This window comes from Rhodoglobus sp. (assembly GCF_053580035.1).
In genome coordinates this window covers 400,935-516,277 of the sequence record NZ_JBMDVL010000001.1, presented here as the reverse complement: position 1 = coordinate 516,277, position 115,343 = coordinate 400,935, and the positions used below count along the sequence as shown (strand labels likewise).

The window sequence follows — 115,343 nt, the reverse complement described above, 5'->3', positions numbered from 1 at the left end:
GCCCTTGCCAAGCACCTCAAGCGGCCCAAGCGTGCGCGAAATGATCTTAGGAAGCGAAGGGCGCCTCGGGGTCATTACCGAAGTCACTGTCCAGGTGCACCGCATTCCCGCTAAGCGAGATGTGTACGCCTACTTCTTCCCCAACTGGGAGTCAGGAATCGCCGCAATGCAGGCCATCGCGGAGTCGGATGCTGCGCCATCCATCACCCGCATTTCTGATGCAAAAGAGACCGGCTTCTCACTCGCGACGAGCAAGACCCGCACGGGCTTCAGTAAATTTTCGGCCGAAACAGCACTGCCGAAACTGATGACCGCCAAGGGCTGGAACCTTGACGAGATTTGCCTGTCGTTCATTGGCTTCGAGGGCAGCGTTTCTCATGCCAAGCGCCAGAAGAGTCTCGTTGACAAAATTGTCGGCAAGCACGGCGGAATGGGTGTCGGTAAGGGGCCAGGAATCCTCTACGACCAAAAAAAGTTCGACACCCCATACCTGCGCGACTTCTTGCTCGATATGGGTGCCGCCGGCGATGTCTCAGAAACAGCGACCCCGTGGTCGTCTGTCGTGAAGCTGCACTCTGCAGCCCATAAAGCAGCCCAAGATGCCTACGATTCACTCGGCACCAAAGGCTGGATCATGTCGCACATGTCGCACTCCTATCACTCGGGTGCCTGTCTCTACTTCACATTCGCATTCACCTTCGGAGACGATCCACTCGGCGAATATGACACCGTCAAGCGCGCCATCCAACAGTCATTTGTGGACAACGATGGCACCATCTCGCACCACCACGGTGTCGGCCGTGAGCACTCACCGTGGCTCGAACAAGACATCTCAACGGAAGGTGTCAAAGTCATGCAGGGACTGTTTGACTCTGCAGATCCCGGTGCGAACTTCAACCCGGGCAAGGTCACCCCAGCAGAGTTGGCTGGGGCTACTGCGACTGTGACTGCGACTTCGAGTGCGAGTGCGACCGTGACGCCAGCGAAGAAGGCGTCAGCGAAGAAGACGCCAGCGAAGAAGACGCCAGCGAAGAAGGCGTCAGCGAAGAAGGCGCCAGCGACGAAGGCGCCAGCGACGAAGAGTCCGGCAGCGAAAGCGCCAGCGACGAAGGCTGCGCCGACCAAGAAGGCTGCACCCGTTGCGAAGGCTGCACCCGTTACGAAAGCTGAACCGACCAAGAAGGCGCCGGCGCGCGCTACTCCTAAGAAGTAGCGCGCGGGCGGGGTGCCGGTGGCGGCGGCACCTCTTTGGCAGCGATCACTTTGGCGAGTTCAATAGTTTCGAGACCGCGCCTAGTCGCGACAACGCAGTGGCTGTCATCGGCGAGATGAAAGTAGCCGAGGGCATCGGTAGCGCGACCATCGTCGATGAGGTGACGCACGACGACCCGCGTTCCGCTGGCGGTCGCCTTGAGAAACTCCGCCGGGGTCACCATGAGCTCTTGTCGTAGTCCTTCAGGAAGATGCCGAACAGATCTTCTCCGTCCTCGCCTCGCACGATGGGGTCATAGACACGGGCCGCACCATCGACAAGGTCGAGCGGCGCATGAAAGCCCTCTTCCGCCAACCGCACTTTGGTGGGGTGAGGGCGCTCATCCGTAATCCAGCCGGTATCGACGCTCGTCATGAGAATTCCGTCGCTCTCAAACATTTCGCGTGAACTCGTGCGCGTGAGCATGTTGACGGCAGCTTTGGCCATATTGGTGTGCGGATGCCCTGGACCTTTGTAGCCGCGACCGAACACGCCCTCCATCGCCGACACATTCACGATGTATTTGCGGCGGGAGGTGGATGCGGCCATCGATGGACGCAGCATCGAGATCAGCACAAAGGGTGCCGTGGTGTTTGCCAATTGAACTTCGAGCATTTCGAGAGGATCAACCTGATCAACGTGTTGAGTCCACGAGTTGATCGAATCAAGGTCGGGAACAAGCCCACCGGCATCAATCGCGGTGCCGGCGGCTAGTCGTTCGAGTGAGCTTGATCCTGCCGTCATCGCTTGCTCAGTGAGTTCTCCAGCGCGCGTGGCAGCGGCAGCCAGGATGGGGTGAGCTGATACCGACTGTGCGAGCGCCTGCGGGTGCGGGTCGTTCGTGTGTCCGAAGGTCACGAGCTCGGGCAGCGGGCCGTCGGGCAGGGGAGCAAGCTCGCCGTCGACGAGAGGCTGATACGCACCGGGGGAGCGGCGCACCGTCTGCGTCGCATTGTTGATCAGGATGTCGAGCGGGCCCTGAGCCGCGACAGACTCGGCGAGCCCGATTACCTGAGCGGGGTCGCGCAGGTCGATTCCGACGACGCGCAGCCGGTGCAGCCAATCGACGGAGTCGGGGAGGCTCGAGAAGCGACGAACGGCATCCCGAGGAAAGCGGGTCGTGATGGTCGTGTGTGCACCATCCCGCAGCAGACGCAGCGCAATGTACATTCCGATTTTGGCGCGGCCGCCGGTGAGCAGAGCGCGCTTTCCGGTGAGGTCGGTTCTGGCGTCACGCTTGGCGTGATTGAACGCGGCGCAATTCGGACAGAGCTGGTGGTAGAACGAATCGACGGTCGTATACGGCTGCTTGCAGATGTAGCAGGGGCGTGCCTTGATCAGCTCGCCGGCCGACGGAGTTGTCGTGTTTGAGGAGATCGGGATGCCGCGGGTTTCGTCATCGATTCGGTCGGCCGCACCGGTCGCCGTTGCCGCGATCACTTGGCGGTCGGCGTCGGCGATGGTGGCACGCTTCTCAAGCCGACGTTCTTTCTTGACTGCTTTGAACATGGCTGCGGTGGCTCGGCGCACGGTGACAAAGTCGGGGTGCTCATCATCGATCTCGGCCATCTGTTTCAAGACTTTGAGGGTCGTTTCAAGCTCCGTCGGATCAAGACCGCTGGGGCCGGGTTCGGGGGAGTCACTTGAATTGAGCACACCAGATTCTACCCGCGAGCACGCGGTCTCGGAGATCGGGCAGCGTCGTCACGAAGTGGCAATGTCGCGAACGGCAAACTGCAGCAATAGCTCTAAGCTGGCGTGATGATCGTCAGTGTCGTACTCGCGCTTGCTGGCTCGCTGTTTTATGGTGTCTCCGACTTTTTCGGTGGGTTAAGCACTCGCCGTCTTCGCGTTGTTCCCGCGACCACGATCATCCACGTCTTCGCCACTTTCGCCCTCGTCGCGGCGATGCCCTTTGTTGTTGTGCGTTGGGAAGCCGGTGCGATCGTGTGGGGCGCGGTTGCGGGGGTTAGCGCCATTATCGGTCTTCTGACCTTCTACGCGGCACTCGCTGATGGCCCCATGAGTCTCGTCGCACCTCTCATTGCCGTTGTCGGTGCGGTAGTTCCGGTTGGTTTTGCGGTCATCACGGGGGAGCAATTGCCGCTTCAAGCGTGGCTAGCGATCGTGCTCGCCCTCGTCAGCGCGCTGTTGGTCTCGGTGACGAGAGCGGATGCCGCGGTTCGAGTGCGACCCCGCACTGTTGTTGTCGGCTTGGTTTCGGGAGTGGCCTTAGGCACCGCGTTGATTGCTCTTGACCACGCACCGGAGTCGGCGGGGCTTGCCACTGCTGTTGTTGAGATTCTGGTGGGGCTCGGCGCGATGCTCATCTTGCTTGCTCTCACTCGGCTGCTCCCGTCGCTCAAACGATTCTTCGCTCAGTTCGATCATCAGCCAGAAGGGGGCCCGGTCGTCAGTGTGAGTCGGGCGCGACTGCTTGCTGCTGCTGGTGGGGTGCTCGTTGGTGCGTCAAACGCTTTCGTGTTGTTCGCACTTCAGCTCGGAAGCTTGGCCGTGGTGTCAGTGCTCGTCAGTCTCTACCCGCTGGCAACAATCGTGCTCGCAAGATTTACGCTCCACGAACGCGTGAGCAAAGTGCAACTCGTGGGGATGGGGCTTGCGCTTGTCGCTTCCGTTATGTTGGCGCTGAGCTAGCCGTCGTTGTCGCGGCCGTCCTCCGGCTACGGTTGAACAATGCCCTCACTCTTGGATGCGCTTCCGACGCCCTATGACGCAGACGCAACCTATGACGCTTTCGTGGGGTGGGCATCCGATCGCGGTTTGAGTTTGTATCCGGCGCAAGATGAAGCGGTCATCGAGCTGGTTTCGGGCGCGAATGTCATTTTGTCGACGCCGACGGGAACCGGCAAGTCACTTGTGGCAATCGCCGCTCACGCTATTGCCCTTGCGCAGGGCCAGCGCACCTTTTACACGGCACCGATCAAGGCGCTTGTGAGCGAAAAATTCTTCGCTCTTGTCGACATTTTCGGTGCAGAGAATGTCGGAATGGTGACGGGTGACTCCTCGGTCAATGCCGACGCCCCCATAATTTGCTGCACAGCAGAGATTTTGGCGAACCTCGCTTTGCGGGAAGGGGCGGACGCGCGAGTCGATCAGGTAGTGATGGATGAGTTCCATTTCTACGCTGACCCCGATCGTGGCTGGGCGTGGCAAGTGCCGTTGCTCATTCTGCCGAACGTTCAATTTGTGTTGATGTCGGCGACGCTCGGTGACATGCAGCCACTAGCCGATGACCTGAGTCGGCGCACAGGCCGTGAGACAAGTTTGATCACGGGTGTCGAGCGCCCGGTGCCATTGCACTATTCGTGGGCGATTACGCCAATTCACGAAACCGTTGAGGATCTCCTGTCGACCGGTCAGGCACCGATCTACATCGTGCACTTTTCGCAGGCAGCCGCCCTTGAGCGAGCCCAGGCGATGACCAGCATCAAGGTGGTCACCCGTGAACAGCGCGACAAGATCGCTGAGGCAATTGGTGACTTTAGATTCACGACGGTGTTTGGAAAGACCCTGTCTCGACTTATCCGGTCGGGAATCGGCGTTCACCACGCTGGCATGCTGCCCAAGTACCGCCGACTCGTCGAGCAGCTTGCCCAGCAAGGACTACTCCGCGTCATTTGTGGAACAGACACCCTCGGCGTCGGCATCAACGTGCCAATCCGCACGGTGCTATTGACTCAGCTGACTAAGTACGACGGCACCCGCATGCGCCAACTCACTGCGCGGGAGTTCCACCAGATCGCCGGGCGTGCGGGGCGTGCCGGCTTCGATACTGCTGGCACTGTTGTGGCCCAAGCGCCAGAACACGAATCTGAGAACGCCAAGATGGTGGCGAAAGCCGGGGACGACCCTAAGAAGCTCCGCAAGCTCGTACGCAAGAAGGCTCCTGACGGTTTTGTGACGTGGAGCGAGTCAAGCTTCGAGCGGATGATCGCCGCTGAGCCCGAACTGCTCACGAGCAACATGCGCATGAACCACGCCATGATCCTCAACGTGATTGCCCGCGGGGGAGACGTTTTCTCGAACGTGCGCCACCTTGTCGAAGACAACCATGAGCCACGCACCAGCCAGCCTGCGCTTGCTCGTCAGGCGCTCGCGATTTACCGCACTCTGCGCACCGCCGAGATCGTTGAAGAACACCGAATTTCTGACACCGTCATCGTGGATGGCGAAGAAGTCGAAAGCTTTGACGAACGAATTGAGATCCGGCTGACGGTAGATCTGCAGGCCAACTTTGCGCTCAACCAGCCGCTGTCGCCTTTTGCGGTAGCGTCCTTCGATTTGCTTGACAAGGAGTCGCCCAGCTACGCGCTCGACATGATCTCGGTGCTTGAAGCGACCCTCGACAACCCGCGCCCGATTTTGTCTCAACAGCAGTTCATGGCCCGCGGTGAAGCCGTAGCAGCGATGAAGGCGGAGGGCATCGAATACGACCAGCGAATGGAACTACTCGAAGAAGTCACGTGGCCGAAACCGCTCGAGGAACTGCTCACCGCGGCCTTCGAGATGTATAGCGCCAGCCAGCCGTGGATTGGTGACTTCGAACTCAACCCCAAGACCGTAGTGCGCGATCTCTATGAACGGGCAATGACCTTCGCTGACTTTGTCGGCTTCTACGGACTGGCACGTAGCGAGGGTCTCGTGCTGCGTTACCTGTCGGACGCGTATCGGGCTACCCGCCAAACGATTCCGGATGACGCGAAAACTGACGAACTTCTCGACCTCATTGAGTGGCTGGGCGAGTTAGTGCGCCAGGTCGACTCGAGTCTCATCGATGAGTGGGAGGCAATGACGAACGGGGCAGACAGCGCAACGAGCGGCGAGCCCGTGTTGCCGCCAACGCCGGCATCCGTCGTTACTAATGCGCGAGCATTCAGGGTGCTTGTGCGCAATGAGATGTTCCGTCGGGTTCAGTTGGCCGCTCGCGATGACGCTGTGGCTCTTGGCGAGTTGGATGCGGCGGCCGGGTTTGATGAGCAGGCCTGGGGTGAAGCACTCGACCGCTATTTCGAGGAGCACGACAGCATGTCGACGGCCGGGGATGCGCGTGGCCCCGCGATGATCGCCATTACAGAAATGCCGGGCGCGTGGCAGGTTCGCCAAATTATCGCTGATCCGGCCGGAAACCATGATTGGGCCATAGCGGCATCGGTGGATCTTGTGGAATCTGCTGCCGAGGGCGTTGCCGTGGTGCGCGTCTCAGGTTTCGACCGCTTGGACTAGCAGCCCGGCGGGAATGTTCGGCCGTTGGCGGGTGTTTAATGGCGATGTGACACGAGATCAACGCCTAATTCTGATCATCGCTATCTTGGCGTCGTTTGTGGCGTTTCTCGATGGTTCGGTGATCAACGTTGCGTTGCCTGCTATTCGTGCTGAGCTCGGTGGTGGTCTCAGTACGCAGCAGTGGGTGGTCGACGCCTACCTGATTACCCTTGGTTCACTGATTTTGCTTGCGGGATCACTCTCTGACGTGTTCGGCCGCCTCGTGATACTACGGATCGGACTGATCGCATTCGGTGTCGTGTCTTTGGCGATTGCGGTCGCACCCAGCGCTGAACTTGTCATCGTGTTTCGCGGCTTTCAGGGAGTTGCGGGGGCTTTGTTGGTTCCCAGTTCGCTCGCACTCATCATGTCGACGTTTAGAGGCGCTGCTCAAGCCAAGGCGATTGGTCAGTGGACGGCATGGACCAGCGCGGCCTTCATCGTTGGACCGGTGTTGGGAGGCATCTTCGTTGACCTCATCAGTTGGCGACTCGTCTTTGCGATCAATGTCTTGCCCATTGCGGTGACGTTGTGGCTGCTCGTTGTGCTCGGGCACCGAGACGAGCGCAAGAAAGATACCCGCGTTGACTTCCTCGGGGCTGTCTTGGGAATTGTAGGTCTTGGCGGCCCAGTGTTTGCTCTCATCGAGCAAGGAAACTATGGCTGGGGCAGCCCCGCAGTATTCATACCTTTCGCTGTCGGGCTGATTTCCCTGGTCGCCTTTGTGCTCTGGCAACGTCGCGCACCTCAACCGATGTTGCCCTTGGAACTATTTCGGCAGCGCAACTTCAGCATGGGCAACATCGCGACGCTCTTTATTTATGGAGCGTTGGCTCTTGGTGGATTTATCGTCGTTGTTTACCTCCAAGAAGTGGCGGACTTTGGGGCAACGCAAGCAGCACTCGCTTTTCTCCCGTCATCAATTGCCATCATTGTGCTCTCCTCGTATTTCGGAGGTCTGAGCGGCAGATTCGGCCCCCGAATCTTCATGACCGCTGGTCCGCTCCTCGCGGGCGTTGGCTATGTGACGTTCCTCTCGATGCAGGAGAGTGTCAACTACTTCACTCAGGTGCTCCCCGGAGTCCTATTGTTCTCGGTGGGACTCTCAATGACAGTTGCCCCACTGACGTCTGCCATTCTCGGCGCAATTTCAGCGTCCCAAGCGGGCATTGGTTCCGCGGTGAACAATGCTGTGTCCCGAATCGCTGGCCTCATTACGGTTGCGATGCTCGGAGTCATCGTGGTCGGTCCCTTGACCGTCGACAATTTTCATCGCGTGATCATCGTCACGGCGGCGCTGCTCTTTACCGGCGGTGTTGTGTCGTTTCTGGGGATCCGCAACCCTGCTCGTGTCGACCCGGAATCGGTGGATACTTCCCCGCCACTGCCCTAGGGCGACAACAAGCAACGATGCTGTCGCGGCTTTCGGCTAACTCAGTTGTGGAGCCGAAAGCAGCAGCAGCGCCACAGTGACGAGCGCCGCCGCAATGGTGAGGCGGAACAGCATCCGCTTCAGAGAATTTCGGATGACCAAGACGACACTGGCCACTGCCAAAACGAGGATCACGGCGAGGCCGAGAAACGAAATGATCGTGATCTGTTGTGCCGGGCCGAAGACGATTGCGACCGGGGCAGCGACAAGACTGATGGCAATCACGAATCCCGAAACACGCGCGCCTAAACGGTGGGGGAGACCACGCACCCCCGTGTCGTCATCATCGTCGAGATCCGGGAGAACGTTACTGAAGTGCGCGGCGATCCCCAGAAGCGCGCCAGCTGCCAGCGCCCAGTAGTGAGCGAACTCGGGCGGGTCAGCGGCCAACGTGACGATCGCCGGAAGCGAACCAAATCCCAGAATGTAAGGCACGACGGATGCCGCAGTCGACTTAAGCCCCAGGTTGTATAGCCAGCCGCTTGCGAGAAAGAGCGCATGTGCGATCGCCGCGAGTGGCCCGACAGTCAGAGAAACCAGCACAGAGGCGACCGCCAAGAACAGCGCGACTCTCGCTACCAGTGATGACGACAGCTCGCCGGTCGCAATCGGTTTGTCACGGCGACCGTTTCGACGATCGCGGGCAGCATCAAGCCAATCATTGGACAGACCGATAGAGAGCTGGTTGCACAAAATCATCAGCGTAACGGCGGCAACCCGCCACGGTTCTAGCCCGACCCCTACGGAGAGCGCCAGCGCGATGAAGGTCACCGCTACGGTCGGTCCCGGGTGCGAAGACCGCAGAAGTGCGTGAAGCATGCCGTAAGAATAACGCGCCACGGCATCCAAATTGCGGACTCCCAGCCGCGGTGACTTATGTTGATCAATGTGAGTGAAGTTTTTGATGCCTCGGTGCTTGCCGCCAAGCTGCCCGGCACGTGGAGTGTTGTGGCGACCAATTTTCCGATGTGGCTCGATGGGTCTCGTCACAATCCCGAATTCAGCTATGAAATTCTCGAGGGTGCCGAGTTAGTGCTCGCCGATACCGTGAGCTATCTCACCAGTAGCGGTGAAACGAAAACGATCGTGGGAACCGACCGACTCCGAGACGACGAGTTCATCTGGCGCGGTCAGGGTTGGCTCAAGATCCTCACTAGCCGCTGGCAAGTTGTTGGTGCAGACGACGCGTTCGATATTGCCGTTGTGCGCTTTGCCCGCTCGCGGCTGACACCAGCGGGAATCGACGTTCTCGTTCGTAAGACCACTTCGGTGCCGGCAGTACGATCTACGGTCGCGCACACTACTGAGCAGTTCGGGATTAGTGCCGAAGAGTTCGCCTCGCTCACTTGGCTGTAGTCCTCCAACGCCACTGATCCGGGTACCATCTCAAGATGGCTATCGTGCGGCGTACCCTAGCGGCCGCAATACTCGTTGTCCTGAGTGCTTCTGCGTTCGGCTGCAGTTCGAATCAGTCGAGTCAGGTGGTTCCCGCACCGACTTTTGCGCCTCGAGCTGAGCGCCCGGCGATCGATCCGGTCGCCCAGTATGCCAGCGATCGCCTCGCAACTATGACGCTGAGGCAAAAAGTCTTGAGCATGCTTATGGTGCATGTGTCCGGAACTCGCCCCGGCAGCACTTCGCCCGCTTCGTATGCGGGGGTCGGCGGGTACATCTTGATGGGCGACAACATTCCAGGATCGCTGGCTGAACTGAGCGCTGAAACTGCTGCGCTCAGCAGCGAGACGGGACTCCCTGTTTTGATCGCGACTGATCAAGAGGGTGGAATCGTCAAACGCGTTCCCACTGATGACTCATTGGCTGCTTCTCAGTTACGGGGCCTTTCTCCGCGTGACAGTTTTGACGCGTTCGCGCAACGAGGTGCGCTGCTCGAGTCGGTCGGTATTTCAGTGAACTTTGGCATCGTCGCCGACGTTTCCGGGGACCGATCCAGCTTCATCTTCGAACGCTCTTTCGGCGCAACGGGCGCGGATGCGGCAGCCAGGGTATCCGAGGCGGTTGCCGGTGAGTCTCAAGTTCTTTCCACCCTCAAACACTTTCCGGGTCACGGGGCGGCGCCGGGCGATTCGCACTCGAGCATCCCGTCAACATCGATGACATTCGATGAGTGGCGCACGAGTCATGCTCTGCCTTTCGAAGCGGGAATCGATGCGGGAGCACCATTCGTCATGTTCGGTCATCTCGCGTTCACTGCAATTGATCCTGAACCGGCAACTTTTTCGACGCGCTGGCACCAGATTCTGCGTGACGATCTCGGGTTCGACGGCGTATCTATTACGGATGACATGGGGATGTTGGAGAGCTCCGGAGTGCCCGAGTATTCGAATCAGGTGACGAATGCTGTTCGTGCGATAGAGGCCGGCAACACGATGCTGCTCTACGTTGGCGCGGTCGATGCGCCCGCTATCGCCACCGCAGTCGCCACCGCCATCGAGAGCGGTGCCCTCGAGGAGTCGGTCGTCGATGACGCGGCGCTCAAGCTGTTGGCTGTTCGCCGTGCTTTGTCGGGGGAGACTGGCCGTTTTGTGAGCTGTGCTGAGGACTGTGCCGCTATCGCTGGGTAGCAGTCGAGTGCGCAACTGTGCGCACAACCCGACTCTGACTATCGCGTCAGCTATCCGTTGTCAGAGTCGCCGACGATTACTTCGTGAACTCGGCGGACATCCTCGAGAAGTGAACCGATTAGGATCCAGTGCTGCGGATGCGGCGAAAGCACGGTGAGCGGTGCGGTGAGCGTGAGCAGGTCGTTTGTCGCTGGCGCAGACTCCCGGTCCTCTGGTGCGCGACCGCGCAGTCTCAAGTCGTGTGCCGCGCGCTCGAGTTCGCGGGCGATGGAGATCACGACCGGGTCTGTCATGAGATTGGTGTCATAGCGGTCGTGAATGGCCCGAGCCATCCCGAGGGTGCGAGTGACGAGTACGGTCAGGATCGCGAAGAGTTCGGTCTCTCGGCGCAGCATCCGGTGATGTTTGCTCTTTCGAGGGTTGAGGGTGAGGCTATCTGCGCCTTTGCGGAGCGCCATTGCTGCCTCGTCGCGCAGATCGCGCAGCATGCGTGCATCATCGAGGAGCTTGCGAAGATCGTCTTCTGATTGCGGCGTACTGAGTGCTCGTGCGAGAGATTCGAGCACGGTCGCCGTTTTCTTAGTGAGAATGCCGACGGCTACTCGCACGGGGCTCACGAGCACCGGGGCCACAATCGCGAGGTTGACGATCAATCCAATAAGTGCGCCGATGATTGTTTCGACAATTCGTTCTGCGGCATAGCCGGCATTTTGTCCGCCTAGAGCGAGGACGAGCATTGCACTAATCGGTATCTGGTTTGCGGAGCCCGGGCTCAATCGCAATGCCCAAGCGACGATGACGGAGATGATGATGACGCTCAGAATGACCCAGCTCTGGTCGCCAAAGAGTTGGCCTGCGCCGAGCGCAATGACAACACCGGCAACGACACCGATGCTGCGCTCAACCCCTTTTTCGATCGACTGTGTAACGCTCGGCTGAACCACCAAGAGCGCCGCAATCGCCGCAAAGATGGGTAATGGTTGTTGTAGCGCGAAGCCAGCAACAATCCACGCGATTACGGCCGCAACCGAGGTCTTAAGAACCTGAAGCAGCGGTGAACGACGCGCAAGGGTAAGCGTCGTTACTAGCTTCACTTTCGGCTCGTGACTTTCGAGATCGCGTCGGCAGCGCGCACAAGGGCGAGGTGGCTGAGCGCTTGAGGAGTGTTGCCTGCCTGACGTTCGTTGACAGTGTCATACTCCTCGCTGATGAGTCCAACATCGTTGGCGAAGCTCACGAGGCGGTCCATCAACACGGTGGCGTCATCAACGCGACCGGAGCTTGCATACTGCTCAACGAGCCAGAACGAGCAAGCGAGGAAGGGGTTCTCGCCCTCGGGAAGTCCGTCTACTCCCGACTCAGTTCGGTAGCGGAGCACGAGGCCATCAACGAGGAGTTCTTCTTCGATGGCAGCGACGGTGCCGATCATGCGGGGGTCGTCTGCGGCAAGGTAGCCAACCTGGGGAAGCTGGAGTAGCGATGCATCGACGCCGGTGCCGCCGTAGTACTGGGTGTAGGTTCCGCGCTCAGCATCCCAGCCATCGCGTTCAATCTCTTCGTGAATCTCGGCGCGGATCTTGATCCAATTTTCGACGGGGCCTTCGAGGCCGAATTCTTCGACTGCGGTAATGGCGCAGTCCATGGCCGCCCAGAGCATCACGCGCGAGTGGGTGAAGTGGCGTTCAGGGCCGCGGATCTCCCAGATTCCATTGTCTGGTCGGTTCCAATTGTCTTCTACGAAAGTCATCAGCGCGCGCTGAAGGGGCCACGAGAAGTCGTTCTCGTGCACTCCGGATCGCCGAGCGGCTTGGAGGGCGACCATGACTTCTCCGAAGACGTCTCCTTGGAATTGGTTGAAAGCGCCATTGCCGATACGAACCGGGCTGGCTCCTTCGTAGCCGGGAAGGGAGTCAAGTTCGCGCTCCTCAAGCCAGCGTTCGCCTGACAGGCCGTACATGATTTGGACGTCGGCGGGGTCACCAGCAATGGCACGCAGAAGCCAGCGGCGCCACGCTTCAGCCTCGGCGATATAGCCATGATCGAGCAGTACGTGAAGGGTGAGGGCGGCGTCGCGAAGCCAGACATACCGGTAATCCCAGTTGCGACTTCCGCCGAACCACTCTGGCAGGCTCGTTGTCGCTGCGGCAACGATTCCGCCGGTGTCTTCGTGAGTCAGGGCGCGCAGAACCAAAAGTGAGCGTTTGACGATCTCGGGATACATCTCGGTCGGCTCGCAGTGAGATGCCCAGCCATTCCACCATTCGCTTGTTCGCGCGAGCACGTCGTCGACGTTTACCGCCGCTGGCGGGTTGCGGTGCGCGGGGTACCAGGTCATGGTCAGGTCGCGAGTTTCTCCTTCGCTGATCATGAAGTTGGCGGTGTGTTTGTGGTCTGCCGAGTGCAGCTCGATGCCGCGGGCGACGACGGCGTCTGGGCCGGCAACTCCGATGACGGCGTGACCACCGGCTTCGGGCGCTTGGTGCAGCCACGGAAGTGCGGTGGCATAACCGAAACGGATTAGTAGTTCGGTGTGCATTGCGACGGTTCCGCGGACTCCTCGGATGCGGCGCACGACGTCAGCGCGACGGTTTCCGTAGGGCATGAAGTCGATAACTTCGACTTCGCCGTCGTCTGTCACCCAGTTGGTGACAAGGATGAAGGTGTTCTCGCGATACTTGCGAGTGACGGTTACGGTTGCTGATTCGTAGAGACTGGCGATCGGCGCAACAAGCCAGCGGCCATGGTCTTCGTTGCCGAGCAACGCTCCGAACATGGATGCGGAGTCGAATCTGGGAAAACAGAGCCAGTCGATACTTCCATCGCGGCCGACAAGGGCCGCCGTCTGGCAGTCGCCAATAAGGGCATAGTCTTCGATTGGTAGCGCCATACGACAATCATTGCAGCGTCGGGAGCCCGCTCCCTGCACATCCGGTGATCGTGCACCAAATTTAACAATCGAGTCCGATTAGTTGAGCAGAAGTCCAGTCAAAGAGCCCAAATTCCGGTCAATCGTTGATGAGTCCGAGCTCTCTCAGCTCAACGGCCAAGCGAGCGCCATCGGGGGCGAAACGCCAAGGAATCGAGGATTCTTGTTCGTGTTCTGCTGATTTGCTGCGGCCACCGGCGAGCACGGCCTCACCGGTCGACAATTGCCGGATTGCGACAGCGGCAACATTGTCGGGATGACTCGCAGTGAACTCGCCATAAATCTCTTCGTCATGTTGACCGTCGTCGCCGACCAACAGCCATTTTATTCCAGGAAATTCTGAAGCAAGCCGTCGAAGGCTGTCGCGTTTGTGCTCGGCGCCGCTACGGAACCACCGGTCGTGAGTGGGGCCCCAGTCGGTCAGCAACATCGCACCGCGGGGATAGAGGTTGCGTTTGAGGAAGCGCGTGAGGGTCGGGGCGACATTCCACGCTCCGGTGGAGAGGTAGATAACGGGAGCAAGGGGATTTGCGCGAGCGAGGCGGTCATAGAGCACCGCCATGCCGGCCACCGGGCGTCTGGCGTGCTCGTCGAGTACGAACGTGTTCCATGCTGCTAGGAGTGGGCGAGGCAGTGCGGTAACCATTACCGTGTCATCGACGTCAGAAATGATTCCGAAGCGCGCGCTCGGGTCAACGACAAAAATGTGCGCGACAGTCGCATCCGAACCCGTCGAATCGAGCGTTGCGGTTTGCCAGCCGGGAGTGAGGGAGACCTTCACGTCTTCATCAATTACGCCGCCGCGGCCGGGAGTGAGTTTGATCGACTTGCCGCCGAGGGTGACTGTGACGACTTCGGAGTTCACCGGGATGCTAAAGAAGCTGCGCCAACCGCGAACCTTTTCTGCGCGCTTTTTTGATGCTTCTGTTCCGCGGGTAAGAACTACACGGCACAGCACCCGAGCCCAGTCGGTCGAGCCGTAGCTGCTGTAGGGAATGATCGTCGTTGTGAGGCCACGTTTGCGCCCGCGCCGCTCTCGCCAGCGGTGAAAGGAGTCCTCGATTCGGGCCGCGCGGTGCAGGATTTCTCCTGCAGTCTGCGAGGTCATGTGGGCTTTGCCTTGTCGAGCCATAGTTCCAGCCTAGGGTCACACCGGGTCGAGAGCAGCACCGGACCAGACAGCTCTCGCGCTAGTGCTGCGGTTCCGCGTGCAATTGTTCACTCAGAATTACGGATGCTGCGACCGTCGCCTGCACCAAATTGTCGTCACCACGCGTCTCTGGGTCGATCCACTCGTCAATGGCGTCTTTCGCGACGATGACGGGCATCCGGTCATGAATTTCCGCCAGCGATCCGATGGCGGCCTGAGTAAGCATGGTCGTGGTGAGGTGCCAACGTCCCGGATCGCCGGGGGGAAGGGAGCGGTCTTGCCACCAGGAGTAGAGGCCGGCGAAGAAGAGCAGGCCATCGGGGGGAGTGATGTAGTAGGGCACTGGATTCGGGCCGCTCTTCTGTGTCTCGAAGTAGCCGATCGCGGGGATTACGGCTCTGTGGTGAACGATGGCGGCTCGAAATGTTGGTTTCTGAGTCACCGTTTCACTTCGCGCATTGAAAGTCGCGTGCTTGCCGCGCAAGACGGGAGAGAATGGCGGGGTCAGCCACCACTGTGCCAGCGCGGCACGGGGAATCAGCGCTGAGCCGGGGTCATCGCGATCTTCCCGAGTCTTGAGAAGAATGGGAATGTGATCGGTTGGTCTTACGATCGGAGTCGCGAGCCAGTCCGCTTGCCACTCCTCTGGAGGCCTACCGGTGGCCGTGACGAACTCCGTAATCATCTGATTGACCGTGTTATCCATGGCAAAACGACCGCACATAGGGCAACTGTAGAGCGTTTTGAGAGAAAAAAGTGTGCTTCTACCTCCCGTAGAACCAGCGTTCTAAAGGTTAGGATTGATCAGACACCTAGAAGGGGGCCATTGTGTCCGCACAAACAACTATTGATATCGCGGCTGAACCAGCAGTCTCGCTTCGCAACGAACCAGTGCAAGCACGAAGCACGGCTCGACTTACCGCATTGCTCGATGCAGCAGCATCGATCGTCGACGAAGTCGGCATTGAGCGTCTAACCACCGCTATGGTCGCCGAGCGCGCGGGAGCGTCCATTGGCACCGTTTACCGTTATTTTCCTGACCGCATCGTTCTGTTGCAGGCACTTGGCTCGCGTAACTTCGAGCGAGTAATGGCACGGATTACTGAAGCGATCAACGACCAAGCTCACTCTGACTGGCGCGCAGCGCTCAGCACTGCTTTTGCTTCCGTCATTGATACTTACCGTACCGAGCCCGGATTCCGTGGCCTTCGCGTCGGGGATCAGCTTGATCTTCGCCCGTTGCCCAACGGCCGTACGCACAAGTCGCTAGTGGCTGAGCGTATTGTCGAGGCTCTCGCGGCTCGCTTTGGCGTGGAAAACTCTGCGGCGTCCCGTTTTGCACTCGAAGCTGGGCTTGAAATGAGTGATGCTCTTGTCGCTCGCGCGTTCCTTATGAACCCGCAGGGTGATGAGGAATTCATTTCGGTGAGCACGTCAGCTGTTGGTGGATTTATCGCGGAGAACATCGGCTGGTAGCAGTTTCGGCTTCCTGCAAATCTGACTAGTTATGCCCAATCGGGAATGACAGCGGCTTCGAATACTGTTTAGCTAATAGTGCTGGCAAGTGTCGATCCGCGCAGAGGCGCGAGGAATGAGCCGAAATTATGATTGAATTTCGTGCAGTAACGAAGCGTTTTGGTGACGGTACCGTCGCTGTTGACAATTTCGATCTCGTGATTCCATCACGCAAGATCACCGTGTTCGTTGGTTCTTCTGGCAGTGGCAAAACGACGCTGCTCAGAATGATCAACCGCATGGTGGATCTCACCGACGGTGATATCGAAATCGATGGTGACAGCATCATGCGCAAGGAGCCGGTCGCTCTGAGGCGCAGTATTGGCTATGTGATGCAGAATTCAGGATTACTGCCGCACTTCAAAGTCATCGACAATGTCATGACGGTTCCGACCCTCAATGGTGTGCCGAAGAAGCAGGCTCGCGCCCAAGCTCTTGAACTTCTCGACACAGTAGGTCTCAGCCGTTCACTGGCAGACCGGTATCCGAGCCAGCTCTCCGGTGGTCAACAGCAGCGCGTTGGGGTGGCGCGTGGGCTCGCGGCGAATCCCAACATTTTGCTCATGGATGAGCCGTTTGGTGCAGTCGACCCCATTGTGCGCGCCGAATTGCAGCAAGAGACGATTCGGCTCCAGCATGAACTCGACAAGACGATCGTGTTTGTCACTCACGACATCGACGAGGCGTTTCTGCTCGGCGATCAGGTAGTGATCCTCGAAAAGGGTGCGTTGATCGCTCAGGTGGGCAGCCCGAACGAGATCATGGCAAACCCTGCCAGTGACTTTGTGGCGAGCTTCATCGGAACCGACCGCGGCAAGCGTGCTCTCTCGCTGAAGAAGACTGAGTCGGGAACGATTGTGGTCGACAGCGAGGGGCGCGGTGCTGGAGTGCTAGTCGGTGGGTCGGTTGTCGAGTGAACTGGATCATCAATAACCTTGATTTGATCTGGAGCCTCACGCTCGAACATGTCCGGCTGAGTATTCCGCCGATCGTTCTCGGGTTCCTGATCTCGATTCCGCTGGGGTGGGTCGCCTATCGTTTCAAACTCACGCGCGGAATCTTATTGACCGTTGCCGGGCTGCTGTACACGATTCCTTCTCTAGCGATGTTTGTGATCCTGCCACCTATCTTGGGTATCAGCTTCCTGAGCGAACTCAACATCACCATTGCGCTCACGCTCTATGCCGTTGCGATCATGGCGCGTTCGGTGGCGGATGCTCTGGCCTCCGTCGATCCTGCGATCCGTCAATCGGCTACCGCTGTCGGGTTCGGCGGCTGGCGTCGGTTCTGGACTGTCGACTTTCCGCTCGCGGGTCCGGTCGTTCTTGCCGGCCTCCGCGTCGCGGCAGTCTCTACCGTCAGTCTCGTGACTGTCGGCATCCTGATCGGCGTCGAAAGCTTGGGCTACCTCTTTACCAATGGTTTTCAGCGTCGAATTGTCGAAGAGATTTTCGCTGGAGTAGTGATGACCGTCATCGTGGCGCTGCTCATTGACCGTGGCCTAGTACTTCTTGGGCGTTTCCTTATGCCGTGGACAACGGTCAAGAAGATGAAAGCGGGTCAGTCAGAGGCTGCAGCTCAGGAGGTCACCGCATGAATCTACTCATCGAAGCACTGCAGTGGTTGTTCTCGCCTGAGCGACTAGAGGGGAGCAATCCGATTCCTCTTCGACTTGAAGAGCATCTGTTTTACACCTTCGTTTCCGTGCTGATTGCGGCCCTCATCGCCGTTCCCCTGGGTTTCTTCATCGGGCACACCGGCAAAGGCCGCGACTTTGCCGTGGGGCTCTCGGGCGCAGCCCGCGCGCTGCCGTCCTTCGGTCTCATACTGCTGCTTGTTCTCCTGATCGGTGTTGTCGAACGGCAGTTGCAGCTGGCCGCCATCATTGCCTTCGTGCTGCTGGCGATTCCCTCGATCTTGGCTGGCGCCTATGCGGGCCTTGAGGCTGTTGATCGCCGCGTTATTGACGCCGCGCGCGCAGTCGGAATGACCGAGTGGCAAATCTTGTGGAAAGTCGAAGTCCCTCTAGGGCTGCCGCTGTTAATCGGTGGACTTCGCGCCGCAACACTTCAAGTGGTTGCTACGGCAACTCTTGCCGCCTATGTGGGCCTCGGTGGGCTCGGGATTTACATTTTCCGCGGCCTTCCGCTTCAGCTCTATTACGAAATGCTCGGCAGCGCCCTGCTGATTGCTGCATTAGCACTTGCGCTCGACGTAATATTTGCGCTCATCCAACAATTCGCGATTCCCCGCGGAGTTTCGGCTGGGCGTGCTAAAGATGTCCGCACGTCGTCACCTCGACGACGGACGGTGGCAGCAAAAGTTGCCCAAGAAAGAAGAGGATAGAAATGTTCACAGCAAGAAACAAAGGCCGACTCGCGCTTGGCGCAGTCGCGGTCGGGGTGGCAATGGCCCTGTCAGGGTGTGCATCCGGTGACCCTCTAGACACCGGTTCGGGTGATGGGAACGCCAACAGCGAGACCATCGTTGTTGGTTCGCAGGCTTATTACTCCAACGAAATCATTGCCGAGATCTACGCCCAAGCTCTCGAAAATGCCGGATTCGACGTGGAGCGCAAGTTCCAGATCGGCCAGCGCGACGCGTACCTTCCCGCCCTTGAAAGCGGCGAAGTAGACGTCTTCCCTGAGTACACCGGAAACCTTCTCCAGTTCTACAGCCAAGACACCACCGCGACGGCGTCTGAAGATGTCTACGCAGAACTGGCTGATGCGCTGCCAGAGGGCCTCACCGTTCTCGATCAGGCCGCTGCCACCGACCAAGACTCCTACAACGTGACAGCAGACTTCGCCTCCGCGAATTCGCTCGTGAGCCTTGCGGATCTCGCTGGCGTTAGCGACCTCAAGCTCGGTGGAAACGCTGAACTTGAAGAGCGCCCCTACGGTCCCGCTGGGCTCCAAGACGTCTACGGTGCAACTGTGAGCTTCGCCGCCACCGGTGACACCACCGTCGACGCCCTTGTTGCCGGCACGATCAACATCGCCAATGTCTACAGCGCCGACCCGCGCATCCAGACGGAGAACCTGGTTTCTTTGACCGACCCTGAGGGTCTGTTCTTGGCATCCAACGTGGTTCCCCTGGTAAATGCAGACATCGCTGACTCGATCGCTGACGTCATCAATGCCGTCAGCGCCAAGCTCACACCTGAGGGCCTCGTTGCGCTCAACGTGCAGAGCACGGTCGACAAGATGTCATCAGACGACATCGCCAGCGCCTGGTTGAGCGAAAACGGCCTCAGCTAAAACGCACCACTGGTTAGTCCAGGAAAGAGGGGCGGATGCACGTGCATCCGCCCCTCTTTCTGGTTAATCAGATTCACCTTCACCGTGGACGTCGATGTGTTCCATATGCCGCTTTTGCGAACGATGCAGCAGCTTCTTCGCCACAACAGTGATGACTGCGATAGCGGCCACGACCGCAACGAAGATGTAGCCCGCGTAGTGCAGCTGGTCGAGAAGTTCGCGAAAACTGCCAGCGGTGAGAGCTCCAACCGACACATAGGCGATCGACCAAATGCTCGTGGCTGGCACGGTCCACGCCATAAATGTGCGATACCGCATTGTGCTCATACCGACCGTTACCGGGATCAGAGAGTGCAACACCGGCAAGAAGCGCGAAATGAAGACGGCGATACCGCCGCGCCGGCCCAAGTAGCGTTCCGCCTGCGCCCAATGCTGCTCGCCGATGCGCCTGCCAAGCCTGGAGTGCCGAATCTTGGGCCCGAAGTACCGACCGAGGGCGAAGCCGATGCTTTCACCAATAAGGGCACCAACGACAACGACCGCAATCAGAATTGCTGCCTCGAGGGGACTACCCACCGCGGTACTCGCGACCAAGACAACGGTATCCCCGGGCACCAAGAGGCCGATCAGGATCGACGTTTCCAACATGATCGCGACCCCGGCAAGGATCGTTCTCAACACTGGGTCAACCGACTGCACAGTGTCGAGAACAAAGGTCAACGCGTTATTAACCCATTGGCCAAAGTCGACACTGGCAGCAAGCGGCACAGTGCTGAGAGCGAGGTCGACGAAGGGCACAGAATGAGCCTAGCGAGCGTAACCGAATATCGACTGGCTAAATAGTGCGAGCAAGCGCACTCAAACGAGTGCGCCACTGCTCTAGCCGGCCAGGCTTTTCTGCAAGCTCTGGCCCATCGATCCACCGCGGAACGATGCGGATTCCCTGAAGCGCATTGACGACCCACACTTCAGTGCCATCGAGTTCCGCCGCAGTCACGGCCTCCTCATGCGTATCAAGCCCGAGTGCCCTCGCCAAAGTGAGTACGCTCCTCGACGTCACGCTGTCAACGCGTTCGAAATCGTGCGGCGGTCCGCACAAAATATCGCCGCGCCACCACAACACGGCGCTATACGCACCCTCAACGACATACCCCTCACTCGTCAGAAGCACCACTTCATCGGCTCCGTGCGCTCTCGCACCAGCACGCAATGCAGCCATTGCATCAAGATCCGGTCCTTTGACGGAGGGAACCGTGCGCGGGTCATCCCCGTCGAAACTGATGACCGTCGCCGAGCGGTGGCGTTCGGGTGCGGGACGAAGGTGGAGAAAAAACTCGCCTCCGCGCAACTCAACGCGCGGAAACCACGCACCAGCGCGGGGGAGTTGTGCGACAGCAGCCGTGAAAAATTCGTCGGCGGTTTCGTGCAGAGAATCGGGTACGGCATCCAAAAATCGTTGCCGGTGAAGATTCAGAGCAAGCACTTTTCCGGAATCGATGAGCCACGAATCAGCAACCGTAATCGGTGCTTCAGCAAGCGAGCCGGATGGTTCCTCGATCAGTTGTTCGTTCCGCCACCGGTAAATCGCGTTCGCACTCATAGGCTTAGGTTATGCGCTCTCGCGTTCTCTTTTCTGACCTCGCGGTCTCTGCCGACCCCGCCGCCGTGTTTCTCGAACTTCGGGCACCGCACGATGGCGACGTCACTGCCGCTGCCGGCGGCACGGAGACTCAGGGCGCCGTGTGGCTCGATAGCGGAGTCTCAGCTGACTCTGGGCGTAGCTACTTGGCGGTCTCGCGACGGGCAGTTCTCAGCACGCACCTGAGTGAACCTGTCTTTGACTGGATGCGTCGCGATTTCCTCTCCGCCGAAATTGACTTTTCTGGGGCTCCGGAAGGATTCCGACTTGGCTGGGTCGGGTGGCTTGGCTACGAGCTGCGAGGTGAGTCGCTGGATGTCGCGATCCGTACGCCTGCGCCGACTCCCGATGCAGCCTGGCTGTGGATCGATCGGGCGATTGTCGTTGATCATCAGACCAACACCCTCAGCTTGATGGCACTGGGCGACGAGTGGACGGGGGAGCTCCAGCATTGGCGAGAACAGATGGAAGCTCTTATTTCTCGCGCCGCGCAACGAGGCGATCATTCAGCCTCCGGCGCACACCTCGCAGCTCCGGTCGCGGTGTGGCGTGACAGCGATGACGAGTATCTGCAGATGATTGCGAAGTGCCAGCACGCCATTGTCGAGGGCGATGCCTACCAGCTGTGTTTGACGACGAATGTGCGGGTGGAGCCGGCGGCGAATCCGATCCACACCTATTTGGCGTTGCGGGAGGCGAACCCTAGTCACCATGGTGGCTTCGTTAGCGTTGGCGATATCGCGTTGCTCAGTTCCTCGCCCGAGCAGTTTCTCTCAATCGCGCCGAGTGGGGCGATCGAGACGAAACCGATTAAGGGCACTCGTCGACGCGACAGTGATCCGAATGAAGATGAACGGCTGAAAGCAGAGCTCCTTGCCAGCGATAAGGAGCGGGCCGAGAATCTCATGATTGTCGATCTCATGCGCAATGATCTTGGTCGCGTCTGCGAGGTCGGATCAGTTGTCGTCTCCAAGCTCTTCGATGTTGAAAGCTATGCCACTGTTCATCAGTTGGTGAGCACGGTGAGCGGACAGCTGCGAGCCGACGTCAGCGCAGTCGATGCGATTGCGGCATCATTTCCCGCTGGGTCGATGACGGGGGCGCCCAAGCACTCGGCAACCCTCATCCTTGATTCTCTCGAGAGCTCACCGCGCGGTATTTACTCTGGGGTGTTCGGCTACGTCGGGCTCGACGGTGCCGTTGACCTGGCTATGGTCATCCGCTCAATTGTGATGGATGATCGGGGCTCGACAATCGGCGCTGGCGGTGGCATCACGGCGCTCTCGGTGCCGTCAGAGGAGCTTGCCGAGGTGAAGCTGAAGGCGGCGGCACTGCTTGCCGTGTTGGGTGTTCAGGCGAGCTGAGATCGGTCTGCTGCACTGCAGTGCGCAAGGCTGTGTACTGTGAGAGAGGTCCACTCCTAGAGAATGGGTTTACCCGACGATTTTTGGCCCCCTCGAGTGCGGCCCTGGATTCGGTAATCTTAGATCTTCCCCGTAACGAATTGAGAGTATTTACGTGACTGAGCAGCCCAACTTTGCTGATGCACACGATGATCGCGATGCTGCCCCCGGCTACGACGTCGCGGCTATCCACGCAAAGTGGCAGGCCAAATGGGACGAGCTGAAGCCGTTCGCCACGAGCGACCCCAACGACAAGCGGCCACGCAAGTACATTCTCGACATGTTCCCGTATCCCTCTGGTGACCTGCACATGGGTCATGCTGAGGCGTACGCTTTTGGCGATATCGCTGCGCGCTACTGGCGCCAGCGCGGCTTCAACGTGCTGCACCCCATTGGATGGGACTCCTTCGGCCTTCCCGCGGAGAACGCGGCAATCGAGCGCGGCATTGACCCTCGCGGCTGGACCTACGACAACATCGAGCAACAGAAGAAGAGCATGAAGCTCTACGGTGTTTCGTTCGACTGGGATCGTGTTCTTCACACGAGCGATCCTGAGTACTACAAGTGGAACCAGTGGCTGTTCCTCAAAATGTACGAAAAGGGTCTCGCGTACCGCAAAGATTCCTGGGTCAACTGGGACCCGGTAGATCAGACCGTTCTCGCGAACGAGCAGGTTCTGGCCGATGGCACATCCGAGCGTTCGGGTGCAATCGTCGTCAAGAAGAAGCTCACGCAGTGGTACTTGAAGATCACGGACTACGCCGACCGCCTCCTCGATGACCTCAATCAGCTCGAGGGCGCGTGGCCTTCCAAGGTGTTGTCGATGCAACGCAACTGGATCGGTCGCTCGATCGGTGCGGATGTCGACTTCGAGATCGAAGGCCGTGACGAAAAGGTCACAGTCTTCACAACGCGACCCGACACTCTCTACGGCGTAACGTTCATGGTCGTTGCCCCTGACGGAGACTTGGCTGCTGAACTGGTGGAGAATGCCAGCGATGACGTCAAGGCGTCGTTCACTAGCTATCTCGAACAGACTCAGAAGCAGACGGAGATTGAGCGAAAAGATGCAGGTCGCCCCAAGACCGGTATCCCTCTCGATCGTTTCGCTGTCAACCCGGTAACAGGCGAGCGCATCCCGATCTGGGCTGCCGATTACGTTCTTGCCGACTACGGCCACGGTGCCGTGATGGCTGTGCCCGCGCACGACCAGCGCGACCTCGAGTTCGCCATCAAGTTCGATCTGCCTGTGCGCGTCGTCCTCGACACCAATGCGCCTATTACGGGTGCGATTCCGGTGCTCGAGCTCGATGAGAACGGAATGGCAATCCTTCCGGATGATCTGCCACCGTTGAACCCCCGCGACACTGGCAAGTCGTTGCAGGGCGATGGCCGCATGATCAACTCGGGACCACTCGATGGCCTCAGCAAGAGCAACGCGATCAAGAAGATCGTTGAACAGCTCGAAGCAGCAGGAACGGGTCGCGCCGCGAAGACGTACCGTTTGCGTGACTGGCTGATCAGTCGTCAGCGTTTCTGGGGAACCCCCATCCCGATCATCCACGGCTCTGATGGTGAACTGATTCCTGTTCCCTTCGATCAACTGCCGGTCGAGTTGCCATCAACGGAGGGCTTGGATCTGAAGCCGAAGGGCAAGTCGCCTCTGGCCGCAGCCGAGGACTGGATCAACGTTACTGACCCGCGCGATGGCAGTCCTGCCCTGCGCGATGCAGACACAATGGACACCTTCGTTGACAGTTCGTGGTACTTCTTGCGCTTCCTCTCGCCGAACGACCCAGACAAAGCTTTCGATCCCGCAGAAGCTGAAAAGTGGGCACCCGTCGACCAGTACGTTGGGGGAGTCGAACACGCTATTTTGCACCTGCTGTACTCGCGTTTCATCACCAAGGTGCTCTTCGACCTCGGCTACGTCAGCTTCACCGAGCCTTTCAGCGCTCTGCTCAATCAAGGCATGGTGCTCTCTGAGGGCAAGAAGATGTCGAAGCGCAGCCGTAAGGCCGTCACCTTCTCCGGTGAAATTGCTGAACACGGTGCGGATGCTCTCCGCCTGACGCTCGCCTTCGCTGGCCCGCCCGAGGAAAACATCAACTGGGAAGACGTTTCCCCTCCCGCTTCCCACAAGTTCTTGGCTCGTGCTTTCCGTCTCGTTGGAGACGTCACAAGCGCACCAGAGATTGAGTGGAAGACAGGCGATGTCGCACTTCGGCGTGCAACGCACCGCTTCCTCGCTGATGGCCCTGGCCTTGCCGAGTCGTTGAAGTTCAACGTGCTCGTGGCTCGCATCATGGACCTCGTCAACACGACCCGCAAGGTGATTGACACCGGCGCCGGCGGTGGGGATGCTGCGGTGCGTGAAGCTGCAGAGGTCATCACTATCGCCTTGAGCCTGTTTGCCCCGCACACGGCAGAAGAGATGTGGGAGAAGCTTGGCTACGAGCCAACGGTTGCTCTTGCCGGCTGGCGTAAGGCCGACCCCTCGCTGCTCGTTGAGGAATCCGTAACGGCCGTCGTTCAGGTGGATGGCAAAGTGCGTGACCGCCTCGAAGTTTCGCCCAAGATCGATGGTTCCGACCTTGAAGCTCTCGCGATGGCATCCGAAGCGGTCAAGCGCACTGTTGGTGACCGCGAGATCGTGAAGGTCATTGTGCGTGCACCGAAGCTTGTCAACATCGCGACTCGTCAACAGCCGGCCGAGGGCTAAGCAACTGCACTACGAGGAGCCGCGCGGGTTAGCGGCGACCGGGCACGCCTAGCGTGTGCCCGGGAGCGTGGCCTGTTCTGTCTGCCGCCTGACTGTGGGTGGCAGCTAAGCAGAGCGGGAGATCCCGAACCAACTAGGATATTCCTCATGACAACCGGCACGCTTTTTCACGATGCAGGCGTGGACTTTCTTGTGTGGCGTTTATCCGGGGTCAGCGAGCTGGGGTCGCATGCTGGCGAGCAAAAAACTCGTTCTGGCTTCGTCTCAGCAGAGATGAATTGTTCGTGACGCCTCAAACGCAAGAAGGCGTTCGTGGTTTCTCATCAACGATGACTTCCGCTGACGGAACACGCGAGGGATGGCTATCGGTCGTCCGAATACTTTTTGCTTGGTACCTCTTAACCTTTGGCTCCGTAAAGAGCGCGATTGCCGTTTCGGCACTGCCTGAGACTTACTTCAATCCGCCACTTGGCCCTTTCATGCTCCTCAGTGCGGCCCCAAGCGGGATCGTTATTTTTGGGCTGCAAGCCGTGGTTACCTTGGGTCTGCTGCTTCTTCTCATTGGATACCGCACTTCAGTAGTGAGCTACGTCGTGCCGATCCTTCTCATCGTCTTGGCGGGTATCCGGTTTTCTACCGGCAAAATTGACCACGATATTCTGCTGTACCTCTTGCCACTATTTCTTGCCCGGTCGTGGGGAACGAGACTCTCGCTCCGCCCGGAAAGGTACCTTCGTCCGCGGCTCGATGTTCTGGCGTTGTTCGTCGGATTCTTTTTCTTGACCTCAGGGATACTGAAGGCGTCAACCGGGTGGCTTGATCCTGACTACTCGGCGACCGCAGGATGGCTAGCCTTTTATCAAACCAACTATGGTGTAGAAACCGTTCTCGCTGGGTGGCTGGGCGACGTCTCAGGTGCACCACTCGAATTGCTTGACTGGCTCACAGTGCTACTAGAGTGCTCGATCTTGCCGCTCCTTTTCTTCCGGCGGACAGTAGCCGTTGCACTGTTGTTTTGTCTGTCATTCAACATCGTGGTTGTTTTGCTCTTCGGTATCAATTTTTCCGAGCTCTTTCCGGTGTACTTGGCGTTGCTTCCTCTCGCAATCAAAACGGTTGAGAAGCTCACATATTTGGCGGCCGGCGGCATTCTCCTTCTCACCGTCATTATCGGCAATGTGGGATCGCTTATTGGCGGCGCGATGACCTTGGGGCCGTTTGGCCTGAAAGTGCCAATGTTTTGGGTTTTTGCCGCGCTTATGGGGATTGTCATCACCTACGTGGCCATCAAGTCCTTGAGGACGGCGAGCGGCTACACCGTTTCGCGCAGGACCAGCATCGTGGTTATCTCGCTGCTGAGCGTGCCATTGTTGATCACCATTTTCTGGACCGAGCCGTACCCGGCGATTATTGGCCCAGGCTTTCGTGGCGGTATTACTGGCGAACTTCGACAAGTGTGGATGAAAGATGGGCAGGAAGTTCGTCCCAGGGAGGTATTCGATGGCTCCCCATACTCGACGAATATCAGCTTGTATGGCTGGCCATCACCGCAAGGTCAGGGACATGAATATCGGCCGTGGAACACCAACGAAACTCCTGAATTGCCTGAAGGGGTGACTGTTGAGTGGGTGCGCGTCCGCTAACTTCCTCGGCAATTGACGTCAGGGTTGGCGGCCAGCGTAGCGGTGCGATATTCGTGCTCTTGTGCGACTCGTCAACAGCCGACCGAGGGCTAAGCAACTGCACACGTATTAGCTAAGCGCGCTCCGATCCCACGGGGCGCGCTTAGTTTTTGTGGGTGGAAGAGTTTGAGCAGGCTAGGCGTGCCCGATTGCGGTTGCGCGTCGGTGCGGTGGTCGTGCTTGTTTTGGTCGCGCTCGGCTGCGCTGTGCTGGCCACAGCTCTCACGGTGCGACCGGATGCTGCTGAGATTTCTCGGGGAGAGCCCGGAGAATCTGGGGGCGAGTTTTCGCTTGCCGCGGCATCGGTCTATGTGCATGTCACGGGGGCGGTTGCCCGTCCCGGCCTTTTTGAGCTCGCGGATGGCGCCCGTGTCATCGATGCGATCGCTGCGGCTGGCGGGTTCACGGAAACCGCCAATCGCGAAGAACTTAATCTGGCGCGGCTGTTGACCGACGGCGAACAATTCGCTGTACCCGAAGTTGGTGAAGCTGAAACGGATGCTGCGGCATCCGATTCGCGAGTGAACCTGAACACAGCAGATGCGGCAGCGCTCGACACGCTACCTCGGGTCGGCCCGGCGATGGCAGATCGTATTTTGGCGTGGCGCGAAGCTAATGGTCGCTTCACGAGCATCGATGACTTGCGCAACGTGTCTGGCATCGGAGACAAAACTTTCGAGGGACTGCGCGAGCTGATTACCGTATGAGTCTCGATCTGCGGCTGAGTTTGCCGGTAGCGTTCGCGTGGCTTGTAGCGGTGCTCGTGATTGGCATGCCGCAGTGGGCTACTGAGGGCGCCGTCGGGTTGTGGCTAGCGGCGGGAGTGATGGTCGCGTTGGCCCTCAATTCCGGCCGATCATGGCTGGCCAGTGTTGCTCTCGCGTGTGCTCTTGCGGCCCTCTGTGCGACTTCCGTTGCAGTGCACGCGGATGCTCGTCAGCCGCCAGCATTGAGCGATCTTGCCGACAGCCATGCGCAAGTAGAGGTGCGGGGAACAACAACCTCTGCGGTTCGCACTGACATCGATTACTTCCACGCCCAGTTGTCGTCGCTGGTTATTGATGGAGAGACAGTGCCGCTGAGCTCGCCGGCACTGGTCTTCCGGGACAGTGATCGGTTCGGCGCGAGCAACTTGTCTGTTGCAACCGATACCGGCGAAGCGAACGGTGTAGGTTCTGGGCTGCCGGGCGACAAGTGGGGGATCGGCGTCGAATTCTCGGTGACGGCGACTCTAGCGTCGACGGAGCCAGGCGATGGGCGAGCAGTCTTGGTCTTCTCAACAGGGGAGGCGCTGTGGCGCGCTGAACCGCCGGCGTCGCTCGAGTGGGCAAACCAGTTGCGGCGCACCTTTGCTTCGGCAGCACAGGTGCTTCCGGGAGGAGGTGGGCAACTGATCGGAGGACTCGCGATTGGAGATACCGCAGCCGTTAGTGACGAATTGGATGCGGCAATGAAGACGAGCTCGCTCAGTCACCTCACTGCGGTATCGGGAGCTAATTGCGCAATCGTTGTGGGCTTGATCATGGCTCTTGGTGGCAGGATCGGTGCCCATCGTGTGTTGAGAATTGCGCTCTCTGTGCTCGTGCTTCTCGCATTCGTCGTTGTCGTGACACCGGATCCGAGCGTTTTACGCGCGGCGCTCATGGCAACACTGGTGCTCATCGCTTTGGGCAGCGGTCGGCCGATTCGAGGTATGGCGGTGCTGTCATTGGCCGCGATTGGTCTCCTCATCTTTGACCCGTGGTTGTCTCGCAACTTCGCGTTTGCGTTGTCCATCTTCGCGACCGCCGGGCTGTTGCTCTTTGCTGAACCGTTGGCTCAATTTCTTGGGCGGTGGCTACCGCGCTGGTTGGCTCTTGTCATTGCTGTGCCCTTAGCAGCGCAGCTCGCGTGTCAGCCTGTGCTGCTCCTACTGCAGCCCACTCTTCCCACCTATGGGGTGATTGCCAACGTCTTGGCGGCCCCGGCGGCCCCGATTGCAACAGTGGTCGGATTGGCGGCTTGCGTTGCGCTCTCACTGTTCCCACCCATCGGGATCGCTCTGCTGTGGATCGCCTGGGTGCCCTCTGCGTGGGTTGCCGCCGTGGCTACCTTCTTTGCGGATGCCCCGGCGACTCGCATCCCGTGGTGGGAAGGATGGGTGGGTGTTGCCGCGCTCAGCACCCTCACCGTGCTTCTGTTGGCCGCGTTGGTGATGGGGCCACCGTGGCGCCGCCGAGCGCTCACTGCACTCGTCCTCGTGTCGACCCTTGCGGGTGCCACTGCAGCGGGAATGGGAGTCAGTGCAGCAATGTCGTGGCCGCGAGAGTGGCAATTAGCCCAATGCGATGTCGGTCAAGGAGACGCTGTTGTTGTACGAAGCGGCGCACAAATCGCTCTGATCGACGTAGGGTCCGATCCTGAACGCCTCAACTCCTGTCTTGCCCGTTTAGGCGTAAGCAGAATCGATTTGCTCGTTCTGACTCATTTTGACCACGACCATGTTGGTGGCGCCGACGCGGTACTGGGAAAGGCGGAGACGGTGCTCGCCGGCCCGACGGGATCAGCGCAAGATCAGCAGTTGCTTGATGCCCTCACGGCATCAGGGGCGCGGGTGCTGTCGTCCAGCACAGGAGACCGCGGGCAGCTTGGTGAACTGTGGTGGAAAGTACTGTGGCCGGGCGAACGTCTTGCCGGGATCGATCCGGGCAATGATGCCAGTGTGGTGATCGAGTTTCGTCCACGACCCGACTGCGAACGGCAGTGCCTCAGTTCGGTGTTCCTCGGTGACCTTGGCGAGAGCGCTCAGGCGCGACTATTTGGCGAACACCAGCTGTCGACAGTGGATGTTGTCAAAGTTAGCCATCACGGTTCCGCTGACCAGTTTCCGCCGCTCTATGTCGCGCTCAATGCCACTCTCGGATTGGTCGGGGTCGGAGCAGAGAACGGTTACGGGCATCCGACCGCCGATGCCCTTGACATGCTTGAGGAGGCCGGAATCACGGCAGTGCGAAGCGACACCGCCGGACTGGCACTGGTGTCTCAGGGGAGCCGCGCTGGGGCGGTGCGCTTGTGGTCGGAACGGCACGTCGGTGGGCGAGGATAAGCTGGGGTCGCAGTTCTAAGTGAGGAGTCTCGTGGCCGCCAAGCCCCCAGCACGTACGCCGGCTAAGTCCAAGGTCGCTATCCCGCAATTGACGTGGAACAACGTGCGACCGGCACCGATCGTACTGGTCAGTGGCACTGAAGGTTTTCTTGCGGACCGTGCGATCCGATTGCTGCGCGACACCCTCAAGATCGAGGATCCCAGCCTCGAAGTCAGCGACCTTGAGGCCGACCAGTACGCGCCTGGCGAACTCATCAGCCTGGCTAGTCCTTCGCTCTTCAGTGAACCTCGAATGATCCGCATCACGAACGTCGAAAAGTGTTCCGACGCGTTCATCACGGAGACGCTGAAGTACTTGGAGGCTCCCGCTGACGACACCTATGTTGTGCTTCGTCATGCGGGCGGAGTGCGCGGCAAGAAGTTGCTGGACGCGATCCGCTCAGGCACAGGTGGTGGCATCGAGGTCTTGTGTGTCGATCTCAAAAAGGATGCCGAAAAGTATGACTTCGCTGCCGCCGAGTTCTCCACCAAACGTCGCCGCGTAACCCCGGGTGCACTCCGCACTCTAGTCTCGGCATTTTCGGCAGATCTCGCCGAGCTTGCTGCAGCCTGTCAGCAATTGATCGCCGACGACGCCGATGAAATAAACGAATCTACTGTTGCCCGCTACTACTCAGGGCGGGTTGAAACGAGCGCTTTCAAAGTTGCAGACTCTGCCATTGCCGGCCGCTCTGGGGAAGCATTGGTTTTGTTGAGACATGCGCTGGCTTCTGGAGCTGACCCGGTTCCGATCGTTGCCGCTTTCGCCTCAAAAATTCGCACCATGGCAAAACTTTCTGGCGGTTCGATGTCGTCGGGCCAAGCTGCGAAGACTTTCGGCATGGCACCGTGGCAGGCAGATCGGGCCATGAAAGATTTGCGGGGCTGGAGTGATGCGGGGCTTGGCTCCGCCATTGAGGCAATTGCCGATACGGATGCTCAGGTTAAAGGTTTGGGGCGAGACCCTGTCTTTGCGCTCGAACGCATGATTTCGATTGTGGCGGCTCGCGGCATCCACTAGCTAGTCGTATCCTCTGGCCGGTCGCGCTTCCTGCGTGCACGACTTAACGACAAACGCCCCCAGCCGCGAACGGTGGGGGCGTTTTGTGTTCGGCTTTGCGCCGATCAGAGGTCTTTAGAGTGCTGCTACCTGCTTGGCGATGGCCGACTTGCGGTTCGCTGCCTGGTTCTTGTGCAGGATGCCCTTGCCGGCTGCCTTGTCAAGGGTCTTGGTTGCTGCGACGAGACGTGCTGTTGCGGTCTCTTTGTCGCCAGCCTTGATCGCTTCGCGAGTTGCGCGGATAGCCGTCTTGACCTGGCTCTTGACCTGGCGGTTGCGGTCTTGTGCCTTCTTGTTGGTACCAATGCGCTTGATCTGCGACTTAATATTTGCCACGTTGAGGTGCTTTCTTGTTTGTGGATCAGAGATGGTGGGCGGCCGTGGAAGAGAATCGGTGTTCTGATTCCCGGCCGCGATGCGCATACTGTTCGACGAAGAACGTTATGCATAAGCCAACAGGCAACATTACCAGCGCGGTGGAGCTATGGCAATTGCGGAGCAATTGCGCGACCCCAGCGCCGGACAAACTATGTTTGTTCGGTTCCGGTGGAGCTATGGCCACAATCGTGGGTCCGTTTGTTGTTCTGCTTTCACAGGCTAGTGCAGCGGGGTTTTCTTTGCTGGTGTGCCACGCCATTTGTGCTGGTTTTGCTGGGTGTTGACGTATTTCCCGCTAGTTATTTCGGGGGTTATCCCGATTCCTTGAGTGTTGATGGTTTTCTATCGTCGAGGTATGACTTCTTCAACTATTTCCGATACTTCCGATTCGACTGTGGATTCTTCTGCGGTGGTGCTTTCGCCGTCTGATGAGCAGGGCTCGAGCGCTGATTCACCTGCTGCTGGTTACGCTGCGTCTGCCGATGCCGCACCTCAAGCATCCGGCCCGTCTGTTGCTGCTTCGTCCCGCCCGGCGCTGAGCTCGACTCGCACGATGAGCATTTTGGCGTTGAGTTTGGGTATTGCGTCGTTCTTCTTTGCCCAGAGTGTTGTTGTGCCGTTGGCGGCGGTGATCTTGGGTGTTTTTGGTCTTCGGGATGAGCCTTCGGGGCGCAGTTTCTCGGTCTGGGGCATTGTTTTGGCGTGTGTGGCTACCTTTGGATGGGTTGTTCTGCTGGCGGCGGGTGCTGTTCTTTCGTTGCCGTTCCTCTTCTTGGCAGCGTTCTAGAGCTTCAGAGGGGCTGCGTTTGGCCGCTAGTTAGCGGGTTGCCGGGGTCGAGTGTCTGGCGATGACCTGCCGTTTTGGTCGCGTGCGCGCAGGATGCCCGGTCTCATGGGAGAATTGGGCGGATGTCTCCTCGCGCCTCTTACACACTTGAGCCTGCTTCGACCGATCCCGCGTTTATCCGCAACTTTTGCATCATCGCGCATATCGATCACGGCAAGTCCACCCTCGCTGACCGCATGCTGTCGGTCACGGGGGTTGTTAGCGACCGCGATATGCGGGCCCAGTACCTCGACCGTATGGATATTGAGCGTGAGCGCGGCATCACGATCAAGAGCCAGGCTGTTCGTATGCCGTGGGCCCTTACTGATGAAAACGGTAAGGAGCAGGCATACGCACTCAACATGATTGATACCCCTGGCCACGTTGACTTCACTTATGAGGTGTCCCGTTCGCTTGCGGCGTGTGAGGGCGCAATTCTTTTGGTCGATGCGGCGCAGGGCATTGAAGCTCAGACGCTGGCGAACTTGTATTTGGCTATGGAGAACGATCTGACGATCATTCCCGTACTCAACAAGATTGATCTTCCCGCGGCTGATCCCGATAAGTATGCCGATGAGATTGCTGGCCTGATTGGCTGCGATCCGTCAACAGTTCTTCGGGTGTCTGGCAAAACGGGTGTTGGCGTTTCTGAGTTGCTCGATGAGGCGACGCGCCTGATTCCGGCCCCGATCGGCGATCCGGATGCTCCGGCCCGCGCCATGATTTTCGACTCGGTGTATGACGCTTACCGTGGCGTTATTACGTACGTTCGCATGATTGACGGCAGGATGACGCCGCGCGAAAAGGTCATGATGATGTCGACGAAGTCGGCTCACGAATTGCTCGAGATTGGCGTGAGCGCACCTGAACCGACACCGACAAAGGGTCTTGGCGTTGGTGAGGTTGGGTATCTCATTACCGGTGTGAAGGATGTGCGCCTGAGCAAGGTTGGCGATACTGTCACCAACTTCGCGAAGCCGTCTACGGTTCCGCTGAAGGGCTATTCCGAGCCGAAGCCGATGGTTTTCTCGGGTTTGTACCCGATTGATGGTTCTGACTATCCGGTGCTGCGCGAAGCTCTTGACAAGTTGAAACTCTCGGATGCTGCGCTCGTCTACGAGCCTGAGACGTCTGTTGCTCTTGGCTTCGGTTTCCGTTGCGGATTTTTGGGGCTGCTGCACTTGGAGATTGTGCGTGAGCGGCTCGAACGTGAGTTCAACCTCGACATGATCGCCACGGCGCCGTCGGTGATTTACGAAGTGATGGGTGACGACAAGAAGTTCACCACTGTGACGAACCCGAGCGAGTTCCCTGGCGGCAAGATCGCTAGTGTGAGCGAGCCGATGGTGAAGGCATCCGTTCTTACGCCGAAGGATTTCGTCGGCACGGTTATGGAACTCTGCCAGTCGCGCCGCGGCACCATGCAGGGCATGGAATATGTCGGTACCGACCGCGTGGAGCTTCACTACACGATGCCGCTTGGTGAGATCGTCTTCGATTTCTTTGACCACCTGAAGAGCCGAACGCAGGGCTATGCAAGCCTCGATTATGAGCCAAGTGGACATCAGGAAGCCGACCTCGTGAAGGTGGACATTCTTCTTCAGGGTGAAGCTGTTGATGCGTTCAGCGCGATCGTGCACCGCGATAATTCATATGCCTACGGCGTGCTGATGACCGAACGCTTGAAGAAGCTGATTCCGCGTCAGCAGTTTGAGGTTCCCATTCAGGCAGCGATCGGCTCGAAGATCATCGCTCGTGAATCGATTCGGGCGATGCGCAAAGACGTGTTGGCTAAGTGTTACGGTGGCGACATTAGCCGCAAGCGCAAGCTCCTCGAGAAGCAAAAAGAGGGCAAGAAGCGTATGAAAATGGTGGGGCGCGTCGAGGTGCCGCAGGCTGCTTTCATTGCAGCGCTGTCTGGTGAAGTCGAAGCCGGCAAAGAGAAGAAGTAGACGAAGTGGATGCCCGCACCTACCCGAATGCGCCTGTTACGTACGGCGCGGTGGGTGCCACGCGTGGCAGCACTTTTACCGTTCTTCCTCCGAAGGGCTTTCGTCGCGTTGAGCGCACGGCCAGAATTGGTCACGGCGATGAGCGGTGGGCTCTCGCGCACCAACAAATTTTGACGTGGGGTGTTAAGCGCCGCAGTGGTTTCGGTGTGACCGTGTTGCCTCGCGATCCCGCCGGTGAAGCGCTCGATCTTTCGCACGACAATGATGCCCACCCCAAAGTTCGCCCTGGTGACACCATAGTGCTCACGGTAGGGCGAGGTCTGTTCGCGGCCCACGAGCCAGTACGTGTCGTTTACGTTGTTGATCAGCCAACGGTCGCTGGTTTTGCTTATGGAACGCTAGAGGGTCATCCGTTGCGTGGTGAAGAGTCATTCATGATTGAGCGCCGCGACGACAATTCGATTTGGATCACAGTTCGTTCGTTCTCACGACCGTCGTCAACCAAATGGATGTTGCTGTCGCCGGCCTTGCGAGTTTTGCAGTACGTAGTGGTTGGTCGCTATTTGCGAGCGCTTGCCGGCCCCGTTACATCGAACTAGCCCCGCGTGGCAAGCTCGGCGATGATGCCGATCACGTCGTCGATGCCCGACTCTAGGTCGGAAATGACCAGTCGCGCGTTGGTGTTCCGGAGATCGGCAACGGAGAATGCTCCGGTGGCGACGGCGATAAAGGGCAATTGCGCGCTGTCAGCGGCTAGCCCATCATTCGGGGTGTCACCGATGATGACGTGCGGTCCGGCACCGAGCAGGGGTGCGACGAGCGAGGTGAGGTGTGAGCGATTGGGCGATCGATCACCAAAGAATGAGTTCTGCCAGTTGAAGTCGTTGAGGGAGTAGCCGGCGGCCGACAGTTTGAAGCGCGAGTGCTGAGGGCCATTCCCGGTGAGCAGCGCGTTTGTCCAGCCGTGTCGTGAGACTTCGCGCAGCGCCCGTTGACCTCCGGCGACGGCTTCGCGAGTGAAGCCGAGGTCGTGCTGGGCTTGCGTCCGACTGTCGAGTTCGGTGAGCAGATCATCCAACATCGCGGGGGAGTGTCCATTGAGCTGCAGCAGTTCGGCGAGCAGCTGTCCCTCGGTCATGCCGTGCGGGCTAGCGATCCGTCGCTGTGGTGGGGCGCCGGTGACGCGAGTGAAAGCGTCGACGTAGACCGTTGCACCGTCTCGAGAGTTGTGGATGAGGGTGCCGTCGATGTCCCAAAGAATGTGCGTTGTCACGGTGACATTCTCCCATGACCGAGGTGCGACAATTGAGGTTGTGCCTGCATGCAACTGCTGGGGCACGCTCGTGTGATCAGCTGTTTAGGGGACTCGTTCGTGCCAGGTGCTTTGCCCATTGCCGACCCAGCACCCCTTGACGGCGCGCTGCCAGAGAGCGCTGCCGCCGGTTCTGAGAACCGTCAGTGGAGTGTCTACATTCACGTTCCGTTCTGTAGGGTTCGCTGCGGTTACTGCGATTTCAATACGTACACGAGCGAAGAATTACGCGGAGCGAAACGGTCTGACTACGCAACGGAAGCGATCGCTGAAATGGCATTGGCATCCACCGTGTTGTCCCAGGCTGGCGTTGCTCCCCGAAAAGCGTCGACAGTGTTCTTTGGCGGCGGCACTCCAACGCTGTTGCCCGTGACCGACCTCACTCGCATGCTCGCTGCCGCGCGCGACACCTGGGGTTTCGCTTCGGATGTCGAAGTGACCACTGAGGCGAACCCTGATTCTGTTGACCGCGATTACCTGCTGGCGCTCAAAGATGCCGGATTCACGAGGGTGTCGTTTGGAATGCAGTCGGCAGTGCCTCATGTGCTGGCAACGCTGGAGCGCACTCACGATCCCGAGCGTGTGCCTCATGTTGTGGCGTGGGCTCGCGAGGTGGGGCTCGATGTGAGCCTCGATCTGATCTACGGAACTCCGGGCGAGACTTTGCAGGATTGGGAGCGTTCGCTTGATCACGCGATCGCGCAGAATCCTGACCATATTTCGGCCTACGCGCTGATTATCGAAACGGGCACGAAGCTGGCGGCACAGATTCGCCGCGGAGTTGTTGCTGCCGTCGATGATGATCTTCAGGCTGACATGTACGAATTAGCGGAGCAGAAGCTCAAGGCTGCCGGGTACGAGTGGTACGAGGTCAGCAACTGGGGCAAGGCAAGCGATGATCCTGAGGTCAGCAACACTAGTCGTCACAATTTGGGCTACTGGTTGGGCAATGACTGGTGGGGTGTTGGCCCTGGCGCACACAGCCACGTCGGAGGAGTGCGCTGGTGGAATGTGAAGCACCCGGCGGCGTATGCGGATCGTATCGCCGCTGGGCACTCTCCGGGGGCAGGTCGAGAGACGCTCGCTGACTCCAGCAAGTATTTGGAACACGTCTTGTTGCGCACCCGGGTGCGCAATGGGCTTCAGATTGACACGCTCGATGCCGAAGGTCGTACCGCGGTCGCTGGGCTGATTGCCGAAGAGCTCGTCGAAGCACGAGCCGCACTGAGCGGAACGATTGAGCTCACACTAAAGGGGCGCCTGCTCGCGGATGCCGTAGTACGACGACTGCTCGCTGACGCCCCTATTTAGAGCGATGGGTCTGAGTTACTTAATGAACTCGAACGTGAGCGGGTAGCTGTAGGCCTGCCCCTTGTTCGCAGCGATTGCGGCGATGATGCTGAAGATGACGATCAGAACGGCGGCCGCGACAATAATGAGGAAGCCGATTCCGACGACGGTGAGAATCCCGCCAAGGAACATCGCGATATACATCGTGATTTGAAAGTTGAGTGCAGTGCGAGCGTGGGCGCGCACGAACGGTCCGCGGTCCTTGAAGACGAGGTAGCCAACGAGCGCTGAAATGAATCCCAAGAAGATTCCACCGATGTGAATCAGTGTTGACCAGAGCTTCTCATCGCTTGGACTCATCGGTTGGATCGGTGCGTACGGAGAGCTGGTGGGAGGTGTGGAATCTGACATGACTCCATTAAACCCTGCATTGGGCAAAAGAATAGCCCCGAGAGCCGAAGCTCCCGGGGCCGAGTCTTTTTCAGCGGGTAACTACCGCGTTACTTGATGAGACGAAGAGCGAAGGGGTAACGGTAGTGGTTGCCGTCCTTTGCCTTGGTGAAGCCGACAATCGAGAAGATCAATCCGACAGCCCAGATAGCGAAACCAAGAAGTCCTTGGATTAGGCCAAAGAGACCGAAGGTGACTGCGGTAAGAATCGAACCGACAATCAGGAGCGCGATCTGCGCAATGGTCAATGTGATCTGGAAGTTCAGCGCTTCCTTGGCTTCCACATTGGTGAAAGCACCGCGATCTTTGAAGACCAGCCAGATAATGAGCGATGGCAGGAAGCTGAGGATTCCGCCCAAGTGAGCGAATGACGCCCACTGGTTGTCCTCAGCCGTGGTCAGTTGAGCGGCAGGCTGCGGTGCGGCGGGCTGCGGATTTGCGTCAGTCATGAGTTCGTGCCTTTCAGGTGAACAAGGGAACTTCCCGGGTTTCATCAAAATGCTCGGTGTGCCACCTGAGCATTTCCCCGAAGAGGTAGCGCTCAAGTACAGAGACACGGTAGCGCTAATGAGTTGCGTGGTGCAACGGTTGTGTCACGGAGTGTCGAGTAAGATTGGCAGTCGAACGGATTGAGTGCCAATCAAGAGAGGTGGGTGGTGGCATGGTTTCCGCCCGCGGACTTGACGTGCTTCGAGTCATCGTGCAGGACTACGTTGCTACGCGCGAGCCTGTCGGATCCAAGTCGATAGTCGAGCGTCATTCCTTTGGGGTGTCTGCTGCAACGATTCGCAACGACATGGTTTTGCTCGAAGACGAAGAGCTGATTACCGCTCCTCACACCTCATCTGGCCGTGTGCCAACAGACAAGGGCTATCGCGTATTCGTAGACCAGCTCGCAGATCTCAGGCCGCTCACTAGCGCCCAACGTCAAGCAATTGAGTCGTTCCTGGGGCAAGCAGACGATTTGGACGACGTTCTTGCGCGCACTGTTCGCATGCTGTCTCAGCTAACGAACAGTGTCGCGCTTGTGCAGTATCCGTCTCTTGCTACGGCTCGGGTGCGCCACGTTGAGCTGGTCCCCATTAATTCTTCGCGAATTATGACGGTGTTCATCACCGACTCCGGGCTCGTCGAGCAGCGGCTCATCGATGTTTCCGAACCTCTAGACGAGGTGTTTCTGGGGGAGATGCGCGCAAAGCTGAATTCGGCGCTCCACGACCAGTCGCTTCCTCAGGCGGCGGAGCGGCTCGCGAACTTCGCGGATATTTTTCCTGTGGAACGTCAGGCACTCGTCAGCCAGGTGGCATCCAGCTTGATCGAACAGGTATTGGCCAATCGCCATGACAAACTTGTTCTCGCGGGCACAGCAAATCTTGCGCGAACCGAGCAAGACTTCTCGGGAAGTATTTTTCCTGTTCTTGAGGCAATAGAAGAGCAAGTGACGTTGTTACGGCTCTTTGGAGAAATGCAAGTAACAAGTGGGTCCGTTTCCACGCGGATCGGACGCGAGAACGCAGAATTTGGGTTGGAAGAGACTTCGGTCGTCACGGGTGGGTACTCCTCGTCTGGCGGCGGCATTGCACGCCTCGGGGTGCTTGGTCCAACCCGCATGGATTATTCGAACAACATGGCAGCGGTTCGCGCGGTAGCGCGCTACCTGTCGCGACTTTTGGAAGAAAACTGAGCTCGTAAGGAGCAATCGGAACTTTGGCAGATCACTACGAAGCACTGGGCGTTGCCCGCGAGGCCACGCCAGAAGAAATCAAGAAGGCGTACCGCAAACTCGCTCGCGAGTTGCACCCCGACGTCAACCCGAGCGCAGATGCATCAGAGCGGTTCAAGTCCGTCACGCATGCCTATGACGTGCTCAGCGATCCGCAGCAACGTCAGCAGTACGACATGGGTGGAAGCGGCGGATTCGGCGGCGGTGCGAACTTCGGATTCGGCGACATCTTCGAGACCTTCTTTGGTGGCGGTGGTGGCGGACAATCCGTTGGACCACGCTCGCGACGGGAGCGGGGACAAGATGCGCTCTTGCGGGTTGAAGTCAGCCTGAAAGACACCATCTTCGGTGTCTCACGGGACATCGAGGTCAACACAGCTGTGCTCTGTGAAACGTGTGAGGGAAACTGCTCAGCTCCCGGCTCATCTCCAGTGCGCTGCGATATTTGTCAGGGTAGCGGCCAGATCCAGCGCCAAGTGCGCAGCCTTTTGGGCAACGTCATGACGTCGAGTCCCTGCGGCACATGCCGCGGATACGGCAACATCATCGTGAACCCGTGTGCCACGTGTGCCGGCCAAGGTCGCGTGCGCGCACAGCGCACCATTTCGGTTGACATTCCGGCCGGAGTCGAAACCGGTTTGCGGTTGCAAATGCCCGGTCAGGGTGAAGTCGGCCCGGCAGGCGGCCCGAATGGAGACCTCTTCTTGGAGATGAAAGTCCGTCATCACGACGTCTTCAGTCGCTCAGATGACGATCTTCTCGCAACCGTCGAGGTGCAGATGCTCGACGCGATCTTGGGAACCACCGTCACGCTCGATGGTCTCGATGACAAAGTCGAAGTTCACATCAAGCCTGGCACTCAGAGCGGTGAAGTTCTCACGGTCAAGGAACGAGGAATCACGAGCCTTCGCGGAGGCGGTCGAGGTGACTTGCGCTTGGGCATCCAAGTGGTCACACCTACCAAGTTGAGTGGTGCCGAGCAGACCTTGATCAAACAACTTGCTGCCATTCGCAAGAGCAAAGAACCGCATTTTGCTGAATTCCAGCAGGGCCTGTTCGCGAAGCTTCGCGATCGGTTCCTGTAGGCGACGACCGTGGCGCACCTGTACATTGATGAAGAGCTCGACGACGCGCAGGTCGGCGATACGGTTTCGCTGACGAAAGCGGAAGCCCGCCATGCGGTGACAGTCTCACGCCTCAAGGTTGGCGAGACGATTGCGATTAGCAATGGTGTTGGGCTCACAGTTTCGGGGCCCATCACGACTGCCGAACACACAGAACTCAGCATCGAAGTAGCCGAGACGCACCGCACGCCACGCAGCACCCCTGCGGTGTTTCTCGCTCAAGCATTGGCCAAAGCCGACCGTGATGAGCTTGCGGTTCAAGTAGCGACCGAACTCGGCATTGACGGTGTGATTCCGTGGACGGCAGCACGAAGTATTTCGCGCTGGCAAGGCGCAAAGGTCGCGAAAGGACGCGATCGGTGGGCGGCAATTGTGCGTGAAGCGAGCAAACAGTCGTTACGCACGTGGTTACCTGACGTGCTCGATCTGGTCACAACGAAACAACTGGCTGATTTTGCGTCAAGCACGCGGATGCTCGTCCTCGAGCCAACCGCGACCGAAACTCTCGCTGACCTCGTCGTGGACGATCGCGACATCGTGCTTGTCGTTGGGCCAGAGGGCGGGGTCGCTGACCACGAGTTGGAGCTTCTCACCGCGGCCGGAGCATCCACTGTTCGACTGGGCAGTGAAGTCTTGCGCACGTCCACCGCTGGCCCTGCTGCCCTCGCTGTGCTGAACGTCAAACTTGGCCGCTGGGCCTAGAGGTTTAGGCTAGAGGTATGTCTGATTCACCTTCGATCTTTACGAAGATCATCGCTCGCGAGATTCCCGCGGATATTGTCTTCGAGTCAGATTCCGTGATTGCGTTTCGCGACATCGCCCCGCAAGCACCCGTTCATTTGCTCGTTGTTCCCAAAACCGAGCAATTCGCTAACGTCTCCCAGTTGGCGGCCGGCGACCCGGCCTTGCTCGCCGAGTTAGTCGCAGTAGCCAAGCAACTCGCAGACGAGCACACCAATAGCGAGTACCGATTGATTTTCAATACCGGCGAAAGTGCCGGTCAAACAGTGTTCCACGTTCACGCTCACGTGCTCGGTGGACACCTCGAGGAAGGCACCCTTGGTCATTAGTGACTCTGAGTCCGCACGTACCGAAACGACGCCTCCGGAGGACCGCGAGAGCGTGGCAATCGAAGTAGACGGCGTTGCTATGGTGCAGTTGCTTGGTCCCCAAGACCGACTGCTCCGGGTCGTGGAAAGTAAATTTCCCGATGTAGAAATGCATGTCCGTGGAAACGAGATCACCCTGACCGGGGATCCGGTTCCCCTTGCTGCTGCCGAAGAACTCGTTGACGAACTCATCGCAATGGTTCGCAATGGTCATGATCTTGGCACTCAAGAAGTTGATGCATCAGCGAGCATCCTGCGTCAGAGTCAGGGCAGCCCCAACGCCCTCCTTGGCCAAACAATTCTTACCGCCAGGGGCAAAGCTATTCGCCCTAAAACGCTGGGGCAGTCGCAGTATGTCGAAGCGATGGACAACAACACCATCGTATTTGGTATCGGCCCAGCCGGAACCGGCAAGACGTACCTAGCAATGGCGAAGGCCGTTCAAGCGTTGCAGCGCAAAGAAGTTGATCGCATTATTTTGAGCCGCCCAGCCATCGAGGCGGGGGAGAGGCTCGGCTTCCTGCCCGGTTCGCTGACCGACAAGATTGACCCCTATCTGCGCCCGCTTTATGACGCGCTCAACGACATGATGGATCCAGAACTGGTTCCTAAGTTGCTAGCGGCAGGCACAGTCGAGGTCGCGCCGCTCGCCTACATGCGAGGTCGCACCCTCAACAACGCGTTTGTTGTGCTCGACGAGGCCCAGAACACCACTCCAGAGCAAATGAAGATGTTCCTCACCCGATTGGGATTCGACTCGAAGATGGTCATCACCGGTGACATCACTCAGGTCGACCTGCCAGAAGGAGCGAGCGGGCTCAAGCTCGTCTCGAATGTTCTGCAAGATATTGACGACATCCACTTTGCTGAACTCACGAGTGCAGATGTTGTTCGTCACACTCTCGTTGGCAAGATTGTTGATGCCTACACGACCTACGATGCTGAGAAGCAGCTCGACGACTACAACCGCAAGAGCCGACCGCGAGCTCGCAGCCGCAATCACGAGGGACGATAGCGTGTCAATTGAAATCAACAACGAGTCGACCATTGTCGTAGATGAGCATGCCTTTCAGCGCCTCTGCACTTTTGCTCTCGACCAGCTTCATGTTCACCCGGATGCCGAACTCGGCATCGTCTTTGTCGACGAAGCAGCAATGGAGCAGCTTCATGTGCAGTGGATGGACGAGCCGGGTCCCACCGATGTGTTGAGCTTTCCGATGGACGAGCTTCGCCCGGGAACAGAAGAGCGCCAAACGGCCGCCGGATTACTCGGTGACATTGTGGTGTGCCCTCAGGTCGCCATTTCCCAGGCCGAAACTGCCGGGCATTCCCCCCTCGAGGAAATGCTTTTGTTGACAACTCACGGCCTGCTGCACTTGCTCGGATTCGATCATGCAGAACCTGACGAAGAAAAAGAGATGTTCAGCCTTCAGCGCGAAATCCTGTTGGGCTTTGCCCTAGCCGAACGAAGTAGGTAGCCGCTCATGCTGAACGGCATATTCATCACCGCAGCGATCATCCTCGTTTCGCTCGGTGGTTTGCTTGCGGCGGCGGACTCGGCACTGACAGTGCTGAGTCGGAGCGACCTCGTCGAACTGGCTGGCCGCAGCCGCGCGAAGAAAGCCATTCTGGCGATCTCGCAAGATCTGGGCGCGCACTTCAACGCGCTCAACTTCATGCGAATTGTGCTCGAAACGACCGCTGCAGTTCTTGTAACGCTGGTATTCGCCTCCGTCTTTGAACAGTGGTGGTTTGCCCTGCTGTTCAGTGCGCTCATCATGACCGGCGCCTCGTTCGTTCTCGTCGGCTCCAGCCCCAGGAGCGTCGGACGAGCACACTCGCGCAAAGTTGTTCAGATCGCAGCCCCCGTTGTTCGCGGCATCCGTGTCATCTTGGGACCGATCGCTGATGCCCTCGTCGCAATCGGCAACCGAGTGACACCCGGGCGACCTCGCACCGCTACATTCTCCAGCGAAGAACAACTGCTGAGCATGGTCGACGAAGCAACAGAACACGAAGTTCTGGATCAGGACGATCGCGATCTCATCCACTCAATATTCGAGTTCAACAACACAGTCGTGCGTGAAGTAATGATCCCGCGCACCGACATGGTGACGGTAGAGGCCGATGTTACCGCCAGCGCCGCGATGGGGCTTTTCCTGAGTCGCGGTGTTTCGAGAGTTCCCGTAATCGGCGAAGACATCGACCAAGTAATGGGCGTGCTGTACTTACGCGATGTCGCACGAGTCGTCTACGAACAACCCATCGAGGCAGACAAACTGACCACACGAGAACTAGCACGGCCTGCACTATTCGTGCCCGAGTCGCAGCGCGCTGACAGCCTGCTGCGCCAAATGCAGCTCGAATCGAATCATCTCGCCATGGTCGTTGACGAATATGGCGGCATCGCAGGGCTAGTCTCATTGGAAGACCTCATCGAAGAACTTGTCGGAGATATCTCAGACGAGTACGACCGCGAGGTCGCAGAGTTCGAAGAACTCGCCGACGGCACCTACCGTGTGAGCGCGCGATTGCCCATTGACGAACTGGGCGACCTCTTCGGACTCGAACTTGATGATGACGAAGTCGACTCTGTTGGTGGTCTCATCATGAAAACGTTGGGCCGACTGCCGGAGAGCGGTGCCGTAGCGCACTATTCCGGACTTGTTCTCACGGCCGAGCGCACCGAAGGGCGGCGCAAACGCATCAGCACAGTGCTCGTTGCTAAAGACCCTTCTCTAGACAATCAGTACGACTCAATCTCGAATGAACGAGAGAACGGTGAATCACAGTGACCGACGCCAGTGAGTTCAGAGCAGGATTTGTGACCTTTGTTGGTCGACCCAATGTCGGAAAATCGACCCTCACGAATGCTCTTGTTGGCGAAAAGGTGGCCATCACCTCGTCAAAACCGCAAACAACCCGTCGTGCTATTCGCGGAATTGTGCATCGAAAAGATGGTCAACTGATCATCGTCGACACCCCCGGAATGCACCGGCCGCGCACTCTCCTGGGAGAGCGGCTCAACTCGATCGTGCAAGACACCCTTGGCGAAGTAGACGTCATCGGTCTCTGCATCCCCGCGAACGAGAAGATCGGCCCGGGCGACCGCTACATCAACGAACAGCTCGATTCGTTCCCGCGCGCAAAAAAGGTGGCCATTGTCACCAAAATCGACGCATCGTCGCGACCGGGTGTTGCTGAGCAACTCCGTGCGGTCAGTGAGTTGCGCGACTGGGACGAAATCATTCCGATTTCCTCGTTTGACAGCATCCAGCTCGATATTTTGTCAACCGAACTCGTGAAGCTCATGCCCGTCTCCGAAGCTCTCTACCCGGATGATGCCGTTACCGATGAATCGACAGAGTCGCGCGTTGCAGAGCTCATTCGTGAAGCCGCACTCGAAGGCGTCATGGATGAACTGCCTCACTCGATCGCCGTCACGATCGACGACATGATCGAACGCGAAGACAAGAACCTTCTCGAAGTGTTCGCGAACATCTTCGTTGAACGTGACAGCCAAAAGGGAATCATCATCGGTAAGGGTGGTGAGCGGCTTCAGGATGTTGGAGCTCGTGCCCGTGCGGAGATCGAGAAGCTCGTTGGCAAGCAGATCTTCCTGTCGCTTCGCGTCAAGGTTGCCAAGGAGTGGCAACGTGACTCGAAGCAGCTGGGGCGTCTCGGCTTCTAGTCGGCGGTGGTCACCTTGTGTACATCGGAAGGATGATTCTGCGATCCGATCGCCCAGATTACGGGTTTTTCGATGCCTCAGCCGCGTAGCGTTGATGTCATGATCCGCACTCTGTCCCGTGGCGCTCTCATTACAGACGTGAGTATTGCGCTCGTCGCCACTGCCGTGCGCGCGCTTATCGGCATTGACGTTGTGTCGTTGTGGTTCGTTGTGCTCGGTTTAGGGCTTGCCCTCGCGGTGCGGCGGCTGAGTCCGGCGATTGCGTTGACAATCTCATGGTTTGCGGCGCTTACCCAGATGGCTTTTCTGCTGCCCGTGGACGGGGCCAACCTCGCGATTCTTGTCGTGCTTTTCGCCTCGGCCCGCTTTGGCTCCCGCCGGGTGCGGCTTGCCGGGTTAGTGTCGACCGTTGTTGGTTCCTTACTGGGGGCGATTTATCTCGTCGTCTCGTGGGCTCCGTCGACGGGGAGCTGGGCATCGATTCAGTTTTCGCTGACCTCAGACAGCATCTTCCAGTTCGCCGTCACTCTTGGAGGGATGCTCGCGCTTCTCTGTTTGAGCTGGACTGCGGGATTGCTCGCGCGAACTCAAGCAATCTCTCAAGAAAACAAGCGGGGCAGGCTGGTTGCTGAGCAGATTGCAGCCATCGAGCACGAACGAAATCAGATCGCGAGAGATATGCACGATGTGGTGGCACACTCACTTGCGGTCGTGATCGCGCAAGCGGATGGTGCGCGTTATGCGTCAGCAGCCGACCCGGGCTCAGCCGAACGTGCCCTGTCAACAATTTCTGGAACCGCACGCGAAGCGCTTACTGATGTTCGATTGCTGTTGGGGCAATTGCGGCACAGTCAGACAGCGGGGCCACAGCCGGGGCTCGCCGATATTGCTTCGCTGGTCGACCAGATTCGCTCGGCGGGGCTCGACGTTGTTGTCACCGAAACAGGCAATTCTCCGCTGATTCCCATGGGGCAGCAGATCACGCTCTACCGAATCGTTCAAGAAGCGTTGACCAATGCGCTCCGGCATGGGGACACATCCCAACCCGCAGCACTCGTTCTGGACTGGGGAGAAAGCACTGTGACAGTTTCGGTGACAAACGACTACGAATCTCCTCGTGCGGGCGCCCAAGAAAAAACGCAACCGCACTCGGGGCATGGTCTTATCGGAATGCGAGAAAGAGCGCAGTTGACCGGGGCAGAATTGACCGTTCAAGACCACGACAGCCAATTTGAGATCGTCGTCACAATGCCGGTGGTCCGATGAGCGCCATCCGTGTCGCCCTTGTCGACGATCAAGCACTTTTCCGCGCAGGCATCCGGATGCTCGTCTCCTCCCAGACCGACCTTGAGTGCGTCGGTGAGGCTGGCGACGGCGTTGAAGCAATCAGCATGGTCACTGAGACCCAGCCCGATGTAGTGCTGATGGACCTTCGCATGCCCGTGATGGACGGTATCGAGGCGACACGAGCGATTCTTGAGGGAACGGACGCTCCGCATCCGCGCATCATCGTGCTGACTACATTCGACCTCGACGAGGCCGCCGCACGTGCGATTCGGGCCGGTGCGAGTGGCTTTGTGTTGAAAGACGCTGACCCTGAGTTCTTACTCGCTGCTATTAGAACGGTGCATTCGGGCACAAGCGTCATTGCCGCTGCCGCGACCCGAGAGCTCTTCGAACACTTCGGCAGTGCTCCCCGAGTCCAGCCGGTTTCATTCGAAACTCTCACGGCTCGAGAGCGGGAGATCTTCTTACTGGCCGCTCGTGGACTCAGTAACGCGGAGATCGCGAAAACAGAGTTCTTGAGTGAAGCAACAGTTAAGACTCACGTCAGTCGAGTGCTGACGAAACTCGGTCTCCGTGACCGAGTTCAGCTTGTCGTCTACGCCTATGAGAATGGGCTCGCTTAACTCATCCTCGAGGATGACACGGTGGGCACTGCAGGCTGATTCGCTCGTGGGTCGACCGCGACAAGCTTGAAACATGGACAATTCAAGCGGGAGATCCGAGATCATTGCTCGGGTCGAAAACCTCTCAAAATCGTATGGCTCAGGCTCAACAAGGGTGACAGCGCTGAGTGACGTTTCGCTGGGCATCCGTGCCGGGGAATTCACCGCGATCATGGGCCCGAGCGGCTCCGGCAAATCGACACTCATGCACATTCTCGCCGGACTCGATACGGCGACTTCGGGGCGAGTGTGGCTTCGCTCGACGGACATCACTGATCTTGACGACACCGAGTTGACGATGCTTCGGCGTCGGCGCGTGGGGTTCGTATTTCAGGCGTTCAACCTCGTACCCACTCTCGACATCGAGCAAAATATCTTGCTTCCGTTTCAGCTCGATGGGAGGTCTCCGTCAACGACTGAGCGTGGCTGGATTGAACAATTGGTCGACTCCTTGGGGTTGCGCGAACGGATGAGCCATCGCCCGCACGAGCTCTCGGGAGGGCAGCAGCAGCGCGTCGCCATCGCGCGGGCGCTCGGCTCCCGCCCAGAACTCATTTTTGCTGATGAGCCAACCGGAAACCTCGACTCCCGCACCAGTCGTGAAGTGCTCTCACTCCTAGCTGCTGCAAGCGCAGAATTCGGTCAAAGTATCGCGATGGTAACCCACGACCCGATCGCGGCGAGCTATGCCGATCGCATCATTTTCTTGGCCGACGGACGCGTCGTGGACGACCGCGGCCGATCAAGCGCGGCGGACATTAGCCGGTTCATGCTGGAGATGGAGACGGCATCGTGAGGTTGCTGAATCTTCGCGATCACGCCTCGAGTATCCTCGTCGCGGCCTTGAGCAGTGCCTTCGGCGTCGCCCTATTGCAGCTCACTAACAACCTCGCTACTTCGCTCACGTTGAACGAAGACTACGGGCAGCGCGCGGGGGTTCAGATGGCCCTGAGCGTGCTGGCCTCCGTGTTTATCGTCATCTCGGTGTACGTGGGGTCAATAGTCACAGCGAACACGTTCGCCACCGTGATCGCGGGGCGCACCCGCACGATTGCGCTCGTCCGACTGATCGGGGGCAGTGCGCGCAGCCAGAGAGAGCAAGTTGCGCGCGAAGGTCTTGCTGTTGGCGCTATCGGTGCGGTAATTGGCGCCATCTTTGGCGCGCTGACCGCCTTTGCGATATTCCAGTTCGCACAGTCCACGGATGTGCTGCCGACAATCGCGTACAGCTTCTTTGATCCCATCGCCCTTCTTCCGATCGTTGGTGTAGTTCTCACTACGTGGCTCGCAGCGTGGGTCGGATCGCGACGGGTGCTCACCGTTACCCCGATGCAAGCACTAGGAGCATCCGTAGATTCGCTCGCTCACTCCGGGAAGTCAGCTGTGCGACGAGTTGTGGGGTCAACCCTCCTGTGCGGTGTCGGCCTGGGAGTCGTGGTGCTCGGCATGCTTGTCGGGCTAGTGACTCAACAGGGGATGCTGATCTCACTCGTGGGCGGAGTGATCTCATTCACGGGCTTTATCCTTGGTGCGCAGTTCGTTATGCCCCGTGTATTGCGTGCAGTTGGCTCACTCATCGGGCGCGGAGCGTCGGGGGAGCTCGCAGCAAAAAATGCGCTCCGCTATCCAGAACGGAGCACTCGCATCACGTTGGGCCTCGTAATCGGGGTCACCCTGATCACAATGTTTGCAGTCGCTACGGAGAGTTTTCGATTCCTGATCATGATCTCACCGGCCTATGGGGAGTCCGACGGCGCCGCCGATGCTCTCTCTGTCTTGTCGAGCACTTTCTCGATCCTGATTGGATTCAGTGCGATTATTGCGGCAGTGGGCCTCGTTAACACGCTTTCGTTGAGTATTGTGCAGCGTACTCGAGAGCTGGGCCTTCTGCGAGCACTCGGATTCACGGCTGCGCAGTTACGGGCAATGATCCGTGTGGAGAGCGCGCAACTAACGATCGCGGCGAGCCTAGTGGGTTTAATTCTGGGGACCTTCTACGGCTGGGCGGGTGCTCAATCTCTGTTGGGGTCAACTTCGGGCTCAGCCGTGTTCGTGCTTCCGGTTATCCCGTGGTGGATCCTTGTCGCAACAGTGATCCTTGCGGGCGGGCTCGCCTTAACCGCGGCAATCGCACCGGCTCGCCGAGTGACCCGTATTACACCGGTGGAGGCTCTCGCCGTCGAATAATCGCGCCTGATCTCACGGCCCCGCCCTTCACCTGTGGCGGGGTCGTGAGGTGGGTTAATTGGTGATTGGGCGGCGAAGTGCTGCACAGTGCTATTCTGAAATGGTGTTGTTCGGTCTGCTCCTCCTTAGCTGCCGCGACGAGTCCTAATCCAGGCCTCACTCGTCGCGGAGTTTGTCATTGGCTGACCAGATTCGTAACGAGTGGCTCACAAGGCCTTGAGAGCAGCAGGAGCACCAAATGAAGAACAATCAGTCAGCATCCTCGATGCCGATCCACAAGTACCGTCCGTTTCACGAGATCATTTCTGTTGATCTGCCGGACCGCACGTGGCCATCGAAGCGCATCACTCAGGCACCGCGCTGGTGCGCCGTCGATCTTCGTGACGGCAATCAGGCCCTGATCGATCCGATGAGTCCAGAACGCAAGCGGATCATGTTCGATCTGCTCGTCAAGATGGGCTACAAAGAGATCGAGGTCGGCTTCCCCTCGGCGAGCCAGACTGACTTCGACTTCGTGCGCTCACTCATTGAGACGAATGCGATTCCGGATGACGTCACCATTCAGGTGCTGACGCAGGCTCGCGAAGAACTCATCATTCGCACCTACGAATCGATCAAGGGAGCCAAGCAAGCGATCGTTCACCTCTACAACTCCACCAGCGTGCTGCAGCGGGATGTCGTGTTCCGTAAAGACAAGCAGGGCATTATCGACATCGCGCTCAATGGTGCTCGTATCTGCAAGGCATCCGAGGCAATGGTCCCGGAAACCGAGGTGTTCTACGAGTACTCGCCCGAAAGCTACACCGGCACCGAGCTCGAGTTTGCCGTGGATATCTGCAACCAGGTGCTCGAAGTCTTCAAGCCCACTTCGGAGCGCAAGGTCATCCTGAACCTGCCGGCCACGGTTGAAATGGCTACCCCCAACGTTTATGCAGACTCCATCGAGTGGATGTCGCGCAACGTGAATCACCGTGAGAACGTCATCATCTCTCTTCACCCACACAACGACCGTGGAACGGGAATCGCGGCGGCAGAGCTCGGCTACATGGCCGGGGCCGACCGCATCGAGGGTTGCCTGTTCGGAAATGGTGAGCGCACCGGAAACGTTGACCTCGTTGCCCTGGGGCTCAACCTGTTCACGCAAGGTATCGACCCGCAGATCGACTTCAGCGACCTAGACGAGATCCGTCGCACTGCAGAGCACTGCAACCAGCTGAAAGTTCATGAGCGCAGCCCGTGGGCTGGCGACCTCGTTTACACAGCGTTCAGCGGATCGCACCAAGATGCCATCAAAAAGGGCTTCGAATCGATGGCGGCTCAGGCCGAACGCGAAGGCAAGCACGTCAACGATCTGGTCTGGGCTGTTCCTTACCTGCCGATCGACCCCAAGGATGTCGGCCGTGGCTACGAAGCTGTTGTTCGGGTCAACTCACAATCGGGTAAGGGTGGTGTCGCTTACCTACTGAAGTCCGACCACAACCTTGATCTGCCGCGCAAACTGCAGATCGAGTTCAGCGGAGTTGTGCAGTCGAAGACCGACTCCGAAGGTGGCGAGGTTTCTAGCGAGCAAATCTGGACGTCATTCCAGGACGAATACCTGCCGGCATCCGCCGATCACGCAGACCAGAAATGGGGCCGTTACGAGCTCCTGGCGACACGGACGACAAGCGCCAACGATGGTGAAGTGAGCCTCGAAGCGCGACTGCGCGTCGACGACAGCGAGATCGACACCAGCTACGTAGGAAACGGTCCGATTGACGCGTTCTTGGGCATGCTGTCCGCACAAGGCCAAGGTATTGAAGTGAAGCTCTACGACTACGTCGAGCACACCATGAGCGAGGGCAGCAATGCGCAGGCTGCTGCCTACGTTGAGCTCGATATCCACGGTCAACGACTGTGGGGCGTCGGAATCGATGGTGACATTTCACGGGCATCGCTCAAGGCGATTGTCTCAGCGGTCAACCGTTGGGTTCGCGCAAACCGCACTGCTCCGGAACCCGAACTGGTCGCAAGTAACTAGCGTTCGGTTTTGCTCACAAGCCCCACCTATTTTTCGTGGGGCTTGTGCCCGTTAACTGGCAGGTTTTGGGTAGGTCTTGAGTACGTTTCGGAGCGCTGGCGAGTGCTGGCGGCCGACGGTGAGTGCTGGCGACCGACGGCTAGCGCTGGCGACCGACCGCTATCGACGGCGACCGACCGCTATCGACGGCGAAATTTGGGCATACCGCTGATGGTTCGCTGCTCCGGAAGGCTCCAGTTGAAGAGCACAGCCAACACGCGCACCCCCACGGTGAGACCGACACAAATCGTGGCGGCGACAAATACGGGAACGTCGAAACTTCGCATAATCACGAGGCTGGTGGCGCCAGCGGTCGCTGCTACGGCGTAGAGGGATCCGACATGCATCAGTGCGATCGGCATCGACAGGAGTACGTCGCGCATGATCGATCCGCCGATGGCAGAGATCACGCCGACAAAGATTGCTGGGACCTCTGGAAGGCCCAATGAGAGCGCTTTTGTTGTGCCGATAGCGCCGAAGAGACCAATTGTGAGTGCATCCAGCACTGTAATTAGGGGCCCCATGCGTGAAATGAGGCGCTCAAGCAACATTCCGAAGAGCGCAGCACCTGTCGCCACGATGAGATACCAGTTAGTGGTCAACACCACCGGCACCTCAGAGAGGACTATGTCGCGGACCATGCCGCCGCCGAAACCTGTCGAAATGCCGATGATTGCCACTCCCAGTAGATCCAATCGGCGATCGCGAAACTGAGCCGCAAACATTGCTCCCTGCATTGCACCAACGCCGACGGCCAACAGTCCGGCCCACAGAGGGATCTCGAAGGTCTCATTCACGCACTATTCGTACCACGCATAGTGAGTCGTGCCCGGTTGTGCGGCGGGCAAGCCTGCAATCGTCGCCCGGCAAATCGGGGTCGATGGGCCGACGCGAGCGGCCTTTCGGTGGTGCGGCCTTCGGAAACTCAGGAAAACCGAAACGATTTGCGCACTCGACCTCCACAGCTGGTGGGTCCGCGCTCGTGCGCGCCGCGGATCTCCTGAATTTCCGAAAGGGGTGGGAGCAATTTGAGCTCGCGGCCGACTAACGGGAGTCAACGTTGTGAGCTAATTCGCGTCGGAGCTGTGCACGTGCACGTGCTCCTGCTCGCGCTCGAGCACTGAATTAGTTCGCGCCTGAGTTGCGAAGCGAAGCCGCCGCGCGGGCGTGTGCTTCGGCGTAGGCAGAAAACGCAATTTTCCCGTCGCCGGGCAGCGAAGCGAGGTGAAATCCGCGCGCGAAGGACCGGCCGATGGCTCCAGGAACCGGCAATGACCACACCGGTTTACGCAGCGAATGCGCCGAGTTCCACTGGTGTGCTAATTCCCGAAAACTGAGCTGCTCCGGGCCACCGAAGTCCGCCACGCGGCCGCTGGGGCCAGCATCCACCAGTTCGACGAGTCGTTCGGCCACCTCATCCACCGCTACCGGCTGCATCCGGAAAGACGGAACGATGGTGACGGGCAGCCGGCGTTGAGGAATGAATAGGCGCGCCACGAAACTATGGAACTGAGTGGCGCGAAGAATTGTGTACGGAACTCCAGAGGCACCAATGAATTGCTCGCACAGATACTTGTCGCGATAGTAGCCGAGCGCATGCTTGTCGACACCAACAATCGACATGAACACCACATGGTCAACCGGATGCGCGGCAATGGCCCTCAGCAGTTGCCGCGTCTGGTGCGAATCGTGGGTGTTCGCGCCGCTCGCTAAGTGCACGACCGTTGTCACGCCAGAAAGTGCAGCAGCGATACCGGATCCGGTGCTCAGGTCGCCAACTACGCGGCCCGGACCCGGGCGTCGACTCAGCGATCGCACTTCATGACCGGTCGCCTCGAGCAGCGAAACGGTCGGTCTGCCAAGGGCGCCCGTCGCACCAGTGACAAGAATCATTGTGTTCTCCTAGAAGTCAAGTGCAGGTTCGGAGTAGGTTCCCAGTTCTGCCCAAAATCTACTCCGAACTCGCTCCGTTTGCTGCAGACGAACCCAAAACGATTCGGCCTTCGGGCCGTCGCACAGCAAACCGCAACATGCCGGGGGATACTTGAACCGTGCCTACCTACCGTGATGAAGCCGTCGTGCTGCGCACCCACAAGCTGGGTGAAGCCGACCGTATCGTCACGATGCTGTCGCGTGAACACGGCAAGATCCGGGCGGTAGCCAAAGGGGTGCGTCGCACGGCCTCCAAGTTTGGGGCGCGACTGGAGCCATTTATGGTTGCCGACATCCAGTGTTATATCGGTCGTAGTCTCGATATCATCCAGCAGGCAGAATCACTCGGGTCGTATGGTTCCGAGATTACCGCCGACTATGCGAGCTATACCGCCGCAAGCGTGATGGTCGAGACGGCAGACAAAGTCACGGATGACGATGGCTCCTTGCAGCAATATCTTCTGCTGGTTGGTGCGCTGCGGTCTCTCGCGCGGCGCGAGCACAACCCGAGCCTCACTCTTGACTCGTACCTCTTGCGGAGCCTCTCGATTGCGGGTTGGGCGCCGAGTTTTGTTGATTGTGCGGTGACCGGGGCGCCAGGGCCGCATTCGGTTTTCGTCGCGCAGATGGGTGGTGTCGTGGCTGATGAGGTCGCCCCGCCCGGTTCGCCACGACTGAGTCCTGACACGCTTGAACTACTGGGGGCCTTGCTGGCAGGTCAGTGGGATGTTGCGGAAGCGTCTGAGGAGCGGTCACGTTCCCAAGCCAGCGGCGTCGTTGCCGCCTACACTCAGTTTCATTTGGAGCGCAGTCTTCGTTCCATTCAGCATGTGGATCGGAGCGCATGAGCCGCGTAGCAAAAACTCACAAAGATGCTGGGGAGTTTCGTCCTCTCGACTGGACAGGCATCCAGCCGCCGACGTTGCCCAAGGGCTCGGTACCTGAGCACATCGCGATTGTCATGGACGGCAATGGGCGCTGGGCCAACGCGCGCGGCCTCACGCGTGTAGAAGGCCACAAGGCGGGCGAGGCGAGCCTGCTTGATGTCGTGGCTGGTGCCATCCAAATCGGAGTGAAGCACATCAGTGTGTATGCGTTTTCGACCGAGAACTGGAGTCGTTCGCCCGACGAGGTTCGCTTTTTGATGGGCTTCAATCGGGATGTGCTGCACCGTCGCCGGGATCAGCTCAATGAGTGGGGCGTGCGTGTGCGCTGGGCCGGCCGTCGGCCTCGACTGTGGACTTCGGTCATCAAGGAGCTTCAGTTTGCCGAAAAACTCACAGAAAACAACAGCACCCTGACTTTGACGATGTGTGTCAACTATGGCGGTCGCACCGAGATTGCGGATGCTGTGCGATCGATCGCTGATGATGTTGCGGCGGGCAGGCTGAAGCCGTCTGCCGTCTCAGAGAAGCTCATCCAGAAGCGCCTATACCAACCGCAATTGCCCGATGTTGACCTGTTTGTGCGGTCGTCGGGGGAGCAGCGGATGAGCAACTTTATGCCGTGGCAGAGTGCGTACGCCGAGATGGTGTTTTTGGACACGCTGTGGCCTGATTTCACTCGCGAACAGTTGTGGCAGGCGATTGAGATTTATGCCGGTCGTACACGGCGCTTCGGTGGGGCAATTGACGCCCCTGATACCTCTCCCAGCTAGCGGTCGTACCGTTTTGGTCAGGCTGACTTTAAGGTGTATTCTGTGTTCAGGTCAAGATGACTCTTACTGAAGGGAGTGGCGATGCAGAAGAGCGAACAGCGAATTTCGCTCGCGGTATCAACCGTGATTTTCGCGCTGCGCCCCATCCCCGAATCCGGTCAGAGCGCACTGTGGATCCCTTTGGTTCGCCGCACGCGCGAGCCCTTTGCCAGACAGTGGGCGCTGCCAGGTGGTTGGGTTGACAACGACGAGAGCTTGGCGGATGCCGCGGCTCGCAATCTGCTCGAAACCACCGCGCTCGAACCCGCCTACCTTGAGCAGCTCTACGCCTTTGGCGATGTTGAACGCTCGGTCAGCAGTCGCGTGGTGTCGATCATCTACTGGGCGCTCGTGCGTCAAGAGGAAGCCGAGCGCGCCACCGAGGGAGAGAACGTTCGCTGGTTTGCCGCCGATGACCTTCCTGAGCTTGCCTTCGACCATAACGTCATCATTGACTACGCCCTCTGGCGACTGCGCACCAAGATGGAGTACTCACGAATTGCGCGGGCCTTCCTCGGGGAAACCTTTACGTTGAGTGAGTTGCGACTCGTGCACGAGGCCGTGCTGCAACGGCAACTCGACCCCGCAAACTTTCGCCGCCAAATCGAAAACTCGGGCTCACTGGTGCCCACAAACCACGTTGTCTCGGGTGGGCGTCACCGGCCGCCGAGGCTCTACCGCTATGACGAGGGCGTTGAGCTCGTCGACAACGGCCCGCTCGGCCATCTAAAGACAGGGAGCACTCGTGTCATCCATTGATTCGACAATTCAGCGCATTACCAAGACCGGAGACGGCGAAACCTGCGCTCCTGAGCTAGCGGATGGCCCGTGGACCTTCGACCTCGGTGTGCCGAGCTATGGTCCTGGCGCATCGATGGGCGACGTGATTCCGACGGGAGCACCACGTCAGGGGCAGCTTCCGCTTGAGTACCAGAAGGCATCAAACGAGGATCTGCACGCGCGCATCATTGCCGCAAAGGCGACCCTCGGCGATCGTGCCGTCATCCTCGGTCACTTTTACCAGCGGGATGAAGTTGTGCAGCACGCCGACTTCTTAGGGGACTCTTTCCAACTCGCCAACGCCGCCCAAACCGTGCCGAATGCTGAAGCGATCGTGTTCTGTGGCGTCCACTTCATGGCCGAGACCGCCGACATCCTTGCGCGCTCCGATCAGGCGGTCATCCTGCCCAACCTCGCCGCCGGATGCTCGATGGCCGACATGGCAGACATTGATTCGGTCGAGGAGTGCTGGGAGCAACTCACTGAGGTGTACGGCACCGAGCCGGATGCCGATGGCCGGGTGCCGATCATCCCCGTGACGTACATGAACTCGTCTGCTGCGCTCAAGGGTTTCTGTGGTCGTAATGGTGGAATCGTCTGCACCAGCTCGAACGCGACAACCGTGCTGGAGTGGGCCTACGAGCGCGGTCAGCGCGTGCTGTTCTTCCCCGACCAGCACCTCGGTCGCAACACGGCAAAGAAGATGGGCATTTCGACCGATCTCATGCCGATGTGGAACCCGAACAAGCCCCTCGGTGGCAATGACGCCGCGACGCTCAACGAGGCCAAGGTGGTTCTCTGGCACGGCTTCTGCAGCGTTCACAAGCGCTTCAACGTCGGCCAAATCGAGCAAGCTCGCGCTGACCACCCCGGTGTGCGTGTGATCGTGCACCCCGAGTGCCCGATGCCGGTTGTGGATGCCGCCGATGAGGCCGGATCGACCGACTACATTCAGAAGGCCGTTGCTGCCGCAACCGAGCCGACCACCTTTGCTATCGGCACCGAGATCAACATGGTCAACCGACTCGCGGCGGAATACCCGCAGCACACAATTTTCTGCCTCGACCCAGTGGTCTGCCCGTGCTCGACGATGTACCGCATCCACCCCGGCTACCTCGCGTGGGTGCTCGAGGGACTCGTTCGTGGAGAGGTGCTCAATCAAATCACCGTTCCGGATGATGTAGCGGCGCCCGCGCGGATTGCCCTGGAGCGCATGCTCGCAGCCAAGCCGCCGGCAGCGACGAAAGAGGCATAGCCATGGCACGGGTCATTGTTGTCGGCACGGGAATTGCGGGGCTCATCACCGCCTACCGGGCGAGCGCGCACCACGATGTGGTTCTCGTGACGAAGGCGGAGATGGCGGAGAGCAACACGAAGTACGCCCAGGGTGGTGTTGCTGCAGTGTTGTTCCCCGATGATTCGGTTGCCAGTCACGTCGCGGACACGATGCGGGCAGGCGCCGGCCTCTGCGAGAGGGATGCTGTAGAAGTTCTGTGCAGTGAGGGCCCGTTGCGCGTGCAAGAACTCATCTCTCTCGGGGTTGAGTTTGACCGCATTGCCAATGGTGAGCTTGCTCGCGGCCACGAGGCTGCGCACTCCTCGCGCCGCGTCATTCACGCGGGTGGGGATGCCACAGGTCTCGCGATCGAGGTTGCGTTGTTGCGCGCCGTTCGAGCTCTTGCCGTGGAAACCTACGCGTATACGTTTATGCGCGATCTAGTGACCGAGACGGATGCTGACGGAAAGCCCCGAGTCACCGGAATCGATGTCATTGCTCCCGATGGAAACTCGCGAGTGATCGATGGCGACATTGTTGTTCTTGCTAGCGGTGGGGCGGGTCAGCTTTACAAGCACACCACCAACCCCTTCGTGACGACCGGTGATGGTGTCGCTGCTGCTTACCGTGCGGGTGCAGCTCTCGCCGATGTCGAATTTTTCCAATTTCACCCCACTTCGCTGGCGGTGCCCGGCAATCCGCTCGTCTCAGAAGCCGTTCGCGGTGAAGGTGCAACACTGCTCGACGAACACGGCAAGCGATTCATGTTCGATGTGCACCCCGATGGCGAACTCGCACCCCGCGACGTTGTCGCCCGCGGGATTGCCCGCGCCATGGAGAAGCAAGACGGCCGCCCGATCATGCTCGACGCGACGGCTCTCGGCACCGAGTTTTTGGCACAACGGTTCCCCGGAATCACTGAAGTCTGTACCGAGCATGGCTTCGACTGGGGCACTGAACCCATTCCAGTCACGCCAGCGGCGCACTACTGGATGGGCGGCATCCGCACCGACATCGACGGCCGCACGAGCGTTCGCGGTCTCTACGCGGTTGGCGAAGCATCCTGCACCGGTGTGCACGGCGCTAACCGTCTCGCCTCCAATTCGTTGCTTGAGTCACTCGTCTTTGCATGGCGCGCAGCCGATGCACTCAACGAGCCTCAGCGAGCGATCGAGGTAGACGTTCTCGAGCCACAGTTCGAAATCACGGGCAAAGAACCATTCACTCGCGACCAACTGCGAGAGCTCATGTGGACCCACGTCGGTCTTGAACGCGATGCCTCCCGCCTTGAAGAAGCAGCCACAATCCTCGCGAGCTGGCACTCCGAAGCGAACACCGTCGAGGGTGCCGAAAATGCCAACCTCCTCGACCTGGCGCGCCTCGTCGTTGTTGCTGCGCTGCGTCGCCAAGAGTCTCGCGGCGCTCATGAACGCACCGACTTCCCCGAAACGCGCGAAGAACTCGCATTCTCCACGCGGTGGGCCGCAGTGAACGTGGCAGGAGACTTCATCCCCGCCGAAGATCGCATCGCAGTAGAAGACCAAGCAGAGACGGCCAAGCGATGAATCCCGAACTTGTTGACACTGTCATCCTGATGGCACTCGCCGAAGATGCCCCCTGGGGTGACGTAACGAGCGAAGTTTTTGTACCCGAAACGGCCACCGCAACCGCCGTACTCAACGCCCGCGAACCCGGTGTCGCAAGCGGACTCGAAGTTTTTGCACGCACCTTCCTGCTCGTGGATGCCCACGCCGAGGTAACGCTGCACATCAGCGATGGCGACACGTTCACCGCCGGCCAGCAACTAGCTACCGTCTCGGGTAACGCCCGTGCGGTGTTGCGGGCGGAGCGAATAGCCCTCAACCTCAGCCAGCGGATGTCCGGCATCGCTACCCAGACGGCGGCGTACGTCGCACAGGTGGCGGGTACTCATGCGCGCATTGTCGATACGCGCAAGACGACGCCGGGCCTGCGTGCACTGGAACGTCACGCTGTGCGCTGCGGTGGCGGACATAACCACCGCTTCAGTTTGTCGGATGCCGTGATGGCGAAAGATAACCACCTTGCTGTGCTCGCGGCCGAGGGTATCGATCTGGGTGAAGCTATCCGCCGTGCTCGCGCCCGCATCGGTCACACGACGCACCTTGAGGTTGAAGTTGACCGTCTCGATCAGGTCGAAATGGTTGTTTCGGCTGGCGTCGACACGATCATGCTCGACAACTTTTCGACAGATGACCTTCGCGCCGGTGTTGCGCTGGTTGCCGGCCGCGCCATCGTCGAGGCGAGTGGGGGAGTCAACCTCGATACCGTCGCGGCAATTGCGGCGACCGGTGTTGACGTCATCTCGGTAGGGGCGCTCACTCACAGTGTGCGCTCACTTGACCTTGGTCTCGATATTGCGGTGAGCGCAGCGGCCTGATGATTTTTCTCGACTCAGCAGCAACCACACCGGTGCGCCGCGAGGTGCTCGAAGCGATGTGGCCGCTGCTGACGGGAGACTTCGGTAACCCCTCTAGCCATCACGAGCTGGGAGAGTCCGCGAAACGTGCCCTGGATGCCGCACGCAAGAGCGTTGCTGCCTCGATCGGGTGTCGGGCATCCGATGTCATCTTCACCTCGGGCGGCACGGAGTCAGACAATCTCGCGATCAAAGGGTTGGCGCTCGCTGAGCCTCGCGGGCGTCATATCGTCACGAGTGCCGTTGAGCATGAGGCTGTGCTCGAATCGGTCGACTATCTGAAGCGCATCCACGGATTCGAGGTCACTGTGTTGCCGGTTGACCGCCACGGCCGTGTCGATCTCGCCGAGGTTCGCGAAGCACTGCGCCCAGACACGACTCTGTGCACAATCATGTACGCCAATAACGAGGTCGGTGTTGTTCAGCCCATCCCGGCGATTGCCGAACTGTGCCGCGCCCACGGGGTGCCCATGCATACGGATGCCGTGCAAGCCGCTGGATGGCTCCCTCTCGACCCTGCAGCGCTTGGCGTCGTCGCGCTCAGCCTGTCTGGACACAAGCTAGGGGCGCCAAAAGGAATCGGTGTGCTGATTATCAAGGGCAGCCGCAGTCTTGAGCCTGTGCTGCACGGGGGAGGCCAAGAGCGAGGCAAACGCTCTGGCACCGAAAATATCGCCGGCGCCGTCGGTTTCGCGCATGCGCTGGCGCTCGCCGAAAGCGACCGGGTCGAGCGAGCCGCGCGTATCGCGCAACTGCGAAATGACTTTGTTGCTGACGTGTTGACGCGCGTACCCGACGCGATCTTCACCGGGCCCGCGCTCGGGGCTGCGACAGTCAGTGATGACGACGAGACGGAAAGGCGCGCGCCCGAGCGTCTCCCCAACAATGCTTCATTCTGCTTCCCCGGCACGAGCGGAGAATCGCTCCTGCTCGAACTCGGCCGCGCAGGAATCATCTGCTCTGCAGGCTCAGCGTGCGCTGTCGGCAGCGATGATGCCTCTCACGTTCTTACGGCAATGGGCATTGACGAAGAAATCGCCCAGACCGCGGTGCGCTTCAGCCTCAGCGGGGATACAACCGGCGAGCAACTCGCCGCCGTCGCCGCTGAGATAGAAACCGCCTACCGCGCGGTGCGCTCACTCTCGGGATAGTCCTTCAAGCCCCAGGCAGCTCCGCCAAGCGCAGTGAGAGTCAAGACAGTAGTTGCCACACTCGGAATCCTCGTCGCCCCTGGCTGAATCACGTACTGAATGGTGCGCTCACTCGACGGTTGCGGAGCATGGATGCTCACACCCTCCGGCAGCGTCAGCGACGACAGTGCCAACTGAGGGAGAAGCGCAACCCCAAGGCCGCGCGAGACAAAGCTCAATACGGCGAGAGCGTTATCCGTCTCCAACCCGATCTCGGGCGCGAACCCTTCGAGATTACAGAGGGCAAGTAAATGGCCACGACACAGGGTGCACCCCGCGATCCACGGGTCGTTGGTCAGGTCGGCCAGGCTCACGCTGTCCGCCTTCGCTAGGGGATGAGTGTCGGGCAGTACAAGCACCACCGGCTCCGTAAACAGCGGCACTGTCGTATGGCCGCCATCGCGCGACAAATGCGGGTCAGCCCGGTCTTCCGGATACGAGAACGTGATCGCCACATCCGCAGCCCCATCCCGCAGCAGTTGCAAGGCCTGCGGAGGCTCAGCCTCCACATAATTGACAGTCAAATTCGGATGCTGCTGCCGCAATTGACGAATCAGGGGCGGAATCAGCGTCGACGACGCCGTCGGGAAAGCCGCGATGCGCACTGTTCCACTCGACAAACCGGCCAACTCGGAGAGTTCGGCGCTCGCGGCATCCACGGCATTGAGTACGGTTACGGCGTGGCTGGCGAGAGCGCGACCGGCCTCAGTGAGGCGCACGCCGCGGCCAGAGCGGACGACGAGTGCGAGCCCAATACGAGTCTGCGCGCGCGTGAGGTGTTGGCTCAGTGCCGGTTGGCTGTAGCCGAGGGCACGGGCTGCCTCGCTGATCGTGCCGTGTTCAGAGATGGCGCGAACGATGCGCAGCGTCAGGAGGTCAGGCGTGGTGTCCATAGTAAAAGCATAACCAAATGTGATTCTTTATATCCCAATCATGCTCTTGTCGCATGAATGTCATGCGAGCCATCATGGAGGCATGACCTCCCCAGCGCTCACGAACGCGATTGAAAGTTTCGCGAATACTCGCGGTTACCTTTCCGCCGCCACCATGGGCCTGCCGACGTGTGCCGCCGTCACCGAAATGACCGAAAAGCTGGGGCAGTGGGCCAGAGCCACCTGCAACCCCATGAACTACGGCGATATCGTCGAACGCACCCGAGGCCACTACGCGCGCCTAGTCGGAATCAATGCAGCCCGCGTCGCGATCGGTTCGCAGACCTCGGTTATGGCATCGCTCATTGCGTGCTCACTGCCGACGGGTTCCGAAGTGCTCGTCGTCGAATCCGACTTCACCTCCATCGTGTACCCATTCCTGCAACACCCTGACCTCGTCGTGCGTGCAGTCCCGCTGGCCGAACTTGCGGATGCCATCACCGACAGCACCGCGCTCGTCGCGTTCTCGCTCATCCAATCCTGCAACGGTAAAGTCGCCGACGTTGCGGCAATCACCGCAGCGGCAGCCACCCACGGAGCACGCACTCTCTGCGACATCACCCAGGCCGCCGGCGTTTACCCTGTGGATGCCACCCAATTCGATGCGACTGTCTGCCACGCCTACAAGTGGCTGTGTTCGCCCCGCGGCGTCGCGTTCCTCACGATCTCCGAGGATTTTGCCGAACACGTCACGCCAGTGCAAGCGGGCTGGTATGCGGGAGCGGATGTCTGGGGCAGCGTCTATGGCACCGACATGAAACTTGCTAAGGATGCTCGCCAATACGATGTCTCACCTGCGTGGCAAGCATGGGTGGGGGCCGAGCATCCCATCGCCATGTTCGCCGACCTCGATATCAGCGAAGTCTGGGAGCACTGCACCGGCCTAGCCAACCAACTCTGTGATGCCCTCGGCATCGAACGCCAGAACCAAGCGATCGTGACCTGGCCGGATGAGACGGGCGCAGATCTTGCCAAACTCACGGCCGCCGGAATCACCGCATCCGGTCGCGCTGGCCGGCTCCGCGCTGCATTCCACCTCTGGAATAACGAAGACGACGTCGCGGCGGTTATCGCCGCGCTGCGCGTCTAGCTAAACTGGTCATCCGCCGACCGTGCATCCAGCTCGGCTGACTATTGGAGTTTCTGTGGCTACGCCTAACCCCCTCGACGCCGTTATCAACCTCGCCAAGCGCCGAGGTTTCGTCTTCCAATCGGGAGAGATCTACGGCGGTTCACGCTCAGCCTGGGACTACGGCCCACTGGGAACCGCCCTCAAAGAGAACATCAAAAAGCAGTGGTGGCAGACCTTCGTTCAAGGTCGCGAAGACGTAGTCGGGCTCGACTCCGCTGTCATCCTTCCTCGCAAAGTTTGGGAAGCATCCGGCCACGTCGAGGTCTTCTCTGACCCGCTTGTCGAATCACTGCACACCCACAAGCGTTACCGCGCCGACCACCTTCTTGAAGCCTACGAAGAGAAGCACGGCCACCCTCCCGTGAACGGGCTTGCCGACATCCGCGACCCTGACACCGGCCAGCCCGGATCATGGACCGAACCGCAAAACTTCTCCGGACTCCTCAAGACCTACCTCGGCCCCGTCGACAACGAAGAGGGCATGCACTACCTGCGCCCCGAAACCGCTCAGGGCATCTTCACGAACTTCGCCAACGTCATGGGCGCGGCCCGCATGAAGCCGCCGTTCGGTATCGGCCAAGTTGGCAAGTCATTCCGTAACGAAATCACGCCCGGAAACTTCATTTTCCGTACCCGCGAGTTCGAGCAGATGGAAATGGAATTCTTCGTCGAGCCCGGCACGGACGAAGAGTGGCACCAGACTTGGATCGACGAATCCATGAAGTGGTACACCGACCTCGGCATCAAGCCCGAGAACCTGCGTTTCTACGAGCACGCTCAAGAGAAGTTGTCGCACTACTCCAAGCGAACAGTGGATGTCGAGTACCGTTTCCGCTTTGCTGGCGGAGAGTGGGGCGAACTCATGGGCATCGCCAACCGCACCGACTTTGACCTCCGCACGCACTCGGAAGCTTCAGGCTCAGACCTGTCGTACTTCGACCAAGCCAAGGATGAGCGCTGGACGCCCTACGTCATTGAGCCCGCGTTCGGACTTACCCGTGCTCTCATGGCCTTCCTCATTGATGCCTACGCCGAAGATGAGGCGCCTAACGCCAAGGGTGGTGTCGACAAGCGCACAGTGCTGCGTCTTGACCGTCGCCTCTCGCCGGTAAAGGTTGCCGTTCTGCCGCTATCGCGCAACGAACGCCTTTCGCCGATGGCTCGCAGTATTGCGGCGGACCTCCGCAAGTACTGGAATGTCGACTTCGATGACGCCGGCGCAATTGGCCGTCGTTACCGCCGCCAAGACGAAATCGGTACACCATTCTGTGTCACGATCGACTTCGATTCGCTCGATGACAACGCTGTGACAATTCGTGAGCGCGACTCGATGGAACAGAAGCGTATGCCCATCGAAGAGTTGCGCGGCTACCTCGCGCAAGAGCTCATCGGCTGCTAGCAGTCTCGCGTGGCCCCGGGCGGTATCCGCTCGGGGCCACGCGCACCTGTTTTGCCGTCGCCGGGGCATTCGCGGTGTTCGCGGCGCAGGTTATCCCGCGGTTTCACCGCCGGTTTTGTCCCGAAACTGGTTTTGTCCCGACAGCGTTTTGTCCCGACACCGGTTTTGTCCCGACAGCCGCGTAGTCCCCTTCGGAAATTCAGGAAAACCTGAGTCGCGCGATCCGTGGCCCGGCTGCTTACTTGGCAGTGAGGTGGTGGCTTCGCCAATCTCCTGAGTTTCCGAAGGTTGCAGCTACTCCACCAACGTGAACACAGCCATCCAATGACGGCCGGCGCGCAAGATGCTGGCATACATGGTGGAAGTAGATGCGTTAGTGGACGGTCTGGGTGGAATAGCCCAGAAGCGCCAGCTGGTCGCGCTTGGTGCGAGGGACTGTGACTTGACGCGCGCCGTCAAGGACGGCGTAGTAACGAGAGCGCGGCAAGGTTGGTACACGACTTTGGATATTTCCGAGCCTAGAGTGAGAGCCGTTCGGGTCGGCGGGAGGCTGACCGGCATTTCGGCTATTCGAGATTGGGGCGGGTGGGTTCTCGGCGATCATCCGTTGCATGTTTCTGTTCCGCAAAACGCGGCGCGGCTGCGCAGCCAGTGGAATCGAAGGAAACCGATTGGAACGCGTCGTGGGGTCCAGTTGCATTGGGATCCGCCTACCAGGAGCGATTGGGGAACTGTTTGGTGCGTGAGCGTGTTCGAGGCCCTTCGCCGCGTGATCCTCGATGAGGATCATGAGACGGCGGTCGCAGCTCTCGATTGGGCTCTGCACAGCGAGCGAATCGACCTATTCGACCTCGAGCGGCTGATCATCGACCTCCCCGGCCACAAAAATCGTTTCCGTTCGTGGGCTGACGGTGGATGCGAGAGTCTCCCGGAAAGTCTCGCGCGTACGAGATTGCAGCTTGCGGGGCACAGCGTCGAAATTCAGGTTCCAGTGGGGAGCAAGCGCATTGACATGGTCATTGACGGAATTATCGGTCTCGAGATCAATGGCAGACAGTTTCACGCGCACACTTTTGAGGAAGACCACCTCAAGGGAATCGAGATTACGATCGCTGGGTTCCATGCGATGAGCGTGAGCGCTCAGATGGTGTTCCACCAGTGGGGCTTATTCGAGCAAGCGTTGGACGTCGCGCTTGCGTTGCACTCTTCAGGAGGCCGCCGCGCACGCGGCACGCGCCGCGCACCTTCGGAAACTCAGGACTTTCGACAGGACGGGCCCGAGGAGCCCCGTGTTCTCGGGGCTCCGCAGTCTGCCTCTGCCATATTTCCTGAGTTTCCGAAGGGCGTTGGCGGCGAGCCGCGGGGATTGGCGGGCACAAGCGGGAATAACCGCGCCGCGCAGACGTTGGAGTCACAGTGAATGAAACTGCTGCACACCCGATTGCCCCCGTAAAAGTCGACATCTGGTCGGATGTTCAGTGCCCCTGGTGCTACATCGGAAAGCGGCGCTTTGAAGCCGCTGTCGACAGCTCAGGCGTTGCTGTCGACATCGAGTACCACTCCTTCGAGCTGGCACCTGATACTCCCGTCGAGTACGAAGGCACGCCGATTCAGTTCTTGAGCGAACGCAAAGGGCTCCCCATGCCCCAGGTTGAGGAGATGCTGACCCGCGTCACCGACATCGCAACGAGCCTCGGACTTGATTATGACTACGAGCACATTCACCAAACTAATACAGTGAAAGCCCACGAACTTCTTCACTACGCCAAGGCTCACGGCCGTCAGCTCGAGATGAAGGAACGCCTACTCGAGGCGTACTTTGTGAAGACCGAACACGTTGGCCGGGTCGCTGACCTTGCAGACATTGCAGCATCTATTGGCTTCGATCGCGACGAAGTCGTGAGCGCGCTCGAGTCGAGCGAGTACCTCCCTGCGGTGAAAGCTGACATGGAAGTTGCCATGCAATATGGCATCCAAGGCGTGCCATTCTTTGTGATTGACGGAAAATATGGGGTTTCAGGCGCGCAAGAAAGTGAAACTTTCGCTAACGTTCTCACACAGGTACTTACTGAGAGAGATGCGTAACTAATGGATGCCGCAACGAAGCCAATCCCGACCTTCGCCCTACAGCAGGTTGGTGACCCTAATGTCGGTGTCTGCGAAGGTGATGCCTGCATCGTTGACGATCACCGTTCTCAGGCATTTGTGAACCGTCAGATCGACGAAGGACTCGTCTAAGGCTTCCTGCAAGTGAACCCACATTCACGTCGCGGTCGCGAACAGCATCTGACTAATCCGTGGCGTCAGGATGTTCTACCACGCCGCCCCGCCTAGAGTCCTAGAGCTGATGGCGGACGACATCTACAGTTGGCTCATTACCCACGCGAGCAGATAGCTTCGGCTGTTGCCATCGTCGATGCGATCCTCGTTGAGATTTGCGCTCTCTTGGAGTGCCTGCGCCGCCTCTTCTGGGCCGGCAAGCGCCGTGTACATCAGTAGGTAGTCGCCGAACAGCACGTCGTATCCGTTCGGTGCCGCTTCGGCAAGATTTGTGCGAACTCGTTCGGGATCATCGCCCAGATATCCAGCGATAGGGCTCATGGGTAGTACGAGGATTCCAAGCATGGCGCTCGGTTCGGCGCTGAACCAGGTGGCGTAGTCTCGTTTTCCGCCCCAGTTGAGTGACGCGATGGTGTGGTCGAAGCCGTCGTAAACTTCTGCGCTTGTGTCAAAGTTTGTCCAGTAGGCCAGTGCTGATGCGGTTTCTGCTGAAAGCATCCATTGTGCTTCTGTTGCAAGTTCTGGTTGGTGGCTTGCTTTGGCCCACAACGCTAGTCCGTTCCAGGCGCTGACAGCTTCTGAACTTGATTCTTGATTGTTTCCGGCGGCAAAGGGCGATGTGCCGCTTGCCCAGGAGTGTCCAGCGTAGGCATCGAAGACTCGACGTTCGGGAAAGTAGCTGCTGTCGCCTTGGACGGCGATGTCGGCCGCGAGCAAGTTGATCACGGGCGCCCATTTTTCGACGAGGGCGGGATCGCTGGCGGCCACTACTCCTGCGACGTACAGGAAGTAGCCGTAATGGAAGTGGTGATCGTTGAATTCGTCTGATCCGAAGGAAGCGGCACGTCCGACGATTCCGCGGGCGTCTTCGTCGTAGACGAAACAGCGCTCGGTGCGATTGACGCATCCGTCGGGGGCGGTCCAGATATCCATTTCGCGGACGAGCTGATCTGTGATGGTTGAGGCGAGATCGTCCTCGCCGAGTTGATGGGCGATGTCGAGCATGTTGGCAAGGCGGTACATCCATTTTCCGCCGAAATAGGTGTCAGCGGGGGCGGCGAGCGTGGAGGCGACATCCACTTCTAGTTGTGCCGCGAGCAGAGCCTTGTTCTCGTCGGAAAGGGTCGATAGGTCAAGTGATCCGGTCGGTTTCTGGGTGGGCACCGACCAGGTGAGCTCGGTCACGGTGCAGGCATTTAGTTGCCCGTAGACACTTTTCCAATTGCCGGTGTCGCAGGTTGTGTCGTCTGAGAGCGCGGCATACTGGTGCGGCATGGCGGCCACTATCGTCGCTGCACCATCGGCGGTTGTGTAGGCGATGCTTGTGGTTGTTGTTTCGTCAGCTACCGAGTAACGGATACTCGTGCTCACGATGGGGGATGCCGCGGCTGTCACGTAGTCGTCGAGCGATCCTCCGTCGGCGACGGCGAACCATGTGGCGATTTGGCCGGGGGAGAGTCTGAGTTCGGATCCCGACTCGGTCATTTTTCCGTTGCTGACGAGCCCGTATTGGGTTCCTTCGATCGTGGTGGTCCATGCTTCGGTGCCGGCTGTGAGTGGTTGTCCGAGGGTGACGTTTACTGGTTCGGATGCGGTGAAGCTCACGAACGGGGATCCTTCGGCGATCACTGTTGTGCCGATGTCTTTTCCGCTGATCCTGCTCGCAATCGTGACCGACGCCTCGTCATAGTCGGTTATGGCATAGTCGTCTGCGCCAAAATCGGCCGTTAGCGCGGCAAAGAACCCTCCGGCAATGAGATTCTTGCTGGTGACGACGTTGGGGACTCCGATCGCGAAACCGTTTTCCGTCATCTGGAATCCCAGCGGCAAGGGAAAGACGGGCATTGGCTCAGCGCCGAACACCATTCCGGCGAACCATGTGTTGGTGGGCGGGAGGAGGCCGTCAGCGAGTCGTGCGTGGGGGAGGGCGGTTACCGTTTGTGCCGGCAGTTCTGCGATGAGCGGAGCGACACTACTGTCGGGAAATATAGCGCCAGAGGGGTTAACCGGGGTGGTGGATGCGGTTGTTGCGCTCGTGCATCCGCTGACGGACATGATGACTGTCATCATTGCCAGCAGAGCGAGTTTTCGCTGAGCGCTCGCCACGCGACTACAGGCCGATCTTTCTCAGAAAGTCGGCCATGCCATCAAAGGCTCCGGCCAGGATGCCGTTGTCGCTCAATTGCAGTGTGGCGGTGACGGGCGTTCCGGCTTTCACGAGGCCGTTGAACGCGCCATCGGTGAGGGCATCGCTCTCAACACGGATCGTCGTCTCGGCTTGGCCGTCTACGGTCTGCACGTCGATGGTTGAGACGGAGCCGTCGATGCTTGCGCCATTGGGCAGTAGGAGCGTGACGGGTGCGCTTTCGCCGATGCGGGAGTAGTCCCGCCCGGTGAGTTCGTACTGCGCGACGACCGACAGTGAGCCTGCTTTTTCGATTGTCGCGAGAACCTGCCCTGCCTGAACGAACGATCCGGGCTTTGTTGTGACGTCTCGCACGGTTCCAGAAACGGCAGCTGTAAGGGTGATCATGCCGTCGTCGGTCACCGTGTAAGCGACGGTCTCGGGCTTGAGGAGTCCCTCGGCGAGGTCGGCTTGAAGCGAGGGGCTCTGGAGGGTGAAGAGCACGTCGCCCGCGGTCACTCTTTGGTCGTCTTCGGTGATGAAGCTGCGCACGAGGGTTCCCCCGTAGTCGATGCCGACGGGGTATCGCTCTGCTGCAATTGATGCGGAGACGCTGGTGGCTTGAGCCTGGCGTTGGGTGAAGACGATGGTCAACCCGAACACCAGGGCGAAGACGACGATGAGTCCGACGAATAGTTTGAGGTTGCTGCGCCACGTCATGCTGGAGTTCCGTTCAGGGTGAGGAGGTGTTTAGCCAACCGATGGGTGCGGCTGAGCGAGACATGTTCGCGCATGGCGGCGGCGACGAAGCTGCCCATGATGATCGTGTTTGTGACGTTCCACCCGGTTGCGAGGGTAAGAACGCCATTGTCTATATCTCTGAAGATGGCCACGAATGAGGTCAGGAGCAGGAAGACGAAGAACAGCACTTGGGGAATCATGAAGTTGAACGGTGATGACATTTTCGAACGGTCACCGGTTGCGCTCCACGACTGCTCTTTTCCGGTGAGGACGTTGATGAGTGCCGCGAGGTAGATGGGCGCTGACACGGTTGCGAGCATGAGTGTCTCCCAACGAAACGAGCCCATGGTGTAGAACGCGAGCACAATCTGCATGAGATAGAACCCGGCGTAGAAGAGCACCCAGGTGACGACGGTGGTCGACAAATTCATAGGTCGGAGATCGAAGTAGATTTCGAGTGCGGGGACGACCATTAGTAGAAGGGGACAGATTCCGGTGAGGTAGAAGGATGCAGTCACCAAGTATTGGAGTCGCTGGTCGAGGGTGAGCTTTCGTTTGCGGCTCAAAGGGTTGTGATTGAGCAGAATTTCAAAGCCGCCGGTAGCCCAACGCAATTGTTGTTTCGTGTACGACTCGACAGTGTCGGGAGCATGGCCGACGGCAAGCGTCATCGGGATGAAGATCGTGTGCCACCCGCGCTCGTGGAGCATGAGTGACGTCCACACATCTTCTGACTTGGAGTCGGTGTAAATACCTCCGATGTCGTCGATGGCTGCCCTGCGGAAAATGACATTAGTGCCAACGCAGAATGCGGCATTGAACCGATTTCGTCCGGGCTGAATGAAGCGGTAGAACACCGACTGCATGTAGCCGGCTCCGCGGGAGATGACGTTGTGCAAGTTTCCGTACGTTTGCGGGGTTTGCACGAACGCGACTTCGTTGCTTGAGAAGAAGGGGATGGTTTCGTTGAGGAAGTCGGGCGATGGCACAAAGTCTGCGTCGAAGATCGCGAAGAATCGTCCTTTGGCCAAGCTGAGGGCGTGGTTGACGTTTCCCGCTTTTGCGCCACCGGAGCTGAGTCTGCGCACGTACCGAGCGCCCAGCTCTGCAGCAAGGTCGCGAACTTCGTCAGATCGCCCATCGTCGAGAACCCAGGTGATGTGGGCACCGCGCATTGCTAGCGCGGCGGTCACGGTTTCGCGAATGACGTGAACGGGTTCGCCATAGGTGGTGATGAAGACGTCGGTGGTCGCTTCGGTCTCATCGAGGTACATGGTCCAGAGGGATGGCGAGTTTGTTAGCCCATCGCGCAGAATGTCGCGATCGTGAAACAGCTTGGATTTCGCGTCGTGAAATGCAAAGCCACGAGGGTCTTGCGAAGCCGAAAGAATTGTCCACATGGACAGCAGTGCCTGAAGGATGAGGATCGTTTCGGCAATGATGACGAGCGTGTACGGCAGCCAGTCTCCACGACTTGCGGGGTTAAGCAGGAATGATGCGTAGGCAAGGATGCCGAGGGTCGCGATCATCACGAGGATCACGAGCGATGGTGACTGTGCTTTTACTGGTTCGGTGATGCGCGGAGCGGGTGAACCTTCTGGGGTTGCTCGTGCGGTTGCTCGCGCAGTCGCCTCAAGGCGAGATTGCAGGGTCGCCATTCTGGCTTCTTTCGGGAGAAGTGTTCTGCGACGCAGCACGAGTAACACTCACCATGACGTGGTCGGATGCGCGGAGGGTAATGAATGCGACCGGATTGTCACAGCGGCATCATTGACGTGCATACAGGTAGGCCGTGCGACGGGGTAGGTCGCAGGCCTGAGAAATCAGTGCTTCAATAACTCGGGTGGGGCGGGTTTCGCGGGTGGGGCGGGTTTCGCGGGTCAGGCGGGTTGTTGGCCCTACCGTACGGCAGGGAGTTGCCCCTCAACAGGGGGTAGCCAAGAGAAAAGGCAATTGTTTACTTTCTCTTAGCGTGTTCGTAACATGGGCGGCTTATCCGACGAAGCCGCGGCCCGACCATTCGATGATTTCTGCTGCGGTCGCGTGCTCTGGTGCCGCCTTGGCGACTCGTGAGGGAACTTGCGTTAGCGGCACTGTTGTTGGGCGTGCCGGTAGTGACTGGTGATGTCCGTCCCGGGCATTGAAGCGTCTATTGATGAGTGCACCGAGGATGGCGCCGATTCCGAATCCGAGCGGAAGCAGAAGCAGGTAGCCGGTTGGATCGGTTTCGGCTGCAGTGCCGAGTGCCAGCGTCGCTGCTACACCGACAACGGCACCGATCGTGATGGCGACCCACCAGCGCTGGAGCCGTGCGTTCTCTTTGTCCCACGCTCTCTGAGCGCGAAGCTGTTCGAGGGCTTGTTCACCTTCAGCTTCGCTTACCCACGTTCGTCCTTCGAAGCGAAACACATTGGGGTGGTTGTCGAGTGCCATTATTCGGTTCCTGCTTCGGTTGTGATGTCGGCGAGGGTGGCGTCGAGTCCACTGATGAGATCATCGGCAACCACCCAGACGGTGTAGCCGTGGTCTCCTGATCCCATCGAGACTCGTTTGCCGGCGATGCGTTCGTCGGCGAACACAGGCCAGGCGGTGCTGCTGCCGAGTGGTGTGATGGTGCCGCGCGCAAATCCGGTGGCCTCGAGCGCGAGGGAGGCTTCGGGCATCCGCAACTTATTGACACCGACGACGGCCCGCAGTTTGGGCCAAGAGATTTGGCGGTCGCCGGGAACCAAGGCAAAGAGGTAGCTGCCGTCACTGCGCTTGACGACGAGCGACTTGACGATTTCGGCTGGGGTAATGCCGAGCAGCTCGGCGGCGTGCTCGAGTGAGGTGGCTGGTGCGCGTTCGACGATCTCGATTGGGATGCCGCGGCGCTCGGCATCGTCGCGAACGCGGTCGGTTCCTGCCGTCATTAGGGGCCTTCCGGTATGCGCACCGCCGGTTCAGGCGCGACATGGGACAATTGATGTGTGACTATTCTTGCCCCTGCCGACCCGCGTGTCGCGCCACAGCTCTCAATCGGTAACCTCGACCTCGATGTTCCGGTCGTTTTGGCGCCAATGGCCGGCATCACCAACACCGCTTTTCGCCGGCTCTGTCGCGAATACGGCGCTGGCCTGTACGTCAGCGAAATGATCACGAGCCGAGCTCTCGTCGAGCGCACGCCCGAAAGCATGCGACTCATCACGCACCACGAGTCAGAGACGACGCGCAGCATCCAGCTCTATGGGGTTGACCCTAAGACGGTGTCTGAAGCGGTCACGATGTTGGTCGCCGAAGACCGTGCAGACCACATTGACTTGAACTTCGGATGCCCCGTTCCCAAGGTCACTCGCAAGGGCGGGGGAGCGGCGCTCCCGTGGAAGATCGATTTGTTCCGGGAGATCGTTGAAGGTGCCGTGAAAGCTGCCGGCGATGTTCCGTTGACGATCAAGATGCGCAAGGGCATCGATTCTGACCATTTGACGTATCTCGAGGCTGCTCGCGTTGGCGCGGGCGCCGGCGTCGCCAGCATCGCTTTGCATGCGCGCACGGCTGCCGAGTTCTATTCCGGTACCGCCGACTGGTCAGCGATCGAAAAGCTCAAGAACACCATCACCGATACACCGATTCTTGGCAACGGTGACATTTGGAGTGCAGCCGATGCTTTGCGCATGGTCGATGAGACCGGATGCGACGGAGTCGTTGTTGGTCGCGGTTGCCTCGGTCGTCCGTGGCTCTTCGGTGACCTCGCTGCGGCGTTCCGAGGAGAGTCGCTCAAGGCGGAGCCAACACTCGGCGAAGTTGCCATCGCGTTCAAGCGTCATGCCGAACTGCTGGTGGAATTCTTCGGCGATGAGGATCGCGCGTGCCGCGACATCCGCAAGCATGTCGCTTGGTATTTTAAGGGCTATGCGGTCGGTGGCGAGTTGCGTGCGGCGATGGCGACCGTGCACGACCTGGCTCAGCTAGACGAATTGCTTGCTCAGCTTGACTGGAACCAGCAGTACCCTGGTGCTGACGCTGAGGGCCAACGTGGTCGTGCGGGAACCCCGAAAAAGCCATCGCTTCCGCAGGGCTGGCTCGATAGCCGCGAACTGCAGGAGACACACCGTAGTGAACTCAACCAAGCAGAATTGAGCACCAGTGGCGGCTAAGGGCTACACAGAGGCTGACGCCGAGCGTTGGTTTCCCGAGCAGCATTCGAGTCGTCGTAGCGATTTTGCGCGCGACCGTGCGCGAGTGCTTCATTCGAGCGCGCTGCGCCGTCTAGCCGCAAAGACTCAGGTCTTGAGCCCCACGATGGGCACCGACTTTGCCCGCAACCGTCTCACTCACTCGCTCGAGGTTGCCCAGGTGGGCCGCGAGCTTGCCGACAGCCTCGGTCTCGACCCCGATGTGGTCGACACTGCGTGCCTTTCTCACGACCTCGGGCATCCGCCTTTCGGCCACAACGGTGAGCGAGCCTTGAACGAATGGGCGCAAGACATTGGTGGCTTCGAGGGCAACGCTCAAACCCTGCGTCTGTTGACTCGCATCGAGCCCAAAGTTTTTGGTCCCGATGGCCGCAGCTATGGGCTTAATCTCACCCGCGCGAGTTTGGATGCGAGCACAAAGTATCCGTGGCCAAGCGCGCAGGGCATCCCTGACCCGAGTGGTCGCAGCAAATATGGATTCTTTGACGATGACACTGCCGCGTTTAAGTGGTTGCGAGCTGGTGCCCCTGATCGCCAGCGCTGCATCGAAGCCCAAGTGATGGATCTCTCGGACGACATCGCCTACTCAGTTCACGACTTTGAGGATGCCATTGTTGGCGACTTTGTGGATGTGACGGCGCTCGGCGCCAGAGTAAATCACGACGATCTTGTGAAGTCGATGTTTGCGTGGATAGGTGGCGAGTTCACGCACGATGAACTGATCGCGGCGTTCGATCGCCTCGACCTGCTTGATCCGTGGATCGATCAGTGGGATGGCAGTCGGGCAGCCCATGGTCGGCTCAAGAATCTGACGAGTCAGCTCATTGGCCGATTTGCAGGTGCTGCCGTCCAGGCCACACGCGAGGCATATCCCACAGACGCTCTGGCACGATTCGGGGGAAGCCTCATCATTCCCCAAGAGATTCAGGCGGAGATTGCGGTGCTCAAGGGGATCGTTGCCGCCTTTGTGATGTCGACGAACGCTCGCCGACCGATCTACCAGCAACAGCGCGATGTACTCACCGAGCTGGCCGATGTGTTGTTGTGGACAGCTCCCCGCAATCTCGATTCCGGGTTCACTGCCGATTGGAATTCCGCTGAGAACGATCACCAACGCAAGCGGGCCGTAGTAGATCAGGTGGCGAGCCTCACCGATCAGTCCGCGATTGCGTGGCATACACGCCTAGTTGGCTAGAGTCACACCGCGGTAAGCCTACAATTACGATTGTGGCTGGCCTTATCAAGAGAAGCGATATCGACGAGGTGCGTTCGCGCACCAATCTCGCCGACATTGTTGGCGACTACGTCGCTCTCAAGAGTGCTGGTTCCGGTTCGATGAAGGGATTGTGCCCTTTTCACGAAGAGCGCAGCCCCAGTTTTCATGTTCGGCCTCAGGTCGGTTTCTACCACTGCTTTGGTTGTGGAGAAGGCGGTGACGTTTTCACGTTCCTGCAGCGCATGGACCATGTCTCCTTCTCCGAAGCAGTTGAGCGCCTCGCCGGCCGGATCAGCTATGAACTTCACTATGAGGACGGCGGCGCTGCAACTGATCACGGCAATCGTGCCCGCATTCTTGCTGCTAATCAGGCGGCATCCGACTTCTTCGTTGCCAAGTTGTCAACTCCAGAAGCGGCACCGGGGCGCACGTTCTTGGGTGAACGTGGTTTCGATCAGTCGGCAGCCGAGCGCTTTGGCATTGGTTTCGCTCCTCGTGGCGGCGTTCTCGCGAAGCACCTGAACTCATTGGGGTTTACCTCGGATGAGCTCGTCATCGCTGGGCTCATTGGCAAGGGGGAGCGCGGCGACTACTACGACAGGTTCCGGGGGCGACTGGTGTGGCCCATTCGCGATGTCACCGGCCAGACTCTCGGTTTTGGTGCGCGTCGGCTTCTCGACGACGACAAGGGCCCCAAGTATCTGAATACTCCCGAAACTCCCGTTTATCACAAGAGCCAGGTGCTCTACGGTCTCGATCTTGCCAAAAAAGACATCTCGCGCAGCAAGCAGATCGTGGTTGTTGAGGGCTACACCGATGTCATGGCCTGCCATCTTGCCGGAGTGACGACCGCCGTTGCTACCTGTGGCACCGCTTTTGGCGTTGACCACATCAAGATTGTGCGTCGGATGATCGGCGACTACGACAACGCAGACACCACAGCTACCGGCGAAGTGATTTTCACCTTCGACCCGGATGAGGCTGGCCAGAAAGCGGCGAACCGCGCGTTCGCTGAGGAACACCGCTTCGCTGCACAAACTTTTGTTGCTGTTGCCTCTGACGGTCTTGATCCCTGCGATTTGAGGCTCAAGAAGGGGGATGGCGCAGTGCGTCGCCTCGTGAGCACGCGCAAGCCCATGTTTGAGTTCAAGATCCGCCGCGAGCTGGCTGTTCATGACCTTGAGACTGTCGAGGGTCGCGTGGCTGCGCTGCGGGCTGCAGCTCCTGTAGTGGCGGGGATTCGGGATCAAGCGCTTGGTGTTGGCTATGTGCGCAGCGTTGCGGGTTGGCTGGGGATGGAACCGAGCGAAGTTCAGAGTGCGGTGACATCGGCGAAGCGTCAGGCGCCGAGCGCTGCTTCGGCGACCGCTGCGACAAATTCGCGTGCTGGTGAGAGTGCACCGGAGAGTTCGAACGCACGCAATGGCGCTGGCTCCGCTGCTTCGTCGGGAGAACCACCTCAGGAGCAGGGCCCGTCGATCATGAGCCTGAAAACAGACGCAACCACGCGGTTGGAGCGCGATGCGCTGATGGCAGTACTGCAGCATCCGGATGTCGTTGGTGACGAACTCATCCGCAAACTGACTCAGATTTCGTTTGCCGACAACACCCTCGCTGTTGTGCGGGATGCGATCGCTTCGCTGGTGGATCGAGCGCTACTACCTGGTTGGGCTTCGGCGGTTGCCGATGAGGTTCCGCAGTCGTTCTCGACCTTTGTGAAGCAATTGAGTGTCGCGCCGATTCCTGAGCGTGAAGAACGCATCCCGGTGTATTGCGTTCAGATCACGACCGATCTGGTTGAGCGCGACCTTTTGCGCCAAAAGCGGGAGCTTCTCGGCGTGCTTCAGCGCATGGACCGGGAGAGTGATCCTGAGCGTTATGTGCAGACCCAGCGTGACCTGATGAGGATCGAAGCAGAGCGTCGTGCCCTGCGCGAAGACTCCTAGTTTTCCTCGCTTGGTTGCGTTCGTGTAAATATCGTTCATTTGGGTACCAACAACGTAGTGCTTGCCGGCCAATTTGTGTTTCCATTGGTGAACTACGATGCGCGGCGCCTACAAACGCGCCGTCGCATTTTCTGCACGCAACAGGAAGAGGTAGACGGATATGACATCCGCATCCAAGAACAGCAAGCGAGTCCTTGCTGTAGTTGCCGGTTCAGCAGCGTTCGCGCTCGCTTTGACTGGCTGCCAAGCTGGGGGAGATTCCTCCGGCGGTGGCGGTTCTGAGTCGCTTATCGTGGGCACGACTGACAAGGTCACGTTCCTCGACCCGGCCGGTTCGTACGACAACGGTTCGTTTGCACTAATGAACCAGGTTTTCCCGTTCCTGCTCAACTCGCCGCTCGGCACTTCCGATGTTGAACCTGACATTGCAGAATCTGCTGAGTACACGAGCGATGATGAGTACACGGTTGTGCTCAAGTCGGGCTTGAAATTCGCTAATGGCAATGACTTGACGTCTTCTGACGTGAAGTTCAGCTTCGACCGCCAGGTCGCAATCAATGACGAAAATGGACCTTCGGTTCTTCTCGGCAACATTGACAGCGTTGACGCCGTTGACGACACCACCGTGGTCTTCCACTTGAAGAACGGCAACGACCAGACGTTCGCACAGATTCTGTCGAGCCCTGCTGCGCCGATCGTTGACGAAGAGGTGTTCTCGGCTGACTCCGTTACTCCCGATGCTGACATCGTTGATGGCATGGCCTTCGCCGGCCAGTACGTCATCGACAGCTATGACTTCAACAACATTGTTGCTTTCAAGGCCAACCCTGACTACCAGGGTGTTCTTGGCGCTGCGAAGACCGACAGCATCACTCTTAAGTACTACACCGATGCTTCGAACCTGAAGCTCGATGTTCAAGAGGGAAACATTGATGTCGCGCACCGTAGCCTTTCGGCAACGGACGTCGCTGACCTCGAGGGCAATGACAACGTCAATGTCGTCGTTGGCCCCGGTGGAGAGATCCGCTACATCGTGTTCAACTTCGACACCCAGCCGTTCGGTGCTGCGACTCCTGAGGCTGACGCCGCGAAGTCGCTTGCTGTTCGTGGAGCCGTCGCTGACCTCATCAACCGTCAGGAAATCTCTGACCAGGTTTACAAGGGCACCTACCTGCCCCTGTACTCCTACGTTCCTGACGGACTCACCGGTGCAACCGAGGTTCTCAAGGACCTCTACGGCGATGGTGAAGGTGGACCGAGCGTCGACGCAGCGAAGAAGCGTCTTGCTGATGCCGGAGTGGAAACTCCTGTGACACTCAACCTGCAGTACAACCCAGACCACTACGGTGAGTCCTCGGGTGACGAGTACGCGCTTGTTGAGAGCCAGCTCGAAGCTGACGGTATCTTCGACGTCAACCTGCAGTCGACTGAGTGGGTTACGTACGCCAAGGAGCGCACGGCAGATGCTTACCCCGCTTACCAGCTGGGTTGGTTCCCTGACTACTCCGATGCTGACAACTACCTGACCCCGTTCTTCGGTGATGGTAACTTCCTCGGAAACCACTACGCGGATGCTGAAGTCAACGATCTGATCGTTGCTCAAGCAACCGAACTCGACCCTGCCACGCGTGAGGGAATGATCGAGGAAATCCAGGCGAAGGTTGCGGCTCAGCTGTCAACCGTTCCGTTCCTTCAGGGAGCGCAGATCGCTGTGACTGGCAAGGACGTTACCGGAGCTACGCTCGATGGTTCGTTCAAGTTCCGTTACGGTAGCTTGGCAAAATAGGGGCATTTCGCTCTAGTTAGACCTTTGTCTAACGTTGTGACGAACAGGGGGTGGCCCACACACAATGTGGGTCACCTCCTCGTCTTCATCCTCTGCACGATAGGTAGGTATGTCGCAGTCTGCTTCCGCCGTGATTGATCCGGCACCGTCTCCAACGCCCACTAGGCGTCCTCGGGGGATCACAAATCCTCTCGCTCGTTTTCTTATCGTTCGATTTTTGCTAATTTTCCCGACCGTGTTCATCCTCGTAACGATGGTGTTCGTGCTGATGCGGTCGATCGGTGATCCCATTACGGCGGCACTTGGTGGCCGCCTGACGGCCGCTCAGCTTGCAGAGCGCATTAGTTCTGCCGGCTACGACCGCCCGATCTTGGTTCAATACTTCGAGTACTTGGGTCAGATCTTTACCGGTAACTTCGGCACGGCGATCACCGACGGTCGCCCGGTCTCAGAGCTGCTCGTGACGTATGGAAGCGCCACGTTAGAACTCGCGGCCTACGCGATTCTCGTTGCACTGATTGTGGGTATTCCGCTGGGAATGGTTGCGGCGTACTTCCGCGACAAGTGGCCAGACGCAGTGCTGCGTGTTGCCGCGATCCTCGCCTACGCCACCCCGGTCTTCTTCGCGGGGCTGCTGCTCAAGCTGGTCTTCGCTGTGTGGCTCAAGGTGTTGCCTGTTGCCGGCCGCGCATCCACTCGCACTGAATTGCAGCTCAGCACTCTCGACAACAAGTCGGGCATTTACATTATCGATGCGTTCCGGCTTGGCAGCCCAGCCGCAATCGGAGATGTGCTGTCGCATGCGGTGCTGCCCGGCCTAGCGCTCGGTCTGCTCACTGCTGGCATCTTCATGCGTCTCGTGCGCACCAACGTCATCGGCTCGTTGTCGATGGACTATGTGGATGCCGCCCGCTCACGTGGTGTGAGTGAGTTCCGTCTCGTGCGCAAGCACGCATACAAGCCAGCGCTTATCCCGATCATCACGGTGATCGGTCTGCAGATCGCACTCTTGCTTGGAGGCGCGGTGCTGACGGAGACCACGTTCGAGTGGAAGGGTCTTGGCTTCAAGCTCGTCGAGTACTTGGGCGCCCGTGACTTCGTTGCTGTGCAGGGAATTGTGGTTCTGCTGGCGGTCATCGTGGCTCTTACCAACTTCATTGTCGACATAATTGCGGCGATCATCGACCCGAGAGTGAGGTACTGATCATGAATACAACACCCTCACGGTTCGTACGTATTTGGCGGCGTTTGCCCGTCGTCCATCAGGTTCGTCAGGCGGTGGGCCTCCAGCGCGGGATGCTCGTTGCTGGTCTGATCTTGACGGGAATCTTCCTGTTTACTGCCCTGTTCGCGCCCTTGCTTGCGCCCTATGGGTTCTCGCAATTGCGTGACGATGACGGCACCTTTGGTGCTCAGGTTCCTCCGGGTGGTGAGCACATTCTTGGCACCACTGTTGGTGGCTACGATGTGCTTTCTCGCGTGATCTGGGGATCGCGGACTGCGGTGCTGGTGATCGTGGTCGCGGTCGCATTGTCGATCTTCGCCGGGGTGCTCCTTGGCTTGGTCTCTGGCTACTTGGGCAGTTGGCTCGACCGCGTCTTGGTTGTCATCTCCGACGCCGTTTATGCGTTTCCTACGCTGTTGCTCGCGATTGTTGCGGCAATTGCCATTAGCGGTGGTCGTTCGAGTTTCTGGGGCGGTGTATTCGCTGCGGCCATCTCAATCACGGTTGTCTATATTCCGCAGTACTTCCGGGTGATTCGAGCAGAAACGGTGCGAATCAAATCAGAAGCGTATGTGGAGTCGGCAAAGGTTCTGGGTGCGAGTACACCTCGCATCATGTTCCGTCACGTGTTCCGCAATGCCACTCGCACGTTACCGCTCATCTTCACGCTCAACAGTTCGGAAGCAATTCTGACGCTGGCGGGCCTCGGCTTCCTTGGCTTCGGCATTGAGCCTTCTGCCGCGGCGGAGTGGGGTTATGACCTCAACAAGTCGATTTCGGATGTCACGAGCGGTATCTGGTGGACGTCGCTGTTCCCCGGCTTGGCTATCGTGCTCGTCGTGCTGGGAATCACTCTGGTGGGAGAGAGCCTGAACGACCTCGCGGATCCCCGACTGCGCACACGTCGTCGTGCCGAACAGTCAGCGCCTATCCTCGAGACTTCCGCTCTGAACACGGTTGATCTTGATGGCGATGAGACAACGATGGATCCTTTGGAGGCTCGCTCATGAGCGACATTGTTGAGATCAAGAATCTCGAAGTGACCTTCGCCACTGATGGCGGAGATGTAAAAGCTGTAGACGACGTCTCTCTGACGCTTGCTCCTGGCGAAGTTCTGGCGATCGTCGGCGAGAGCGGAAGTGGAAAGAGCGTTACGGCAAAGTCCGTACTCGGGCTGCTTCCCGAGACCGCTGTTGCGCGTGGTGCAATCCTGCTCAATGGCAAAGACGTCGTCGGGATGTCTGGCAAGCGACTTCGCGAATTGCGCGGTGTCGATGTCGCCATGGTCTTCCAAGAGCCGTCACTTGCTCTCAACCCGGTTTTCACGGTCGGGTGGCAGATTGCCGAAGGCCTCCGCGCTCACGGCAAGGTGAACAAAAAGCAGGCTCGCGTCAAGGCGATTGAGATTCTTCGCAAGGTCGGAATTCCTGAGCCAGAGAAGCGCGTCGACTACTACCCCCACCAGTTCTCTGGTGGGCAGAAACAGCGAGTGGTTATTGCAATGGCACTCGTGCTCGAGCCGGAGCTGATTGTTGCCGACGAGCCAACTACGGCGCTGGATGTCACAGTGCAGGCAGAAATTCTTGACCTGCTTCGCCTGTGCCGGGACGAATTTGGTGCTGCAATAATCCTGATTACCCACAACATGGGTATCGTCGCGGACCTTGCTGACCGTGTTGCAGTGATGTATCAGGGCAAGCTCGTTGAAGAGGCTCCGGCACAGGAACTCTTTGACTCTGCGAAGCACCCGTATACCCAGAAGCTTCTTGCTGCCGTTCCTCGCGTCGGAACCGGTGCTGCGCGCGCTGCCGCTCGCGTCGTTGACCGTAAGGATGCGGGGGGCGACTCTCAGGTCGAACCTGTCGTCGTCGCGAAAGATCTGCGGATCTCGTTTCCTGGTCGTTTCGGTCAGCCTGCATTCCGCGCGGTTGATGGTGTGAGCTTCAGCATCTCTCCCGGTGAAGTTCTTGGTCTTGTTGGCGAGAGTGGATCGGGCAAGACCACGATTGGGCGCGCCATTGGCGGTCTCAACAAGGTCACGGGTGGTTCGCTGCAGGTTCTTGGTCACGAGATGTTGCACTTCAAGGAGCGCAACTTTCGGCCGGTCCGCAGCGATATCGGTTTCGTCTTCCAGGACCCGGCATCGAGCTTCAACCCACTCCTGACCATCGCCGAGTGCGTAGCCGAGCCGCTGATCGTTCACGGTAAGGCTCAGGATGCCAAAGATGCCCGCGGTCGGGTGAATGAACTTCTCGAAGCGGTGCAATTGCCGCGTGCATTCGGTGATCGCTATCCACACGAACTGAGCGGTGGCCAACGTCAACGCGCCAGCCTCGCTCGTTCATTGGCTTTGCGCCCTCGACTGCTGATTGCCGACGAACCGACGAGTGCGCTCGACGTGTCGGTGCAAGCGAAGGTTCTTGAGTTGTTCGCTGACCTTCAGCGCGATCTCGGGTTCGCGGCGCTGTTTATCAGCCACGATCTCGCCGTTGTCGACATGCTTTCTGACCGAATCGCTGTGCTCTACAAGGGGCAACTTGTTGAGGAGGGCGTTGGCTCTGATGTGCTGGGAAATCCGCAACATCCGTACACCCAGCGCTTGCTTGCATCGCTTCCGGTTCCTGATCCTCGGGAACAAGCTGAGCGTCGCGAAGCACTGAGGTCGCTGACTGCCGTAGATTATTGAGGTGACTTCTACTCAGGCAACAGTGAGCGCGCGTGACTTGTCATTGCGCTACCCGTCGCGCAACCCAGAAACACGTTCGGTTGCCGTCAATGGCCTGAGTTTTGAGATCGCTGCGGGTGAAGTTTTGACTGTCGTTGGCGAGAGTGGCTCTGGCAAGAGCACTCTCGCCAAGGCTGTTGCCCTCCAGGCCGAGACTGGCGCCTACGGTTCGCCGCTGTTTAGCGGCGGTGAGCTGACCGTTATGGGCACCGAGCTTCGGTCGGTCAGCCGTCGCAAGCGAGATCATCTGAGCCTGCGCGTGGGCTATTTACCGCAGGATGCCGGCAACCACCTCAACGGTCGGCTCACAGTTGGCGAGAACATTGCGGAACCGATTTTTGTGCGTGACCGCCGTTTCAATCAGCGTGAAGCAGCCGAAGCCGTAGCCACGCTGATTGACACCGTTCGGTTACCGCTGGCCGTAATGAATCGTTACCCCTACGAGCTGAGCAAAGGGCAGCGGCAACGTGTTGCTATAGCGCGAGCAATGATCCTTGAGCCGCAGTTGCTCGTTGCCGATGACCCTACTGCCGGCATCGACGTTAATGTTCGCGCCGCCATTCTTGATCTCATCGTTGACCTCCAGCACGATCGCGAATTCTCGGCCCTTCTCGTGACCGCTGATCTTGCGGCTGTTCGCCGAATATCAACCAACATTGCGGTCATGCACCGCGGAATCCTGGTCGGTATTGGTGAACTTGACGAAGTTTTGTCCGACCCGTGGCATCCGTATGTGCAGGGACTAGCCAATTCGCTTGTGGAGCTCAAAAGTGATCAGCACTAACCTGACCCAACATTCCCCTTCGACCTGGCTGGTTGGCGGCTTTGGGCCAGATATGGAGTGCGAATCCGAAGGGATTTCGGTGATGCGAAGTCGGGCGGATGGGTCGCTAGAGTTTTCTCACGTTGCCGCTTCTGTTTTGTCTGCCTCGTTTCTGGTTGTCGCTGGCGACGCTGTGTACTCCACGCTGGAGGGCTCAGGCGAGATTGCGGCGTTCCGTCGTGACGGGGAGACCTTGAGCGACGCAACGACGACTTCTAGCGGCGGCCAGTATCCGTGTCATCTCACGGTGCGCGACTCCGTGATTGTCGCCGCCAATTATGGAACGGGAACGCTGGGTGTCCTCGAGCGGACCGCGCACTCAAGTGCTCTCGATGCGCGCTACGTGCAAGAAACGGCCGGTACAGGTCCGCGACCGCAACAGGAGGGGCCGCACGCCCACTCGTCTCTTTTCGTCGACGAGTCGACCCTCCTCAGCCTCGATCTTGGCGCTGACCGCATCAGAATTTTCGAGTACAGCGACTTCACTCTCAATCAGGTGGATGAGGTCGTGCTACCCGCAGGATTCGGCCCCCGCGACATTGTGGCTCGCCCCGGCAACCTCTTTTATGTTCTCGGAGAACTTGGGCTTGGTTTTCTCGTATTTGAATTGCGCGATCGCGAACTTCACCAGCTGTGCGCAATCGCGCTGCCGGGCGCGGTCGAGGGCGATCACGCGTCAGCAATCGCTATTTCCGCCGACGGCCGTCACGCCTATGTAGGCGTGCGACGCAGCAACCTCATCGCCGTGCTCACGATTGCGGAAGATGGTCGCAGTGTTGCACCTCTCACCGCCGTATCGTGCGAGGGGGACTGGCCACGTCACATCGTCATGGACGACAACATCTTGCATGTGAGCAACCAGTTTTCGCACTCCGTTGCTAGTTTTCGCATTGATGACAACGGAATCCCGAAGCTGATAGCCCCGCCAACCCGGGTTCTTTCGCCGACATACCTCGCTCGAATCGCCTGATGGTTTTTGATGTGCTCAATCCTTTGCTAAAGTAGTTCCGTTGCACAGCGATCCTCGATAGCTCAATTGGCAGAGCAATCGGCTGTTAACCGGTAGGTTCTTGGTTCGAGTCCAAGTCGAGGAGCTTATGAGTCCCGGCCACTAAGGTGGCCGGGACTTTGTGCATTCCGGAGCGGGTGGCTACTACTCCACCGGGAGTAGCCGCGGGTGCGCCGCTGAGCCGATGTGCGTGTGTCGGTCGGCAACTAGCATCAAGGCATGCATTCATCCGATCGACCGTCTCGCACAGCCAGCGCGATGGTAGATGCGATCGCGCGGGGGCAGCGCTTTGGTTACCCAGAGTCACGACGGTCCATCCTCTTGCGTCAGTGGGTGCCGGTCGCTATTTCCCTGATTGTTCAAGTGCCGATTACGCTGGTTGGTGTTTCGCGCCCGGGCAATTTTGATGGGTCGAGTGTCGCCCTCATCCTTCTCGCCGTCGTCGGACCGGTCCTGCTGATCTGGATTCGGCGGCATCCTGGACCGATAGTTGCGCTGATCTCGGCTGCTGCCGCTGCAGACTTTCTTATCGGTTACTCCGTCGTCTCGCCGCCCTACTTGGCGTTGGCTTTTGCCATTGTGATCGCGATCTCTCGAGGAGCCCGTTCGTGGACCTGGATCTCGATGATCGTCGTGTGGGAAGCAACGCTCTTGGCAGGATTGCTAGTGGGCATCGCTCTGGAACCGCCACGCGTCATTGCGACGACTCTCGGGCTGCTCTTGGTGCTCGGTTTTGCCGAATCCCATCGTCGACGCGGAGAACACATTCTGCAGTTTCAGCAAGCTTTCGCTGATCGACGTGAGTCAGAGTTGCGCGCAGAACGCGTTCGCATTGCCCGAGAACTGCATGACGTGTTGGCTCATTCCCTCAGCCAAATCAATGTGCAGGCTGGGGTTGGTCTTCACCTCATGCACAAACAACCCGAACAGGCAGAGGCTGCCCTTGCGAGTATCAAAAGCTCAAGCAAAGAGGCGCTCGACGAAGTGCGATCGCTGCTGGGGATGCTCCGCACGGAAAATGACGACGATGATTCCTTCACCGGTGCCGCTGTGCCGCCGGTGCCAGAGCCTGACCTATCGCGACTGAACCATTTGGCGGACTCGGTGCGATCGCAGGGCCTCGCGGTGAGCCTCAGGTGTGACGTGTCTGCAGAGACGCCCCCAGCCGTGCAATTGGCGCTCTATCGAATTGTGCAAGAGTCGCTGACAAATATTGTTCGCCATGCGAATGCGACGGATGTGAGCGTGAACGTCGGCTACGACGACGGCGACTACCTCGTTACAATTGCCGACAACGGTGATGGAATTGACAGCACTGTCGACAACGAGGGGCGAGGTTTGCTTGGCATGCGAGAACGAGCTGACCTCCTCGGGGGGAAGCTTCAGCTTGGCGAATCCGAATCTGGTGGCGCCCTCGTGACGGCGCGCATTCCGCGTCGACTGGCATCCGCATGATTCGTGTTGTTGTTGCTGACGATCAGCAACTGATTCGTGCCGGTTTCCGCAGCCTTTTGAACGCCGAAGACGACATCGAGGTGGTTGGCGAGGCCGCTACCGGCACCGATGTTATTGACGTTGTGCGTCGTGAGCGCCCCGATGTTGTCCTGATGGACATCCGGATGCCCGACGGTGATGGGCTGTGGGCTACTGAGCAAATCGCCACCTTCCCTGAGCTCGCAGCGACCCGCATCGTGGTCGTGACGACATTTGAGGTCGACGAGTATGTTGCGCGCGCCATCAGGGCCGGAGCGAGCGGATTTTTGGTCAAAGATACTGAGCCGGTGGAGTTGATCCGTGCGGTGCGCGTAGTGGCGGCGGGCGATGCTCTTCTGAGCCCCGGAGTCACGAAGCGACTGCTTGCCCGATTTGCTGGCAGTTCTTCCGTGGCGGTCGACGCGAGCATCCTGACCGCAATCACTGTTCGGGAGCGTGAAGTTCTTTCTCTCGTTGGTCAGGGCCTCACGAACGCCGAAATTGGCGCGAAACTTTTTTTGAGTCCGCTGACGGCCAAGACCCACGTTTCGCGAATCATGTCCAAGCTGATGGCGCGCGACCGCGTTCAACTGGTGGTGATCGCCTACGAAACCGGGCTGGTTTCTTCGGGGCGCGCATAGTGGCCGCACGTGCACGTCAGCGATCGCCAGACGTTGCCGCGGCAATCCGATCGAGCTTTGCAGTGGGGCTCGCGGTTGCCGCCTACGGGGTCTCGTTTGGTGCGCTGTCCGTCGCCGCCGGCTTGGATGTCTGGCAAACCTGTGTGCTGAGTCTGCTGATGTTCTCTGGCGGCTCCCAATTCGCGCTGGTTGGGGTGTTGGCGACCGGGGGAGCCTCAGCGGGAGGTGCCGCTATTGCGAGCGCTGTATTGCTCGGAACACGCAATTCTCTCTATGCGCTGAGGGTTGCGCCGATGATCGGCCCTGGCCGCCTCAAGCGGCTGGTCGCTGGTCATTGGACGATCGATGAGACCACAGCTGTGTCCACCGCTCAACCGACGCTGGAGAGCCAGCGCGCAGGATTCTGGTGGACCGGGCTTGTCATCTATCTGGGCTGGAATCTGACGACGCTGATCGGCGCCCTCATTGGTGATCAGTTGGGAGATGTGAGTCGCTACGGTCTGGATGCGGCGGCCGCTGCAGCATTCCTGGGTCTTCTGTGGCCCCGGCTGAAGCAACTGCAGCCGATCGTGGTCGCGATTGGTGCTGCTGTCGTCGCTGGCGTGCTGATGCCAGTGCTGCCTGCTGGCGTTCCTGTGCTGGCTGCCGCCCTTGTCGCCGTTGTTGTTGGCCTCATGAATCTGTTTGGCACTCGCGAGAGCGACATTGCTGAGGCTGAGCCCGATCCGATGGGGGAGCGATGACTATTTGGCACATCGTGCTGCTCGCGTCGATTGCGGTACTTGCCCTCAAACTTGCTGGCTTCGCGGTTCCGGCAGCGTGGGCAGAAAAGCCCACGGCAGCCCGGCTGACGAATCTGCTGACGGTTGCGTTGCTGGCGGCGCTCGTCGTTGTGCAGACCTTTGGTTCCGCGCGAGGCTTCGAAGTGGATGCCCGGCTGCCAGCAGTAGCACTTGCCGCTGTGCTCTTCGCCATGCGAGTGCCCTTTATCGTCGTGATTATTGCTGCCGCCCTGATCGCTGCAGCAATCCGAGCCTTCAGTTAGCGGTCGAGCCGACGAGAACGTGAACAGCTAGGCGTCGAGCTGTTCCTCGGTGGGTAGCCAGGAGTTTCCCGGCTGACCCCAACCTTGCTTGCGGATCGCTTTCGCCGCGGCCTTAGCATCAGGTTCGCGAAGTCGGTCGGCGTAGAGCACACCATCGAGGTGGTCGTATTCGTGCTGGAAGATGCGGGCGAGCCACCCGGATGCTTCAATCTCGAAAGGTTTCTGATCGAGGTCTACGGCGCGCAGGATTACGCGGTCGGCGCGTACTAAGCCGAACCGTTCGCCGGGGATCGAAAGGCAGCCTTCTTCATCCTCCTCGCCCGGCGCCGCGATGGGGGTTGGGGTGTGCCACAACTCTGGATTGATAGCGACTCCGCGCCAATGCGTGTCGTCTTCATCGATCCAGTCGTAGACGAAAACGCGGAGTCCTACACCGACTTGGGGTGCAGCGAGCCCGACGCCCGGCGCCTCCTCCATGGTTTCGAACATGTCGCCAACAAGGGTAGCGAGGCTGCTATCGAAGGCCGTTACCGGTATCGCGGGAGTGTGGAGCACCGGGTCGCCGGTGATAATGATGGGGAGAACGGCCATGCACCCAGAATATCCCGGTTGAACCGAGTACATTTGACGGGTGCCGCCGGACATTCTTGACCTCACAGAGCAGATCAGTCTCACCCCATCTCAGGCTGTCGGTATTCCTTTGGCGCTCATCGGCGCAATTCTGCTTTCCCTTGGCGCACAGTTTCAACATCGCGGCGTTGCCCGCATGGAAGAACATCACGGCAGCGAAGCAAGTTCTGGGCTCAGCTTTAGTCAAATTATGGCGCTGCTTGCTCGCCCATCTTGGGTTATTGGCACAACTTTTCTGGGCCTCGCCATTGTCTTTCAGCTGTCGAGTTTGGCTATCGCGCCCATCATGGTTGTTCAACCTCTGGGTGCCGTTGCGCTCGTTATGACGGCGATCATGAATTCCCGTCTTGCCAAGGTCAAGCTGGATGCGATTTCTATCCGCGCCATTGTGATGTGCGTTGGTGGCGTTGGAGCTTTTGTTGCCCTCGCTGCGATTTTCGCGAAATCGACGGTGATCACGCAGCGCGAGTTGTCGACTGTTCTGATCATTTTGGTTATCGTTTTGGCGTTGTGGATCGCGTTGTTCCTGTTTTTCCGCAAGAACGCGTCGCCGGTGTTTTACATCCTCGGGGCGGGGATGCTCTTCGGTTTCGTGGCGACTCTCGCCAAAGTGGTCATCGATCGCATCAAGACCATCGTGATTTTGGGTTCAGGAATCGAGAGCACTGATTTGCTTACCGTGCTCTGTATCGTTGGCCTAATTGCGGCATCCTTGCTCGGCTCCTACTTCGTTCAGACGGCTTATGCGTCTGGACCACCGGATTTGGTGGTGGCCGGTCTGACTGTTGTTGATCCTCTTGTCGCGGTGACGGTCGGCATCATCGTGTTGGGCGAGGCCTCGGATGCGCCTCTCTGGGCGGTAGTTTCCTTTGTGATTACGGGTGCTGTCGCCATTTGGGGTGTCTTCTTGCTCTCGAAGCACCACCCTCAACTCAGGATGTAGGTTTCCTTCTCATCGGCAGCGCAGCCCGCTTGGTGGAGTGCAGTGGGGTACGTTATTAGGTGCCGTTGACCTGACCGGGTTGTAAACGAGTTAGCTCGTGACGATAAATTGTTAAGGAACTCTTCGACTGTGACCTCCGCTGTGAGACGCTCGCCCCACGAAGGCAAACCGCGACTTCGCATCCTGATTGGCGCAGATACGTTCTGGCCTCAAATTAATGGTGCCGCAACCTTCATCGCCCGACTTTCCGCCGGGCTTGCCGAGCGCGGACATGATGTTCACATTGCCGCCCCGTCGTATTCCAACAAGAAGTTGGGCACGATGATCGAGGAGCATGAGGGTCAGAAACTGACCCTCCACCGTCTGTACTCGTGGAAGTGGCCTGGTCACCCGTGGCTTCGGTTCATGTTGCCGTGGCGCGTTAAACGCAACTCGGCGATCATCCTTGATCAGATAAAGCCTGACGTCATCCACTTTCAGTCGCACATTGTTATTGGGCGCGGTTTGACCATTGAGGGTGAAGCGCGCGGTATCCGGATGATCGGTACCAACCATTTCATGCCAGAAAACCTGCTCGATCACGCCTACATCATTCCTCGGTTCATGCGCGATAAAGCGATTCGGATGGGCTGGGCTGCGGCTGGTCGTTCGTTCGCTCGGGCCGCGCGGGTGACGACTCCGACGCGTCGGGCCGCCGACTATCTCGAAGAAAACACCCTAGTTCGCAACGTTATTGCGGTGTCGTGCGGAATCGATGCTGATGGTTATAACGGCAATCTCGAGCCCAAACCTGAGAACCTCATTGTTTTCTTGGGTCGTCTCGCTGACGAGAAGCAAATCGACAAGCTCATTCGCGCGATCGCCATTATGGATCCGGCGCTCGACGCCAAATTGGAGATCGTCGGCGGGGGAGAGCTTGAGGCCAAGCTGCGCTCGCTTGCGGCATCATTGGGTATCGAAAACCGGGTTAAGCTCACCGGATTTGTGGAGCAGGATCAACTGCGCGACGCCCTTCAGCGCGGTTCCGTGTTTGCGATGCCATCTACTGCGGAGTTGCAGAGCATTTCTACGATGGAGGCGATGGCCTCAGGTTTGCCGGTGGTTGCCGCGAACGCGATGGCGCTCCCGCATTTGGTTCATGACGGTGAGAATGGCTACCTCTTCGAGCCAGGGAACGTCGAAGATTTGGCCGAGAAGCTCACGCGCGTGCTTACCCTTCCAGCGGATGAACTGCTGAAGTTCAAGAAGGAGAGCCTGGCCATTGTGGCGGCTCACGACATTCAACGCACTCTTGATACGTTCGAGAGTTTGTACCGCGGCGAAGAAGTTACTGACCCTGCCGCTTTGGGCAAAAAGAACGAGAGCGCCTCCTAAGAGACGCTCTCGTTGGAGCCACAGCAATCAGCTCGCGTGCGCAGGCGTGGAGCCTACTTTTTTGCGGGGGTTCGGTTCTCTGCTGAGACCATCCATGCGAACTGCTCAAGGCTTTCGATGATGGCGTGCAGCAGGTCGGCGCTTGTGGGATCTTCTTCGTCGATGGGGTCGTGAACTTCGCGGATGGTGGCGACAGTACCCTCGAGGCGTTCTGTCAGCAGGTCAATGGTGTCTGTCGTGCTGATTTCGCCTGCGGGAAACTCGGGAAGAGTCGTCGTGGCGGCAACCGTGTCACTGCGCCCGTCTGGGGTGGCATGCAGGGCGCGCATCCGTTCGGCGATGGTGTCGCTGAAGCCTCGTGCGGCGTCAATGATTTCGTCGAGAACGAGGTGAGTGTCGCGAAAGTTCTTTCCCACAACGTTCCAGTGGGCTTGCTTGCCCTGAAGCTGCAGTTCGAGCAGGTCGACGAGTACGAGCTGCATCTTGTCGGCGAGGCCTTTAGAGGCGGTGAAACCGTGCTCGGAGTTCTGCTGGCGGGTCTTGCGAGCCCCAGATTTGGCTGGACTCGTGGTCTGCGCTTTCTGTGAATCAGTCATGTCGCTACGCTACGAGCGCTGCTTGAGAGCTTGCTCAACGTTCTTTGAGAGTCTGCCGAATATCACCGTTGGAAAGGAGGCAACTATTGATTTAGGCTCAGATTACAAAACCCAGGCAAGGAGATATTCATGGGCTCAAGATTGTTGCTCGTCGCGACGTGGCTGTTACCGGTCGCCATACTCATTCTCGGCGTTAACGCTGGCGCCACCATCTGGGTCTATATGGAGCCTCAAATGGATACGGTTCCGGCACCAGAAACGTACGGCATCGCCTTCTGGGCCGGCGTCGCCGCGCTGTTGCTGAGTGTGCTCGTTGCTGTCGGAATCTCCATTCAGGTTGCGAGTTCGCGACCCTCAGCCCAGACAGCGGGGTAGTGGGCGAACGCCTGTGTTTCTTGTGGCAGCGCGGCGCGCACAATTCGAGGCAGGACGTGTCACCGTGAGTGCCCCATTTGCCGGTAACGTAGATACGCGTTCGCACTCGTGCGGACACGGGGCGGTAGCTCAGCTGGTTAGAGCAAACGACTCATAATCGTTCGGTCACGGGTTCAAGTCCCGTCCGCCCTACTCAAGTAATCCGTTAACAGCGTGGTGGTGCGTAGTCCGCTTCTAATCGCTCTAGTGACCACGGCCCGAAACCACGTCGGCAATTGTCGCAAGTGGTGACGTCGTGGTGCGTCTGGTGAGTTCGGCACGGTCGGCCAGGGAGTATGCCTTGTATAGCGCTGTGACGGCCAACCATCGAAGTGGCTCTGGTTCCCAGTTGCGCATTCGGTGATTAACCCAGGGCAGCTCGGTCAGAGCGCTCGGTGTTCCGAGGATCAGATCGCTCAGCGTTCTTCCGGCAAGATTCGTTGTGGCTACCCCGGTGCCCACGTAACCACCGGCCCAGGCCAGTCCGCTTGCTTGGTCGAGTCCCACGGTTGCTGCCCAGTCGCGGGGCACTCCAAGCACGCCAGACCACGCGTGGTCGATGGCAGTGTCGACGGTCGCAGGAAAGAACCGGTGCAGGATGCCGCGCAGAAGTTCGGCCGTGCTCGACGGTGTGAGACCGTCAGAATCGGTTTGTGACCCGAATCGGTATGGCACACCGCGACCGCCAATCGCGATGCGGTCATCGGCGGTGCGCTGCGCGTACACGTAGGCGTGCGCCATATCGCCCAGAGCATCCCGGCCGTCCCAACCGATGGAATTCCAAATATCAGCGCTGAGGGGCTCAGTTGCGATAAGTGATGAGTTCATCGGTAACCAGGTGCGGTGCAAACTTTTCAGGCCCGCAGTGAAACCCTCGGTTGCGCGCACCACAAATTCAGCCTCAACGGTGCCGTGGTCTGTGATGGCGCGGTGCGGCAGAATCTCGCTCACTCGAGTGTCTTCGTAAATCTCGACTCCGAGAGCTTCGACGACACGGGCCAAGCCCGAAGCGAGCTTCGCTGGCTGTATTCGCGCGCAATGGGGGTGCCAGCTGGCACCGGTTGTGCCGACCACATTGATGCGGTCGGTTGCTTCCTTCGCGGAGAGAAGTTCGACATCCGTCATTGACCACGCGCGTTCCGCGAACGCGGAGGCAACGAGTCGACTTTGTTGTGGTGCATCGTAAGCAACCGTGAACTCGCCGCCCTTGATGATGTCGGCATCGATGCCTTCGAGGGCAGCAACACGAATTACCTCGTCGACAGTCTCATTCATGTGTGTTTGGAAGCGCGCGGCGGCATCCCTGCCATGAGATTTGACATATTGCTCGCGCCCGCCGGTGACGGCGTTCGTTAGCCAGCCTCCGTTGCGGCCGGAAGCTCCGTAGCCAGCAAAACGCTGCTCGAGAAGGACGACTCGAAGTTGGGGCGCCGCTTTTTTCAGGTAGTAAGCGGTCCAGAGCCCGGTGTAACCGGCACCGACAATACAGACATCGGCGCGGAGCGAGCTGGGCAGTGGGGCTCGAGGGGCATCGCGTCCAATCTGGCTCCACCAGAAAGACACATCACCGTTAATCATCCCGTTACGGTACGCGCAGCACTGAACGTTTACGGGAGATCCAGAACACCAGCGAACCGAAGGCCAACATCACGACGACGATTAAGCCAACGTAGAAGAAGACGCTCGCGTAGCCAGTATCGGGGTGCAAGAAGGGGTAGGGAACCCAGCCGTCGGTCGCGCCGCGCACGAGCACCACCACGACCCACACGATGGGGTAGATGAGCACGATCCAGAGTCGGTTGAAGCCGATCCGCGCGCGGTCGGAGAAGAGGACCCAATCGGCAAGCGCGTAGATCGGGGTGACGATGTGCAAAGCAGTGTTTGCCCACGCCACCGGCACGCCCCCGGCCGCGCCAAGAGGCGCCAGCAGCGTTGCGTAAACGACGCCAACGATGATGATGTAGGTCGTCACTGAAGCGCGCGCGATGTTGAGAGCTGGCGACGCAGCCTCTCCCCGAAGCGAAACGACCGCGATAACGGTGTAGACGACGGCAAGGAATATGTTCGATTGAATCGTGAAATACCCGAACATATTGAAGGGGTTGATCGCGGTGCGACCAGCGGCCTCAGCGACAGTCGCGACGACCGCCCCTGCTACTAGGGCAGCAATCGCTAGACGCAGGATGGCAACAACAACGGTGCCATTTCGGGTAGCGGACTTCGTTGCGTTGGCCATAGTTCCCCTCGAACCAAAAAACGTGCGGTCGAGACTGACTATAGCGAGTGCCTAGGTTGTGGGGTCGTCACCATACTGCGGCGTTGGTTGCGCACCTTGCCGCGACCGAAGATCAGCCACAGGATCGAACCGATGATCGACAAGAAGAATGCCACCAAAATCCAGACAAACTTGCCGAGAACGCCATGATTGTTGCTCTTGGCAATCGAAATGACCGTGATTATGAAGATGATCAAGCCGACAACGCCAAAACTGAAGCTAATAGGTTCCATGGTCTAAATCCTATCGGCGTGGCACTATCAAGATATGAGTTTGCTGGATACCGCGTGGCAATCCCTTGGGGAAGATGCCGCAGCCCTCGCCCTGGTTCGTGACCATGGCACCGCCGTACCTCTATCGGGCGCGCTACCCTCCGGTCGATTCGTTCACGATGCCATTGCGGCGGCCTCATTTTCTGCGTCCCTGCTGGCGGCACGCCGAGTGGGATGTGCAGTACCTTCCGTCGAGTTGACCCCGCTCAAAGTGGCCACAGCGGTCACTAGCGACAAACACTTTCGGCTGAACGGTGAGCCTGTCTCCGCGTGGGCTGAACTCTCCGGTTTCTGGCCGTGCAGCGACGGCTGGGTACGCACCCACGCCAACTACCCGCACCACCGCTCCGCACTCCTGCGAGCTCTCGGCCTCGCCGACGATACTGGCGCCGACGAGTTCATGCTCGCCCTACATCCGATGGTCGCTGCTGAGGTCGAAAGCGCAGTGGTCGCTGCTGGGGGAGTCGCTACCGTTGTTCGCACCGCTAAAGAATGGGCCGCGCATCCCCAAGCTCAAGCGATTGCAGATCTTCCTGTTGTTGAACTCACGAGCCTGGGCGATACCGAGCCTGCTCAGCTGATGGACAGTGCCGTCGACGCCCCGCTTGCCGGAGTGCGCGTGCTTGACCTCACTCGAGTGATTGCCGGGCCCGTCGCGGGCCGAACGCTCGCACTCTGGGGAGCTGACGTCTTGCGCATCGACAGCCCGCGGCATCCCGAAATTGACTGGCAACATCTCGACACAGGCGCGGGCAAACGTTCAGCACTGCTCGACCTCGACGACAGCGCTGCCCGGGCGACCTTCGAGAAACTGCTCGAAACCGCGGATGTCGTACTCACCGCTTACCGCCCCGGTTCTTTAGATAGGTTCGCTCTTTCGCCCGCGGCTCTCGCCGAGCGGCGTCCGGGAGTTATCGTGGGCCGCCTGAGCGCGTGGGGAACAGTTGGACCGCTGGCTGAGCGTCGTGGTTTCGACAGCATTGTGCAGGCGGCGACGGGTATTGCGATGGAGGAGGGCACGGGCACTCCGGGTGCTCTTCCTGCTCAAGCACTCGATCATGCTGCCGGCTATTTGCTCGCTGCGGGTGTTACTTCGGCTGTTCGTCGCCGCATCGATGCTGGTCATTCTTGGCTTGTTGAGGTCTCTCTTGCGCGGTTGGCTACTGAACTTCTGCAGCAACGTCGCCCGCGTCACGCGCCTGAAGCATCGGGCGACTTCGTTCCGACTGTGACGACTCGTGACGGTGTGACGAGCGCCGTGGCCGCTGCTCACTACGATGGTGGGCCAAGCAACTTTTTGGCGCCGGCCGTTGCGTGGGGTTCGAGCGAAGCGAAATGGCTTTCCTGAAATAATCCCGTGTCGGCGGTGGTTGGCATGATGGACTTCAACAAGGATGGATTTATGACTGACACTGCTGCTCCCGCGATCACTCCCGAAGCTAAGCTCGCGAAATTTCGTGAACGACGCGACCAGGCTGTCGTGCAGCAGAATGGCAACCTTGCTCTGACCAATACGCAGTGGGTTGATGCCGAGCAGACAATTTGGGGAGTTCCCGGAACGTGGGCACCTCATGACAACGGGCTAACGGTCACGGCCACCGCAGAAGACAACATCGTTGTTGACGGCACACTGGTTGACGGCAGCGCTGTTGTGCGCAGCAAGAGCGACGAGAACCCCAGCGCTATCGTGTTCGGCGAAACCGTCACCGGGTTTGTTATTAAGGCGCCCGAGGGAAACCACGCACTGCGCGTCTGGGACACCAACTCGCCGGCCATCCAAGAATTCGGCACGATTGATGCGTACGCTTACAATCCCGATTGGGTGATTACGGCGGCGTTTACGCCCAACCCCGAGGGCACCACCCTCGGCTTCGAACACTTGAAAGACAATGGTCAAGAGCGTGAGCAGCCCATTCCGGGCGACATCTCGTTCACGAAGGATGGCATTGACTACAGCCTCGCCGCGTTCAAATCGGGCCGAGCACTTCAACTCGTTTTTGCTGACGCGACGAGCGGCGTCGATACCTACAGTGTTGGTCGCTTCCTGTTCGTCGCCCCCAATCCCGATGGCACGATTGTTCTCGACTTCAATCTTGCGATCCTTCCGCCCTGCGCTTTCAGCTACAACTTCAACTGCCCCATGCCTCCCAAGCAGAACCGCTTCACCGTTCCCATCGAAGCCGGCGAGAAAAACGTGCTGAAGAAAGATGGTTCGCTGCTGCACGACTAGGCAGGCTGTTTTCCTAGGTCGCACGTTCCCTAAGCGGTCGGCGAGTGCGTCTCTAAGAACTCGAAGACTTCCGTGGAATCAACACCGGGATACATTCCTGTGGGCATCGCCGCGAGAAGAGAACTGTTGAGCCGTGCGCTCGGGAGTGAATGTTGTGCCCACCGCTCCGAGAGATTCTCGGGGGCGCTGCGGCAGCATCCATCATCGGGGCACGTCGAGACTGCCCGATTGGTGGTGTCGCGGCCACGGAACCATTTTGCGGAAGCGAACGGGGTTCCCAAGCTCACGGAAAAGTCCCCGCGACGGCCCGACTGGATGCGCGACGTGCACCAGTAGGTGCCGCCCGGCTTATCGGTGTACTGGTGGTAGGGACTGAAACGGTCCTCGACGTCGAAGACTTTGCGGGCGCTCCAATTTCGGCACACAATTTGACCCTCGATCGCACCAAGAGCATCCGTGGGAAAAGCAGCATTGTCGTTCTCGTAGGCTTTGGAGATTGTGCCGCCCTCGTGCACTTTAAGAAAGTGCACGGGAACGCCGAGGTGCTCGGTCGCGAGATTCGTGAAGCGGTGTGCTGCAGTCTCATAAGGCACAGCGAAGGCATCCCGCAGGTCCTCAACAGACAGCTCGCGTTGGGCCTTCGCCGCCGTCAAAAACTCCACCGCAGTCTTCTCCGGAACCATTAGGGCCGCCGCCAAATAGTTGGTCTCGACTCGCTGGTGCAAAAATTCGGCATAGTCAGCGGGCTCGCGGATGCCCAACACATGTCCCGCGAGTGCCTGCAACAATGTCGACCTCGGGTCTGTGCCTTCGCCCTGCGCCACCGGCAAATAAATGCGGCCATTGCGCAGGTCCGTCACGCTGCGAGTGGATGCGGGGAGGTCAGGCACATAGTGAAGCGAAAACCCGAGATGCGAGGCGAGGTCGGAAGCTACCCGCTGCGAGAGTGGTCCACCAGTGTGACCAACGGCATCCAATAGCTCTCGGGCGGTGCTCTCTAGCTCGCCAAAGTAATTGTTGCGTTTGCGCATCATGCGGCGCAGTTCGGTGTTTGCCCGCCGCGCCTCTTCCGGTGTTGCGGCGCGTTCACGGTGAAGGCGCTGCAATTCGTCATGCAAGCCCAAAACGGTTTGGATGGCTTCATCGCTTAACGTCTTGCGCACGGGCAGCTCGGGAAGGGCAAGCGAAGAATAGAGCGGACCGCGCTGGGCGCGTTCGAGCGCGATCTCGAGAGCGGCGCGACGTGATGGAGGCTCGGCGTTGAGAAGGTCGTCGACCGTTACGTCGAAAATGCGAGCGAGTTTTTGTAGCTCACTGAGTTTGAGTTCGCGCTTGCCATTCTCGATTACCGACACCTGGGATGCGGCACGGCCGAGTGCGGCTCCAAGATCGTCGAGGGTGAGTCCGCGATCAGTGCGGAGTTGACGGATGCGACGGCCAACGGTGAGGGAATCGAGCATGTCCTCATCGTCTGCCTGCCTGAGCGTGCGTGGGGTCATCTCTGAGTCCTCCATGACTGTCTTCTGCGGAAAAACAGAAGAATTGGATTTATTCTGCCGCAAAACCCGATGAAGAACTAGTGTGCAGGCCTCACAGTCGAAGAAAGGAAGCACCGCAAGCACCACCGACCGAGGAGCACACCATGACGAACAACCGTCCAGGCGACCAGATTCAGACCGCAGCCGAACTCGAAACCGAGTGGAAGACGGATGCACGGTGGAACGGTATCGAACGCGACTTCAGCGCTGAAGACGTCGTCGCCCTCCGCGGGAGCGTTCGAGAAGACCACACTCTTGCTCGTCGAGGCGCCGAGAACCTCTGGAACCTCATCCAGCGAGACGACACCGAGTGGGTTGCCGCTCTTGGTGCGCTCACCGGCAATCAGGCCGTTCAGCAGGTGCGTGCAGGGCTCGAAGCCATCTACCTCAGTGGTTGGCAGGTCGCCGCCGATGCCAACCTTTCTGGCCAGACCTACCCCGACCAGAGTCTGTACCCGGCAAATAGCGTTCCTGCTGTGGTTCGCCGCATCAATAACGCACTCCTGCGGGCCGACCAGATCGAAACCGCAGAGTTCGGTGCACCGGCTACCGACTGGATGGCGCCGATTGTTGCTGACGCAGAAGCTGGCTTTGGTGGGCCTCTGAACTCCTACGAGCTCATGTCCTCCATGATCGAGGCTGGAGCTGCCGGCGTGCACTGGGAAGACCAGCTCGCCTCCGAAAAGAAGTGCGGCCACATGGGCGGGAAGGTTCTCATCCCCACCGCTCAGCACGTTCGCACTCTCAACGCAGCTCGACTCGCTGCCGACGTTGCCGGGGTATCGAGCATCATCATTGCTCGCACCGATTCGCTCGCTGCCGACCTCATCACCAGTGATGTGGATGACCGCGACAAGCCGTTCTTGACGGGTGAGCGCACGAGCGATGGTTTCTATCGCACCACTCCGGGCATCGAAACGGTCCTGAGCCGCGGCCACGCCTACGCGCCCTATGCGGATCTGCTCTGGGTGGAGAGTGCGAAGCCCGATCTTGAGCTGGCGCGCACCTTTGCGGAGAGCATCCACAAAGAGTTCCCTGGCAAAAAGCTCGCGTACAACTGCTCGCCATCGTTCAACTGGAAGCGTCACCTCGATGACGACCAGATCGCGAGCTTCCAGCGTGAGTTGGCCGCCATGGGCTACGCGTTCCAGTTCATCACCCTTGCCGGATTCCACGCCCTCAACCACTCCATGTACACGCTCGCGCGTGGCTACAGCGAGCGACACATGAGTGCGTATGTGGAATTGCAGGAGGCAGAGTTCGCGTCTGAAGCAGACGGCTACACGGCAACGCGCCACCAGCGCGAGGTCGGAACAGGGTACTTCGATCGCATTGCGACGGCCCTCAACCCCACGAGCGAAACCCTCGCCCTGGTCGGCAGCACCGAAACCGCGCAATTTCATTAGAGGGCACCGCCATTAAAGGGCACCGCCATTGAAGGCACCGCCACTAAAGGGCACCGCCGCTCATCCAACTTCGAAACTCTTTCTAAGGACATCTCATGACCACGCACAGAATGGAACCGATCGCCGAATCGCAGGAACGATTCGACGAGACCCTCACCCCGGAAGCTCTGCACTTCTTGACTCGGCTGCATGACCAGTTCGCTGGTCGCCGCCACGACCGACTCGCTGCTCGTATGGAGTCGCGCAAGCACATCACGAACGGACGCAATTTGCGTTTTTTGCCGGAGACAGCAGCTATTCGTGAGGACAGCAGCTGGCGGGTTGCCGGCGCCGGCCCGGGACTCGACGATCGTCGGGTTGAGATCACGGGGCCGACCGATCGCAAGATGACGATCAATGCCATGAACTCTGGCGCAAAGGTGTGGCTTGCCGATCAAGAGGATGCAACGAGCCCAACGTGGCACAACGTTATCGACGGCCAGATCAACCTGTACGACGCGATCCGTCGCCAGATTGACTTCACGTCTCCCGAGGGCAAGACCTATGCTCTCGGCGAGGAGACCCCAACGATCGTTATGCGACCGCGCGGGTGGCATCTGGTAGAGAAGCACCTCCGGTACACCGATCGGGCAGGGTTGCGCACGCCGGCATCCGGCTCCCTCGTCGACTTCGGGCTCTATATATTCCATAACGCGCACGAACTGATCGAGCGCGGCAACGGCCCGTACTTTTACATCGCCAAAATCGAGAACCACCTCGAAGCGCGCCTGTGGGATGACGTGTTCACGTTTGCCGAAAACGCGCTGAACATTCCACATGGCACAATCCGCGCGACGGTGCTGATCGAGACGATTCCTGCCGCGTTCGAGATGGAGGAGATCCTGTACGAGCTGCGCGAACACTGTGCAGGTCTCAACGCCGGCCGTTGGGATTACATTTTCTCGATCATCAAAAACTTCCGTGGTCGTGGCGCAAGTTTCGTGCTTCCCGACCGGGCCGCCATCACGATGACGGTTCCGTTCATGCGGGCTTACACCGAGTTGCTCGTGTCGACCTGCCACAAGCGGGGAGCTCATGCCATTGGCGGCATGAGCGCGTTCATCCCGAACCGCCGCGACCCTGAAGTGACTGCTCGTGCACTGGATGCGGTGACTCGCGACAAGCGCCGCGAAGCGACCGACGGTTTCGATGGAACGTGGGTGGCGCATCCGGACCTCATTGCGACCGCGCGCGCAGAATTCGACACCGTGTTGGGGGATCGCCCCAACCAGGTTGACCGCCTGCGCGACGATGTGCACGTTACTGCCGACGACCTGCTCGATCTGCGTATCGACGGTGCGGTAACGGATGCCGGAGTGCGCTCGAATGTTTCCATCGCGGTGCGCTACATCGAGAGCTGGCTGCGCGGCGTCGGAGCTGCCGCGATTGACAACCTCATGGAGGATGCGGCGACTGCTGAGATCAGCCGCAGTCAACTGTGGCAGTGGATGCACCAGGGCGTTGTCACCGCAGAAGGAACGCCGATCACGCACCGTCGTATCGAGACGGAGCTCGAAGAAACGCTTGCCGCGATTGAGCGCACGCCTGGCGATCGTTTTGACGAGGCTGCTGCAATCTTCCGTGAAGTAACGCTCGAAGAGGACTTTCCCACCTTCCTTACTTTGAGCGCTTACAGCAGTTATCTCGTCGAGCAGCCGCGGGAGCGCGCTGCCTGACACTCCACGGGCTAGCCGCAGGATCTGAGACCACTCGCCCCACCCGTCGGTCGATGGATCTGGCGGCTAGCCCATTTTCGCCCTCTGCTGAGTGATGCGCCCGCTTCGCTGTGCACGTTCGCTAAGCCACGGCGCGACCCGAGGCTTGCTCTGCTGTCGGCGGATCACGGCAGACTAGGGGCGTGTACATCGTTCTCACAACTGTCGGCCGCGACGTGACGGCTATTCGTGTTGACCCCCTCGGCCTGGTGCTTCGCGAGGAGAACGTCACTGACGTGTCGCAGTTTGTCTCGGATACCCAGTCGAATGAGCCCGATGTGCGGTGGGTCTGGCATGACACGGCCTCGTGGTACCCCCAATTGCTCGCCGCTCGAGTGCGCGTAGCTCGGTGTTTCGATGTGCGGCTGTGCCACACAATTCTTCGCAACTCGGTCTTCACGAGTGAGTCTGCACTGGCACAAGCGCGCAGCGGCAGTTGGGACTCGTTACCGCAATCCGGGCCACCAGCACTTACCGAACTCGGTCCCGTGCAGCACTCAACGCTTTTTGATTGTGACGAGGATGCTGCCACCGCAGCTTCGGAAACTCTTGATGTGCTGTCAGAGTTTCAGCGTCAGCTCGACGCGATTTCATCATCAGCCGAGGCCGGACGACTGCATCGCCTGCTGTCTGCCGAGTCAGCGGGGGCGCTCATCGCGGCTGAAATGAGATTCGCAGGGCTACCGTGGAGCGCCGAAGCGCACGACAGAATTTTGAGCGACCTACTCGGTCCGCGACCGGCAACCGACGGCTCGCGACCCGCGAAACTGCAAGTGCTTGTCGACGACATCCGCACACTGCTCGACGCGCCCCACCTCGCGCCAGAGTCGCCCGCCGAACTCTTGCGCGCGCTCAGCGTCGCGGGAATTCAAGCCACGACCACGCGTTCGTGGGAGCTCAAGCAACTCAAGCACCCCGTGATAGCGCCTCTGCTCGAGTTCAAAAAACTGCAACGCCTGATGACAGCGAATGGGTGGAGTTGGCTTGACTCCTGGGTTGTTGACGGGCGATTTCGGCCAGATTATGTTCCCGGGGGAGTCGTTACCGGGCGTTGGGCGACGAGCGGTGGGGGCGCGCTTCAGCTTCCCCACCTGATCCGCGGTGCCGTTCGAGCTGACCCGGGCTGGAAACTCGTTGTCGCCGATGCTGCTCAACTGGAACCCCGTATCTTGGCTGCAATGGCAGGCGATCGCGGAATGGTAGCGGCTGGTGCATCCGGAGATCTTTATGAGGGAATTGTTGCTAGCGGCGCTGTCGAAACTCGGAGTCAGGCAAAACTGGCGATGCTGGGGGCAATGTATGGCGCGACTACGGGCGAAAGCGGGCGCCTCATGCCTCAGCTTGCTCGCGCTTACCCTCAAGCAATCGCTCTCGTCGAGCGCGCAGCTCGTGCGGGTGAGCGTGGCGAAGTCGTCAGCACGCAACTGGGCCGCAGTTCGCCTCCTGGCGCGCACGCCGCTCACTACGACGAATCGCAGACTCCGGCGCAACGGGCTGCATCTCAAGAGCGGGGGAGATCGTGGGGCCGCTTCACTCGTAACTTTATTGTGCAGGGAACCGCCGCCGAGTGGGCTCTGTGCTGGATGGCCAGCATCCGTAACAGGCTAAGTCAGCTCTCTGAGGTGGCGTGGTTTACTGACGCGCCGCACCTCGTTTTTTTCCTTCATGATGAAGTTGTTGTGCATGCTCCCGCTCATTTTGCGGATGACGTCGCTGAGCAAATTACCCAGGCAGCGGCGGATGCCGGACGGCTCGTCTTCGGCAGTATCCCCGTCACGTTTCCCCTGAGCACCGCAGTTGTCGACCGCTACGATCAAGCGAAGTAGTGTTCTGGTTGCCGTTAATGGATGCGCGTTGCCTGGAGGGTAAAGGTCAACGGCACTTGTTCAGCTCCGTGAGTGAGTCGATACTCGCCATCATCTCCGCGCGCCATATGCCCGGGAAGGGCATCCCAGGGAACGCTGTGGTGCTCGGCGAGTCCATCAATTCGCATGCCGTGTTTGAGAAGCGCGGTGATCATTTCGCCGAGACCGTGGTTCCACTCGTGGCCTGTAGTGGCAGTGAAGACGTGATCGGTTTGCACGTAAGTTCCGGCGTCTTCCCAGACGAGAGCATCCGGCTGTTCAAAGTATGGGTAACGCACCACGAACGCCTCGGAATTCTCATCGTCTAGTGCCCGCAACATGGGATGGCCATCGCGAATGAAAAGGCGCCCGCCAACGCGGAGGAGGGCGGCAACGGTAGCGGCCCACTGATCGATGCTGGGCAACCAGCAGATAGCACCAATGCCTGTGTAGACAAGGTCGAAGGTCGTGCCAGCGAGCACTAACGGTGCGTCATAGACCTCAGATCGAACAAATTTTGTTTTCGCCTGTGTTCGCTCGGCAAGTGAGCGCGCTTCGCTGAGGGCGGCGGGAGAGAAGTCGAGTCCAGTCATTGACGCACCGAGGCGTTCGAGAGACAGAGTGTCTGTGCCGATATGACATTGGAGGTGGATTCCGCGCATTCCGTAGATATCTCCCAGAAGGGGCACATCAAAACGCACGACGTCGCTCAGGAAACTGGGATCGCTAACAAACCGCTCGACACCGTAGTCAGGGGATTGCGCGTGAACCGACGCCCGCTCATCCCAACTTGCGAGGTTTGCTGCTACATACTCGGGAATGTCGGTCATGCTGTCTCCACTTTGTCGTGAGAGGTCGCCACCCGCGGCGCGACCTGTGCTGGTCTACCGCGTTTGGGCTTCGTTGTTGTGAGTGGGAATGAGTGAACACGACCGTGCGATTGAGCTGTCGTGAGCGAAGTCTCGACATGATCGAGCCAGCGCAGTTCAGCTTCGGCGTGGGCGTGCATGGAATCGGTGACGAGCTGTTCGGCGAAGTCGCTGGCATCTCGAGCATCCGCCCGCTGCTCAACCCCAAGGGCAAGGGCGTCGATCGCTCCCCGGGTTGCCACGCGCTGATGCTCGATGACAGCGTGAGCATCGACGCCCGGCAAGGTCACGGCGATGGCCAACTTGATCGCCAACTCATCACGGCTGGCGGAATAACGCTCGACGGTCGAGTTTAACCAAGTGTCGGACTCGAGCCGGCCGGAGTCTGTAATGGAGTAGTAGGTGTGTTGTGACGCATCACTTTGCTCAGTGGCGCTCTGTGCGCTCTTAGTCGCGAAGCCGTCGCGTACGAGTCGATCGAGCGTGTTGTAGATCTGCCCAACGTTGATCGGCCAGGTTGAGCCAGTTCGCCGGTCAAATTCTGAGCGCAACTGGTAGCCGTAACAGGGCCCCTGCGCGAGAATTGTAAGCAAACTGTGGCGGATTGACATAGAAGACCTTCCGGGTAAGTCGATGCTGCGTATGCACTAACTGACCCTAGTGAGGTCCCGGATGCCCGCGCCAGAGGCCCGGGCGTGTCGAGCTCATTGGTTGGTGTCACAGTCCTTGGCAACCGTGCGTGACGAAAATACCAGTCGAGACATAATTGACCTTCTGCTCGCGTCACGTTACCGAATGTCTGACCCAAGGCTCAGCCTTCTGGATGAACTGGACGCTTATGCATCGATTTCGTGCAGGCCGACTCTCGGCCGCATACTCGTGGGCGTGAGTGACGTTTCCGCGCCCCAGTCGGCAGCAGCCCCCCTTCCCGAGTCGATTAATGACCGCGAATTTATCTTGACCTCCTCTTCTAGTAGTGCTGTGGCATCCGAGTCACCGACGCGATTTCGCTATCGCCAAGAGGGTCAGATGATCTGGGGTGAGTATGTCGGCGATACCGTGAGCGTGGGGCGTTTCGTCGGTCGCCGTGACGGGGACGCATTGACAATCCGCTTCGCCCATCGTCTTTCGGCGAGCGACGAGGTGGTTCTCGGGTCTGCGGACAGCACTATTCAGTGGAACTCGGAGGGAAAACTCGAGCTGTACGAAACCTTTGAGAAGGATGGCGAGCCGCAGGTCAGTGTTTGTGTCGAAGCTGATCACTCGATTGCGTGGCCGGTATTGGATCCGGAGTTTCGCACTGAGCCGCATCTCGACGGCACCACCTTTGTCCTTGAAGCATCTTCGGCCAGTGCCGTAAGTGCAGACCCCACTCGTTTCGAGTTTGATGAGAACTCCGGTGTGGTCTGGGGTTTCTACTTTGGCGACACCGTCACATCAGGTCACTGCGTCGGGCGCTACCGCAACGGTGTTCTCGACGAGTACTTCGTTCACCATGTGATCGCAAGCGACTCGACTCTGCTTGGCGACAGCAGTACAACGCTCAGGCGTCGAGCTGATGGTCGCCTTGAACTTGTCGAAGACTTTGTCCTCGACGGCGTGCCAGGCACGAGCGTTTGCGTGCAGGTTGTCGACGCTCGCTAGTTGTTGAGACCAGCACGGCTGGGGTCAGCGCGAGTGAATCGCGTGAGGCCCAATTGTGCTGGTTCCTGGGGGCGCTCAGGGAGATCGATGGGCAAGAGGTAGGGCCGCTGAAAGACTTCATCGAGCACGAGTACCGTCTCAAGCGACTTCACTTCTGGCAAGACTGACAGCACGCCGACGATGAAGTCGTGAATTGCCCCAACTTCATGACCTCTGATGAGGAGCATTGCATCGTGCTCACCGGTGGTGATGCGGCACGACTCGATCTCGGTCATGTTCGTGATGCGGTCGCGAAAGCTCGCCCAGGTCTGCGGATGCACGGAGAGAAACACGAGAGCGCAGATGCCGAGACCAGTCTTGGCTGGATCAACCTGGGCGCTAAATCCCGTGATGACGCCATCGGACATGAGCTGCTCAACCCGCGTGTACACATTGGCGCGGGAGACGTTTACCTTCTCCGCAAGAGCCGACATCGATATTCGTCCGTTATAGCGCAGCTCGCTCAATATCTTCAGGTTGATCTCATCCAATACGGGCGGTGATTGTCCAGCGGTGGATGATGTGCTGCTTGCTTTACTAGACATATTGTACGAAGTCTCCCTCAACTTTGAACCAAGGTCTGAACTATGGTGCCTTTGATTGGACAGACTAGCGGCATTTATGCCAATCTCAAGAAAAGCCGTCCAGCGGCTGTCCTCAAAAACCACAAGGAGTTCCTTTTGCGTACACAGTTCCGCTATGTAGCGGCAGCGTTCGGATTGACGGCATCACTGGCACTTGCCGGTTGCGCCGCGGCGGCGCCCGAAGTAAGCGCTAGCGTCGTTATCGACACCGCCTTTACTCTCGAGACCAGCGACCCGGGACGCAACTACGTACCCACCGGCTACATGGTGTCGAAGGCTCTTTACGAGACCCTCCTCGACTTCGCAGGGTCGGACGAATCAACTCCCGTTCCCGGACTCGCGACGTTCGAGTCGAACGATGACGCGACAGTATTCACCTTCACTCTCGAAGACGGCCGCGTCTTCTCGGACGGATCAGCGATCACCGCCGATGACGTTGTCTTCTCGCTCAACCGCGTAGCGGGAATGACGGAGAGCAAGGCAAACTTCTTGATGAACGGAATCACCGTTACCAAGATCGACGACATGACCGTCGAGCTCAGCACGGAGACCCCGTCGCTCAAGCTCCCCGCTCTCATGACCAACCCGTCACTCGCCATCCTCAACTCGAAGCTTGTTGTCGAAAACGGTGGAACGACGGATGACTCGGATGCTGCTGAAGAGTTCTTGAACACCACCTCGGCGGGTTCGGGCCCGTACATCCTTGATTCGATCAACTTTGAGTCGCAGGTAGTGCTCACCGAAAACGAGAACTACAACGGCGACGAAGATATCGACTTCACTCGTGTCGTAATCCGCAACGTATCGGAAGCGGCAACGCAGAAGATCAACCTTGAGGGCAATGACTCGCAGATCGCTGTTGACCTCAGCGGTGACCAGGTCGCTGGCCTGAGTGACGGCATCAACGTCTTCTCAACTCCGTCAGCGCAGACGATCTTCCTTCTGATCAACCAGAACGATGAAGTAGCCAGCGTTACGTCGAGCCCTGACTTTGCGAACGCCGTTCGTTACGCTCTCGACTACCCGGGTCTGCTTGAGCTTGCTGGTGCCGGCTCCGCGCAGGCAACCGGCGTTATCCCACCATCCTTCCTCGGCGCACTTGATTCAGGCGTTGAGCAAGACTTGGACGTTGCGGCAGCATCGCTAGAGGCATCCGGCTACAACGGTGAGAGCATCACCCTCGAATACCCGAATGACTACCCGGTTGGTGGAGTGAGCTTCACCCCGCTGGCTGAGCGCATCCAGTCTCAGCTTGCGGATGCTGGCATCACTATCGAGCTCGCTCCGGCGCCGTTCACCACTCAGATCGATCGCTACGTAACCGGCGCTGAAGGATTCAGCATCTGGTTCTGGGGCCCTGACTACGCTGACTCGGCCAACTTCCTTCCGTTCGCGGCAGGGCAAAAGGTTGGACTGCGCGCCGGCTGGACCGCTGAGCAGGACTCGGACGTTGTCAACCTCGCTGCTGCGGCAGAGAATGCAACGAACTTCGACGAGCGTGAGACCGCGTTCAGCAACTTTGCTGAGGCACTGCAGCAGCGCGGACCCTTCGTTCCGCTGATCGTTCCCGGCTCGAACATCGCCACGGTTGACTACATCTCCGGAGTTGCTTACAACTCCACCTGGACGATGGACATCGCCGAACTGCAAGCTAAGTAGAAAGTATCTCTAGCGTGGGAAACACACCCCGCGCGACTCGCAAGTACCCGTCCAGATCACCGTTGGTCGGGTACTTGCTTCGTCGCCTCGGAACCTCAGTCCTGCTCCTCTTCGGGGTCACTATTGTCACGTTCGCTTTGGCGAACCTAGTGCCAGGAGATCCGATTGCGGCAGCGCTTGGTGAAGGGGCGGCGAGCAACCCGGCGACAGTCGCGGCCTACGTTCAGGAACGTGGTCTCGATCAGCCGCTTCCGGTGCAATACGCCAACTACATCGGCGGACTCTTCCAGGGCGATATGGGGGTCTCGTTGCGCACAGCTCAGCCCGTGGCATCCGACCTCGCTCAGGCTGTTCCCGCAACTGTCGAGATCGCCCTCTTGGCCATCGTCGTCAGTTTGGGTGTCGGAGTGGCCCTGGGCTCACTCGCCGCCTACCGTCGTGGCAAGATCAGTGACCAGCTGGTGCGTGTCTTTTCACTTATCGGCCTCAGCATCCCAACGTTCTGGATGGCGCTGGTTAGTTTCAACTTCTTCTTCCTTCAACTGCGTATCGCTCCCGGTTCCGGCAGGCTTTCACCGGCACTTCCTCCGCCGCCGACGGTGACGGGGTTCTACACAGTGGATTCGTTGCTGGCCGGCCAGTGGGTCACCTTTACTGATGCGCTTGCCCACCTCATTCTTCCCGTGTTCGTTCTGTCGCTATTTACCATCGGCCTCCTGACACGGTTTGTTCGCACCTCCGTTCTTGAGGTGTTGGATGCCGACTACGTTCGTGCTGGTCGCGCCAAGGGCCTCAGCGGCTCACGGCTGCTCTTCGGTTATGTGCTGCGCGGTGCTTCGCTGCCTATCCTCACGATCGTGGGTCTCGCCTTCGGAACGTTGCTGTCAGGAACAGTTCTGGTTGAGGCAGTCTTTGCGTGGCCTGGCCTCGGTAGCTACGCGTATAACTCGGCGACGAGCCTTGACTTGCCCGGCGTCATGGGCGTCGGTCTCGTTGTCGGCGTCGTCTACTTGACTATCAACTTCGCCGTCGACCTTCTTTACGGTGTACTCGACCCGAGGGTGAGGCTCGCATGAGAAAACGTTGGCTAAAGATTCCCGCAGCCTGGGTGACTCCGCTTGGAGTCATCGGTGCGGTCATTGCTGTGGCGTGGGTGGGCATTGCCTTCACGTCTCGACTCTGGGTTCCTTTCGACCCTCTCGCGCAGGACTTGCCCCGGCTCCAGGCTCCCGGCATTGACACGCTCATGGGCACGGATGCTCTCGGCCGCGACATTTTCTCGCGACTCATGACCGGTGCCGGCGTGACGATTCCGTTGGCGCTGATGCTCGTACTGATGTCCTTGGTTGTGGGAACGCTGATCGGGGCAATTGCCGGGTACTTCGGCAAATGGGTTGATGAGTTGCTCATGCGGCTGACTGACTTGGTCATGGCGTTCCCCACGGTCATCCTGGCCATGGTGGTCGCGGCTGCTCTTGGCCCGTCGCTCTTCAACGCGGTGATCGCAGCCTTTGTGGTTTCGTGGCCGCAATACGCTCGAATGACTCGCAGTATTGTGCTCGGACTTCGCACTCAGAACTATGTGATGGCTGGTCGTCTTATGGGCTTCTCGCCGTTCAAAACACTCCGCGTCGACATCGCCCCCAACGTTGTCGGACCGATTTTGGTGCTCGCGAGTCTCGACGTCGGCACGGCGATTCTTTTGCTCTCTGGACTGTCGTTCTTGGGCCTTGGTGCGCAACCGCCAACACCAGAGTGGGGTTCCATGATTTCGGCGGCCATCCAAAACTTTGATAGCTGGTGGATCGGGCTGTTCCCCGGTCTCGCGATTCTCACCGTGGTAATGGCGTTCAACTTTGTTGGCGACTCGCTGCGTGACATTTTCGATCCCACCTCACAGGTCTCGAGAGCGGCGGCACGATCATGAGCGACGTAGCAACACCAGAATCAGCGGATGCCGCGAGCACTTCCCGCAGCGCAGTTCTCACGATCGACGCGCTCACGATCGGCATCGGCTCGCGAAATAACGTCAAAGCCATCGTTAAGGGCATCAGCCTCGCACTCACCCCCGGACGTGTTCAGGGGCTCGCGGGGGAGTCGGGGTCAGGGAAGACGATCACGTCGTTGGCGATTCTGGGGTTGCTTCCCAGTAACTCAGTTGTTGGCGGGTCGATCCGTCTCGAAGACACCGAACTTGTGGGGATGTCGCGGCGCGAGTTGAACCAGATCCGTGGTCGACGTGTCGCAATGATTTTCCAGGATCCGTCGTCGAGCTTGCACCCTCAGTTGACGGTCGGTACGCAGCTCACCGATCACGTTAAACGTCATCTGGGGTTCTCGACCAAGCAGGCTCGCGTCCATGCAATTGCGCTTCTGGATCGGGTGAGGGTTCCGAATCCCGAGGAAGCTCTTGCTCGGTATCCCCATCAGTTTTCGGGCGGTCAGCGTCAGCGCATTGCGATTGCGATTGCTTTGGCGTGCGACCCTGTTGTTTTGCTTGCTGATGAACCAACCACGGCTCTTGATGTGACGGTGCAAGCCGGTATCTTGCATTTGCTGCGCGATCTTGCGAATGAGCGTCAGCTCGCCGTGTTGCTTGTTACTCATGACCTCGGTGTCATGAGCGCCATTGCTGATGACATCGCCATTATGCGTCATGGTGAAGTCGTTGAATCCAATGTTCGGCAGGAGATTTTCGATCATCCGAAGCATGCTTATACGCGTGAGTTGCTCGCGTCTTTGCCGGGTGCTTCAGGCTTTCAGGAGGCGAACGAATGAGCGAACTGCTTGAGGTCTCTGACCTCATTATCGAATATCACGGAGCTACTGTCGTGCGTGCTGTCGACGAGGTGTCGCTTACTATCGCGCCGGGCGAGGTTCTCGCGCTCGTCGGTGAGAGTGGTTGCGGCAAGTCGAGCTTGGCGCGCGCTGTTGTTGGTATGGAGAGGCCACGCGCTGGAACCGTGAGCTACCGTGGCTCGAATGTTCCCTTGCTTGGTGTTCGTCGTCGAACACCGAATTTCACGTCGATTCAGATGGTTTTTCAAGACCCGAACTCGTCGCTCAATCCCCGTATTCGCGTTGGACAGCAGGTTTCTGAGGGCATTCGCACGGCAGTGGAGCGTGGCGATGAGGGTTCGGTCCCTGAGGAGTGGCTTGAGCGGGTTGGCCTCCCCACGGAGATGGTCTCTCGTTACGCCCACGAATTGTCGGGTGGACAGCGGCAGCGGGTTGCTATCGCCCGTGCGCTTGCGGCTAGGCCCGATCTTCTGGTCGCCGATGAACCGATTTCAGCTCTGGATGCGTCAAGCCAGGCATCGGTTGCCAACATGATGCGACGGCTCGCGCTCGATGCTGGCGCCGGTTTGCTCTTCATTTCTCATGACCTTGCGATCGTGCGTTTGATCGCTGACCGTACTGTCGTGATGTACCGCGGCAAAGTCGTGGAATCTGGTGTTTCTGACCTTATCTGGAACGAGCCGGTGCACCCTTACACTCGCGCGCTTATCTCGGCCATTCCTGAACCGGATGGAAAAGGCAACCTTCCGGCAGCGCCTGCTGCTGAGGCTCCCGAAGAGTGGCGCAGCAGCATCCCTGAGGCACTGAACCGTTCCTAGATGGGTACGGTAGCGTCCTTGCTGATGACGGCTGACCGCATCTTTCCTCGGTTATGGCTGGTTGTTGTTAGACCGGGAGGGGTGCGTTAGCCACCAATTGTGAGGTCAGGTGTCTTCGTGATTCCGAATTCATGTCGCAGCGCTGAACGAGCGGCATAGAAACCACACAGTCCGTGAACTGCCGGTCCTGGCGGTGTGGACGACGATGCTAGATAGATGCCCTTCGTCGGGGTGCGCCATGGATCAGTTGACACGACGGGTCGCTGGAGAAGCTGCCGAAGAGTGACGGCGCCAGCGGAAAAGTCACCGCCGACGTAGTTGGGGTTGTACAGCTCAAGGTCTGTTGCGGCCATGTGGTGCGAACCAATGATGAGATCGCGGAATCCTGGCGCAAATCGCTCAATTTGGGCGACGATCAATTCGGTCATGTCGACAGTAGAGCCGCTCGGAACGTGGGCGTACGCCCACACCACGTGTTTGCCCGCCGGTGCTCGACTTGGATCGAGAACGGTGGGTTGCGAGACGAGCACATACGGTGATTCGGGATGAATTCCGTGCGCAACCTGATCCTCGGAATGAGCGATTTCTTCTCGAGAGCCGCCCAAATGAATTGTTCCCGCGTTCGCCACTTCGTGATTCGTCCACGGAATGGGGCCAGAGAGGGCGAAATCCACTTTGGCTGCCGCGTTACCGTAGCGGAAGCGGCGAAGCGATTTTCTGTAGCGTGACGGCAGCTTTTCGCCGGCGATGTGGTCGAGCGCGCGGGCGGAAACATCGAGCAACACCGCTTTCGACGCAGGCAATTGGTCAAGCGAATCCACTTCAGTGCCTGTGGTGATTGTGCCGCCGTGGGCGCGTAAATCGTTGGCCATCACATCGACAATTCCTTGACTGCCTCCCACAGGAATCGCCCAACCTCGCGCATGAGCTTGGGCCCCGAGGAGCAGGCCGGCACCAGCCGATGACAGGCGCGGCATTGGGCCTATCGCGTGAGCGCTGAGACCCGCAAGCATGGCAGGCGCAATACTTTCCCTAAACCGCATGTTCCATGCTGGCGATCCTTGCTCTAGCACGCGCAGTGCATAGGCCGCTGCGGCGATAGGGGAGCGCGGAATGCGGAGAAGTTGGTTATTTGTAAAGTTGGTGACGTCATCCATGCGATCGACCAGGGGGCGCATGAGGCGGTGCCAAGCCGCACCATCCCGGCCCAGCGAATCGACAGTTCGATCGAGGTCTCGGTAGGCGATTCCCGCCTCGCCCTTGTCGAGCGGATGCGCGTAGGAAATTTCGGGAACGATAAAGTCAAGGCGCTCTGCGAGCTGAAACTCTTGAAAGAACGGTGAGGCGAGCGCCATCGGGTGTACGGCCGAGCAGATGTCGTGTCGGAAGCCGGGGAGCGTTATTTCGGCGGTGCGTGCTCCACCGCCGATCGTGTCGTTGCGCTCGATGACGTGGACGGCGAGCCCTGCCCGAGCCATCGTCACCGCAGCTGCGAGTCCATTGGGGCCTGAGCCGACGATGACAACGTCCGTATTTGTCACTGAACACCTTTTCCTTGTTGAGCAATTCGAGACTACTAGGGAAATTCTCTTGCGTATCTCACCCACCTTCGGCGATAATGTCCCCAAGCGGTTCGCCGCACAATTTAATAGCTTAAGTGCCGTCACAGGTGCCGTTCGTGGGTCGATGGGGAAGTCGCACCCAAACGGAACGGAGATATCGTGACTGCACAAAACGCTCGCGGAGTGCTCTACGTGCACTCTGCTCCTCGCGCGCTCTGCCCACACATCGAGTGGGCAGCTGGTCGCGCTCTTGAACGTGCCGTGAACTTTGACTGGGATGACCAGCCGGTGCTCAAAGGTTCTCAGCGAGCTGAGTTCTATTGGGAGGGCCCTCAGGGCTCTGGCGCGCAACTCGCATCGTCACTCCGCGGTTGGGAGCACCTTCGGTTCGAGGTAACAGAAGATCCATCGCCGGGTAGTGACGGAGGTCGTTGGATGCACACGCCCGATCTGGGGATATTTTTCGCCCAGACAGACAGCGCTGGCAACATGGTTATCCCAGAAGATCGGGTTCGCTACGCCATGGAAGTGGCCGGATCTGACGCTTTCGAGCTCCACCGTGAACTTCGTTTGGCACTGGGCCAGGCGTGGGACGACGAACTCGAGTCTTTCCGCCATGCGGGTCAAGACTCGGCAGTGGTGTGGCTCCATAAGGTGGGATGACGATGATCTCCGAACGCGCGCAGGCCCTTCAGTACGCGGCTGACACGCGGATCTTCCTCATCGAGTGGAGTGACTGTGTCGATGTGGTTATCGATCCAGCAGATTCGAATTTTGATGGCGAATGCACTCTCCATGACGGGTGCCGGTCAATCCTCTAAAGATGCAGTCACGAGTGAGAGCTCCTTTGCGTCCAGCGCATCGCCTGGCTCCTAGTTTTGCCTGCTACTAGTTTCGTGCCAGTGTGAGAACGTCAATCGTTGCGCGCGCAAATTCTTCTGGTGCTTCTTGCGGTGTGTTGTGGCCAATGCCCTCTAGCGTACGAAACTCGTATGGTCCGACAAATTTGTGGGAGTCTGCCTCCGCAGAGGAGACTCCGACGCCATCCGCTGCACCGTCGAGAACAATTGTTGGAACACTGATGTTTGGCTGGGCCAGAAGTCTGTCTTCAATGTCTTGATAGCGGTCATCCCCTGGGGCCGTGCCATATCGATGCCGGTATGAGTGAACGACAACCTCAACGAAGTCTGGATTGTGCAGACTTGCGCGCGACTGTGGAAATGCGGACGCTGCGTGCTTCCACGTGGGTGACCAGTTAAGCCACAACAGCTGGCAGAGTTCATCTCTGTTCTGTTCGAGCCCTCGGCGACCACGTTCTGTTTGGAAATAGTACTGGTACCAGTACGTTGCTTCTTCTGCAGGAGAAGCGGGTTCTTGTGCTGTCGCTAGGTCCTGAATGTTGTAGCCGTCGACTGAGACCAGCCCGATGACGCGCTCCGGAAAGATCGCTGACACGATGCACGCAGCTCGCCCACCCCAGTCATATCCGGCAAGTACGGCCTTCTCTATTCCGAGTGCGTCCAGGAGATCTACGAGATCCTGAGCTAGAGCGCCCTGTTGACCGGATCGTAGTGTCGCGGGATCAACGAACTGAGTCGCGCCAAAGCCCCGCAGGTGGGGCACAATGACCCGTAGTCCCTTCTCCGAAAGTATCGTCACTACCTCGTCGTAGGCGCGAACGTCGTAGGGAAAGCCATGAAGCAGCACGACGGCGGTGTCGGCATCGTCGTTGATCGACTCGTAAGCGAGAGTGAGGGTGCGTGTGCTGACGCTTCGCTGGGTGGTCTGAGGCATAACGCGAGAATAGTTCCGGCCTCAGACAATTACAGGGCGATGAACGATCCTTATCGTCGTTGACGAAGAATCGCCCGCCAGATCGTGGATCGTGACGGGCGACTCTTTGTTGTAGTGCTTCGCACAGAGTGCGCGAAATGAGCTTGTTAGACCGAGCGGAATGCGGCGACAGCGTTGTGTCCGCCAAAGCCAAACGAGTTGCTGATTGCTAGCTGCGGACCCGTGCCGAGGTCGCGCGGCGACGTTACAACATCCAGTGGAATTGCGGGATCCTGTTCGGTCAGGTTGATCGTCGGAGGAGCTGTGCGGTGGTAGAGAGCCAGCACAGTGAAGATTGCTTCGAGTGCACCTGTACCGCCAAGCAAATGCCCTGTCGCGCCCTTAGTGGCCGAAACGGGAATGTTGGGCAGGTGGTCGCCAAAGATGCGTAGGAGCGCCTTGTATTCCGCGATGTCACCGACGGGCGTGCTCGTAGCGTGAGCATTGATGTGTGTGACGTCTGCCGGAGTGGCTCCTGCCGCCTCCAGAGCGTCGCGAACGGCGCGTGCCGCAGCGGTTCCCTCAGGATCGGGCGCAGTGATGTGGAACGAGTCGCTCGTAACAGCACCACCGGCCAACTCGGCATAAATACGTGCTCCACGAGCAAGCGCGTGTTCTTCCGTCTCGAGCACGAGCGTTGCTGCACCTTCGCCAAGAACGAAACCATCGCGCGAAATGTCATAGGGGCGCGAAGCAGTCGCTGGGTCATCATTGCGCTTCGACAGCGCTTGCATTGATGCGAAGGCGGCAATCGGCAGGGGGTGCACCACTGCTTCAGTTCCACCAGCGATCACGACATCCGCGAGTCCGGCTTGAAGGTGGGCGTAAGCATTTGCCAGTGCTTCGGTGCTGGAGGCACAAGCAGAAACATCGGTGCGGGCGTAAGCGCGTGACGGAATCGCCATGCTAATAGCCGCTGCTGCAGCGTTGGGCATGAGCATCGGGATGGTCATGGGCAGAACGCGACGCGGGCCCTTTTCGCGCAGGGTGTCCCAGGCGTCAAGGAGAGTCCAGAGGCCACCGATACCGGTCGAGTAGTCAACACCGATACGCACAGGGTCGACGTCGGGCGAGCCAGCATCAGCCCAAGCTTCACGGGCAGAAATCAACGCGAATTGGCTGGAGGGGTCGAGGCGCTTGTATTCAACGCGCTCAAGAACTTCTTCTGGCCGTAC

At 59.0% G+C, this 115,343-nt stretch carries 109 protein-coding genes and 2 tRNA genes (2 of these 111 cut by a window edge); 77 read left to right on the top strand and 34 right to left on the bottom strand.

Features of this window, described 5'->3' with window-relative positions; translation table 11 throughout:
* On the top strand, positions 1–1,213 hold the 3' portion of the coding sequence (locus ACOH1Z_RS02485) for an FAD-binding oxidoreductase (RefSeq protein ID WP_449646911.1). 749 nt of this gene lie to the left of the window's left edge; 1,213 of the gene's 1,962 nt are visible here — the last part of the coding sequence; its start codon lies off the left edge, out of view; it ends in the stop codon at positions 1,211–1,213.
* Here the strand turns inward: ACOH1Z_RS02485 and ACOH1Z_RS02480 are convergent.
* Together ACOH1Z_RS02480 and ACOH1Z_RS02475 are read right to left on the bottom strand one after the other, a co-directional pair.
* A complete protein-coding gene (locus ACOH1Z_RS02480; protein WP_449646910.1) occupies positions 1,203–1,436 on the bottom strand; it encodes a hypothetical protein in 234 nt (77 codons plus the stop codon). The two genes, ACOH1Z_RS02485 and ACOH1Z_RS02480, sit on opposite strands and share 11 nt — an antisense overlap.
* Positions 1,430–2,908, bottom strand: a complete 1,479-nt coding sequence (locus ACOH1Z_RS02475) for an SDR family NAD(P)-dependent oxidoreductase (protein ID WP_449646909.1) — start codon at positions 2,906–2,908, stop codon at positions 1,430–1,432. Before ACOH1Z_RS02475 ends, ACOH1Z_RS02480 begins: the two co-directional genes overlap by 7 nt.
* A gap of 105 nt (positions 2,909–3,013) precedes the next feature.
* Here ACOH1Z_RS02475 and ACOH1Z_RS02470 point away from each other — a divergent pair, with 105 nt between their 5' ends.
* From ACOH1Z_RS02470 to ACOH1Z_RS02460, 3 genes are read left to right on the top strand one after another with little or no spacing between them, the layout of a single operon-like run.
* Positions 3,014–3,907, top strand: coding sequence for an EamA family transporter (locus ACOH1Z_RS02470; protein ID WP_449646908.1), 894 nt, complete (start codon positions 3,014–3,016; stop codon positions 3,905–3,907).
* 39 nt (positions 3,908–3,946) lie between these two features.
* The gene (locus ACOH1Z_RS02465; RefSeq protein WP_449646907.1) at positions 3,947–6,496 is read left to right on the top strand and encodes a DEAD/DEAH box helicase; all 2,550 of its coding nucleotides are present in this window, start codon (positions 3,947–3,949) and stop codon (positions 6,494–6,496) included.
* 46 nt (positions 6,497–6,542) lie between these two features.
* Complete coding sequence (locus tag ACOH1Z_RS02460; RefSeq protein WP_449646906.1) at positions 6,543–7,928, top strand: MFS transporter; 1,386 nt, start codon at positions 6,543–6,545, stop codon at positions 7,926–7,928.
* Between the two features lie 36 nt (positions 7,929–7,964).
* Here the strand turns inward: ACOH1Z_RS02460 and ACOH1Z_RS02455 are convergent, their stop codons facing one another.
* Entirely contained in the window at positions 7,965–8,786 is an 822-nt protein-coding gene (locus ACOH1Z_RS02455) for a UbiA family prenyltransferase (protein ID WP_449646905.1), read from the bottom strand.
* Between the two features lie 69 nt (positions 8,787–8,855).
* Here ACOH1Z_RS02455 and ACOH1Z_RS02450 point away from each other — a divergent pair, with 69 nt between their 5' ends.
* Both ACOH1Z_RS02450 and ACOH1Z_RS02445 read left to right on the top strand, forming a co-directional pair.
* On the top strand, positions 8,856–9,323 hold the full coding sequence (locus ACOH1Z_RS02450; protein WP_449646904.1) for a hypothetical protein: 468 nt from the start codon (positions 8,856–8,858) through the stop codon (positions 9,321–9,323).
* Positions 9,324–9,358: 35 nt separating this feature from the next.
* Complete coding sequence (locus tag ACOH1Z_RS02445; protein WP_449646903.1) at positions 9,359–10,549, top strand: glycoside hydrolase family 3 N-terminal domain-containing protein; 1,191 nt, start codon at positions 9,359–9,361, stop codon at positions 10,547–10,549.
* A gap of 50 nt (positions 10,550–10,599) precedes the next feature.
* Here ACOH1Z_RS02445 and ACOH1Z_RS02440 read toward each other — a convergent pair whose 3' ends face one another.
* The 4 genes from ACOH1Z_RS02440 to ACOH1Z_RS02425 all read right to left on the bottom strand — a co-directional run bounded on the left by ACOH1Z_RS02440 (position 10,600) and on the right by ACOH1Z_RS02425 (position 15,349).
* Positions 10,600–11,643 (bottom strand): FUSC family protein, encoded by a 1,044-nt coding sequence (locus ACOH1Z_RS02440; protein ID WP_449646902.1) that lies wholly within the window; start codon positions 11,641–11,643, stop codon positions 10,600–10,602.
* Positions 11,640–13,436, bottom strand: a complete 1,797-nt coding sequence (locus tag ACOH1Z_RS02435) for a glycoside hydrolase family 15 protein (protein ID WP_449646901.1) — start codon at positions 13,434–13,436, stop codon at positions 11,640–11,642. The genes ACOH1Z_RS02440 and ACOH1Z_RS02435 overlap by 4 nt, the downstream gene beginning before the upstream one ends.
* Positions 13,437–13,554: 118 nt before the next feature.
* Positions 13,555–14,607 (bottom strand): App1 family protein phosphatidate phosphatase, encoded by a 1,053-nt coding sequence (locus ACOH1Z_RS02430; protein ID WP_449646900.1) that lies wholly within the window; start codon positions 14,605–14,607, stop codon positions 13,555–13,557.
* A gap of 58 nt (positions 14,608–14,665) precedes the next feature.
* Positions 14,666–15,349, bottom strand: coding sequence for an SOS response-associated peptidase (locus ACOH1Z_RS02425; protein ID WP_449646899.1), 684 nt, complete (start codon positions 15,347–15,349; stop codon positions 14,666–14,668).
* A gap of 104 nt (positions 15,350–15,453) precedes the next feature.
* Between ACOH1Z_RS02425 and ACOH1Z_RS02420 the strand changes: the two genes are divergently transcribed.
* From ACOH1Z_RS02420 to ACOH1Z_RS02400, 5 genes are all read left to right on the top strand, one after another.
* A complete protein-coding gene (locus ACOH1Z_RS02420) occupies positions 15,454–16,101 on the top strand; it encodes a TetR/AcrR family transcriptional regulator (protein WP_449646898.1) in 648 nt (215 codons plus the stop codon).
* Between the two features lie 128 nt (positions 16,102–16,229).
* Positions 16,230–17,057, top strand: a complete 828-nt coding sequence (locus tag ACOH1Z_RS02415) for an ABC transporter ATP-binding protein (RefSeq protein ID WP_449646897.1) — start codon at positions 16,230–16,232, stop codon at positions 17,055–17,057.
* Complete coding sequence (locus ACOH1Z_RS02410) at positions 17,054–17,737, top strand: ABC transporter permease (RefSeq protein WP_449646896.1); 684 nt, start codon at positions 17,054–17,056, stop codon at positions 17,735–17,737. The genes ACOH1Z_RS02415 and ACOH1Z_RS02410 overlap by 4 nt, the downstream gene beginning before the upstream one ends.
* Positions 17,734–18,486, top strand: a complete 753-nt coding sequence (locus ACOH1Z_RS02405) for an ABC transporter permease (protein ID WP_449646895.1) — start codon at positions 17,734–17,736, stop codon at positions 18,484–18,486. Before ACOH1Z_RS02410 ends, ACOH1Z_RS02405 begins: the two co-directional genes overlap by 4 nt.
* 2 nt (positions 18,487–18,488) lie before the next feature.
* On the top strand, positions 18,489–19,400 hold the full coding sequence (locus tag ACOH1Z_RS02400; protein ID WP_449646894.1) for an ABC transporter substrate-binding protein: 912 nt from the start codon (positions 18,489–18,491) through the stop codon (positions 19,398–19,400).
* 63 nt (positions 19,401–19,463) lie between these two features.
* Here the strand turns inward: ACOH1Z_RS02400 and ACOH1Z_RS02395 are convergent, their stop codons facing one another.
* Together ACOH1Z_RS02395 and ACOH1Z_RS02390 are read right to left on the bottom strand one after the other, a co-directional pair.
* The gene (locus ACOH1Z_RS02395) at positions 19,464–20,168 is read right to left on the bottom strand and encodes a DedA family protein (protein WP_449648181.1); all 705 of its coding nucleotides are present in this window, start codon (positions 20,166–20,168) and stop codon (positions 19,464–19,466) included.
* A 67-nt stretch (positions 20,169–20,235) separates the two neighbouring features.
* Positions 20,236–21,000 carry an aminotransferase class IV gene (locus ACOH1Z_RS02390; protein ID WP_449646893.1) on the bottom strand — a complete coding sequence of 255 codons (765 nt, stop codon included), beginning with the start codon at positions 20,998–21,000 and terminating at the stop codon, positions 20,236–20,238.
* A gap of 11 nt (positions 21,001–21,011) precedes the next feature.
* Here ACOH1Z_RS02390 and pabB point away from each other — a divergent pair, with 11 nt between their 5' ends.
* The 6 genes from pabB to holA all read left to right on the top strand — a co-directional run bounded on the left by pabB (position 21,012) and on the right by holA (position 30,991).
* The gene (pabB, locus tag ACOH1Z_RS02385; RefSeq protein ID WP_449646892.1) at positions 21,012–22,403 is read left to right on the top strand and encodes an aminodeoxychorismate synthase component I; all 1,392 of its coding nucleotides are present in this window, start codon (positions 21,012–21,014) and stop codon (positions 22,401–22,403) included.
* Positions 22,404–22,557: 154 nt separating this feature from the next.
* Positions 22,558–25,164: a leucine--tRNA ligase gene (gene leuS / locus ACOH1Z_RS02380; protein ID WP_449646891.1), complete on the top strand. Its 2,607-nt coding sequence runs from the start codon at positions 22,558–22,560 to the stop codon at positions 25,162–25,164.
* 284 nt (positions 25,165–25,448) lie between these two features.
* Positions 25,449–26,807 carry a hypothetical protein gene (locus tag ACOH1Z_RS02375; protein WP_449646890.1) on the top strand — a complete coding sequence of 453 codons (1,359 nt, stop codon included), beginning with the start codon at positions 25,449–25,451 and terminating at the stop codon, positions 26,805–26,807.
* 155 nt (positions 26,808–26,962) lie between these two features.
* Entirely contained in the window at positions 26,963–27,553 is a 591-nt protein-coding gene (locus ACOH1Z_RS02370; protein ID WP_449646889.1) for a helix-hairpin-helix domain-containing protein, read from the top strand.
* Complete coding sequence (locus tag ACOH1Z_RS02365; RefSeq protein ID WP_449646888.1) at positions 27,550–29,931, top strand: ComEC/Rec2 family competence protein; 2,382 nt, start codon at positions 27,550–27,552, stop codon at positions 29,929–29,931. Before ACOH1Z_RS02370 ends, ACOH1Z_RS02365 begins: the two co-directional genes overlap by 4 nt.
* A gap of 31 nt (positions 29,932–29,962) precedes the next feature.
* Positions 29,963–30,991 (top strand): DNA polymerase III subunit delta, encoded by a 1,029-nt coding sequence (holA, locus tag ACOH1Z_RS02360; RefSeq protein ID WP_449646887.1) that lies wholly within the window; start codon positions 29,963–29,965, stop codon positions 30,989–30,991.
* Between the two features lie 114 nt (positions 30,992–31,105).
* On the opposite strand, the gene rpsT is transcribed toward holA, so the two are convergent.
* Positions 31,106–31,366 carry a 30S ribosomal protein S20 gene (rpsT, locus tag ACOH1Z_RS02355; RefSeq protein ID WP_449646886.1) on the bottom strand — a complete coding sequence of 87 codons (261 nt, stop codon included), beginning with the start codon at positions 31,364–31,366 and terminating at the stop codon, positions 31,106–31,108.
* Between the two features lie 397 nt (positions 31,367–31,763).
* Between rpsT and ACOH1Z_RS02350 the strand changes: the two genes are divergently transcribed.
* The 3 genes from ACOH1Z_RS02350 to ACOH1Z_RS02340 all read left to right on the top strand — a co-directional run bounded on the left by ACOH1Z_RS02350 (position 31,764) and on the right by ACOH1Z_RS02340 (position 34,785).
* Positions 31,764–32,195, top strand: coding sequence for a DUF4190 domain-containing protein (locus tag ACOH1Z_RS02350; RefSeq protein ID WP_449646885.1), 432 nt, complete (start codon positions 31,764–31,766; stop codon positions 32,193–32,195).
* Between the two features lie 122 nt (positions 32,196–32,317).
* Positions 32,318–34,186 carry a translation elongation factor 4 gene (gene lepA / locus ACOH1Z_RS02345; protein ID WP_449646884.1) on the top strand — a complete coding sequence of 623 codons (1,869 nt, stop codon included), beginning with the start codon at positions 32,318–32,320 and terminating at the stop codon, positions 34,184–34,186.
* Positions 34,187–34,191: 5 nt separating this feature from the next.
* A complete protein-coding gene (locus ACOH1Z_RS02340) occupies positions 34,192–34,785 on the top strand; it encodes a DUF1990 domain-containing protein (RefSeq protein WP_449646883.1) in 594 nt (197 codons plus the stop codon).
* Here the strand turns inward: ACOH1Z_RS02340 and ACOH1Z_RS02335 are convergent.
* Positions 34,782–35,459, bottom strand: a complete 678-nt coding sequence (locus ACOH1Z_RS02335) for an HAD family hydrolase (protein WP_449646882.1) — start codon at positions 35,457–35,459, stop codon at positions 34,782–34,784. The genes ACOH1Z_RS02340 and ACOH1Z_RS02335 overlap by 4 nt on opposite strands.
* Positions 35,460–35,558: 99 nt before the next feature.
* Between ACOH1Z_RS02335 and hemW the strand changes: the two genes are divergently transcribed.
* Complete coding sequence (gene hemW, locus ACOH1Z_RS02330; protein ID WP_449646881.1) at positions 35,559–36,809, top strand: radical SAM family heme chaperone HemW; 1,251 nt, start codon at positions 35,559–35,561, stop codon at positions 36,807–36,809.
* Between the two features lie 15 nt (positions 36,810–36,824).
* On the opposite strand, the gene ACOH1Z_RS02325 is transcribed toward hemW, so the two are convergent.
* Together ACOH1Z_RS02325 and ACOH1Z_RS02320 are read right to left on the bottom strand one after the other, a co-directional pair.
* Positions 36,825–37,199: a DUF4870 domain-containing protein gene (locus ACOH1Z_RS02325; protein WP_449646880.1), complete on the bottom strand. Its 375-nt coding sequence runs from the start codon at positions 37,197–37,199 to the stop codon at positions 36,825–36,827.
* An 89-nt stretch (positions 37,200–37,288) separates the two neighbouring features.
* Positions 37,289–37,687, bottom strand: coding sequence for a DUF4870 domain-containing protein (locus ACOH1Z_RS02320; RefSeq protein ID WP_449646879.1), 399 nt, complete (start codon positions 37,685–37,687; stop codon positions 37,289–37,291).
* 212 nt (positions 37,688–37,899) lie between these two features.
* Here ACOH1Z_RS02320 and hrcA point away from each other — a divergent pair, with 212 nt between their 5' ends.
* From hrcA to leuA, 13 genes are all read left to right on the top strand, one after another.
* A complete protein-coding gene (gene hrcA, locus ACOH1Z_RS02315) occupies positions 37,900–38,922 on the top strand; it encodes a heat-inducible transcriptional repressor HrcA (protein WP_449646878.1) in 1,023 nt (340 codons plus the stop codon).
* A 23-nt stretch (positions 38,923–38,945) separates the two neighbouring features.
* Positions 38,946–40,046, top strand: a complete 1,101-nt coding sequence (gene dnaJ, locus ACOH1Z_RS02310) for a molecular chaperone DnaJ (protein ID WP_449646877.1) — start codon at positions 38,946–38,948, stop codon at positions 40,044–40,046.
* A gap of 9 nt (positions 40,047–40,055) precedes the next feature.
* The gene (locus tag ACOH1Z_RS02305) at positions 40,056–40,787 is read left to right on the top strand and encodes a 16S rRNA (uracil(1498)-N(3))-methyltransferase (RefSeq protein WP_449646876.1); all 732 of its coding nucleotides are present in this window, start codon (positions 40,056–40,058) and stop codon (positions 40,785–40,787) included.
* A 17-nt stretch (positions 40,788–40,804) separates the two neighbouring features.
* The gene (locus tag ACOH1Z_RS02300; protein ID WP_449646875.1) at positions 40,805–41,155 is read left to right on the top strand and encodes a histidine triad nucleotide-binding protein; all 351 of its coding nucleotides are present in this window, start codon (positions 40,805–40,807) and stop codon (positions 41,153–41,155) included.
* A complete protein-coding gene (locus ACOH1Z_RS02295) occupies positions 41,151–42,209 on the top strand; it encodes a PhoH family protein (protein ID WP_449648180.1) in 1,059 nt (352 codons plus the stop codon). Before ACOH1Z_RS02300 ends, ACOH1Z_RS02295 begins: the two co-directional genes overlap by 5 nt.
* A 1-nt stretch (position 42,210) precedes the next feature.
* The gene (ybeY, locus tag ACOH1Z_RS02290) at positions 42,211–42,672 is read left to right on the top strand and encodes an rRNA maturation RNase YbeY (RefSeq protein ID WP_449646874.1); all 462 of its coding nucleotides are present in this window, start codon (positions 42,211–42,213) and stop codon (positions 42,670–42,672) included.
* 6 nt (positions 42,673–42,678) lie between these two features.
* The gene (locus tag ACOH1Z_RS02285) at positions 42,679–43,989 is read left to right on the top strand and encodes a hemolysin family protein (protein ID WP_449646873.1); all 1,311 of its coding nucleotides are present in this window, start codon (positions 42,679–42,681) and stop codon (positions 43,987–43,989) included.
* Entirely contained in the window at positions 43,986–44,885 is a 900-nt protein-coding gene (era, locus tag ACOH1Z_RS02280) for a GTPase Era (RefSeq protein ID WP_449646872.1), read from the top strand. The genes ACOH1Z_RS02285 and era overlap by 4 nt, the downstream gene beginning before the upstream one ends.
* Positions 44,886–44,984: 99 nt before the next feature.
* Positions 44,985–46,151 (top strand): sensor histidine kinase, encoded by a 1,167-nt coding sequence (locus tag ACOH1Z_RS02275; RefSeq protein ID WP_449646871.1) that lies wholly within the window; start codon positions 44,985–44,987, stop codon positions 46,149–46,151.
* Positions 46,148–46,795: a response regulator gene (locus ACOH1Z_RS02270; protein ID WP_449646870.1), complete on the top strand. Its 648-nt coding sequence runs from the start codon at positions 46,148–46,150 to the stop codon at positions 46,793–46,795. The genes ACOH1Z_RS02275 and ACOH1Z_RS02270 overlap by 4 nt, the downstream gene beginning before the upstream one ends.
* Positions 46,796–46,868: 73 nt before the next feature.
* Positions 46,869–47,630, top strand: coding sequence for an ABC transporter ATP-binding protein (locus ACOH1Z_RS02265; protein ID WP_449646869.1), 762 nt, complete (start codon positions 46,869–46,871; stop codon positions 47,628–47,630).
* Entirely contained in the window at positions 47,627–49,021 is a 1,395-nt protein-coding gene (locus ACOH1Z_RS02260) for an ABC transporter permease (protein WP_449646868.1), read from the top strand. Before ACOH1Z_RS02265 ends, ACOH1Z_RS02260 begins: the two co-directional genes overlap by 4 nt.
* 238 nt (positions 49,022–49,259) lie before the next feature.
* Positions 49,260–51,041, top strand: a complete 1,782-nt coding sequence (gene leuA, locus ACOH1Z_RS02255) for a 2-isopropylmalate synthase (RefSeq protein WP_449646867.1) — start codon at positions 49,260–49,262, stop codon at positions 51,039–51,041.
* Between the two features lie 179 nt (positions 51,042–51,220).
* Here the strand turns inward: leuA and ACOH1Z_RS02250 are convergent, their stop codons facing one another.
* Together ACOH1Z_RS02250 and ACOH1Z_RS02245 are read right to left on the bottom strand one after the other, a co-directional pair.
* Positions 51,221–51,877 carry a trimeric intracellular cation channel family protein gene (locus ACOH1Z_RS02250; protein WP_449646866.1) on the bottom strand — a complete coding sequence of 219 codons (657 nt, stop codon included), beginning with the start codon at positions 51,875–51,877 and terminating at the stop codon, positions 51,221–51,223.
* Positions 51,878–52,205: 328 nt separating this feature from the next.
* Positions 52,206–52,973, bottom strand: coding sequence for an SDR family oxidoreductase (locus tag ACOH1Z_RS02245; protein ID WP_449646865.1), 768 nt, complete (start codon positions 52,971–52,973; stop codon positions 52,206–52,208).
* A 158-nt stretch (positions 52,974–53,131) separates the two neighbouring features.
* Here ACOH1Z_RS02245 and recO point away from each other — a divergent pair, with 158 nt between their 5' ends.
* From recO to ACOH1Z_RS02210, 7 genes are all read left to right on the top strand, one after another.
* Positions 53,132–53,860 carry a DNA repair protein RecO gene (gene recO / locus ACOH1Z_RS02240; protein WP_449625403.1) on the top strand — a complete coding sequence of 243 codons (729 nt, stop codon included), beginning with the start codon at positions 53,132–53,134 and terminating at the stop codon, positions 53,858–53,860.
* Positions 53,857–54,669 (top strand): isoprenyl transferase, encoded by an 813-nt coding sequence (locus ACOH1Z_RS02235; protein ID WP_449646864.1) that lies wholly within the window; start codon positions 53,857–53,859, stop codon positions 54,667–54,669. The genes recO and ACOH1Z_RS02235 overlap by 4 nt, the downstream gene beginning before the upstream one ends.
* Before the next feature lie 81 nt (positions 54,670–54,750).
* Complete coding sequence (locus ACOH1Z_RS02230) at positions 54,751–55,467, top strand: NUDIX hydrolase (protein ID WP_449646863.1); 717 nt, start codon at positions 54,751–54,753, stop codon at positions 55,465–55,467.
* The gene (gene nadA, locus ACOH1Z_RS02225) at positions 55,454–56,743 is read left to right on the top strand and encodes a quinolinate synthase NadA (protein WP_449646862.1); all 1,290 of its coding nucleotides are present in this window, start codon (positions 55,454–55,456) and stop codon (positions 56,741–56,743) included. The genes ACOH1Z_RS02230 and nadA overlap by 14 nt, the downstream gene beginning before the upstream one ends.
* Positions 56,744–56,745: 2 nt before the next feature.
* Complete coding sequence (nadB, locus tag ACOH1Z_RS02220) at positions 56,746–58,329, top strand: L-aspartate oxidase (RefSeq protein WP_449646861.1); 1,584 nt, start codon at positions 56,746–56,748, stop codon at positions 58,327–58,329.
* Entirely contained in the window at positions 58,326–59,183 is an 858-nt protein-coding gene (gene nadC / locus ACOH1Z_RS02215) for a carboxylating nicotinate-nucleotide diphosphorylase (RefSeq protein ID WP_449646860.1), read from the top strand. Before nadB ends, nadC begins: the two co-directional genes overlap by 4 nt.
* The gene (locus ACOH1Z_RS02210; protein WP_449646859.1) at positions 59,183–60,373 is read left to right on the top strand and encodes a cysteine desulfurase family protein; all 1,191 of its coding nucleotides are present in this window, start codon (positions 59,183–59,185) and stop codon (positions 60,371–60,373) included. The genes nadC and ACOH1Z_RS02210 overlap by 1 nt, the downstream gene beginning before the upstream one ends.
* On the opposite strand, the gene ACOH1Z_RS02205 is transcribed toward ACOH1Z_RS02210, so the two are convergent.
* Complete coding sequence (locus ACOH1Z_RS02205; RefSeq protein ID WP_449646858.1) at positions 60,343–61,305, bottom strand: LysR family transcriptional regulator; 963 nt, start codon at positions 61,303–61,305, stop codon at positions 60,343–60,345. The genes ACOH1Z_RS02210 and ACOH1Z_RS02205 overlap by 31 nt on opposite strands.
* A gap of 82 nt (positions 61,306–61,387) precedes the next feature.
* Here ACOH1Z_RS02205 and ACOH1Z_RS02200 point away from each other — a divergent pair, with 82 nt between their 5' ends.
* The 5 genes from ACOH1Z_RS02200 (at position 61,388) to ACOH1Z_RS02180 (ending at position 66,113) form a co-directional block, all read left to right on the top strand.
* Positions 61,388–62,434 (top strand): aminotransferase class V-fold PLP-dependent enzyme, encoded by a 1,047-nt coding sequence (locus ACOH1Z_RS02200; protein WP_449646857.1) that lies wholly within the window; start codon positions 61,388–61,390, stop codon positions 62,432–62,434.
* Between the two features lie 55 nt (positions 62,435–62,489).
* Entirely contained in the window at positions 62,490–63,875 is a 1,386-nt protein-coding gene (locus ACOH1Z_RS02195; RefSeq protein WP_449646856.1) for a glycine--tRNA ligase, read from the top strand.
* 742 nt (positions 63,876–64,617) lie between these two features.
* Positions 64,618–65,295 (top strand): putative endonuclease domain-containing protein, encoded by a 678-nt coding sequence (locus tag ACOH1Z_RS02190; RefSeq protein WP_449646855.1) that lies wholly within the window; start codon positions 64,618–64,620, stop codon positions 65,293–65,295.
* A complete protein-coding gene (locus ACOH1Z_RS02185; protein ID WP_449646854.1) occupies positions 65,292–65,960 on the top strand; it encodes a DsbA family oxidoreductase in 669 nt (222 codons plus the stop codon). Before ACOH1Z_RS02190 ends, ACOH1Z_RS02185 begins: the two co-directional genes overlap by 4 nt.
* Before the next feature lie 3 nt (positions 65,961–65,963).
* The gene (locus ACOH1Z_RS02180) at positions 65,964–66,113 is read left to right on the top strand and encodes a hypothetical protein (RefSeq protein WP_449625371.1); all 150 of its coding nucleotides are present in this window, start codon (positions 65,964–65,966) and stop codon (positions 66,111–66,113) included.
* A 123-nt stretch (positions 66,114–66,236) separates the two neighbouring features.
* Here ACOH1Z_RS02180 and ACOH1Z_RS02175 read toward each other — a convergent pair whose 3' ends face one another.
* The 5 genes from ACOH1Z_RS02175 to ACOH1Z_RS02155 form a co-directional block, all read right to left on the bottom strand.
* Positions 66,237–68,261, bottom strand: a complete 2,025-nt coding sequence (locus tag ACOH1Z_RS02175; RefSeq protein ID WP_449646853.1) for a glycosyl hydrolase — start codon at positions 68,259–68,261, stop codon at positions 66,237–66,239.
* Positions 68,262–68,265: 4 nt separating this feature from the next.
* Entirely contained in the window at positions 68,266–69,000 is a 735-nt protein-coding gene (locus tag ACOH1Z_RS02170) for an efflux RND transporter periplasmic adaptor subunit (RefSeq protein ID WP_449646852.1), read from the bottom strand.
* Positions 68,997–70,679, bottom strand: a complete 1,683-nt coding sequence (locus ACOH1Z_RS02165; RefSeq protein ID WP_449646851.1) for a glycosyltransferase family 2 protein — start codon at positions 70,677–70,679, stop codon at positions 68,997–68,999. Before ACOH1Z_RS02165 ends, ACOH1Z_RS02170 begins: the two co-directional genes overlap by 4 nt.
* Positions 70,680–71,013: 334 nt before the next feature.
* Complete coding sequence (locus ACOH1Z_RS02160) at positions 71,014–71,454, bottom strand: hypothetical protein (protein WP_449646850.1); 441 nt, start codon at positions 71,452–71,454, stop codon at positions 71,014–71,016.
* On the bottom strand, positions 71,454–71,933 hold the full coding sequence (locus ACOH1Z_RS02155) for an aminoacyl-tRNA deacylase (protein WP_449646849.1): 480 nt from the start codon (positions 71,931–71,933) through the stop codon (positions 71,454–71,456). The genes ACOH1Z_RS02160 and ACOH1Z_RS02155 overlap by 1 nt, the downstream gene beginning before the upstream one ends.
* Before the next feature lie 57 nt (positions 71,934–71,990).
* Here ACOH1Z_RS02155 and dusB point away from each other — a divergent pair, with 57 nt between their 5' ends.
* The 4 genes from dusB (at position 71,991) to ACOH1Z_RS02135 (ending at position 78,144) form a co-directional block, all read left to right on the top strand.
* Entirely contained in the window at positions 71,991–73,157 is a 1,167-nt protein-coding gene (gene dusB, locus ACOH1Z_RS02150) for a tRNA dihydrouridine synthase DusB (protein WP_449646848.1), read from the top strand.
* A complete protein-coding gene (locus tag ACOH1Z_RS02145) occupies positions 73,147–74,391 on the top strand; it encodes a deoxyguanosinetriphosphate triphosphohydrolase (RefSeq protein ID WP_449646847.1) in 1,245 nt (414 codons plus the stop codon). The genes dusB and ACOH1Z_RS02145 overlap by 11 nt, the downstream gene beginning before the upstream one ends.
* Positions 74,392–74,423: 32 nt before the next feature.
* Positions 74,424–76,358, top strand: a complete 1,935-nt coding sequence (gene dnaG / locus ACOH1Z_RS02140; RefSeq protein ID WP_449646846.1) for a DNA primase — start codon at positions 74,424–74,426, stop codon at positions 76,356–76,358.
* A 160-nt stretch (positions 76,359–76,518) separates the two neighbouring features.
* On the top strand, positions 76,519–78,144 hold the full coding sequence (locus ACOH1Z_RS02135; protein WP_449646845.1) for an ABC transporter substrate-binding protein: 1,626 nt from the start codon (positions 76,519–76,521) through the stop codon (positions 78,142–78,144).
* An 85-nt stretch (positions 78,145–78,229) separates the two neighbouring features.
* On the opposite strand, the gene ACOH1Z_RS02130 is transcribed toward ACOH1Z_RS02135, so the two are convergent.
* Complete coding sequence (locus ACOH1Z_RS02130; protein WP_449648179.1) at positions 78,230–78,331, bottom strand: hypothetical protein; 102 nt, start codon at positions 78,329–78,331, stop codon at positions 78,230–78,232.
* Between ACOH1Z_RS02130 and ACOH1Z_RS02125 the strand changes: the two genes are divergently transcribed.
* The 10 genes from ACOH1Z_RS02125 (at position 78,323) to ACOH1Z_RS02080 (ending at position 87,085) form a co-directional block, all read left to right on the top strand.
* A complete protein-coding gene (locus ACOH1Z_RS02125) occupies positions 78,323–79,348 on the top strand; it encodes an ABC transporter permease (RefSeq protein ID WP_449648178.1) in 1,026 nt (341 codons plus the stop codon). The two genes, ACOH1Z_RS02130 and ACOH1Z_RS02125, sit on opposite strands and share 9 nt — an antisense overlap.
* A gap of 2 nt (positions 79,349–79,350) precedes the next feature.
* Positions 79,351–80,379, top strand: coding sequence for an ABC transporter permease (locus ACOH1Z_RS02120; RefSeq protein ID WP_449646844.1), 1,029 nt, complete (start codon positions 79,351–79,353; stop codon positions 80,377–80,379).
* A complete protein-coding gene (locus ACOH1Z_RS02115) occupies positions 80,376–82,055 on the top strand; it encodes an ABC transporter ATP-binding protein (protein WP_449646843.1) in 1,680 nt (559 codons plus the stop codon). Before ACOH1Z_RS02120 ends, ACOH1Z_RS02115 begins: the two co-directional genes overlap by 4 nt.
* A 1-nt stretch (position 82,056) precedes the next feature.
* Positions 82,057–82,878, top strand: a complete 822-nt coding sequence (locus tag ACOH1Z_RS02110) for an ATP-binding cassette domain-containing protein (RefSeq protein ID WP_449646842.1) — start codon at positions 82,057–82,059, stop codon at positions 82,876–82,878.
* On the top strand, positions 82,865–83,887 hold the full coding sequence (locus ACOH1Z_RS02105; protein WP_449646841.1) for a lactonase family protein: 1,023 nt from the start codon (positions 82,865–82,867) through the stop codon (positions 83,885–83,887). The genes ACOH1Z_RS02110 and ACOH1Z_RS02105 overlap by 14 nt, the downstream gene beginning before the upstream one ends.
* A 51-nt stretch (positions 83,888–83,938) precedes the next feature.
* Positions 83,939–84,011: transfer RNA gene (locus ACOH1Z_RS02100), tRNA-Asn, on the top strand.
* 134 nt (positions 84,012–84,145) lie between these two features.
* Positions 84,146–85,381, top strand: coding sequence for a sensor histidine kinase (locus ACOH1Z_RS02095; protein ID WP_449646840.1), 1,236 nt, complete (start codon positions 84,146–84,148; stop codon positions 85,379–85,381).
* Positions 85,378–86,040 (top strand): response regulator transcription factor, encoded by a 663-nt coding sequence (locus ACOH1Z_RS02090; protein WP_449646839.1) that lies wholly within the window; start codon positions 85,378–85,380, stop codon positions 86,038–86,040. The genes ACOH1Z_RS02095 and ACOH1Z_RS02090 overlap by 4 nt, the downstream gene beginning before the upstream one ends.
* Positions 86,040–86,783, top strand: a complete 744-nt coding sequence (locus ACOH1Z_RS02085) for an AzlC family ABC transporter permease (RefSeq protein WP_449646838.1) — start codon at positions 86,040–86,042, stop codon at positions 86,781–86,783. Before ACOH1Z_RS02090 ends, ACOH1Z_RS02085 begins: the two co-directional genes overlap by 1 nt.
* Positions 86,780–87,085, top strand: coding sequence for an AzlD domain-containing protein (locus ACOH1Z_RS02080; protein WP_449646837.1), 306 nt, complete (start codon positions 86,780–86,782; stop codon positions 87,083–87,085). The genes ACOH1Z_RS02085 and ACOH1Z_RS02080 overlap by 4 nt, the downstream gene beginning before the upstream one ends.
* Before the next feature lie 27 nt (positions 87,086–87,112).
* On the opposite strand, the gene def is transcribed toward ACOH1Z_RS02080, so the two are convergent.
* Positions 87,113–87,676: a peptide deformylase gene (gene def, locus ACOH1Z_RS02075; RefSeq protein ID WP_449646836.1), complete on the bottom strand. Its 564-nt coding sequence runs from the start codon at positions 87,674–87,676 to the stop codon at positions 87,113–87,115.
* A 40-nt stretch (positions 87,677–87,716) separates the two neighbouring features.
* Between def and ACOH1Z_RS02070 the strand changes: the two genes are divergently transcribed.
* Together ACOH1Z_RS02070 and ACOH1Z_RS02065 are read left to right on the top strand one after the other, a co-directional pair.
* Positions 87,717–88,658 (top strand): DMT family transporter, encoded by a 942-nt coding sequence (locus ACOH1Z_RS02070; RefSeq protein ID WP_449646835.1) that lies wholly within the window; start codon positions 87,717–87,719, stop codon positions 88,656–88,658.
* A 129-nt stretch (positions 88,659–88,787) separates the two neighbouring features.
* Complete coding sequence (locus tag ACOH1Z_RS02065) at positions 88,788–90,032, top strand: glycosyltransferase (protein ID WP_449646834.1); 1,245 nt, start codon at positions 88,788–88,790, stop codon at positions 90,030–90,032.
* A gap of 53 nt (positions 90,033–90,085) precedes the next feature.
* Here ACOH1Z_RS02065 and ACOH1Z_RS02060 read toward each other — a convergent pair whose 3' ends face one another.
* Positions 90,086–90,628, bottom strand: coding sequence for a Dps family protein (locus tag ACOH1Z_RS02060; RefSeq protein ID WP_449646833.1), 543 nt, complete (start codon positions 90,626–90,628; stop codon positions 90,086–90,088).
* A 129-nt stretch (positions 90,629–90,757) separates the two neighbouring features.
* Between ACOH1Z_RS02060 and ACOH1Z_RS02055 the strand changes: the two genes are divergently transcribed.
* Entirely contained in the window at positions 90,758–91,003 is a 246-nt protein-coding gene (locus ACOH1Z_RS02055; RefSeq protein ID WP_449646832.1) for a hypothetical protein, read from the top strand.
* Positions 91,004–91,121: 118 nt separating this feature from the next.
* A tRNA-Ile gene (locus tag ACOH1Z_RS02050) sits at positions 91,122–91,195 on the top strand.
* A 51-nt stretch (positions 91,196–91,246) separates the two neighbouring features.
* On the opposite strand, the gene ACOH1Z_RS02045 is transcribed toward ACOH1Z_RS02050, so the two are convergent.
* The 3 genes from ACOH1Z_RS02045 to ACOH1Z_RS02035 are packed head-to-tail and all read right to left on the bottom strand — an operon-like array spanning position 91,247 to position 93,550.
* Positions 91,247–92,620, bottom strand: a complete 1,374-nt coding sequence (locus ACOH1Z_RS02045; RefSeq protein ID WP_449646831.1) for an NAD(P)/FAD-dependent oxidoreductase — start codon at positions 92,618–92,620, stop codon at positions 91,247–91,249.
* Positions 92,621–92,624: 4 nt separating this feature from the next.
* Entirely contained in the window at positions 92,625–93,278 is a 654-nt protein-coding gene (locus ACOH1Z_RS02040; protein WP_449646830.1) for a Pr6Pr family membrane protein, read from the bottom strand.
* A gap of 38 nt (positions 93,279–93,316) precedes the next feature.
* Entirely contained in the window at positions 93,317–93,550 is a 234-nt protein-coding gene (locus tag ACOH1Z_RS02035) for a PLD nuclease N-terminal domain-containing protein (protein ID WP_449646829.1), read from the bottom strand.
* A 34-nt stretch (positions 93,551–93,584) separates the two neighbouring features.
* Here ACOH1Z_RS02035 and ACOH1Z_RS02030 point away from each other — a divergent pair, with 34 nt between their 5' ends.
* Complete coding sequence (locus ACOH1Z_RS02030; RefSeq protein ID WP_449646828.1) at positions 93,585–94,937, top strand: CoA transferase; 1,353 nt, start codon at positions 93,585–93,587, stop codon at positions 94,935–94,937.
* Between the two features lie 54 nt (positions 94,938–94,991).
* On the top strand, positions 94,992–95,819 hold the full coding sequence (locus tag ACOH1Z_RS02025) for a DUF1684 domain-containing protein (RefSeq protein ID WP_449646827.1): 828 nt from the start codon (positions 94,992–94,994) through the stop codon (positions 95,817–95,819).
* A gap of 29 nt (positions 95,820–95,848) precedes the next feature.
* Here the strand turns inward: ACOH1Z_RS02025 and ACOH1Z_RS02020 are convergent, their stop codons facing one another.
* Positions 95,849–97,333 (bottom strand): helix-turn-helix domain-containing protein, encoded by a 1,485-nt coding sequence (locus ACOH1Z_RS02020; protein ID WP_449646826.1) that lies wholly within the window; start codon positions 97,331–97,333, stop codon positions 95,849–95,851.
* Between the two features lie 128 nt (positions 97,334–97,461).
* On the opposite strand from ACOH1Z_RS02020, the gene aceA reads away from it, so the two are divergent.
* From aceA to ACOH1Z_RS02005, 3 genes are all read left to right on the top strand, one after another.
* A complete protein-coding gene (aceA, locus tag ACOH1Z_RS02015; protein WP_449646825.1) occupies positions 97,462–98,763 on the top strand; it encodes an isocitrate lyase in 1,302 nt (433 codons plus the stop codon).
* Positions 98,764–98,858: 95 nt separating this feature from the next.
* Positions 98,859–100,478: a malate synthase A gene (aceB, locus tag ACOH1Z_RS02010; RefSeq protein ID WP_449646824.1), complete on the top strand. Its 1,620-nt coding sequence runs from the start codon at positions 98,859–98,861 to the stop codon at positions 100,476–100,478.
* 182 nt (positions 100,479–100,660) lie between these two features.
* Positions 100,661–102,343, top strand: a complete 1,683-nt coding sequence (locus ACOH1Z_RS02005) for a bifunctional 3'-5' exonuclease/DNA polymerase (RefSeq protein WP_449646823.1) — start codon at positions 100,661–100,663, stop codon at positions 102,341–102,343.
* A gap of 14 nt (positions 102,344–102,357) precedes the next feature.
* Here ACOH1Z_RS02005 and ACOH1Z_RS02000 read toward each other — a convergent pair whose 3' ends face one another.
* Complete coding sequence (locus ACOH1Z_RS02000; protein ID WP_449646822.1) at positions 102,358–103,191, bottom strand: class I SAM-dependent methyltransferase; 834 nt, start codon at positions 103,189–103,191, stop codon at positions 102,358–102,360.
* Entirely contained in the window at positions 103,188–103,841 is a 654-nt protein-coding gene (locus ACOH1Z_RS01995) for a PadR family transcriptional regulator (RefSeq protein ID WP_449646821.1), read from the bottom strand. The genes ACOH1Z_RS02000 and ACOH1Z_RS01995 overlap by 4 nt, the downstream gene beginning before the upstream one ends.
* 274 nt (positions 103,842–104,115) lie before the next feature.
* Between ACOH1Z_RS01995 and ACOH1Z_RS01990 the strand changes: the two genes are divergently transcribed.
* Complete coding sequence (locus tag ACOH1Z_RS01990; RefSeq protein WP_449646820.1) at positions 104,116–104,874, top strand: avidin-fold protein; 759 nt, start codon at positions 104,116–104,118, stop codon at positions 104,872–104,874.
* Here the strand turns inward: ACOH1Z_RS01990 and ACOH1Z_RS01985 are convergent.
* A complete protein-coding gene (locus ACOH1Z_RS01985; RefSeq protein ID WP_449646819.1) occupies positions 104,871–105,458 on the bottom strand; it encodes an Lrp/AsnC family transcriptional regulator in 588 nt (195 codons plus the stop codon). The two genes, ACOH1Z_RS01990 and ACOH1Z_RS01985, sit on opposite strands and share 4 nt — an antisense overlap.
* A 135-nt stretch (positions 105,459–105,593) precedes the next feature.
* Here ACOH1Z_RS01985 and ACOH1Z_RS01980 point away from each other — a divergent pair, with 135 nt between their 5' ends.
* From ACOH1Z_RS01980 to ACOH1Z_RS01960, 5 genes are read left to right on the top strand one after another with little or no spacing between them, the layout of a single operon-like run.
* Positions 105,594–107,156, top strand: a complete 1,563-nt coding sequence (locus ACOH1Z_RS01980) for an ABC transporter substrate-binding protein (RefSeq protein ID WP_449646818.1) — start codon at positions 105,594–105,596, stop codon at positions 107,154–107,156.
* A gap of 14 nt (positions 107,157–107,170) precedes the next feature.
* Entirely contained in the window at positions 107,171–108,232 is a 1,062-nt protein-coding gene (locus tag ACOH1Z_RS01975) for an ABC transporter permease (RefSeq protein WP_449646817.1), read from the top strand.
* Positions 108,229–109,083, top strand: a complete 855-nt coding sequence (locus ACOH1Z_RS01970; RefSeq protein ID WP_449646816.1) for an ABC transporter permease — start codon at positions 108,229–108,231, stop codon at positions 109,081–109,083. Before ACOH1Z_RS01975 ends, ACOH1Z_RS01970 begins: the two co-directional genes overlap by 4 nt.
* Positions 109,080–109,934, top strand: a complete 855-nt coding sequence (locus ACOH1Z_RS01965; RefSeq protein ID WP_449646815.1) for an ABC transporter ATP-binding protein — start codon at positions 109,080–109,082, stop codon at positions 109,932–109,934. The genes ACOH1Z_RS01970 and ACOH1Z_RS01965 overlap by 4 nt, the downstream gene beginning before the upstream one ends.
* Complete coding sequence (locus ACOH1Z_RS01960) at positions 109,931–110,773, top strand: ATP-binding cassette domain-containing protein (protein WP_449646814.1); 843 nt, start codon at positions 109,931–109,933, stop codon at positions 110,771–110,773. Before ACOH1Z_RS01965 ends, ACOH1Z_RS01960 begins: the two co-directional genes overlap by 4 nt.
* 86 nt (positions 110,774–110,859) lie before the next feature.
* Here ACOH1Z_RS01960 and ACOH1Z_RS01955 read toward each other — a convergent pair whose 3' ends face one another.
* Positions 110,860–112,314, bottom strand: a complete 1,455-nt coding sequence (locus ACOH1Z_RS01955; protein WP_449646813.1) for a phytoene desaturase family protein — start codon at positions 112,312–112,314, stop codon at positions 110,860–110,862.
* Between the two features lie 180 nt (positions 112,315–112,494).
* Between ACOH1Z_RS01955 and ACOH1Z_RS01950 the strand changes: the two genes are divergently transcribed.
* Entirely contained in the window at positions 112,495–112,998 is a 504-nt protein-coding gene (locus ACOH1Z_RS01950; protein ID WP_449646812.1) for a DUF3145 domain-containing protein, read from the top strand.
* A gap of 2 nt (positions 112,999–113,000) precedes the next feature.
* Positions 113,001–113,156, top strand: a complete 156-nt coding sequence (locus tag ACOH1Z_RS01945; protein WP_449646811.1) for a hypothetical protein — start codon at positions 113,001–113,003, stop codon at positions 113,154–113,156.
* A gap of 67 nt (positions 113,157–113,223) precedes the next feature.
* On the opposite strand, the gene ACOH1Z_RS01940 is transcribed toward ACOH1Z_RS01945, so the two are convergent.
* Positions 113,224–114,129 (bottom strand): alpha/beta fold hydrolase, encoded by a 906-nt coding sequence (locus tag ACOH1Z_RS01940; protein WP_449646810.1) that lies wholly within the window; start codon positions 114,127–114,129, stop codon positions 113,224–113,226.
* Between the two features lie 146 nt (positions 114,130–114,275).
* Positions 114,276–115,343: the 3' portion of a beta-ketoacyl-[acyl-carrier-protein] synthase family protein gene (locus ACOH1Z_RS01935; RefSeq protein WP_449646809.1), read on the bottom strand. It continues 168 nt past the right edge of the window; only the last 1,068 of its 1,236 coding nucleotides appear in the window; its start codon lies beyond the right edge, outside the window; the stop codon is at positions 114,276–114,278.

What these genes read in the sequence shown, in the direction of transcription:
- ACOH1Z_RS02135 (WP_449646845.1), top strand. Translation starts at nt 76,519, where the DNA reads ATGACATCCGCATCCAAGAACAGCAAGCGAGTCCTTGCTGTAGTTGCC.
- ACOH1Z_RS02155 (WP_449646849.1), bottom strand. Translation starts at nt 71,933, where the DNA reads ATGACGGCAGGAACCGACCGCGTTCGCGACGATGCCGAGCGCCGCGGC.
- ACOH1Z_RS02040 (WP_449646830.1), bottom strand. Translation starts at nt 93,278, where the DNA reads ATGGCCAACGCAACGAAGTCCGCTACCCGAAATGGCACCGTTGTTGTT.
- ACOH1Z_RS02030 (WP_449646828.1), top strand. Translation starts at nt 93,585, where the DNA reads ATGAGTTTGCTGGATACCGCGTGGCAATCCCTTGGGGAAGATGCCGCA.
- ACOH1Z_RS02235 (WP_449646864.1), top strand. Translation starts at nt 53,857, where the DNA reads ATGAGCCGCGTAGCAAAAACTCACAAAGATGCTGGGGAGTTTCGTCCT.
- ACOH1Z_RS01995 (WP_449646821.1), bottom strand. Translation starts at nt 103,841, where the DNA reads ATGTCAATCCGCCACAGTTTGCTTACAATTCTCGCGCAGGGGCCCTGT.
- ACOH1Z_RS02435 (WP_449646901.1), bottom strand. Translation starts at nt 13,436, where the DNA reads ATGGCGCTACCAATCGAAGACTATGCCCTTATTGGCGACTGCCAGACG.
- hrcA (WP_449646878.1), top strand. Translation starts at nt 37,900, where the DNA reads ATGGTTTCCGCCCGCGGACTTGACGTGCTTCGAGTCATCGTGCAGGAC.
- ACOH1Z_RS01945 (WP_449646811.1), top strand. Translation starts at nt 113,001, where the DNA reads ATGATCTCCGAACGCGCGCAGGCCCTTCAGTACGCGGCTGACACGCGG.
- ACOH1Z_RS02035 (WP_449646829.1), bottom strand. Translation starts at nt 93,550, where the DNA reads ATGGAACCTATTAGCTTCAGTTTTGGCGTTGTCGGCTTGATCATCTTC.
- leuA (WP_449646867.1), top strand. Translation starts at nt 49,260, where the DNA reads ATGAAGAACAATCAGTCAGCATCCTCGATGCCGATCCACAAGTACCGT.
- ACOH1Z_RS02160 (WP_449646850.1), bottom strand. Translation starts at nt 71,454, where the DNA reads ATGGCACTCGACAACCACCCCAATGTGTTTCGCTTCGAAGGACGAACG.
- ACOH1Z_RS02365 (WP_449646888.1), top strand. Translation starts at nt 27,550, where the DNA reads ATGAGTCTCGATCTGCGGCTGAGTTTGCCGGTAGCGTTCGCGTGGCTT.
- ACOH1Z_RS02205 (WP_449646858.1), bottom strand. Translation starts at nt 61,305, where the DNA reads ATGGACACCACGCCTGACCTCCTGACGCTGCGCATCGTTCGCGCCATC.
- ACOH1Z_RS02480 (WP_449646910.1), bottom strand. Translation starts at nt 1,436, where the DNA reads ATGGTGACCCCGGCGGAGTTTCTCAAGGCGACCGCCAGCGGAACGCGG.
- ACOH1Z_RS01970 (WP_449646816.1), top strand. Translation starts at nt 108,229, where the DNA reads ATGAGAAAACGTTGGCTAAAGATTCCCGCAGCCTGGGTGACTCCGCTT.
- ACOH1Z_RS02265 (WP_449646869.1), top strand. Translation starts at nt 46,869, where the DNA reads ATGGACAATTCAAGCGGGAGATCCGAGATCATTGCTCGGGTCGAAAAC.
- ACOH1Z_RS02180 (WP_449625371.1), top strand. Translation starts at nt 65,964, where the DNA reads ATGGATGCCGCAACGAAGCCAATCCCGACCTTCGCCCTACAGCAGGTT.
- ACOH1Z_RS02425 (WP_449646899.1), bottom strand. Translation starts at nt 15,349, where the DNA reads ATGTGCGGTCGTTTTGCCATGGATAACACGGTCAATCAGATGATTACG.
- ACOH1Z_RS01965 (WP_449646815.1), top strand. Translation starts at nt 109,080, where the DNA reads ATGAGCGACGTAGCAACACCAGAATCAGCGGATGCCGCGAGCACTTCC.
- ACOH1Z_RS02285 (WP_449646873.1), top strand. Translation starts at nt 42,679, where the DNA reads ATGCTGAACGGCATATTCATCACCGCAGCGATCATCCTCGTTTCGCTC.
- ACOH1Z_RS02095 (WP_449646840.1), top strand. Translation starts at nt 84,146, where the DNA reads ATGCATTCATCCGATCGACCGTCTCGCACAGCCAGCGCGATGGTAGAT.
- ACOH1Z_RS02415 (WP_449646897.1), top strand. Translation starts at nt 16,230, where the DNA reads ATGATTGAATTTCGTGCAGTAACGAAGCGTTTTGGTGACGGTACCGTC.
- ACOH1Z_RS02470 (WP_449646908.1), top strand. Translation starts at nt 3,014, where the DNA reads ATGATCGTCAGTGTCGTACTCGCGCTTGCTGGCTCGCTGTTTTATGGT.
- ACOH1Z_RS02090 (WP_449646839.1), top strand. Translation starts at nt 85,378, where the DNA reads ATGATTCGTGTTGTTGTTGCTGACGATCAGCAACTGATTCGTGCCGGT.
- ACOH1Z_RS02000 (WP_449646822.1), bottom strand. Translation starts at nt 103,191, where the DNA reads ATGACCGACATTCCCGAGTATGTAGCAGCAAACCTCGCAAGTTGGGAT.
- ACOH1Z_RS01940 (WP_449646810.1), bottom strand. Translation starts at nt 114,129, where the DNA reads ATGCCTCAGACCACCCAGCGAAGCGTCAGCACACGCACCCTCACTCTC.
- ACOH1Z_RS02455 (WP_449646905.1), bottom strand. Translation starts at nt 8,786, where the DNA reads ATGCTTCACGCACTTCTGCGGTCTTCGCACCCGGGACCGACCGTAGCG.
- ACOH1Z_RS02020 (WP_449646826.1), bottom strand. Translation starts at nt 97,333, where the DNA reads ATGGAGGACTCAGAGATGACCCCACGCACGCTCAGGCAGGCAGACGAT.
- ACOH1Z_RS02300 (WP_449646875.1), top strand. Translation starts at nt 40,805, where the DNA reads ATGTCTGATTCACCTTCGATCTTTACGAAGATCATCGCTCGCGAGATT.
- ACOH1Z_RS02200 (WP_449646857.1), top strand. Translation starts at nt 61,388, where the DNA reads ATGACCTCCCCAGCGCTCACGAACGCGATTGAAAGTTTCGCGAATACT.
- ACOH1Z_RS02080 (WP_449646837.1), top strand. Translation starts at nt 86,780, where the DNA reads ATGACTATTTGGCACATCGTGCTGCTCGCGTCGATTGCGGTACTTGCC.
- ACOH1Z_RS02320 (WP_449646879.1), bottom strand. Translation starts at nt 37,687, where the DNA reads ATGACTGACGCAAATCCGCAGCCCGCCGCACCGCAGCCTGCCGCTCAA.
- nadB (WP_449646861.1), top strand. Translation starts at nt 56,746, where the DNA reads ATGGCACGGGTCATTGTTGTCGGCACGGGAATTGCGGGGCTCATCACC.
- aceA (WP_449646825.1), top strand. Translation starts at nt 97,462, where the DNA reads ATGACGAACAACCGTCCAGGCGACCAGATTCAGACCGCAGCCGAACTC.
- ACOH1Z_RS02390 (WP_449646893.1), bottom strand. Translation starts at nt 21,000, where the DNA reads ATGAGTGCGAACGCGATTTACCGGTGGCGGAACGAACAACTGATCGAG.
- ACOH1Z_RS02170 (WP_449646852.1), bottom strand. Translation starts at nt 69,000, where the DNA reads ATGACGTGGCGCAGCAACCTCAAACTATTCGTCGGACTCATCGTCGTC.
- ACOH1Z_RS01960 (WP_449646814.1), top strand. Translation starts at nt 109,931, where the DNA reads ATGAGCGAACTGCTTGAGGTCTCTGACCTCATTATCGAATATCACGGA.
- lepA (WP_449646884.1), top strand. Translation starts at nt 32,318, where the DNA reads ATGTCTCCTCGCGCCTCTTACACACTTGAGCCTGCTTCGACCGATCCC.
- ACOH1Z_RS02120 (WP_449646844.1), top strand. Translation starts at nt 79,351, where the DNA reads ATGAATACAACACCCTCACGGTTCGTACGTATTTGGCGGCGTTTGCCC.
- ACOH1Z_RS02445 (WP_449646903.1), top strand. Translation starts at nt 9,359, where the DNA reads ATGGCTATCGTGCGGCGTACCCTAGCGGCCGCAATACTCGTTGTCCTG.
- ACOH1Z_RS02060 (WP_449646833.1), bottom strand. Translation starts at nt 90,628, where the DNA reads ATGACTGATTCACAGAAAGCGCAGACCACGAGTCCAGCCAAATCTGGG.
- def (WP_449646836.1), bottom strand. Translation starts at nt 87,676, where the DNA reads ATGGCCGTTCTCCCCATCATTATCACCGGCGACCCGGTGCTCCACACT.
- nadC (WP_449646860.1), top strand. Translation starts at nt 58,326, where the DNA reads ATGAATCCCGAACTTGTTGACACTGTCATCCTGATGGCACTCGCCGAA.
- ACOH1Z_RS02325 (WP_449646880.1), bottom strand. Translation starts at nt 37,199, where the DNA reads ATGTCAGATTCCACACCTCCCACCAGCTCTCCGTACGCACCGATCCAA.
- ACOH1Z_RS02230 (WP_449646863.1), top strand. Translation starts at nt 54,751, where the DNA reads ATGCAGAAGAGCGAACAGCGAATTTCGCTCGCGGTATCAACCGTGATT.
- ACOH1Z_RS02210 (WP_449646859.1), top strand. Translation starts at nt 59,183, where the DNA reads ATGATTTTTCTCGACTCAGCAGCAACCACACCGGTGCGCCGCGAGGTG.
- ACOH1Z_RS02275 (WP_449646871.1), top strand. Translation starts at nt 44,985, where the DNA reads ATGATCCGCACTCTGTCCCGTGGCGCTCTCATTACAGACGTGAGTATT.
- ACOH1Z_RS02115 (WP_449646843.1), top strand. Translation starts at nt 80,376, where the DNA reads ATGAGCGACATTGTTGAGATCAAGAATCTCGAAGTGACCTTCGCCACT.
- aceB (WP_449646824.1), top strand. Translation starts at nt 98,859, where the DNA reads ATGACCACGCACAGAATGGAACCGATCGCCGAATCGCAGGAACGATTC.
- ACOH1Z_RS02405 (WP_449646895.1), top strand. Translation starts at nt 17,734, where the DNA reads ATGAATCTACTCATCGAAGCACTGCAGTGGTTGTTCTCGCCTGAGCGA.
- ACOH1Z_RS02350 (WP_449646885.1), top strand. Translation starts at nt 31,764, where the DNA reads ATGACTTCTTCAACTATTTCCGATACTTCCGATTCGACTGTGGATTCT.
- ACOH1Z_RS02055 (WP_449646832.1), top strand. Translation starts at nt 90,758, where the DNA reads ATGGGCTCAAGATTGTTGCTCGTCGCGACGTGGCTGTTACCGGTCGCC.
- ACOH1Z_RS02400 (WP_449646894.1), top strand. Translation starts at nt 18,489, where the DNA reads ATGTTCACAGCAAGAAACAAAGGCCGACTCGCGCTTGGCGCAGTCGCG.
- ACOH1Z_RS02245 (WP_449646865.1), bottom strand. Translation starts at nt 52,973, where the DNA reads ATGATTCTTGTCACTGGTGCGACGGGCGCCCTTGGCAGACCGACCGTT.
- ACOH1Z_RS01985 (WP_449646819.1), bottom strand. Translation starts at nt 105,458, where the DNA reads ATGTCTAGTAAAGCAAGCAGCACATCATCCACCGCTGGACAATCACCG.
- ACOH1Z_RS02465 (WP_449646907.1), top strand. Translation starts at nt 3,947, where the DNA reads ATGCCCTCACTCTTGGATGCGCTTCCGACGCCCTATGACGCAGACGCA.
- ACOH1Z_RS02045 (WP_449646831.1), bottom strand. Translation starts at nt 92,620, where the DNA reads ATGATTAACGGTGATGTGTCTTTCTGGTGGAGCCAGATTGGACGCGAT.
- ACOH1Z_RS02165 (WP_449646851.1), bottom strand. Translation starts at nt 70,679, where the DNA reads ATGGCGACCCTGCAATCTCGCCTTGAGGCGACTGCGCGAGCAACCGCA.
- pabB (WP_449646892.1), top strand. Translation starts at nt 21,012, where the DNA reads ATGCGCTCTCGCGTTCTCTTTTCTGACCTCGCGGTCTCTGCCGACCCC.
- ACOH1Z_RS02270 (WP_449646870.1), top strand. Translation starts at nt 46,148, where the DNA reads ATGAGCGCCATCCGTGTCGCCCTTGTCGACGATCAAGCACTTTTCCGC.
- ACOH1Z_RS02430 (WP_449646900.1), bottom strand. Translation starts at nt 14,607, where the DNA reads ATGGCTCGACAAGGCAAAGCCCACATGACCTCGCAGACTGCAGGAGAA.
- ACOH1Z_RS02025 (WP_449646827.1), top strand. Translation starts at nt 94,992, where the DNA reads ATGACTGACACTGCTGCTCCCGCGATCACTCCCGAAGCTAAGCTCGCG.